A 110,986-nucleotide genomic window follows, 5' to 3' on the forward strand; every position below is an offset into this window, starting at 1 on the left:
AGCGAGGCGGGACAGCGCGTGGTGACGGGGTGGGTGCTTCGGCGAACGCTGGCCGAAGCGCAACTCGCCGAGGTGGAGTGGATCGCGCCTGTGATGCCTGCGCTGGAGGGTGGCGAGGCACCACCGCCGCCCTTCGACAACCTGCAGGTCGCGCTCCAGCGGATGATGGACGATCCAGACGTACCGATGACGGCGATCACGACCCTGGACGGCCAGCACGACAGCATCTCGCAGCAGGGCACGGCGGGCTGGGCGATCAATGCGGCGTTCCAGGACGATCCCCTGCGAACCGTGCTCGACACACTGTGGAAAGCGCTCGAGACCTTCGGCCGCGGCCGCGAGCACGTACTCCTCGGCGAACTCCGGCAGGCGTTCCCCACCCTGAACGGATCGGCGTAGAACCTGGTCGTACCTGGGCGGCTCGGTCGAACCCAGCCGCCCAGGTGCTGCTTACCGGCGCGCGGCCGACATCGCTGACGTCATTTCGCGGGCCCATTGCCAGGGGGCTGCGGTGCCGCCTGGGTCGGAGTTGAAGTACTCCCAGCCGTCGACGCCGCCGAAGGTCGGGTACTTCGCGACCAGGTGGCCGAGGGTCTTCTTCAGCGTCGTGAGTGGGACGTAGCCGCTGCAGTTCGCGGAGTTGGTGACGACGCCGGTGACGACCTTGGCCGGGGGGAAGGCGCCGCGGTTGATGATGGCGTCGTACCCGGTGGTGTTCGCCATCGAGCCCCAGCCGCAGTAGAACTGCGCGTTGTACCAGTCGATCTTGGCGCCGCGGTCCCGCTCGAGGGTCTCGTAGTCGAACCCGGACAGGTTGCCGCCGCCGCTCAGCGCGGTCGCGACCGGGGCCAGGGTGACGACGAAGCCGGTGCCGAAGTCGGTCGTGAGCTGGTCGATCAGCCGGTTGATGCCGGCCTGGGACATGGGCTCCTCGACGTCCAGGTCGAGCCCGTCCAGCCCGTATGTCGTGACGAGGTTCTTCAGCCGTGGGTAGTACGTGTCGAACTCGGTGTCGAGCCGCTGGAACGAGCCCTGCGCCGCGCCGCCCACGAAGGCGGAGACGCGGACGCCCTGGGCCTGCATCGCGTGCAGGTCCGTCCACATCTGGGTGAACCGTGGGTCCGACGGCGGGTGGTCGTTGAGGTGGGTAGTGCCGTCGCCGTTCAGGTGGATCGCGCCGACCAGGACATCGGTGACGCCGGTGTTGTTGTCGGTCAGCGGCTTCGGCGACACGTAGCTACCGTTGACGTACTGCGTCTGGTAGTACACGACGACCCGCTTGCTGTCAGCCGTATCCCGCGAAGGCGCGGCAGCCGCGCCAGGAGTGAGGACGGCCGCGCCCAGCACGGCCGCCAGCAGCAAGGTCATTGCCTTACGCAACATCGTTGAACTCCTTCGAACCAGTCCTACAAGGGCGGATGGGATGGTCGAACAAGTACTGCGGTCACCCCTTGACGGCGCCCTCCTCCACGCCTTTGAAGAAGAACCGCTGCAAGGTCGCGAACACGATCACGATCGGCACGAACGCGATCATCGTGCCCGCGGCGATCAGCCGGGGGTTGTTGCTGAAGGTGCCGGACAGGTACTGCAACCCGACCGTCAGGGTGTACTTGTCCGGGTCGGTCAGCACGATCAGCGGCCAGAGGAAGTCGTCCCAGGCGCCGATGAAGGCGAAGATCGCCACCACGCTGATCGTGCCGCGGACACTCGGCAGACCGATGTGGACGAACCGTTGCCAGACGTTCGCGCCGTCCACGATCGCCGCCTGGTCCACCTCGATCGGCAACGACCGGAACGCGTTGAACATCAGCAGCACGTTCAGCGCCCCGATCATCCCGGGCAGCGCGACCCCGAACAACGTGTTCGCCAGCCCGAACTCCCGGACCGTCACGTACTGGGAGATGATCGTGACCTCACCCGGCAGGACCAGCGTGGCGAGGAACAACCCGAGCACGATCCGCCGGCCCTTGAACTGCAGCCGCGACAACGCGAACCCGGCCAGCGACGCACCGACGATATTGCCGCCGACCACGAGGACCGCGACGAACAGCGAGTTCCGCGCGTAGTCCCAGACCGGGATCGTGTTCGCCACCTCGCCGTAGTGCGAGAACGTCGGCTGACTCGGCAGCAGCCGCGGGATCCGGGTGTAGATGTCCTCGCCGGATGCCTTCAGCGACGTGGACAGCTGCCACAGGAACGGCCCGATCGTGATCAGCAGGACGAGCACCAGCAGGACGTACCGGAGCACCTTCTCCTGCGGCGAGATCCGGTTGAAGCTGTACGAACCCCGGCGCGGCCGCGTCGGGGCCGGACCGGACGACCCCGGTACGTCGAGGGGCCGCGCGGGGTCGGTCACCACGGTCATGCGTCCGCCGCCTTCCGGTTCAGCCGGGCCAGCGCCAGCATCGGGACCACGGTGACGAAGAACAGCACGATCGACAGCGCGGAGGCGTACCCGAGGTTGCCCTCGAAACCCTGGCTGTACTGCTGGATCAGCATCACCACGGAGGAGTCGCGGCCACCTGGGCCACCGTTGCCGCCGCTGAGGATGAAGAGCTCGGAGAAGACCCGCAGGGCCGACACCGAGATCAGGATGGAGATCAGGATCATCGTGCCGCGGACCCCCGGGATGGTGATGTTGGTGAACCGCCGGAACGCGCTCGCCCCGTCGACCGCGGCCGCCTCGTGCAGCTCACGGCCGACGTTCCCGAGCGCGGCCAGGTAGATGATCATGTAGTAGCCGAGGCCCTTCCAGACGGTCAGGCTGATCGCGCTGAACAGCAGCAGCCACTGGTCGGACAGGAACGGCAGCGGCCCGGAGATCACGCCGAGCTTCTCGGCCAGGCCGTTGACCAGGCCGCGGTCGTCGAGGATCCACTGCCAGATCAGCGCGACGACCACGGCCGACGCCACCACCGGGGTGTAGAAGGCGGTCCGGAAGAAGGTGATCCCGGGCAGCTTCTTCTCCACCAGGACCGCCAGCGCCAACGGCAGAATCGTCAGCAGCGGCAGGCAGACGACCATGTAGATGACGCTGTTCAGCAACGCGTAGCGCAGCTGCTCGTCGTGCAGCAGGGCCTCGAAGTTCTTCAGCCCGACGAAGGTCCCACCGCCGAGCGGCTTGGCGTTGGTGAACGACAGGATGACGGTGTTGATCGACGGCCACAGGTTGAACACCAGCAACCAGGCGAGCGCCGGCACGACCAGCACCCAGGGAGAGAACCACCGGTGGTAGCGCATCGCCTTACTGCGCCAGCAGCTGGTCGGCCTTCGCCACCGCGGCGTCGAGGGCCTGTTGCGAGGTCACCTTGCCGGCGATCGCGAGCGAGATCTGCTGGTTGATGAAGTCGTTGGTCCCACCGCTGATCACGGCCGGCTGCAGCGACTTCGCCTTGGCCAGCGACTCGAACGCCAGCACCTTCGCGTCACTCTCCACGGTGCCGTCGCTCTTGGAGAAATACGGGTCGTTCGCGGACGCCTTGGTACTGGGGAAGATGTTGACGATCTTGGCGAACGCGGCCTGGTTCTCCGCGTTCGTGACGAACTTGGCCAGCGCGATCGCGGCGGCCTGGTTCTTGCTCTTCGCCGAGACCGACAGCCCCTGCACGTACAGCGGCGGGGTGTCCAGCGCGGGCGACGGGACCACCTTGCCCTTGAGCGACGGGTTGTCCTTCTGGAAGTCCACGATCGCGTTACCGCCCCCGGTGGTCCACGCCACCTTGCTCTGGGTGAAGAGCTTGGAGTTGCCCAGGTACTCCTGGGTCAGGATGTCGCGCGGCAGGTACCCGTTCTTGTACGCCTCGCGGTACTTGTCCAGCAGCGCGACGGCCTCGGGGGTGTTGAAGGTGAACTTCTTGCCGTCGTCGCTGACGATCTTCACGCCCGCGTTGGTGAAGTCACCGATCCCGGGCAGCCGGCTCATCAGGTACTCCTGGCCGTTCGACTTGTCGTGCATCACCTTCGCGGCGGCGAGCAGCTCGTCGAAGGTCTTCGGCGGGTTCTTCGCGTCCAGCCCGACCGCGGCGAACTTCGCCGAGTTCCAGTAGTCGATGTCGGTGTTCAGGTACCACGGGTAGCCGAACGTCCCGTCGACGCCCTGGTACTGGTACGCCGTGACGCCGCCCTCGACGTAGTCGGTCTTGACCGCCGGGTCGGCCGAGGCCACGTCGAGCAGCAGGCCCTGCTTGGCCAGCGGCAGCGCGAACTCGGGCGGCAGGTTGGTCACGTCGGGCAGCTGGCCGGCCGAGGCCTGGCTGAGCACCTTCTTGTCGTAGCCGTCACCGGGCTGGTCCAGCCAGGTGACCTTGGTCCCCGGGTACTTCGCCTCGAACGCCTTGATCACGCCCTCCACGTAGGAGGTGAACTTCGGCTTCAGCGCCCAGGTCTGGAAGCTGACCTCGCCGGTGATCTGGGCGTTCGCGTCCACGGTGGGCTTGGCGCCGGCGGATTCCTCGGACGCACCGAGGCCGCAGCCGGCCAGCGAGAGGGCCGCGACGGCAAGAGCTGCCACCCCGGTCAGACGACGACTACGCATGGAATCTCCTGATGGTGATAAACCGGTATAGCTCCTGCACTATCCACATCGTAGAATCCGCTGTCAAGGGTGGGGATCGACCAGGAGGTGCTCGGCGATGGCAAGACCGACGATCGCGGACATCGCGGACCGGGCCGGGGTCTCGAAGGGCGCCGTGTCCTTCGCGCTGAACGGGCGGCCCGGCGTGAGCGAGGCGACCCGGGCGCGGATCCTGGCGATCGCCGAGCAGATGAGCTGGCGGCCGCACAGCGCGGCCCGGGCGCTCGGCGCGTCCCGGGTGGACTCGGTCGGCCTGGTGATCGCCCGGCCGGCCCGCACGCTCGGCGTCGAGCCGTTCTTCGCGCACCTGGTCTCCGGCCTGCAGTCCGGGCTGTCGGCGCACTCGATCTCGCTCCAGCTGCTGATCGTCGAGGACACCGCGGCCGAGATCGAGGTGTACCGGCGGTGGGCCTCGGAGCACCGGGTCGACGGCGTGATCATGGTCGACCTGACCGTGAAGGACCCGCGGATCGAGGCGCTGAAGACGCTCGAGCTGCCCGCGGTGGTGATCGGCGGCCGCGGCGGCAAAGGCGCACTGCCCTCGGTCTGGGCGGACGACCGGGACGCGATGCTGTCGATCGTGGAGTACCTGGCCGCGCTCGGCCACCGGCGGATCGCGCACGTCGCCGGGACGCCGGACTTCCAGCACACCCAGCGCCGGATCCGCGCCCTCAAGGACGCCGCGCCCCGGCTCGGCCTGCTGGACGGCCCGTCGCTGACCACCGACTTCAGTGACGCCGAGGGCGCCGCGATCACCCGCAAGCTGCTGTCCCAGCCCGACCGGCCGACCGCGATCGTCTACGACAGCGACGTGATGGCGGTGGCCGGGCTCGGCGTCGCGATGGAGATGGGCGTCAAGGTGCCGAGCGAGCTGTCGATCGTGGCGTTCGACGACTCGATCCTGACCCAGCTGATGCACCCGGCGCTGACCGCGCTGTCCCGGGACACCTTCGACTTCGGCCGGCAGGCCGCCGACGTGCTGCTCGAGGTGATCGCCGACCCGGCCAACGTGGTCAATCGGCGGACCGCGGACCCGGTCCTGACGGTCCGCGAGTCCACCGCTCCCCCGCTCCAGGACAAGGCCTAGTTGCTGTCCGTACATAAACCGATTTAGCATCGTCGTCATGCCCTCGGATCCCGCCACGCCCCGGTTCGGCGCGAACTACGTCCCGTCGGCCGGCTGGTTCTACAGCTGGCTCGACTACGACCCCGCCGCCGTCCGCCGCGACTTCGCCGACCTGGCCGGGCTCGGGCTCGACCACGTCCGGGTGTTCCCGATCTGGCCGTGGATCCAGCCGAACCGCGCGATCGTCCGGGAGCGCGCGATCGCCGACCTGCTGGACACCGTCGACGCGGCCGCCGAGCACGGCCTGTCCGTCGCGGTCGACCTGGTCCAGGGCCACCTGTCCAGCTTCGACTTCCTGCCGTCCTGGGTGCTGACCTGGCACAAGGCGAGCCTGTTCGAGGACAGCACGGTCCGCGCCGGCCTCAAGGCGTACGTCCAGGCGGTGGCGGGTGCGGTCGCGACGAAGCCGAACGTCTTCGCGATCACCCTCGGGAACGAGGTGAACAACCTCTGGCCGGACAGCCCGACCACGCCCGAGGCGTCGACGAGCTGGGCCCAGGACCTGCTGGCCGCGATCCGCAAGGCCGCGCCCGACGTGCTCGCGCTGCACTCGGTCTTCGACGACGCCTGGTACCAGGCGGACCACCCGTTCCTCCCGGTCGACGCGGTCGATCTGGGGGACCTGAGCACCGTCCACTCGTGGGTTTTCAACGGGGTCTCCCGAGTGGACGGGCCGCTCGGTCCGGCGACCCTCACACACGCCGACTACCTGGTCGAGCTTGCCGCCGCGACGTCGGTCGACCCGCAGCGGCCGGTCTGGCTGCAGGAGATCGGCGTCCCCGGGCCGGACATCCCGGCCGACCTGCAGGCCGAGTTCACCCGGCGCACGGTCGAGCTGGTCCTGCCGAACCCGAAGCTCTGGGGTGTCACCTGGTGGTCGTCGCACGACATCGACCGGCGGCTGCTCGACTTCCCGGACCGCGAGTACGACCTGGGCTTGTTCACCGTGGACCACCAGCGCAAGCCGGCCGCGTCCGCCCTGGCCGAGGTGATCGCCGACGTCCGCGCGAACGGCGTCCAGCCGGTCGAGGCGAGCACGCTGGCCGCGCCGGTCAACCTGCGGACCGAGCCGCACCGACGTCCCGAGGTCGCCCCGGGCAGCGAGTTCCACCTTCAGTGGGTCGCGGCTCGTGCAGCCGGCCCGGTACGGATCACGCTGCCCAGCTGATCAGGTGGAGACCCGGTCGATCAGGACCTGGATCCCGTCCAGCACCCGGGTCAGGCCGAACTCGAGGTCGTCGTCCACCTCGTCCTCGTACTCCTGGCCGGTGTAGAGCTTCACCAGCATCGGGTACGGCCCGGCCATCAACCGTGGGACCAGGAACTGCCCGACCTGCTCGGCCTGGACCGGGATCGCGTCGCTCGTCACCAGGTGGCGCATCAAGGTCGCGTGGCTGCGGACGAACCCGTCGAGCAGGAGGACGCAGCCGAGGTTGTCGTGGTGGTTGAGACCGGTCCCGTCCAGCCCTTGCAGCATCGCCTCGGCCCAGCCGAGCAGGTTCGGCGTCACCGGGGCGCCGCGGATGGGCACGTCGAGCAACCACGGGCGCTCGGCGTACCGGTCGAGCTGGGCGTGTACCCAGGCGGTCGCATCGATCCGCCAGCCGGTCCCGGGCAGCACCGGCGGTGGACCCCAGGCGGCGTCGCGGACCAGGACGAGCAGTTCCTCCTTCGAGCTGAGGTACCGGTACATCGCGTTAGTCGAGACACCGAGCTGGGCGGCGATCTTCTGCAGCGAGATCGCCTCGAACCCCTGCGAGTCGCCGAACTCGATCCCGGTGGCGACGATCCGCTCCACGCTCAGCGCCGGCTTCGGGCCGCGTCGCTGCACCGGGTACACGCCCCAGGACAGCGCGAGACCCGGCGGCAGCTGCTCGCGGTCGTCGGTCATGCGGCCATCCTCCCGCAGATCCACCCGCACCTGGCCGACGTGCGCGAAAGAGTGGTGCTAGGTCCACCCCCGGAACGGGTTCCAACGCCCTCGGGACCAAACTGTTCAATCCATACGCTTTTTCGTGTCAGCCCTTCGACCCAAGGAGCACACGATGAGTACCCTGCACGCCACCCTCGGCCCGCTGTTGTCGCCCGACGAACTGCGGCTCAGCGACGACGACCGGCGGACCGCGCACGCCAAGATCGACAGCGCGATCCGCAGCCGCGGCCTCTCCCCGCAGCAGGCCACCGACCGGCACGACCTGCTCGGGGTCGCCCGCACCCGCGGCGAACTCCGCCGCGTCTTCGCCGGACTGGAGGACGCGGTCCCGCCGCGCGGACTCACCGTTGCGCTGCGTGTGGTGACCGCGATCTGGCTGGTCGCCTGCGTGGTCCAGTTCGCGGTCTGGGGAGCACTCGCCATGTTCGGCCACTTCGACAGCCCGTGGTGGCTCTGGTCCGACCTCGGCCTCGGTGCCGCCGTCGCCATCCTCTGGTGGACGAACGAGTCGTACCACCGCAAGTCCCACCTGAGCCTGCTCTGACCCGGTATGCGTCAGTCGGCAGGCTGGACCCAGCCGTAGCCGCCGTCCTCCAACCGCACCACCTGGAGGCCGGCGGCCAACCGCTGCACGTCCTCCGTCTCCATCACCCCGGGCGCAGGACCGGCCACGTCGAGCACGATCGCCGCGGCGCCCTCCTGGATCGCCGCCGTCGCAACCAGCTGCGTCTGCGCCGGCATCGGCCGCGCGTCCGGACTCCACCGGGCCAGGCTCTCCGTACTCGTGAACGCCAGCAGCGCGTTCCGGCCGTCCTGGCCACGCAGCAACGCCACCGCCATGTCCGAGGACTTGTCGTGCGCGAGCCCGTTCTCGTCCAGCTCGATCTCGCCGAGCATCGCCACCACCGGGACCAGCAGCCGCGCCTTGGTCAGCGCCTGCAGCGTGGCCCCGTGATCCCGGGCCGCCAGCGCCGCCGCCAGCCCCGGGTCCGCCGACCCGTCGTCGTCGTCGAACCCGGTGAACGCCAGTCTCCGCTCTCCCTGCACGCTCCGATTCTCCTACACGCCGCACGCCCACCACTCACCAACCACCGCCACCCCGCCGGCACCCCGCTCACGGCCGCCTCAGCAGGGGCCTGGCGGCGTGTTGGTGAGTGGTGGGCGTCCGGAGGGCGCATTCAGGGTGGTGTCAGGGCTGTTCCCGGCTTGGCTGAGCGCCGGACTGTGCGAGCCTGGAGATGTGCCTGACTTCAATGATCTGACGCTGCTGCCGTTCTGCGTGGGCCTCACCCTGCTCGGCCTGATCGGCTCGTGGGCCGCCTGGCGGCGCCGCGGAGTCGCCGCCGGGACCCGCGGGGTCGCCTGGTCGCTGCTCCCGGTCTCGCTCTACCTGACCGGGCTGCTCGAGGTGGCCTGGGACGTGGTGAAGTCCGTCGGCAACTGGGTCACCCACCTGATCTTCTCGCCCAGCGTCTGGGCGGGCGTCGCGCTGTTCGGCGTCTCGGTGGTCCTGTACGTCGTGTCCGGGGTGGCCCGGTCGCGCCGCCCGGACAAGCCGGCGAAGACCGCGAAGGCGGAGAAGCCGGGCCAGGGGGCCACCACGAACCCGACCGGCGAGCTGACCTCGACCGGCCCCGCGCCCGCCACGGCCGGGACCGGCAAGCCGAAGAAGCAGGCGAAGGCTCAGCAGGAGTCGTCGGAGTTCGACGAGATCGAGGACATCCTGAAGCGCCATGGCATCAACTGACCTCCTGACCATCGACAGCCTGCTGGACCATGTCCGGACCACCCCGGCCCGACTCGGCCGGACCCGGCTGATCAGCGTCGACGGCCCCGCCGGTTCCGGCAAGACGACCGTCGCCACCAGGTTCGCCGCGCGGGCGGAGGCGCGCGGCCTGCGGACCCAGGTGGTGCACATGGACGACCTGTACGACGGCTGGGACGGCGCGGTCCGCGGCTTCGGGCTGCTCCGCGACCACGTCCTCAAGCGGCTCGCCGACGGCCGCGAGGGCCGGTACCGGCGCTACGACTGGCACCTCGGCGCGTACGCCGAACTGCACGTCGTCCCGACCACGCTGGACCTGCTGATCGTCGAGGGGGTCACCGCGGCCGACCGGGACGCGGACCCGTGGCAGGCGCTGAAGATCTGGGTCGAGACCAGCAACGAGGTCCGGCTGGACCGGGGCATCGAGCGCGACGGCGAGGCGCTCCGGGACCGCTGGCTGGACTGGATGCGCTGGGAACGCGACCATTTCGCGGCCCAGCGGACCCGGTCCCGGTCGCACGTCATCGTCGACGGCAACCCGTCGGTCCCGCACCAGGCCGAGACGGAACTGGTCGCGAAGTCGGTCAATCTGGGCCTGGACTCCGCCGCCTCCTGATCCCGGCCCGTCCGTGGGTGAGGATAGAGCTATGACTGTCCTGCCTTCCGGTGACCAGTGGACCCTCCGCGCCGGCGCGTACGCCGGGACCGTGGTGAGCGTCGGCGGCGGCCTGCGTGGCCTCTCGTACGGCGATCGCGAGCTCCTCGTCGGGTACGCCGAGGACGCCCCCGCACACGCCGGGATCGGGCAGCAGCTGATCCCCTGGCCGAACCGGATCACCGACGGGAAGTACACCTTCGAGGGTGTCGAGCAGCAGCTGGACCTGACCGAGCCGGAGCGGTCGAACGCGATCCACGGCCTGGTCCGCTGGGCTACCTGGGAGCGCACCGACGACGGCCTGGACGAGTCGCGGATCGTGGTCGCGCACCGGCTGTACGGCGGCCCCGGGTACCCGCACCAGCTGGATCTCGCGATCACGTACGACCTGGACGCGGACACCGGTCTCACAGTCACCGTCTCGGCGAAGAACGTCGGCACCGGCGCCGCGCCGTACGGGTACGGAGCGCATCCGTACGTGACGGTCGGGCGGAAGATCGACGAGTGCGTGCTCGAGTTCCGGGCCGAGAGCTGGCTGGACGTCACGCCGGACCGGATGGCGCCGATCGGGCTGCAGCCGGTCGCCGGGTCGCAGTACGACTTCTCGGCCGGGCAGCGGATCCAGGATCTCGACATCGACAACGCGTTCACCGGGCTGCCGGACACCTGGGTGGTCACGCTGGCGGACCCCGACAGTGGGCACCGCGCCGTCGTGAGCAGCGAGACCCGGTGGATGCAGCTCTACACCGGCGGCGCGATCGACCGGGCCGGGCTGGCCGTGGAGCCGATGACCTGCCCGCCGGACAGCTTCGTCAGCGGTGACGGGCTGGTCGTACTGCGGCCCGGGGACGAGCACAGCACGACGTTCCGCGTCAGCGTCTGACCGGACGCCCGACCCGACTCAGCTCGACTTGTCGCCGGAGCCGGAGTCGGAGCCGGAGTCCGAGCCGGCGCCGTGGGCGCGGGCGACCTTGGCGAGTTCCTTGGCCGCGTGGGACGCCCGGACGCCTTCGGACGCCTGGATCGCCAGGATGCCCAACCGGTTGCCGTCGGCATCGAACAGCTGGAGCCACGGGTCGCCCGGGGTGAACCGCAGCACCTTCACCTCGGACCAGGCCAGCCGGTACGACTTGAAGACGTTGCGGATCTTCAGGCCGTCGGTGTACGCCGTCACGCGGACCGTCGCCATCCGGTACAGCAGGTAGAGCACGGTGCCGAAGAACGCGATCAGGGTGAGCTGCTGGAACAGCGTGAAGGTCGCCCGCGACTCCTCCGGCAGCCGGACCCAGATCACCCCGAAGACGGCGACCATCGACGCCGCCATCGCTGCCGTCACGGCCGCGACGATGCGCGGGTGGAACGTCCACAACGGGTCTTGCTGCGCTGGCGTGGACATCGTCGTCTCCGGGGTGGACGCGGTCATCAGATCCGGCACGCGTGGATGTCGGTGGTCAGGATGGCCCGGGCGCCGGCCTCCCAGAGCTGGTCCATGATCCGCTGGGCGTCGGCCCGCTGGACCATCACCCGGACCGCGACCCAGCCCTGCCGGTGCAGCGGCGAGACGGTCGGCGACTCCAGGCCGGGCGCCACCGCGGTCGCGGCGTCGACGTCCTCGGCGCGGATGTCGTAGTCCATCATCACGTAGTTGCGGGCGATCAGGACGCCCTCGAGCCGGCGGACCAGCTGCTCCAGCCCGTTCGGCGGGGTGTGCGCGCCGTGCCGCTTGATGAGCACCGCCGAGGACTGCAGGATCGGCTCGCCGAACACCTCCAGCCCGGCCTGCCGCAGCGTCGCGCCGGTCTCGACCACGTCCGCGATCACGTCGGCGACGCCGAGCTGGACCGCGGTCTCGACGGCGCCGTCCAGCCGGACCACCGACGCGTCCACGCCGTGCTCGGCGAGGTGGTCCTGCAGCACCCCGGCGTACGAGGTGGCGATCCGCTTGCCGGCCAGGTCCTTCACCGACTCGGCGACGCCGGGCCGGCCGGCGAACCGGAAGGTGGAGGCGGCGAACCCGAGCTCCATCAGCACGTCCGCGTCCGCGTGCGAGTCGAGCACCAGGTCGCGGCCGGAGATGCCGACGTCCAGGGTGCCCTCGCCGACGTACACGGCGATGTCGCGGGGACGCAGGTAGTAGAACTCGACCTCGTTCGCGGTGTCGGTGAGCGCCAGGTCCTTGGTACTCCGGCGCTGCTTGTACCCGGCCTCGGTGAGGATCTCGGTGGCGGCCTCGCTCAGCGAGCCCTTGTTCGGTACTGCGACGCGCAGCATGGGGATACGGCCTTTCTGACGATGTGGTCCCGGGGAATCTGCAGGCGGCTCCTACAGATGTCGGTACACGTCGTCCAGGCTCAGGCCGAGCGCGTGCATCATCACCTGCGCGTGGTAGAGCAGCTGGCTCAGCTCCTCGGCGGCCCGTTCCTTGCCCTCGTGCTCGGCGGCCATCCAGGACTCGGCGGCCTCCTCGACCAGCTTCTTGCCGATCGTGTGCACGCCGGCGTCCAGCGCCGCCACGGTCCCGGATCCCTCCGGCCGTGTGAGCGCCTTGTCTCCCAGCTCGGCGAACAGCTCCTCAAACGTCTTCATCGCGGGCCCAGCCTAGAGGGCGCCCGGTAACGCCAGGTCAACAGGTCTCGCCCTCCGGACGTCGCGACCGGGACGGATCAGGTCGACTCGGGGTCGAACGGGGCGCGCTGGCCGACCGGGAGGCGTTGCGGGGAGTCGGCCAGGCCGTTCGAGGAGACCGGCTTGTCGTCGTCGTAGTCGTCGTCCATGCCCTCGAGCAGGTGCTTGCGGACGAAGCTGCGCGGGTTCAGGTCGCGGACGTCGAGGTCGGCGAACTCCGGGCCGAGCTCGTTGCGCAGGTCGTTCTGCGCGTTGTTGATCAGCTGCCGGCCCTGGCGCAGCAGCCGGCCCGCCGTCCGGACGAACTCGGGCAGCCGGTCCGGACCGAACAGGAGCACGGCGACGATTGCGATCACCACCAGCTCGAGAGGCCCGATGCCGAACATGTCCCCACCTTCTCCGGTCGCCCTGGTCTTGTTTTCAGCCCGTCTAGCACTGCACCGCGGACAGCGTAGCCCGCTCCTGGGGATCCCGCCCGCCGGGCCAGCAGTTCATCTCACGGAACAACCCGCCGGTGCCCGGATCCGGCCGGATCCGGGCACTCGCGGGGCCTTGGTTCAGCCGATCTGCGAGCCCAGCGTGACGTTCGCCTGCCGCGGCCGGCCGGCCCGTTCGTAGTCCAGCCGGACCGTCTCGCCGGGGCGATGGGTCCGGATCGAGACGATCAGCGCCTCGGCCGAGTCGACCAGCTTGTTGTTGATCTTGGTGACCACGTCACCGGTCCGCAGCCCGGCGCGCTGGGCCGGGGACCCCGGGTTGACCTCGCCGACCCGGGCGCCCTCGCCCTCGAACCGCAGGTCCACGTTCGCGCCGATCACCGGGTACGACGCCTTGCCGTCGGCGATCAGCTGCTGGGCGGTCCGGCGGGCCTGGTCGATCGGAATCGCGAAGCCGAGGCCGATGTTGCCGCTGCTGCCCTCCTCGGCGCCGCGGACGGTGGCGATCGCGGAGTTCACCCCGATCACCCGGGCGTTCATGTCGACCAGCGGGCCACCGGAGTTGCCCGGGTTGATCGCCGCGTCGGTCTGCAGCGCGTTGATGTACGAGATCTCGCCCTCGCCGCCGGCGGTGACCGGGCGGTTCTTCGCCGAGACGATGCCGGAGGTGACGGTCCCGGCCAGGCCGAGCGGCGAACCGATCGCGACCACGTCCTGGCCGACGATCGCCAGGTCCGACCGGCCGAACTGCACCGACGGCGCCTTCAGCCCGCTCACCTGCACCACGGCCAGGTCGTACGCCGGGGAGCGGCCGACCAGCCGGGCCGTCGTGCTCGCGCCCTGCTGGGTGACGACCTGGATCGAGCCGCCCTTGGCCGCGGCCGAGACGACGTGGTTGTTGGTCAGGATGTGGCCGGCCGTGTCGATCACGAAGCCGGACCCGGTCGCCTTCGAGTTGTCGGCGCCCTCGACCTTCAGCTGGACCACGCTCGGCAGCAGCGTCTGGGCGACCGCCGAGACCGAGCCGCTGCGGATCTTCGGGTCCGCGCCGGTACCGACCGGCGGGCCGGCCGGCTCCTCGATCGGGCCGCGGTTGTCCAGCGCCACCACGGTCGCGGCCGCCCCGGCACCGGCGACCAGGCCGACGATCAGCGCGACGATCGCGGCGATGGTGATGATCCGGTTGCCCTTCGGCGGCGGCCCCGGCGTGTACGCGCGGGCCTGCTGCTGGTGCCAGTCCACGGGCGGCGGCGGGACGTACGCGGGCTGGTACGTCGGCCAGGCCTGGCCCGGGTACACCGGGCGGAACGGCTCCTCCGGCTGCCCGAAGCTGCGCTGCGTCATCGACCGCTCGGACTGCCGGTACTGCGCGGTGCCTCCCGGGGGCGGCAGCGGCATGGCCCCGTTGCTCACCGGAGGCGGCGCCAACGCGGAGACCGCGGGCGATCCCGCCGAGGCGCCGGCCGCGCTCCCGCTCTGCGGTCCCTGCGGCGCCTGCTGGCCGGTGTGCGGTGCCTGCGGTCCCTGCGGGCCGGTGTGTGGTGCCTGCGGGCCGGTGTTGTCGGTGGTACGCCCGGCGTCAGCGCCTCCGCCCGCTACGCCTGGTGCGTGATCGCCGCCGGTCGTGGTCCCGGGATCGGTGGACCCGGGCTCGGCGGGGGGCGGTACGACAGGTCCTGCGGTGGGCCGGTCGGTGGGAAGCTCACGGGTGGGTTCCGGATCTGCCGGATCTCGCGGCATCCGCACGGTCGGCTCGGCGTCATCCCAGCTCACGGTGCCCGCCTCACGTAGTCGTCGTCGTGGTCGTGTCGGCGGAACCTCACCCAGGGTGCCGGCGAGAGGCTCCGGGTCCGATTATCCCAGTTTCCACGAGAGCGCACTCATCGGAGTGAGCCAGGTGGCCATCCGGGCCAGGCCGGTCCCCATCCGTTCGAGCGCGGTGAGCTGGGGTGGCTGCTGGTGCGGGAACGCGGCGACGACCTTGTCCATCAGGTCCGAGGGCAGGTCGCCGACCACCGTGTAGACGATGCCGCCGGACGACCACACGGCGTACGAGGGCATCCCGTACCGGACGTGGACGCCGGGGATCGCGCCGGCCGAGTACCCCTGCACGGCGGCCGGGTCGAGGGCGCCGCGCTGCTCGAAGACGGACACGGTGAACAGGCCGTCGGAGTACGAGAACTGCAGTGACCCGGACGCGCTGTCCTGGTGGACCTCGTACAGCTTGAGCGACGCGGGCAGGTCCGCCGCGCAGGTCCAGCCCTGGGAGCGCAGATCGCCGACCTGGCCCATCCCCACCGTCTCGGTGTCCCCTGGGGCCATCGGCGGCAGGTGCCCGAGGAACTCGGACGTGTCGATCGACAACTCGGTGAACACGGTCGCCCGGACCAGCGTGCGCCCGTCCGCGCTGAACAGCTGCCGCTGCAGGAGCAATCCGCTCGCCTGGTCGATCCAGAACCGCGCGGCCAGCGTCTGGTCGTCCCGCAGCGCCTCGACCAGGACGGCGACCCGACCGATCGTCTCGGTGCAGCACTTGTACGCCAGCTGGTACGTCGACTTCAACAGGTCGAGCGGTCCCCCGTCGACGGCCGGTCCGGCCCCGTGGGCGGCGCGTTGCACGAACGACTTCGCCCCGGGCGCGGACGACGAGCCGACCACGCTGATCTCGGTCCCCTGCGACGCGGCGTGCACGATGCCGAGCATCGCCGAGCTGGACCCCTGCGGTCCCCACGCGGTGATGATCTGCGTGCCGTGGTACGAGATCCGCTCCGGAGCCAGCGCGGCGCGTTCGAGCCAGCTGACGGCGGACGGCGAGTCCTCCCGCGAGGACGTGGGTGCGGGAGCGGCGACCGCGGTGGGCAAGGGCAGGCCGAGACCGATCAGCGCGGTGCCGACCAGCACGGCGAGCCGGGAGAGGCTCACAGCTCAGCGTCCCGTCAACGCCACCGGCTGGTACGACGGTGGCAGTCCGGCGAACCCGGTGCCGTTGTACCCGTTCAGCAACGCGACCGGGTCGGCGAACGGGCTGCCCGTCGTCGTCGCTGCGTGGTCCGCCGAGAAGCTGGCCACCGGCGGCTGCACGATCGGCGGCTCCTCGCCGCGGGCCGGGTCACCGAGGACGAAAGCAGTACCGAGCAGGGAGGCGACCGCTGCCGCCGAACCGGCCGCACCGAGCACCCCGGTACGACGGCGCGAGCGCGGCGTGGACCTGGTCCCCGGCCGGGTGGCGTCGTTGCGGGCCGCCGGGAACGCGGACCGTTGCGGGCTGAGCGAGACGACCGGCGTCACCACCGAGCGGACCTCCTCGCGCGGCTCCAGCGAGAACGCGGGGACGCCCATCAGGCGCTGCATCAGGTCGTCCGACGGGCCGGGCGCCTCCAGGGCGGCCAGCTGGCCCTTCAACCGGCGCTGCGCGTCCACCTCGGCGCGGCAGGAGTCGCAGCCGACGAGGTGACTCAGCACCTTGTCCCGGGAGTCGTGGTCGAGCTCTCCGTCGACGGCGGCGCTGAGCCGGTCCAGCGGGTGCGAGGTCACCGGTCGTCACCCCCGCCGAACAACGGCGCGTCGACGGGTGGGCCGCTGATGCGCGAGTGGCCGGACCGTGGTGCGCGGTGCTCGAGGTGCTTGCGCAGCATCGAGCGGCCGCGGTGGATCCGGCTCCGGACGGTCCCGAGCTTGACGCCCAGGACGTCGGCGATCTCGTCGTAGGTCATGCCCTCGATGTCGCACAGCACGACCGCGGCCCGGAAGTCCTCGGGCAGCTGGTCCAGCGCGTGCTGCACATCGTGGTCGAACTGGCCGGAGTCCAGCTTCTCGGCCGGGCCGGCGCCCTTGGCCGGCAGCCGGTCGTGCGCATCCTCGGGCAGGCCGTCGAAGCGGATCCGCTGCTTGCGCCGGGCGCCGTCGAGGAAGAGGTTCGTGGTGATCCGGTACAGCCAGCCCTCGAACGTGCCCGGGGTGTAGCCGGACAGTGAGCGGAACACCCGGACGAAGACCTCCTGGGTCAGGTCCTCGGCGTCGTGCTTGTTGCCGGTCAGCCGGTACGCGAGCCGGTAGACCCGGGCCGAGTGGGTCCGGACGATCTCGTCCCAGGACGGCAGTACGTCGGGCTGGTCCTGCGGCTGCTGCCGCGGCGGCTGCTGGACCGGGGCAGGGATGACGGAGGTGTCGACCGGCTTCACGGCAACGCCTCCCTGGGTCCTCTCGGCAACGAGCGTGACCACCATGGTGCCGCGTTCACCGTCCTCTGCGCACGTCGGGGACACCCGGGCTGAACCCTGAGATGCCGGTACGTCCGGACCAACGGTGCACGCGGACGGGAAGTTCCCCGGTGGTTTCCGCCTGCTTCCAGTAGACGCCCGCGTCGGCGCCTCCGGTTGGCAGTGTGGCCTATTTCTCCTCGATCACCGCGATCGGGTCGCCGTCGCGGACCACCTCGCCGGCCACCACCTTCACCTCGACGATCGTCCCGGCCACCTCGGCCAGCACCGGGATCTCCATCTTCATCGACTCCAGGATGACGAGGGTGTCCTCCGGGCCCACCGTGTCGCCGGCCTGCGCGGTGACCTTCTGGACGTTCGCGACCAGCTCCGCCACGACGGTGTGACTCACGGTGCCTCCACTCCCTGGATGATCGGTGCCGATCCTAGGACTTCTCCGCCCCGGCCTGGCGGGCCCGGTACGACGCCACGCGGGTCCGGCTCGCGCAGGTCGGCCCGCAGTACCGCCGGGGTCTTCGCTCGGCCTGGTTCGCGAACACGCGCTCGCAGTCAGGCGCGGCGCAACCGGCCAGCGCGGCGAACCCGTGACCGGCCGCAAACCCGGCCAGCCCGAGCGCCGTCTGGGCCGCGAGCCACTCCGGCCACCCCGCCTCGGGCCGGGCCACGTGCAGGTGCCACGGCGACCCCTCGTGGTCGGACAGGTACGGGCGGACGGCGTACTCGGTCAGCAGGTCGTTGAGCGCCTTCGCGGCCACGGCCGGTTCCTCGTGGAACACCGGCCGCAGTCGCTCCCGGACCTCGCGGATCTCGTCGAGCTCGGCCTCGTCGATCGCGATCGGCTCGGGCTCGCCGTGGTCCAGCAGGAACCGGCGCACGTCGTCGGGCGTGACGAGCTGCTCCGGCTCCAGCGTCTTCGTGTTCACCAGATCCACCGCCAGCCGGACCAGCCGATCCGGCGTCTGCAGACTCTCCACCGTGCCTCCTTCCCAACTGGCGAAAGCGTAACGCCTTTGTTAGCGTAACGCGTAACTTACTGCTTTGCGTTACAGGGGGCATCGGAATGCGCGAACTGCTCAAGCTCCGCGGGATGCCGTCGTACTACTCCGCCGCGACACTGGCCCGCCTCGGCGACGAGATGGTCGCGTTCACGCTCGTCCTGCTCGTCCTCGACCGCACCGACAGCCCGGCGCTCGCGGGTGCGACCGGAGCGGCGTACGCGTTGCCTGCAGTACTCACTGGGCCGTTGCTGGGCGCGTGGCTGGACCGCACCGCCCATCGCCGGATCGCGCTCGGCGTCAATCAGGCGGTCCTCGGCGCGGTGATGCTGACGATGCTCGCCGTCGTCGGCCATACCCCGTCCTGGGTCACGCCGGCGCTCGCCGCGATCGCGGGGACGACGCTGCCGATGGTGAGCGGCGGCTTCACGAGCATGCTGCCGTCCCTGGTCCCGGCGAACTTGTTGCCCAAGGCCAACAGTTGGGAGGCGGCCAGCTTCGGCGCGGCCACGATCACCGGCCCGGCCGCCGCGGCCACCCTCGCGGCCGCCGTCTCGGTCGAGGCCGCCGCGACGGTGATCGCGGTGACGGCCACGGCCAGCATCTTCGCGATCGCGCGGCTGCCCGCGTTGCCGGCGGCGATCGCGGCCGGCGACCGGGACCCGTTCGCGCGGTCGGTGGTCGAGGGACTGCGGCACCTGGCCCGGACGCCACCGTTGCGGGCGTCGACGGTCACGACCACGGCGCTGATGGGGATGATCGGGATGCTGCTGATCACCCTGCCGCTCCACATGGCGTCCGTGGGCGCACCGAAATCGGCGGCCGGGTACCTGTGGACCGCGGTGGAGTTGGGCAGCGTGACCACGGCACTTCTGCTCGGCCGACTACAGACGCGGTGGCGACCGGAGTACGTGGTGATGGCGGCGTGCGCGGGGTACGGCCTGGCGATGACGACGTGGCCGCTTGCTTCCAGCTTCGCGGTGCTGCTGTTGCTGGCCGCGGTGGCCGGGCTGGTGGAGGGGCCGATGTTGCCGGCGATGTTCGCGGCCCGGCAGGTCTACAGCCCGGTGGCGTTGCAGGGCCGCGTGAGTACGACGGCAGCCAGCCTCCGCGTCGGAGCCGCAGCCCTCGGCCAAGCCACCGCCGGCCTCCTGGTCCCAGCAATCGGCACCCGAGCAGCCCTCCTCACTATCGCCCTCGGCCTGATCACCGCCGCAGCCCTAGGCACCCTCACCACCCTGCGCCCCGCCCCGACCCGGCGACCCACGCCCCATCCGCACGACCGAGCCGGGACTGCAAACCCCCACCCGGGACCGTGACCACCCACCCGGGACCGTGAACACGTCCTGCACTGTCCCGGGCCCCCGGTTGGTGACCCAAGACCCCGGTTGGTGACCCAGGTGCCGAGAGGGCGACCGCGGCCCTGGTCGAGGTGGTCAGTCGAGGATGACGGAGCGGCTGAGGCTTCGGGGCTGGTCGGGGTCGAGGCCGTGGGCGAGGGACTTGGCGACGGCGACTCGTTGGGCGATCACCAGGGACGCCATCGGGTCGAGGTCGGCGTGGTGCACGATCGTGGCGCCGGTGGCGGCGACGTCGTCGAGGAAGCCGGCCGGGGCCTCGCCGAAGAGCCAGACGCCGCGGCCGGGCTGGGCGATCGCGATCGGGCCGTGCCGGTAGTCCATCGCCGGGTACGCCTCGGTCCACGCGGACGCCGCCTCGCGCTGCTTCAGGCCCGCCTCGTGCGCCAGGCCCACGGTCCACCTGGTCCCGACGTAGGTGACCTGCTCCAGCTTGGCCAACTCGTCCACGTCCACCGTCAGCGCGGACTCGGCGTCGGTGGCGGCCTGGGTGAGGTCCTGGCCGAGGGACGCCCGCAGCAACGCCAGCGTCGTGGTCGCGAACCGGGTCTGGACGACGGACTGCTCGTCGGCGAAGTCCAGCAGGATCGTGGTGTCGGCCAGCTCGGTGATCGGCGAACCCGGGGTGGCCGTGATCGCGATCGTGGGCACCGTGGTCCGGCGGATCAGCTCGAGCACCTCGGTCGTCGTGCCCGACCGGCTGATCACCACGATCGCGTCGTACTGGCGGCCGTAGGCGAACTCGGATCCGGCGAACGCGTCGGTCTCACCCTGGCCGAGGTCCTCGCGCAGCGCGGCGTACGCCATCGCCATGAACCAGGAGGTGCCACAGCCGACGGCGGCGACCCGCTGTCCCGGCTGCGGGAGTGCGCCACCGTACTGCGCGAAACCGGCCGAGACTTGTCGCCACAACGCCGGCTGGGTGGCGATCTCGGTGCTCACGAAGGGGGTGTCGGTCATGTCGTCTCCGGAGATGTAATGGTCGAAACTGCTCGAACGTGATCGAATGGTGCCAACCGACCAGCGGTCGGCTGACTGATTCTGTGAAGGAGGAGCGCTGGGTGAAGCGTTATGAACGGCTGAACACACTGCTCGAGTCGCTCGCCGAGAAGGGCGCGATCGACGTCGACGAGCTCGCCGACCAGCTGCACGTGTCCGCGGCCACGATCCGGCGCGATCTGGACCACCTCGGCAAGCAGCAACTGCTCACCCGGACCCGGGGCGGCGCCGTCGCGAACGCGGTCTCGTACGACCTGCCGCTGCGCTACAAGACTGCGCGTTTCGCGTCGGAGAAGCAGCGGATCGCGCAGGCCGCGGCCACGCTGGTCCGCCGCGGCATGGTGATCGGCATGAACGGCGGCACCACGATCTCCGAGGTGGCCCGGACGCTGGCGACCCGGCCGGAGCTGTCCGCCGAGCACGGCGAGCCGGCCTTCACCCTGGTCACCAACGCGCTGAACATCGCCAACGAGCTGATCGTCCGGCCGCACGTCAAGATGGTGCTCACCGGTGGCGTCGCCCGGCCGCAGTCGTACGAGATGATCGGCCCGCTGTCGCACCGGATCCTGGCCGACCTGTCCCTCGACATCGCCTTCCTCGGCGTCGACGGGATCGACGAGACCGGCGCCACCGCCCACCACGAGGGCGAGGCGAACATCAACCAGCTGATCGTCAGCCGGGCCTCGAAGGTGGTCGTCGTCGCCGACTCCAGCAAGCTCGGTCAGCGCGCCTTCGCCCGGATCTGCGAGCTGAGCGAGATCGACACGCTCGTCACCGACGCCCAGGCCGACGAGAGCCAGCTGGCCGTGTTCAAGGAAGCCGGGATCGACGTCATTCGCGCCTGATCCCCCGTCTCGTCGCACTCGGCACCTCCCTCAGGTGATCCCTGCCTCATCACGGCGATCATATCTGACAAATGGGAGCGTGTTCTGAACAAGACTGCGCAATCTTGGCGCGGGAGGCAGGGAACGCGGCCCGGGGGACGCTAGGCTCAGGCCAGATGAACACCGCAGCGGCAGGAAAATGGGAGGGCATCATCGCCACCGGCATCGACTCCGCGTCCTGGGCGTACGCCGAGGACTACACCGGTGAGGACGACGTCGTCGCCGGTGCGCGAGCGAGCGCCGACGACAGCGGGGTGTCCGCGATCGGCCCCGGCGCCGCCGCCGCGCTGACCGTGCTGGCCGCCGCGGTCGGCGCGAAGTCGGTCGTCGAGATCGGCACCGGGACCGGGGTGTCCGGCCTCGCCCTGCTGCGCGGCATGCGCCCGACCGGCACGCTGACCACGGTCGACCTGGACGCCGAGAACCAGCGGCTGGCCCGCAAGACGTTCCTGGACGCCGGCATCCCGTCGAACCGGTTCCGGCTGATCGCCGGCGCCGCTCTGGACGTCGTCACCCGGCTCACCGACGGCCACTACGACCTGGTCTTCTGCGACGCCGACAAACGCGAGTACACCGCGTACCTGCACGAGGCGCTGCGGCTGCTCCGTCCCGGCGGCGTGGTCGCGTTCGACAACGCGCTGTGGGAAGGCCGCGTCGCCGACCCGTCCCGCCGTGACCCGGACACCCAGGCCATCCGCGACCTCATCCGCGCGATCCGTGAGGACGACGACCTCGTCTCCGCCCTCCTCCCCTGCGGCGACGGCCTCCTCACCGCCGTCAAGCGCCCCTGACGGCGAGCTCACCCCGGCGGACGTGATCCGCCGTCCCCAGAAGGCGGCGGTGGTGACGTGCTCTGCCGGCGGCGCAGGAAGTACCCGGCGATCGCGATCACGATGAGCGTGCCGATGATCGCGCTGAGCAGCCCGCCCCAGTCGAAGATGTCGGTGTCCCCGATCCCCAGTCCGAGCGTGAAGATGACGTAGCCCAGCAACGCGCCGGCCAGCCCCAACCCCAGCGAGACCGCCCACGACGTCGGCCCGCTCATCCCCCGGAACGCGTCCCGCGGCATCAGCATCCGCGCGATCACACCACAGACGAATCCGAGCAGCAGTGCTCCCACCATGATGTCCCTCCCCCTTTCCCCGAGCGTAACGCCAGGGCGGGGGGTCAGCTGGTGAGTCTGGTGAGCTCGGTGATCAGGACGTGCCAGGGCTCCTCGGACTCGGGGTCGATCAGTTCGTAGTGGCCCTTCTCCGGGAGCAGATGGAGACGGGCGGTCGGGTGGGCGCGCAGGTACGCATCGGTGACTTCGAGGGGTACGCGCTGGTCGGTGGCACCGTGGATGATCACGATCGGCGCGATCGCGGCCGGCAGGGTGGCCGGGTCGAGGTCGGTGCGGGGCTCGTCGCCGGCGAAGTCGCGGACGGCGCCTTCGTCGAGGTTGAGCTTGTCGGCCAGGGCCAGGTCCGCGACCGGGGCCAGCGCGACGACACCGCGGAGGCGGACCGGGTTCAGGGTGGCGGCGGCCCAGAGCGCGAGGTGGCCGCCGGCCGAGTGGCCGACCAGGACGTACCCGGCGTGCACGTCGAGCAGGTCGGGCAGCCGGTCCAGGGCGGTCCGGATGTCGGTGGTGGTGGCGTCCGGGTTCCCCGGCTCGCGGCGGTACTCCAGGGAGGCCACGGGCCAGCCTTCCGCGGCCAGCGCCTCGCCGAGCGGGCGGGCGTGGGTCCGGTCGTACTCCGGCCGCCAGAACCCGCCGTGGACGATCACCACCAGCGGGCGGTACTCCTTCGCGTGCCAGACGTCGATCACCTGGTCCGGGTGGTCGCCGTAGCGGAGCTCCTCGTCGGGCTCACGGGACTCGCGGGTCAGGACGGAGCGGTCCTCGGTCATGCAGACCTCCGATAAAACGCATCGCGTTCGTGGACAGCAGTTTGTGCTGCTGTCCATCGGACAGGAAGTCGGCCGTTCGCACCACCTTTCCGACCGGTCGCTCACCGAGGGGATACGGGTAGTCACTGCCCACGATCAGCTGGTCCTCACCCAGAGTATCCACCAGCAGCCGCAACGCGGCGGACTCGAACACCACCGTGTCGACGAAGAACCGGTCCAGATAGTGGCTCGGGGCATGCATCGACGCACCCCGGACCACGTCGCCGCGGCGGTGCCAGGCGTTCTCCAGCCGGCCCAGCCAGAACGCGAAACTCCCACCCCCGTGGGCGAAACAGATCCGCAACGACGGCGGCAACCGGTCGAACGCGCCGCCGAGGATCATCGCCAGCACGCTGAGATGCGTCTCGGCCGGCATCCCGGTGAGCCAGCGTGCCATCCACCGGTCCAGCCGCGGACCGCCGGGCATGTCCCACGGATGGACCAGTACCGGCGCCCCGACCTCGGCGCAATGGGTGAGGAAGGCAACGATCCCGGCGTCGTCCAGGTCCCGGTCGCCGACGTGGTTGCCGATCTCCACCCCGGCATGTCCGGCGGCCAGGCAACGATCCAGCTCGGCGCAGGCGGCGTCCGGATCCTGCAACGGCACCTGGCAGAACGGGATCAGCCGGTCGTCACCGGCCAGTGTCTCCAGGGTCAGGTCGTTGAAGATCCTGGCCAGCTTGACCGCCTGGTCGGCCGGCCGGTCGTAGCCGAAGAACACCGGCGTCGGCGACACCACCTGAAGATCGATGCCGTCGGCATCCATATCGGCACGCCGGGTGGCCGGATCCCAGGTCTGCGGGCCGATCGGGCGGAACTCGGTCGCGCCGATCATGATCATCGCGGCCCGTTCGGAGTCGATCCGCAGCCACGGCCAGCCGTCGCCCCCGCAGGCCGCGGCCAGGTCCGGCCAGCCCTTCGGGACCAGGTGGGTGTGGACGTCGACGGTCGGCGGCATCAGCCCTTGCCAGGGTGCAGGGTGCCGCACTCCGGGCAGGTCCGCGCGTCCTCACTGGCGTAGAAGGCGTTGAACACCGGCGGCAGGTCCGCCACGATGTCGGTCACCTGCAACTCCACCTCGTGCACGACACCGTTGCAGTTCGCGCAGTACCAGCGGAACTTCTCCAGCGTGCCCGCTTCCCGGACCCGCTCGATCACCAGGCCGATCGAGTCCGGCCCACGCTGCGGGGAATGCGGCATGTTGCGCGGCAGTACCCACATCTCCCCTGCGTTGACCTCGACCGTCGCGGGGCCGTCGTCGGTGATCACGTTGATCCTGAGCTCGCCCGAGATCTGGTAGAAGAACTCCTCGTACGGGTCGACATGGAAGTCGGTGCGCTGGTTCGGTCCGCCGACCACCATCGTGATGAAGTCGTCCCCGGTCGGGAACATCTGCTTGTTGCCGACCGGCGGCTTCAGCAGATGCTTGTTCGCCTCGATCCAGCCCGGGAAGTTCGTCGACTCCAGGTTGACCATCTCGCTCACTCCTCCTCGTCGGAACCGTCCGGGATCGCCGCGACGGCTTGGATCTCGATCAGCAGCTGGGGATGCGGCAGCTGATGGACTGCGACCGTGGTCCGGGCCGGCCCGCTCTCGTCGAAGAACTCGCCGTACACCTCGTTGTACCCGCCGAAGTCGTTCATCGACACCAGGTACGTGGTCACGCTGACCAGGTCCTCCAACCCGGCCCCCACCGCGGCGAGGAGGTCCCGGATGTTCTCGAGGACGGCCCGCGTCTGCTCCCGGATGTCGAGCGTCACCGTGCCGAACTCGTCCGCCGAAGCCCCGGCGATCGAGTTGTCCGGCCGCCGGCTCGAAGTCCCCGAAACGAAAGCGAACCCACCCGAAACCTTCACATGCGGAAACCGCCCCCGCGGCACCGCCTTCCCCACCACCACTTTCGAGGTCATGACAGCTCCACGCAGACGTTGGTGAGTTCGGAGTAGAAGTCGAGGGAGTGGGTGCCGCCTTCGCGGCCGAGGCCGGAGAGTTTGGTGCCGCCGAAGGGGGTTCGGAGGTCGCGGAGGAACCAGGTGTTGACCCAGACCAGGCCGACGTCGAGGGCGGTACCGGCTCGGTGGGCGCGGCCGACGTCGCGGGTCCAGACCGTGGCGGCCAGGCCGTACGGGCTGTTGTTGGCCTGGGCGAAGGCCTCGTCCTCGGTGTCGAACGGGGCGACGTGGCAGATCGGGCCGAAGATCTCCTCGGTGGTGGTGCGGGCGTCCGGGGGCAGGCCGGTCACCACGGTCGGTTGCACGTAGCAACCGTTGTCACGGGCGTCGCCGAAGCTGGGTACGCCGCCGCCGGCCAGGACCGTGGCGCCTTCGGTGCGGGCGAGGTCGTAGTAGCCGAGGACCTTGTCGCGGTGTTGCCGGGAGATCAGCGGCATGTTCACCGTCGACTCCTCGGACGGCCAGCCGAAGGTGAGGGCGTCCGCGCGGAGGGCGAGCCGCTCGCAGAACTCCTCGTACACCGGGCGTTCGACGTACAGCCGCTCGGTGCACAGGCAGACCTGGCCGCCGTTGGTGAACGTGGACCGGACCGAGCCCTCGATCGCGGCGTCCAGGTTTGCGTCGGCGAAGACCACGCCCGCGTTCTTGCCGCCGAGCTCGAACGAGACCGCCTTGACGCCGTCCGCGGCCGCCTTCGCGATCGCAGTCCCGGTGGCGGACTCGCCGGTGAAGGTGATCGCGTCGACGCCGTCGTGCCGGGTCAGGAACTCACCCGCCGAGGCGGGGCCGAAGCCGTGCACGAGGTTGAAGACACCCGGTGGTACGCCGGCCGCGGCCATCGCCTCGGCGAGCACGGTCGCGGACGCCGGGGTCTCCTCGGACGGTTTCACCACCACCGCGTTGCCGCAGGCAAGCGCCGGGGCGACCTTCCAGGTGAGCAGCAGCAGCGGGAGGTTCCAGGGGACGATGATCGCGACCACTCCAGCCGGTTTGCGGACCGCGTAGTTGAGCGCGCGCCGTCCGTCGGGGAGCACGGTGGTGTACGACTCGGTGGGCGTCGTGGTCGCGAAGTCGGCGAACGCGCGGAAGTTGGCGGCCCCGCGCGGGATGTCGAGCGTGCGGGCTTGGCTGATCGACTTGCCGGTGTCGCCCACCTCGGCCGCGACCAGATCGTCGAACCGGCGCTCGAGCTCGTCCGCGACGTCCCGCAGGACGGCGGCGCGCTCCTGCTCGCTCATCCGTCCCCACGGGCCGTTCAACGCGGTCCGGGCGGCGGTGACAGCGGCGTCCACGGTCGCCTCGTCGGCCTCGCAGACGTCGAAGAGGTGCGCACCGGTGACGGGACCCAGCTTCGGGAACGTCGTACCGGTCTCGACGAACCCGCCGTCGACGAAGTTGCGCAGCAGCCCCGGTGAAGAGGACTCACCGGACAACAACTCGGGACGCCAGAGGGTGGTCATCTTCTCCCCCACTTCCTGAGGGCCGTGCTGATCAGTCCGACCCCGATTCCGGCGGCGACCACACCGAGCAGCTGGTGTTGGCGGCGGGTGCGCGTCCGGACCTCGGCGTACGGGGTGGTGGTGAAGGAGACCAGTTCGTAGCGGGAGACGTAATGGCCGGGGAGGAGGCGTTCCAGGGTGTGTTCGATCTGCTTGCCGAGGCGGAAGACCGGGGACGCCACCTTGTCGCGCATCTCGACGAAGTTCGCCAGCGCCATCTCCGCGATCGCCTCGGTGTTCTCCCGTCGGCGGGCCTCGAACAGCGGCAACGACCTGGCCCACGATCCGCCGGTCGCGTCCAGGCAGCGGTCCAGCTCGACCACGTCCTCGAAGGCACAGTTCGCGCCCTGCCCGTAGAACGGCACGATCGCGTGCGCCGCGTCGCCGATCAGCGCGGTCCGGCCGTGCGCCTGCCACGGGCTCGCGTGCACCGTCCCGAGCACGCCGACCGGGTTGTTCAGGTAGTCCTCCACCAAACCCGGTGCCATCGGCAACAGATCCGGGTAGTGCTCGGCGAAGTACCGTTCGATCGAGGCCGGCGTGGTCAGCGCGTCGAACGAGCCGGCCGGCCAGAACAAGGTACAGGTGAACGAGCGGTCCGGATTCGGCAGCGCGATCATCATCGACGTACCGCGTGGCCAGATGTGCAAGGCACCCGGGTCGAGCGCGAACTCCCCGTCCCGCGCCGGGATCGAGAGCTCCTTGTACCCGTAGTCGAGGAAGTCCACGTCCTCGGTCAGCGCGCTCTCGGCCAGCAGCTGACCGCGGACCGCCGACCCCGCGCCGTCGGCCCCGAGCACCACGTCCGCCGTCGTCTCCACCCGACCGGCCGGGGTGTCGAACACCAACGCGCCCGCCTGCGAATCCAGGCCGACCAGCCGATGCTCGAACACCACGTCCACGCCGGGCGCCTTCGCGGCCGCGTCCAGCAAGGCGTTGTTCAGCGCGCCGCGGCTGATCGAGTTGATCGCGCGGTCCCGGGTCGCGGAGTACGGCTGGAAGTCCAGCGGACCCTCGACCGGGTGGATCATCCGGCCCTTCATCGGCAGCGCGTCGGCCATCACCTGGTCGACCAGGTCGATCCGGCGCAGCGCGTCCAGGCCGCGTTCGGAGATCGCCAGGTTGATCGACCGGCCGCGCTCGGCCTGGCCGGTGCGCGGGTCAGGACGCCGCTCGTACAACGTCACCCGGACCCCGCGACGGGCCAGGAAGCAGGCCAGCAGACTGCCGGTCAGCCCGGCTCCGACGATGGCGACGCGCTCGCTCATGCGTTCACTCCCGCGCTCTTCGGGACCACCTCGGCCAACGCCGTCACGGCCCGCCAGCAGTCGTGGTACGACGAGTACAACGGCACCGGCGCCAGCCGCAGGACGTCCGGCTCCCGGGTGTCCGCGACCACGCCGTACTCGTACCGCAGCCGCTTGGCCACCTCCCCCGCACCGGCCGGACCCGCGATCCGCAACGACAGCTGGGCCCCTCGTCGCTCGGGATCGGCGGGCGTGATCACCCGCAACGGCCGCCCTGGCGTGATCCCGCCGAGCAACCGCTCCAGGTACGCCGTGAGCCGGGCACTGCGTTCGCGAAGGACCCCGATGCCGACCTGGTCGAACAGCTCCAGCGACGTCCGGACCGGGCTCATCGAGAAGATCGGCGGGTTCGACACCTGCCACGCGTCGGCGGACTCCGGCGGCCGCGACTCCGCCGCCATCTCGAACCGGGTCGCCGCCTCGGTACTCCACCAGCCCTCGAACCGTGGCAGTCGCGCGTCGCCCAGATGCCGCTGGTGGACGAAAGCGCCCGCCAACGCGCCCGGGCCGGAGTTCAGGTACTTGTACGAGCACCAGGCCGCGAAGTCGACCTCCCAGTCGTGCAGGCACAACGGCACGTTGCCGGCGGCATGCGCCAGGTCCCACCCGACGACGGCGCCCGCTTCGTGCCCGGCGGCCGTGATCGCGGGAATGTCCATCAGCTCGCCGGTCAGGTAGTTCACCCCGCCGAGCAGGACCAGCGCGACCTCCTCGTCCAGCCGCGCGATCACGTCCGCGGTCCGCAGGCAGTCCTCGCCGTCGCGCGGGGTCAGCCGGACCACGGCGTCGTCGGGATCGTGGCCGTGGAACCGGGCCTGCGAGCGGACCGCGTAGCTGTCGGACGGGAACGCCGAGTCCTCGATGACGATCCGGTACCGCTCGGCGGCCGGGCGGTAGAACGAGACCATCAGCAGGTGCAGGTTGACGGTCAGCGAGTTCATCACCACGGTCTCGCTCGGCAACGCACCGACCAGCCGGGCCGCCGGACCGGTCAGCAGTTCGTGGTACGGCAACCAGGGCCGGTCGGCCTCCAGGTGACCCTCGACGCCCAGTTCCGCCCACGCGTCCAGGTCGGCGAGCAACTCGGCCGGGGTCGCCTTCGGCCGCAGCCCGAGCGAGTTGCCCGCGAAGTACGCGACCTGCGGGTACGGGCCGCCGGCCGCGGGTGGGACGTCGAAGAGGTCACGGTGTCCCGGGTCGGCCGCGTCCAGCGCCAGCGCCTCCTGCTCGCCGGCGGTCCGGGTGGGCTCGTCCGGGGTCACGACTCGATGACCTGCGCCTTGCCGAGTACGGTGACGCCGCCCTTGGACACGGTGAACCCGCGTTCGCGGTCCCGGTCCGGGTCGACGCCGATCTGGCAGCCGTCCGGGACGACGACGTTCTTGTCCAGGATCACGTTGCGCAGCACGGCGTTCGCACCGATCTTGCAGTTGTCCATGATCACCGAGCGCTCGATGGTGGCACCGGCGCTGACGATCACGTTCGAGCCGAGTACGGAGTGGTCCACGGTGGCGCCGGACACGACCGAGCCCTGGCAGACGATCGACTCGCCGACGGTCGCGTTGTCGGTGAACTTCGCGCCCGGCAACTGTGGGTGCGAGGTGAAGATCGGCCAGTCCGAGTTGTACAGGTTGAACACCGGCTGGATCGAGACCAGGTCCATGTGCGCCTCGTGGTACGAGTCCAGCGACCCGACGTCGCGCCAGTACGAACGGTCCCGGTCGAGCGCGCCGGGCACGTCGTTGTCCTTGAAGTCGTACACCCCGGCCTTGCCCTCGGCAACCAGCATCGGGACGATGTCGCCGCCCATGTCGTGCCGGGAGGCCGGGTTCGCGGCGTCCTTGCGGAGCGCCTCGACCAGCACGTCGGCGCTGAACACGTAGTTGCCCATCGACGCGAACGTCTCGTCCGGCGAGTCCGGCAACCCGGGCGGATCGGCCGGCTTCTCCAGGAACTCCTCGATCGTGTGCCCGTCCTCGCCGGTCTTGATCACGCCGAACTCGGTCGCCTCGACCCGCGGGACCCGGATCCCGGCGACGGTGACGCCGTTGCCGCGGGCGAGGTGGTCGGCGACCATCTGGGACGCGTCCATCCGGTACACGTGGTCGGCGCCGAACACCACGATGATGTCGGGCTTGTGGTCGTTGATCAGGTTCATCGACTGGTAGATCGCGTCCGCGCTGCCCTGGTACCACTGCGGGCCGAGCCGTTGCTGGGCCGGGACACAGGTGACGAAGTTGCCGAGGAACGTGGACATCCGCCAGGTCACCGTCACGTGCCGGTCCAGCGAGTGCGACTTGTACTGCGTCAGCACGCACAGGTTGCGGTAGCCGGCGTTCACCAGGTTGGACAGGACGAAGTCGATCAGGCGATAACTGCCGCCGAACGGTACGGCCGGTTTGGCCCGGTCCGCCGTCAACGGCATCAGCCGCTTCCCCTCGCCGCCGGCCAGCACGATTCCGAGAACTCTGGGCGCCTTTGCCATGTCCGCACCTTAACCGCGCATCCCCCTCCGCATAAGACGGTTGCGAGTGTCGCGACACTAGAGGTATGCCAACACTCGTCGAACCGACCACCGCTGTTCACCGTTCCTTCCTCGCTGCTTGGGACGAGTTGGAACCGCAGGAGGAGCGGTGGATGGGTGCCCGGGGCCTGTGGGAGGACTGGACCCGCGAACAGGTGGAGGATCCGGCCGAGTTCGCCCGCCTGATCGAGGCGATCCGGAGCGAGGCACGGCCCGAGACCGAGATGCCGGCCGACCTGGTCCACCAGACCGTTCTGTGGTTCGTGGAGGACGACGAGTGGCTCGGCCGGTTGTCGGTCCGGCACCGGCTCACCCCGCACCTGCTGGAACTGGGCGGCCACATCGGGTACGTGGTGCGGCCGTCGGCGCGGCGCAAGGGGTACGCGACCCAGATGCTGGTCCAGTCGCTGCCCTACGCGGCCAAGCTCGGCATCGATCCGGCCCTGGTGACCTGCGACAACGACAACGTCGCGTCCCGCAAGGTGATCGTGGCGGCCGGCGGCGAACTGGAGGACGAACGGCACGGAAAGCTGCGTTTCTGGGTGCCCACCCGGCTGGTCTGACTTATCGTCGGCTCATGAGAGTCGCGATCCTGACGCGGGAGTTCCCACCGGACGTGTACGGCGGGGCGGGGGTGCACGTGGACTTCCTGGTCCGCGAGCTGCGCCGCCTGGTCGACGTCGACGTGCACTGCATGGGCGAACCACGCCAGGGGGCCACCGCGCACTCCGAGGACGACGAGCGGATGCCGGCCGCGAACGCCGCACTCCGCATCCTCTCCACGGATCTCACCATGACCGCGGCGATCGGTGACGCGCAGCTCGCGCACTCGCACACCTGGTATGCGAACATGGCCGGCCACTGGGCGAAACTGCTCTACGACGTACCGCACGTGGTGACCGCGCATTCGCTGGAGCCACGGCGCCCGTGGAAGGCGGAGCAGCTCGGCGGTGGGTACAGGCTGTCGAGCTGGGCCGAGCGCACGGCGTACGAGGCCGCGGACGCCGTGGTCGCGGTGAGCCGGGGCATGCGGGACGACGTGCTCGACTGCTACCCGTCGATCGACCCGGCCAAGGTGCACGTGATCTCGAACGGGATCGACGCGGACTTCTACCGCCCGGACCAGGCCACCAACGTGCTGGAACGTCTCGGCGTGGACCTGACCAGGCCGTACGTCACGTTCGTCGGCCGGATCACCCGGCAGAAGGGCGTCCCCCACCTGCTCCGGGCAGGTCTCCAGCTCGACCCCTCGGTCCAGCTCGTCCTGCTCGCCGGAGCCGCCGACACCCCCGAACTCAAGGCCGAGACCGACCGCCTGATCGACGACCTGAAGGCGGCCCGCGACGGCGTCTTCGTGGTCTCCGAGATGCTCCCGCGCGAAGAGGTCCGGCAGGTCCTGACCCACGCGCTGGCCTTCTGCTGCCCCTCGATCTACGAACCCCTCGGCATCGTCAACCTGGAGGCGATGGCGTGCGAGACGGCCGTCGTGGCGAGCGCGGTCGGCGGCATCCCCGAGGTGGTCGACGACGGCGTCACCGGCACCCTGGTCAGGTACGACGAGCAGGACCCGGTCGGCTTCGAGCGAGACCTGGCCGCCGCCGTCAACCACCTGGTCGCCAACCCGGCCCAAGCCGAAGCCCAAGGCAAAGCAGGCCGAACCAGAGCAGTCCAAGAGTTCAGCTGGGACGCCGTAGCCGACCGAACCGTAAACCTCTACAACAGCCTGCTCGGTGACGTCCGGCCGGCTTCGGGGTAGGTGCCTCAGTTTGGTGGGCTGACCCACCGGACGGCGGGTCAGCTCACCGTACGCGGTTAGCCATCCCACACCGCGGTGGGTCAGCCTGCGAGAGGGGTACGGCGGGAGCGGGTGAACGCGCCACGGATGCGCATCGCCGTGCGAACGGGGTGATCGAGGTCGCTCCAGGTGATTCGCACGACCTGCAGGCCCCTGGCGCGAAGGCGATCCTCCCTCAGCTTCTCCCGGATCAGGATCCCGCGTGACTGATCGGCGTACTTCATCATGCCGTCGAACTCGACGACCGTGTCCTCGTCCGGGAAGAGAAAGTCGACTCTGCCGATCGGTCCCGCGTCATCCTCGAACACCGCCTGGAGCGTCGGCACGGGCAGGCCTTCGGTGCGCATCAGCACCCGGAGACGGGACTCACCCACGGATTCCGCGAGCGGATCGGCGAACGCCAGCGCTGAGCGGATCGTCGGACCGCCGGCCCAGTGCTCGGTCAGCTCGAGCAGGCGCCGCAGTTCTTCGTGATCGAAACGGGGGTGCCGCATCGCTGCGTCCGCGCTCACGACAGCTGCCTCGAACGAGCCCAGCGCGGCGGTTTCGACGGTGGCTCGTGCCAGCGAGGTCACTGCCAGCCCGTCGATCTCCGCAATGTGCTGAGGATCGAGCGTGCCTCGATGGTGCCGCACGCCGGCCTTTACGCCGCAGCGACCCGTCGTACGCGTGAGCTGAGCCTCGCGGAGATCGGCGCGCCAGATCGGTACACCATGCAGGATCAGCGCCGAGTGATGACTGACTATCGCCGTTCCGCGCTTCATCGAGTTCACCGCGGCGTGGACGAGCTGTCGATGGTGGAAGATCTGCCGGTCCCACGGTGCCATCCCGCTGAGATCGACACGCTCGGCGTACTGTCCGTACCGGATTCGCACCCACCGGCCATCCGCCAGCCGCTCACGAATCTGCTCGACGGAGTAGCCGGCATCGGCAGCTTGCCTGCTGCTGACCACGCCACCTTGCCGAGCCGCGACTCGCCTCAATTCCGGATTCACCCGAACAGCATCGCGCCCCTCCCCCACCTGCCGCTCCCCGTTCCCCGTCCCCTGTGGACAACGCCTCGTTGGTCAGCACACCGGACTGTGGGTTGGCTCACCGGACTCCGGCTGGCCAACCCCTCATCGGGTGGGTCGGCCCACCCGAGGTGGCTCATCGGGGGCAAACCGCGTTCTTCCGGCCCGCTGTTGCCGCTTAGGCGAGGCCTGCGGTGGGGGTTTCGGAGGTTAGCCAGGTGGTGAGGAGGCGGGCTCCTGCTCCTGTTGCGCCGAGGGTGTACTCGTGTTCGTCGCGGGGGGACTCGGCGATGCTCGAGAGGTCCAGGTGGGCCCACGGGATGTCGCCCGCGAACGCCTTGAGGAACAGGGCGGCCGTGATCGAGCCCGGGCCCTTGGAGCTGTTGACGGAGTCCGCGATCGGGGTCGAGATCAGGTCCGCGTACTCGGCCGGCAGCGGCATCCGCCACAGGCGCTCGCCCGACACCTCACCGGCCGCGGTCAGGTTCGCCGCCAGGGTGTCGCTGGTCGCGAAGAGGCCGCCGTACAGCATCGAGCCGAGGGAGACCTTGATCGCGCCGGTCAAGGTCGCGATGTCGACGATGACGTCCGGCTTCAGCTCCTTGACCGCGTACGCGAGCCCGTCGGCGAGCACCAGGCGGCCTTCGGCGTCGGTGTTCTTCACCTCGGTGGTGCGGCCGCCGTAGTGCCGGATCACGTCGTCCGGCCGGTACGCCGTGCCCGACGGCATGTTCTCGGCCGCGCAGACCAGACCGGTGACCCGGACCTTGGCGCCGAGTTCGCGCAACGCCGCCATCGTCGCGATGACCGAGCCACCACCGGTCATGTCGCGCTTCATCGACACCATGCCCTCGCGCGGCTTCAGCGACAGGCCGCCGGTGTCGTACGTGATCCCCTTGCCGACCAGCACGACGTACGGCGTGTCGTCGCCGGCGCCGTCCGGGACGTAGTCGAGCCGGACGAACCGCGGCGGCCGGGTGGAGCCCTGGCCGACCGCGAGGATGCCGCCGAACCCGTCCGCGGCGAGCTTCTTCTCGTCCCACACCGTCACCTTGAGACCGCCGTGCCCGGCGAGCTCGGTGGCCCGGGCGGCGAGCCAGGCCGGGTCCTTCTCGTTCGACGGGGTGGTGGCGAACTGGCGGGCCAGCCAGCCGGTGCGGCCGACCACGACGCCGCGCGCGACCGCCTCGGTCCGGTCGGCGCTGGAGCCGTCGGTCACGGTGACCCGCTCGACCACCGGCTTGCCCGGGTCGACAGTCTTGCGGTGGAACGTGAACGACCCGAGCACCAGCCCCTCGGCGAACGCCTGGAGCGCGTCGTCATCGATGCCTTCGGCAACAACCGTGGTGAGCTCGGCCTTGCCGCGGCCGAACCGCGCGATCGCGGCCCCGGCGTGTCGCAACGCGGCCGCCGACCCGTTCCCGGCGCCGACCAGCAGCACCTCGGCCACCTCGCCGGCCAGCAGCGGGTACGTCGCGGTGACGCCGGCCGCGGTACTGAACCCGGTGTCCGTCTGCGCCGTCAGCAACCGGTCGAGGTCGACCCCGAGCCGCTCGCCCGTCTCCTGCGCGGCGGCCGGCAGCCCGGCCTCGCCGACCACGACGACCCAGCTACGGGCACCGTGCACAGGGAGCCCCGGCTGCCAGGTCACGGCCGGCAGGGTGGGAAGGACTGTCTTGCTGGTGCGGCGAGCCACTGGATGACCTCACTGGAGTTTGATCAAAAACTGCCTGACTGTGTCCGGGCAACCGTAACGACCCCGGCCGGTGCCGCAGCAGGCACCCACCGGGGTCGTCCAATGTCAAAAGGTGCGCCGGCGTGGGAGCACCCCGCGGAGACGCTTCAGCCCACTACGGCCTTGAGCGCGTTCCCCAGCTCGGTCGCCTCGTCGGCGTTCAGCTCGACGACCAGCCGGCCGCCGCCCTCGAGCGGAACCCGCATCACGATTCCGCGGCCCTCCTTGGTGACCTCGAGCGGACCATCGCCCGTCCGCGGCTTCATCGCCGCCATGCGCGCACCCCTTCCCTCATCGGTTTTGAGCGACGACACCGCGCGGTCTGCCGTCGCCGGCGCCCACGCGGTGATGCGCCGTCGGCGCGTATCGCAGTGTTTATCGCCACCCATTATCCCCGATCACAGGCCGAAGCCGTGCACCATACGGCAGACTCGGGGGCGTGCACGCCCGTTCGGCCCTTTTCGACCTGTACGGCGACCACCTGCGCGCCCGTGGTGCGCGCGCCCCGGTGGCCGCTCTGGTACGCCTGCTCGCACCCCTCGGAGTGCAACCACCCGCGGTCCGGACGGCGGTGTCGCGGATGGTCCGGCAGGGCTGGCTGGAGCCGGTCCGGACCGACGGCCAGCCGGGGTACGCGTTGACCAGCCGGGCGCGTCGCCGGCTCGACGACGCGGCGGTCCGGATCTACCGGACGCAGGCCGCGCGCGGTGCCGCCGAGGAGCCCGCCGACCGACCTGGCGAGTGGGACCGGCACTGGCATCTCTGCATCCTCCGCGAGGTACCGAACGCCCGCCGCCGTGAGCAACTGGCGAGCCAACTTTCCTTCCTGGGTTGGGCTCCGCTGTCCGACGGGGCCTGGGTCGGGCTGCGCGACGACGCCGAGGTGGACCAGATCCTCGCCGTCGAAGGACTCACCGCGGACCGGTTCCGGGCACCCGTCGACGAAGGGGCCACGGAGTTCGCCCGGCGGGTCTGGCGCCTCGACGACCTCGGCGCGGCGTACGACGCCTGGCTGATCGAGGCGAAGGCCCTGGCCGAGCGCGCCGGCGACGACGTCAGCGACGAGCAGGCGTTCGCCGTCCGGTCCGAACTGCTGCACGAATGGCGCAAGTTCCTGTTCGTCGATCCGGGACTGCCGGACGACCTGCTGCCCGACGACTGGGCCGGCACCAGGGCCGCCGCGTTCTTCGATTTCCACGCCCAACGACTGGGCCACGCGGCCGGGCGTTTCGTGGACGACTGCCTGACCGTTCACTGATTTTCCTCACCGACTGTTGGGAGACTGCAACGATGAGTGACTCCGTCCGCTACGACGTGGCCGCCGGCGTCGGCACGATCACCCTGGATCGGCCCGAGGCGATGAACTCCCTCGACACCCCGACCAAGGTGGCGTTGCGGGACACGGTCCGGGCGGCGGCCGAGGACGACGCGGTCCGCTGTGTCGTGCTCACCGGGACCGGGCGCGCGTTCTGCGTCGGGCAGGATCTGAAGGAGCACATCGGGCTGCTCGAGGCGAACGACCTGGACGCGCTGTGGTCCACCGTGCCCGAGCACTACGCGCCGATCGCGCAGGCGCTGGCCGAGATGCCGAAGCCGGTGATCGCGGCGCTGAACGGGGTCGCCGCCGGGGCCGGGGCGTCGATGGCGTTCGCGTGTGACTTCCGGATCCTGGCCGACACCGCCGGGTTCAACCTGGCGTTCACCGGGATCGCGCTGTCCTGCGACACCGGGATCTCGTGGACCCTGCCGCGGTTGATCGGCCAGGCGAAGGCGACCGAGTTGTTGTACTTCCCGCGCACGATCCCGGCCGCGGAGGCGGCGGATCTGGGGCTGGCGACGCGCGTCGTACCGGCCGGTGAGCTGGAGTCGGTGACGGCCGAGCTGGCGACGAAACTGGCCGCGGGTCCGACGCTCGCGTACGGGGCGGTGCGGCAGGCGCTGAACTACTCGGCGTCGCACACGCTGCACGAGTCGCTGCAGTTCGAGGCGGACAAGATGGAGTCGACGGGCAGTACTGCGGACCACCGGAACGCGGTCGCCTCGTTCGTCGCGAAGCAGAAGCCGACGTTCGAGGGCAAGTAGTCGCCTCGTTCTGATCGGCTCATGACATCTGTCATGTGTCGGGCGGCCGGGCGGGGCTTACGGTTCTCCCGATCCCCCACGATCGCGCGGCCGGCTGGGGCAGCCATCCCCCACAGTCGGCCGCGCAACCTCGACCGCGCGACCTCGGCGGGTCAGCGGGCGATGCAGTCGGCCAGGTGGTCGTTGACGATGCCGGTGGCCTGCATGAGCGCGTAGCTGGTGGTCGGCCCAACGAAGACGAACCCCTTCTTCTTCAGGGCTTTCGACATCGCTACCGACTCCGGCGTCGTGGCCGGTACGTCGGCGTTGGTCTTCGGCGCCGGGTGGTCCACCGGCTGGAAGGACCAGAGCAGGTCCGCGAACTCGCCGGGCGCCAACTCGAGCAGGGCGCGCGCGTTGGTGACGGTCGCGGTGATCTTCGCCTTGTTGCGGATGATGCCCGCGTCGGCCATCAACCGATCGTGGTCGTCCTGGCCGTACCCCGCGATCACGGTCGGATCGAACTGCGCGAACGCCTTCCGGAAGTTCTCGCGTTTGCGCAGGATCGTGATCCAGGACAGCCCGGACTGGAACCCTTCCAGCGTCATCCGCTCGAACAGGCCGTGGTCGTCGCGGATCTGCCGGCCCCACTCGTGGTCGTGGTACTCGACGTACTCCGGGGCCGAGGTCGCCCAGGTACAGCGCGGGCGGCCGTCCGGGCCGGGGACCGTCATGCGGCGACCACCTTGGCGAGGCGTCGCAGCGAGATCCGCATCGTCAGCTCGAAGCCCGGGCGGACCACGGCCCAGCCGAGACGACCGACGCGGCCCAGCGGCGGGACGACGTCCTCGGACCAGGTGAACCGGCTTCCGGTCGCCGTCGGCGACACGGCGAACGTCCCGGTGCCGCTGACGACGGTACCGAGGTGCTTCACGGTGCACTCTCGGGGTGGGTCCCAGTGGGTGATGACCATGTGGTCAGTGAACCCGAAGGGACCGACAGAAGTCCGCGCCGCGACTCCCCCGCCGACGCCCTGGCCGTCCTGCGCGGTCGCCCGGACCCGCGTCAGTACCATCCACGCGGACTGCGCGTCCCAGTCGACCACAGCGGCCCAAGCCGCCTCGGGTCCGACCGGAAGCTCCACCGACGCCTCCGCATGACACCCGGACGCCGGCGCGTCACTCATCGCCCCGGCCGCCGACTCACGTCAAGATCCGGAGCCGCACTGTGCCGCCCCCGCGGCCGCTCCCCACCCTCGTCCTTCCCCTCGAAGTCAAAGGCTCCCTGCTCGTTCTCGGCGGCATCAGGCTGGTACTCAGCGGCCGGCTGCTGCGCGGCGGGAGGCTGCTGCGCGGCGGGAGGTTGCTGTGCGGCGAGCGGGTCGGGCCAGGCCTGCCCGGACGGCTGCCGCGGCGGCGCGGCCGGAGCCGGGGCTTCGGGCGGAGTCTGAGCAGGCTCCTCCTGCGTGGGCAGCGGCTGGCTGAGGGCGTCGACCGGCGGGCGCGGGGCAGATTCAGACTGCTGGTCAGCCTGTGCCGGTACCTGCTGGTCCGTCGGCGCCGGTACCTGCTGGTTGGTCGGCGGTTGTGCCTGCTGCTCGGCGTTCGGCTGCTCGGGCTGTGCCGGGCTGGGGTCGGCCGGTTGGGCCGGCTCCGAGGTGGTCTGGACCGGCTCCGGTTGCGTCGGCTCCGGCGTGACCGGCTGCGCCGCCTCCGGCGAGACCTCAGGTGCGGGCTGCTGCGCCACACCGTCAGCCTGCTCCGGCGCGACCGCGGGCTGCTCGGCCGCGGGCTGCTCGGCCGCGGGCTGGTCGGTTGGGGTGGGGTCGCCTTCGGGGAAGTCGCCGCCGACGAGGATCGGCTTCTGGTAGCCGGTGTCGTCGAAGTCGTCGGCGGTGTACGACGGGCCGGAGGTGAAGTCGGCTCCGCCGGGGCCGGCGACGATCGGGCTGACAGCTCTCTCGAGGTCGGCGATGCGGCGGTCGCGGTCGGCGAGTTCGCCGGCGACGCGGTCGAGCAGGCCGTCCACCTCGTCCATCCGGTAGCCGCGCAGGCCGACGCCGAAGCGGGCCCCGCGCACGTCGTCGGCGGTCAGCGCCTGGCGGGCCGGGATCGAGACGTCCGGCCGGTCGTCGTAGGCCGCGCTCATCCCGCCCCAGCGCCCGGAGGCGACCACGGCTACCGCGCCGATGAGCAGGACGACAATCAGCCCGAAGAACCACATCACGGGACCGATCGTGCCACGCCGGGGTAGCTCAACGCACAACCGCTCCGGGTTTCAACTTCCGTCGGACCCGAGCCGGTGCTGCTCCCGCCGCTCCCGGGCCTCGGCGCTGTCCGCCTCGGCGACGTCCAGCGCCGCCTGGGCCGCGGCCTCCTCGGCGGCCGCGTCGGCCAGCTCACCGGCCTTGACGATGTAGCTGATCGCCTCGTCCACGTCGTCGGTGACGGTGAACATGTCCAGGTCCGCGGCCGAGATCTTGCCGTCGGCAAGCATGGTCTCGCGCAGCCAGTCGACCAGCCCACCCCAGTACGACGTGCCGAACAGCACCACCGGGAACGACGTCACCTTGCGCGTCTGGGCCAGCGTCAGCGCCTCGAACAGCTCGTCCAGGGTGCCGAACCCGCCCGGCATCACCACGAACCCCTGCGCGTACTTCACGAACATCGTCTTGCGGGTGAAGAAGTACCGGAAGTTCATTCCGATGTCGACCCACTCGTTCAGCCCGTTCTCGAACGGCAGCTCGATCCCGAGCCCGACCGAGACCCCGCCGGCCTCGGACGCGCCCTTGTTCGCGGCCTCCATCACGCCGGGTCCACCGCCGGTGATCACCGCGTACCCGGCGCCGACCAGCTTGTGGGCAAGCTCCTCCGCCGCGGCGTACATCGGGTCCTCGGGCCTGGTCCTGGCCGAACCGAACACGCTGATGGCCGACCCGAGCTCGGCGAGCATGCCGAAGCCCTCGATGAACTCCGACTGGATCCGCAGCACCCGCCAGGGGTCCGTGTGCACCCAGTCCGACGGACCGCGGCTGTCCAGCAACCGCTGCTCGGAGGTGGACTGCTGGACCTGCTTGCGCCGCATCACGACCGGGCCGCGCTGTTGTGACGGCTGCGGCCGGTCGGGGTGGATCGAAGGTTCTGCCATGCCCTCCACAGTAGTCGGCGGGACCACCTCGGACCGCCGGAACCGCGTCGCGGCTCAGGCTGTCAACCAGCTCCTCAACCGCTGTTCACACTGTTCGATCTCTGCTTCCGGTACGTACTCCTCCTGCTTGTGCGCCAGCAGCGGGTCCCCCGGCCCGTAGTTCACCGCCGGTACGCCGAGCAGGGTGAAGCGGGCCACGTCGGTCCAGCCGAACTTCGGCTGCGGTGTTCCGCCGACCACGTCCAGGAACGCGGCGGCCGCCGGCCGGCTCAGTCCCGGCAGACCACCCGGTGCCGAATCGGTCACCCGGAGCTCGAACCCGTCGAACACCTCGCGCAGGTGCGCCTCCGCCTCGGCCTCCGACCGGCTCGGCGCGAACCGGTAGTTGATCGTCACCGTGCACAGGTCCGGGACCACGTTGCCCGCGACGCCCCCGCTGATCCCGACCGCGTTCAGCCCCTCGCGGAACTCGAGCCCGTCGATCGGCACCCGGCGCGGCTCGTACGCCGCCAGCCGGTCCAGCACCGCGCCGGCCGCGTGGATCGCGTTCCGGCCCATCCACGAGCGGGCCGAGTGGGCGCGCTCGCCGCGGGTGGTCACCTCGATCCGCATCGTGCCCTGGCAGCCGGCCTCGACGGTCGCGTTGGACGGCTCCATCACGACCGCGAACACGCCGTCGAGCAGTTCCGGGTTCGACCGCGACAGCAGGTACAGGCCGTTGCGCTCGGCCTCGATCTCCTCGCAGTCGTAGAAGATGTAGGTCACGTCGCGGTTCGGCTCGGCCAGGGTGGCCGCGAGCCGGAGCCCGACGGCGACGCCGCCCTTCATGTCGCAGGCGCCGAGACCGTGGATCAGCCCGTCCGCGCGCCGGGCCGGCAGGTTGTCGTTCAGCGGGACGGTGTCCAGGTGGCCCGCGATCACGATCCGCTCGGCACGGCCGAGGTCGGTCCGCGCCACCACCGTGTTGCCGTGCCGGAACACCTTCAGGTGCGGGTACGCCGAGAGCGCGGCCTCGACCGCGTTCGCCAGCTTCTCCTCGGTCCCGCTGACCGAGGGGATGTCGACCAGCGCCGCGGCCAGGTCGGGACCGGGTTGGGTCAGGTCGAGCTTGGCCATCGAAGGTCCTCTACTCCTGGATCGGCGTCGGGGGAAGGAACACGCAGAACTCGTTGCCCTCGGGATCGGCGCAGACGTGCCAGCCGATCTCGTCGTCCTTGGGCCGCAGCAGTGTCGCACCCGCCGCCAGGACCGGGTCCAGGTCCGCCGCGGTGACGTCCCAGTGGATCCGGTTCTTCACCGTCTTCGGCTCGGGCACCGGCACGAACACCCAGTACGGGAACGGCAGCCCGGGCACGTTCTCCAGCCAGTACCACGGGTTCGCGTCGTCGTGCCCGAGGTCACCGCCGACCACGCCCGCCCACCACCGGGCCTGCGCCTCCGGGTCGGCCGAGTCGACCACGAGTTCCATCAGCCGGTACGCCGGGACGCCGTCGCGGACGAATCCGCAGAGCTCGCCACCCTCCGGGTCCTCCAGCACGGCCCAGTGCTGCTCGTCGGTGATCGGCCGCTGCACCGTCGCCCCGAGCCGCTCGAGGTCCGCGATCGCTCCGGTGTGCACGTCGAGGTGGACCCGCTGCTTCACCGTCCGCGGCTCGGCCACCTGGTTGATCCAGACGGTCTTCTCCGGCGTGTCCCCGACCAGGACCGACGGGTTGTCCGCGGGTGCGGTCAACCCGAGCGCCTGCCCCCAGAACTCGGTCATCGCGCTCAGACAGTTGACGTCGACACACAAGTCCTTGAACCTCGCCACGGCCATCCCAGCAGCCTATTCCCCACCACCCCACCCCACCCGCCCGCACCCCGCCCACCCCGGCGCCCCCGCACCCCGCCCCCGGGATGCGTTTGCTGGGTTAACCCATCAGGTGCAGGGTTGGCCCACCGCATTTCGATGGGCCAACCCTGCACCTCGTGGGTTAACCCAGCAGATGCGGCCGGGGCGCCCGGGCAGCAGCCGGGCGGGGCAGTGGGTGGGCGGGGCGGTCAGGTTCGGTTGCGGTGGTAGTGCCGGTTGACGCGTTCGCGGTTGCCGCAGGTGGGTGAGCACCAGGTCTGCCGGGGATCTTCCTGCAGGAAGTACTTGACGCAGCGTGCCGCCGGACAGGCGCGCAGGCGAGCGCGGTCCGGCCCGGTCAGGAAGTCGATCGCGGATCGCCCGATCGCGCCCAGCAGCAGGTCGGCCGCGGGCTTGCCGGACCCCGCCCAGCGGACCACCGGTTCACCGTCGTCCGGCCAGTCGAGCCGCCGGCTGCCGAGGACAGCGGCCGCCTTGTTGAGCCGCGCCACCGCGATCGCCGGATCGAGCAGCCGGGTCGCGTCCGCGCGGCTGGGCGGTGCCGGGCTCACCGCACGGGCGAACAGCGAGCGCACCGCCCGCCGTACCTCGCGCACCCGTGGCCCGATCTCCTCCGGATCCACCGAGCCTGGTGCGAACGGCTGCCCGATCACCTCGGCCACGCCGGCCGCGTTCCGCTCGATCCAGGTGGCGACACCGGTTGCGGACTCCAGCTCGTCCAGGACGCCGCCCCGGCCGTCGTGCCGGATCGTCGCCGCCACCTCGAAAGCCACTGCTGCCATACCGGTCATCCTAATGGGAATCCCGCTTGCTGCCATCAGTCGCCGTCTCTAGGATCTAACGCGATCAGCTTGATCTACCGTTAAGGAGTGCCTGTGAATCCCCGTCCGAGCGTCGCAGCAGCCGTCGAACGCCTCACCGCGGTCATCGCACCGGTGGACGAGGAGGCCGCCCGGGCCGCGTCCGGCCTGCCCGGGTGGTCGCGCGCCCACGTGATGGCGCACCTCGCCAACTTCAGCCTCGCGATGACCCGGCAGGTCGACGAGGCCCGGGCCGGCCGGCTGGTGGAGATGTACGACGGCGGCCGCCCCGCGCGGTCCGCCGCGATCGAGGCCGACTCGGCGAGGCCGGCCGAGGAGCTCAAGGACCGGGTGAACGCCGCGACCGCGGACCTGCTCGCGGCGTGGGCGCAGGTGGACGACTGGAGCCGCCCGGTGAGCCACCGCAACGGCGATCTGGCCTCGACGGTCTTCACCGCCTGGCGGGAGTTCGAGGTGCACACCGTCGACCTGGCGCTCGCTGCGACCAGCGACGACTGGAGTCCGGAGTTCTGCCTGCACCTGCTCGACTTCCTGCGGCCGCGGACACCCGAGGGGATCCGGTTGCGGCTGGAGGCCGAGGACGTGGTCTGGGAAGAAGGCGGCGGCCAGGTCCGAGTCGTCAAGGGCAGACTCACGGACCTGACCGCCTGGATGGCCGGACGACAGCCGGTCAGCTCCCTGGTGGGTGAGCTGCCCGAGCTGTCGCCCTGGCCATGACCGGGGCCGCGCCTACTCGACCGTGAAGTCGTCCGGCTGGATCCAGGTGTCCGTGCCGGGCCCGTTGAAGCCGGCGAACACCGTCACGTCGTGCACCCCGGCCGGGATCGTCACGGCCACCTCGTGCTGGACGTACCCCGTGCTCGCGCCGAACGTCTTCTCGCCGAGGACGGTCGACCCGTCGGCGCCGAGCCGGACTCCGAACCGGCCCTGACCGGCGGGCAATCCGGCCGACGCGTTGATCCAGGACCCGAAGGTGTACCGGGTGCCCGGGACCACCGGGACCTTCTGGGTCAGCGCGCTCCAGCCGGTCCCCGAGGTACGGATCCAGCCGTTGTTCGCGCCGGAGTGGGCGAAGCCGAGACCGCGGTCGACACCGCTGGCCGCGGGACCCTCGGAGACCCAGGCCGGCTTGCCGCTGCCGAACGCCTCGAACCCGCCGTCGGCCAGCTGCGCCACGTACTTGACCGCCAGCTCCGAGACCGAGGTGTAGCTCCTGGTCCCACCGGGCAATCCGATCACCCGGATCCCGTCCGTCTCGACCGCCGGGAAGGTCAGCGTGTACGTCTTGTTCGCGCCGGCCGAGGCGTCACCCGGGTACGCCGGGGACACCGACTGTGCGCCTACCTCGGTCCACGCGCCGTCCACCTTCACCTGGACCCTCGGCCGCCCGGTGAAGTACCCGCCTTCCGCGGACACCGCGCCCGAGGTGAAGTCGACCCGGTTGATCTTCTGCCGGGACGGCCACTCGTAACCCCACCACGACGCACCCTTCACCTCGTCGTCGAAGTCGGTCTCGCTCCCGGTCGTCGCACCGTCGTTCAGCAACGCGAGGCTGCCGGACTTCGAGGACTTCGAGATCGCCACCGCACCGCTCGACGGCGCCGCCAGGTTGTCCACCGACGGCAGGTTGTCCGCCGCGCCCGGGACCGACGGGGTGAGCACCAGCTTGCGCAGGTTGAAGTTGTAGACCGAGGTCCCGATCCCACCGCCCCCACACGGACAGACGTTCGCCTGCAGGTACATCGTCCTGCCGTCCGGCTGGACGAACTTGGACGGGATCGTCACGCCGTACCCGCCGTACTTCGAGGTCGACCACGGGTAGCCGCCGAAGTCACGACTGAGGAAGTGCTTCCACGGACCCCACGGGCTCGGCGCCTCGTAGAACTCGAACGTGTACTCCGTCCAGGACGTGTAGACATAGCGCTTCTGCTGCGGAAGATAGGTGACACCGCCCTGGCTGATCACGCTCAGGTTGCTCGCGTTCGTTCCGTACGTCTGCGCGTACAACCGGCGCTCGTCGGTCAGCACCGGCTTGCGGTCGGCCACCTTGCGGGACCACTCCGGCCGGCCCTTGTCGTTGCTGCCGGCAAAGAACTCCCAGGAGCCACGGTCCTGCACCTTCTGCTTCGGCACCCGGGCCAGGAACACGCTCTGCGGATCCGCGACCGTGTCGTCGAAGGAGTCCCGCCAGTTCCCGTCCAGGCCGTACGCGTAGACGTACCCGTCCGGCGCGGCCGCACCGCCCTTGCCGAAGTCGGCGAACCAGATCGTGGTGAAGACGTGGTCGCCGAACATCGGCTTGCTCTTGTCCCACGTCCAGGTCCGGCCGTGGTCGGTGGACTTGAGGATCGTGGCGGCCGGGACGTCGTTGAAGTCGAGCGCGAGGTCCTGGACCGCGAGGTACATCGTGTCGCCGACGCAGACCATGCCGGTCGGCTTACGGTTGTACCCGCCACCGCTCCAGATCGGGCCGACCTGGTCGCCCTTCGCGATCGTCTTCCCGGACAGGCTGCCGGGTTGCCCCTTGATCTCGTTGACCGCGATGTCGGCGAACTCCCCGTCCAGGCTGAAGCCCTTGCCGTCACCGTTGGCCGAGTACAGGTCGCCGTTGCCGGCCCAGCAGGACGGCCAGAGGTCACCGTCGCTCGCGCTCGGCGTCCCCTTCGTCTCCACGGTGCTGGTGCCGACGTACGTACTCGGGCCGGCCGCGGGCGCCGCCGTACCGCTGGACGAGGAATCGGTCAGAACGGCGGCCGAGCCGAACACCAGGGGCAGCACGGCCAGCAATGCGCCAGTTTTCACGGGAACTCCCTACCTACAGTCGGGCGGAGACCGGCAAGAGCGCGAGCGGCTTGCCGGGCAGGGTCTGGTACCAGTACGCGACCGAGGACCAGTCGTCGGAGCGCTTGTTCGCGTGGCCGTGCTCGACGGTCACCCGGATCGACCGTTCGAACGTGATCGGGTCCTCGATGTGGAACCGGTAGAGCGAGATCTCGCCACTCCAGTTCGGGCCGCCGGGCAACGTGATCCCGTGGTACGGCGCGGAGTAGCTCTCGCTCGGGCACCAGGCGGTGTTGAAGTAGTCCTCGGTCCCGGTGCCGTGCAACGACGGCGGGAACGGTTCGCCGTCGATGAAGATCATGTCGTCGCCCTCGCCGTACCAGTTCCACTCGGCCGAGTCGCGCAGGTTGCGCACGTTGACGACACAGCCGACGTAGTGACCCTTGCCCTCGGCATCGAGGATCACGTAGTTTCCGGCACCGTCCAGGTTCGTCCCCTCGACCTGGTACTGCCGCAGCGTCTCGTCGCCCTGCGGCTGTCCGTCGGTCGGGTTCTGCCGGTGCCAGGACGCGTGGAAGTAGCCGAGATCGTCCTGCGCACCGTCGAACAGCTCGTAGTCGATGTAGAAGTAGAAGAACACCGGCACCTCGGACAGCTCCGAGATCAGCTCGACCCTCGCCCGGGACCCGAACGGCATGTGGAACCAGGAGTTGAACCCCTTGCCGTCCTGCGGGCTCATCTGCAGCGGCGCGCTGACGAAGTTCACCGTCTTGCCGAAGCCGACGCCGAAGAAGTCGCCGAGCGGAACCAGCACGCTCGGCCCGGGCTGGTCGTCCCAGGTGATCTTCAGGACCAGCTTGCGCAGGTAGTCGCCCTCCGCCTCGTCCGGTCCCCACGCGGTGTCCCGGGCGACCGTGCACCAGATGTGGTTGATCGAGCCTGGCCCGGTCAGGTCGGCCAGCACCGCGGTCTCCCCCGGGCGGACCGTCAGCCGGTCGTCGTTGCCGCCGGAGCGGTCCCAGGAGGACGCCCGCCGGCGGCGCGAGCTCCGCAACCGCGGGAGATCACGCAGACTGCTGCCGTAGTCGCCGTACATACGCGCCTTTCGTCACTTGAGGCCGGTGGTCTTCATCGCGTCGACCAGGCGCTTCTGGCCGGCCACGAACACCACGACGGTCGGGATCGCCGCGATCACCGCGGCGGCGAGGATCAGGTTCCAGGCCGAGGCGTACTGCCCCTGCATGCCGGAGATGCCGAGCTGGATCACCCGCAGGTCGGGATTGCGGGTGATGGTCAGCGGCCAGAGGAACGCGTTCCAGTTGGCCAGGAAGAACAGCACCGACAGGGACGCGAGCACCGGCCGGCTGAGCGGCAGGATGACACTCCAGTACCGCCGCCAGTAGCCGCAGCCGTCCAGGTCGGCGGCCTCCTCCAGCTCCCGCGGGATGTTCAGGTAGTACTGCCGGAGCAGGAAGATCCCGAACGCGTGGAAGATGCTCGGCACGATCAGGCCGGCGTAACTGTCCAGCAGGTTGAGCTGCTTGGCCACCAGGAACAACGGCACCAGGATCACCGGCAGCGACACCAGCAGCGTCGACATGATGCCGGAGAAGATGATGCCGCGGCCGGGGAACCGCAGCCGGGCCAGCGCGTACGCGGCCATCGAGTGGAAGAACAACGCCACCACGGTGACCACCACCGAGACGATCGCGCTGTTCATCAGGAACATCGGCAGCGGGATCTTGAACAGGACGTACCGCAGGTTCTCCAGCGTCCACGCCGACGGCCAGCCGAACGAGAACACGTCCTCGGCCGGCTTCAGCGCGCTGATCAGGATCCACAGCAGCGGAGCGACCGCGATGCTCGCCAGGACGTGGGCGAGGAGCGGGAAGAAGAACTTAGTCCTCATCGAAGCGGCCTCCCTTGGTGAAGGCGAACATCAGGCCGGTACACGCCACCAGGAGCGCCACGACCACGGTGGTGAGCGCCGCCGCGTACCCCATGTTGTTGAAGGTGAAGGCCTGCTCGTAGATGTACAGCACGACCGTACTGGTCGCCCGCGCCGGACCGCCCTTGGTGAGGACGAAGACCAGGTCGAACGCCTGCAGGCCGGTGACCGCGCCGATGGTGGAGTTCACCACCACGAAGAAGCTGGTCGGCCGCATCAACGGCCAGATCACGTACCGGAACCGCTGCCAGGTGCTCGCACCGTCGATCTGCGCGGCGTCCTCGAGCTCCTTCGGCACGTCCTTGAGGCCGGCGAGCAGGACCAGCATCTGGTACCCCATCACGAACCAGACGCTGATCACCACATAGGTGCCCAGAGCAAGCGATGGAGTGCCGAGGAAGGACACGTCACCGAGTCCGAGCGGTGAGAGCAACCGGGAGATCGCGCCGCGCTTGTCGACCAGCAGGAACTGCCAGATCAGCGCGACCACAACGAGACTGACGACGTGCGGCAGGAAGAACGCCGACCGGACCCAGCCGATCCCGCGGAAGTGGTTCCGCACCAGCATGGCGAGCGCGAAGCTGATCACGAACGCGATCGGGACGAACGTGACGACGTAGATCGCGGTGATCTTCAGCGACGACCAGAGCTGGTCGTCGGATCCCATCAGCTGGTAGTTCGCCAGGCCGACGTACTGGTAGTTGCCGAAGCCGTCGACCTTGAAGAAGGCGACACCGAAGGCGAGCACCATCGGCACCGCGACGAAGGCGAGCAGACCGAGGACGTCCGGCGCGAGGAAGGCGTACGCCGCCAGCGCCTCGCGCCGCTTCTTCGTCATCGGCACCTTGGGCCGCGGCGCCGAGGTCTTCGCCCGCGGCTTGGACGGGGCTGTTGTCGTGGTGACCATCAGCTGATGGGCGCGCCCTGGTAGGTCTTCAGGAACGTGTCGATCTTGGCCGCCGCGTCCGCCGCCGCCTTCGCCGGGTCGGCCGCGTTCAGCTGGCAGGCCTGGATCGCGTCCGCGACCGGCTGGTACACCTCCGGTGGGAACCGCGGCTCCGGCTGACCGGTCGGCGCGATCTCGGTGACGAACTTCTTCAGCACCCCGGACTCGAAGGTGCCCTTGGCATCGGCGGCCTTCTGCACCGACTTGCGCGGCGGCACGTTCGTCTTCACCACCGTGTTCCACTGCCGCTGCCGTTCGACGCCCTCGGCATCGGTCGAGCCGAGCGCCCAGGCGATGAACTTGGCCGCGGCCTCCGGGTTCTTGCCCTTGGCGTTCGCGACGAACGCCCAGCCGCCGAGGTCGGTGGCCGGCTTGCCGCCGGACGGGGTCGGGTGCGGGATGATGCCGTACTTGAAGTTCTTGGCCTTCGCCTGCATGTCCGCGACCGCCCAGATCCCGCTCTGCTGCATCGCGGCCGCGCCGGAACCGAGGTTCGACACCACGTCGCCGCCGCCGTCGCCGAGGGCCTTGCGCGGGGCCACCTTGTTCTTGATCGTGTCCTGCCAGAACTTCAGCGCCTGCACCGCGGCCGGTGAGTCGAAGGCCACCTTGCCGTCCTTGATCACGGCGCCGTCGCCCTGCCAGAGGAACGGGTACCAGGTGAAGTTCTGGTAGTAGCCGGGCAACGTCTCGAACATCACCCCGTACCGGTCCTTGCCGGTCAGCTTCTCCGCCACCGCCAGGGTCTGGTCCCAGGTCTTCGGCAGGTCGGCCTCGGACAGCCCGGCCTTCTCGAACGCGGTCTCGCTGTAGTACAACGCGAGCGGCTCGATCTCCATCGGCAGGCCGTACACCTTGCCGTCCACCGAGCGGGCCTCCAGCAGGCCGGGCAGGTAGTCGGCCTTCGACTCGTCGGGCAGCGCGGACGACAGGTCCTGCAGCACTCCGCCGTTGTAGTAGCGCAGGAAGTCGCCAGGGCTGATCAGGAAGATGTCGGGTCCCTCGCCGGACTGGAACGCGGTCTGCAGCGTGGTCCCGTTCAGGTAGTCCTTGCCGGGGATGTAGCGCAGCTTGACCTTGACCTCGTTGTTGGCGTTCCACTTCTCGGCCAGGTCGACGAACCACTTGCTCTGCGGACCCTGGTCGTCGGACGGGCCGTAGAAGTTCCAGAACGACATCTCCTTGCCGTCGCCGCCACCACCGGCGTCACCTCCACAGGCGGTCAGCAGCGGGCCGGCGACCGCCGAGGCCGCCAGCGCGCCGAGACCACCGCGCAGCACGGATCGCCGGCTGACCGGCTGGGAGAAGAGAGGAGTTGCGGACATCAGGGGCTCCAGGGGTCGCGTGTCCGGGAGTGGATCCGGTGGGCAATCGATTTCTCGCAATCTACGAGGGACGGCGTGAACGGTCAAGAGTCGGCCGCCCGCGAATTCGCACAGTGGGCCGGTCCGCCTTGTTTTACGCAGATTTCACCCGTTGACACCGCTCGGTCCGGCTGCCTACTCTTCGGAAATCGATTTCTGACCACCTGACCGGAAAGCGGGTCGAGGATGCCAGTAGTGCCGAACCGTGCGGAGCGCCCCGCCGCCGAGCGGCAACAGCTCGTGGAACTGCCCGGAGACCTTGTCACCCAAGGGCTGGCGGCCGCCCGGACCGCGATCGAGACCGAGGCCGCGGCGGTGTCCGCGCTGGCCGATCGGCTGGACGACGTTTTCCTGGAAGTCCTCACCGCGATCGCCGCGTGCGAGGGCCACCTGGTCGTCACCGGGCTCGGCAAGTCCGGCCTGGTCGGGCGCAAGATCGCCGCCACGCTGGCCTCGACCGGTACGCCGGCCACGTTCATCCACGCCGGCGACGCCCTGCACGGCGACTCCGGCGCGGTGACCGAGCGGGACCTGGTCCTCGCCCTGTCCGCGTCCGGTGAGACCGCCGAGGTGTGCGCGTTCGCCCGGATGCTCGGCGACCGGCGGATCCCGGTGATCGCGATGACCGGGCGCGAGGACTCCACGCTGGCCCAGTTGGCGACGTACACGCTGGACACGATGGTGCCGCGCGAGGCCGACCCGTTGAACCTGGCCCCGACCGCGTCGACCACGGCCGCGCTGGTGATGGGCGACGCGCTCGCCTGCGCGCTCGTCGTCCTGCGCGAGTTCACCCACCACGACTTCGCCCGCTTCCATCCGTCCGGGGCGCTCGGCCGCAAACTGCTGGGAGAGCAGGTATGAGCGGGTACGACGTGTGCGTGCTCGGGTCGTTCATGAAGGACCTGGTGGCGACCGCGGAACGCCGGCCGCTGCCCGGGGAGACGTTGCACGGCACCGGATTCGCGGAGTTCCTCGGCGGCAAAGGCGTGAACCAGGCGATCGCCGCGGCCCGGATGGGTGCGCGCACCGCGATCGTCGGCACCATCGGCGAGGACCGGTACGGCGAGGAGTTCCTCGACCTGCTGAGTACCGACGGCGTGGACACCGGCTGGGTGGTCCGGCACCCGGAGCTCGGGACCGGCGTCGGCCTGCCGCTGGTCCTGCCCGACGGCAGCAACTCGATCATCATCGTGTCCCGCGCGAACGCGGCGATCACCCCGGACGACATCGCGGCCGCCGGCGAGGTGCTCACCGGCAGCCGGGTCCTGAGCGTCCAACTCGAACTCCCGGTCGAGGCGAGCCGAGCTGCCCTCCAGCTCGCCTCGACCGCGGGGGCGACCACGATCCTCACCCCGGCCCCGGTCGGTCCGGTCGACGCCTCGCTCGCGCGGTACGTCGACATCCTGGTACCGAACGAGGTGGAGGCCGCGGCGCTGACCGGGCTCGATTGCGACGACGAGTCGCAGGTCCCGGTGATCGCGCGCAAGCTCGCCGAGGAGTGGGACCTGCGCGGTTGCGTGGTGACGCTGGGTTCCCGCGGCGCGTTCGTGCTCGACCGGGAGCGGGACCTCGAGCTCCGGGTCGCACCGCACCGGGTCGCGACCGTCGACACGGTCGGCGCCGGGGACGCCTTCTGCGGGTCGCTCGCCGCTTCATTGGCCGAGGGCGCCGCCCTCGCCGACGCGGTACGCCTCGCGAACGCCGCCGGAGCGCTGTCCACCACCGTCAACGGCGCCGCCGACTCCGCACCGAACCGGTCCGACGCCCAGGCTCTCCTGGACGCGACGGCCGCCAACGCCTCCTCAATGGCCGCCGCTCCGCCTGAGGCGTGAGACGCTAGTGCCGTCCAGACGGCAGGCGGCGAACACCAGGCGGGGAGCGAGCATGACGACGATCTACGACGTCGCGCGTAGATCCGGGGTGTCTCCGGCGACCGTTTCGCGGGTCCTGAGCGGCCGGCGCAACGTGGACCCGGAGCTGTCCGAGAAGGTCCGCGCGGCGGTGGCCGAGCTCGGCTACCGCCCGAACGGCGTCGCCCGGAACCTGCGTCGCGCCAGTACGAACCTGTGGGCCGTGGTCATCTCCGACATCGAGAACCCGTTCTTCACCTCACTGGTCCGCGGTCTCGAGGACGTCGCGCAGACCGAGGGGTACCACGTGGTGCTCTGCAACTCCGACGAGGACCCGGCCAAGGAGGCGGCGTACTCCTCGGCGGTGCTGACCGAGCAGATGGCCGGCGTGGTGATCTCGCCGACCTCGACCGCCGAGGGCGTCCAGCAGCTCGCCGACGCGAAGACCCCGATGGTGCTGATCGACCGCCGGGTGGAGGGCGTCGAGGCGGACACCGTCCTGGTCGACAACGAACACGGTGCCGCCGAAGGCGTGAAACACCTGATCGACGGCGGGTACCAGCGGATCGCCTGTATCACCGGCCCGCGCCGGGTGAGTACGGCGATGGACCGCCTGGCCGGGTACCGCGCGGCCTTGCGCAGCGCCGGAATCCGGTACAGCAAGGACCTGGTCCGGCACGCCGACTTCCGCGAGGCCGGCGGGTTCGCGGCGATGGAGAGCCTGCTCGACCTGCCCGAACCCCCCGAAGCCCTCTTCGTCACGAACAACCTGATGACCGTCGGCGCCCTGGAAGCCCTGGCCAAACGCGGCGTCCGAGCCCCCGACGACATCGCCGTGGTCGGCTTCGACGACATCCCCTGGGCCGACCTGGTCGTCCCCAGCCTCACCACCGTCGCCCAACCCACCTACGAACTGGGCCGAACCGCGGGTCTCCTCCTCAAAGACCGCATAGCAGCCCCAGGCCGCCCCCCGTCCACAGTCACCCTCCGCACCGAACTCCACATCCGAGCCACCTCAGCCCCGAAGCGCTGACGAATTGGCGGACGCCCAGCACTCACCAACTCAGCGGACAGCCTGTACCTAGGCGCCGGCGACGCTCACGCCGCGGTCGACCGCGAGGTTGGTAAGTGCTGCAGGTTCAGTGGAGTGGGGTGCCGCGAGCATGAGTACGGCCGCGGGATCGTGCGGCACGTTGGAATCGGCGGCGGAGAACTGCCAGTACTGCCGCATCTCCGCGGCAAGCAGTTCGCCCAACGCGTTTGGTCAGCGGCCCGACCGCGATCACCGTGGACGATCCGGCGAGCAGGTCGATCGCGTCGGCGTCGCTGATCCGCTCGCGCTCGAGGTCCGCGAGCAACGCGCCCTCGTGCCCGGCCCACCAGACCTCGGCCCCCGACCGCGGCTGCCCACGTCCCGGCGCGATCGGGCCCACGTCACGACCCGCGACCGCGGCGACCCGGGCCGCCATTCGCGCGCGCAGCACCACGTCGCCGTACCCGGTGGTCACGCCGGTCAGGGCGAGTTCGGGCGATCCGAGGACGACGACCAGAGCGAGGACGCCGTCCACGTCCGAGCCGAGATCGGTGTCGAAGACCAGAGACGTTGCCGTCAGCATCCTTCCGCGGGAGCGCCGGGGACCTGTGACCGAGCCTTCCCAAACCGGACGGGCCCGGTCAAGGCGCCGACCGAGGAGCGGGCGGGCGACGGCGGCCAGGGCCGGATCTGGCAGGCTTGGCGGCATGACTGAGACTCCCGCCACCCAGGCCTGGGGCTTCGGCCTGGCCACCGTGACCGCGTCGGGCACCGTCCTCGACGTCTGGTACCCCGCGCCCGAGCTGGGCGCCGCGCCCGCCGACGCGAAGGCCGCGGCCGAGCTGATCGCCGCCGAGGGCAACGACGACCTGCGCCGGGTCCGCCGGGTCGTGGTGCGCGCGGAGATCACCCTCGACGCGGCGCCGGCCGACACCGCCGACGCGTACCTGCGGCTGCACCTGCTGTCGCACCGGCTGGTCCGTCCGCACGGCGTCAACCTGGACGGCATCTTCGGCGCGCTGCCGAACAATGCCTGGACCTCGCACGGCCCGGTCCCGGTCGAGGACGTCGAGCAGGTCCGGCTCCGCGCCCGCGCCGCCGGGTACCACCTGAGCGTGACCAGCGTGGACAAGTTCCCGCGGATGACCGACTACGTCGTCCCGGCCGGGGTCCGGATCGCCGACGCGGACCGGGTCCGGCTCGGCGCGCACCTGGCGTCCGGGACCACGGTGATGCACGAGGGCTTCGTGAACTTCAACGCCGGCACCCTCGGGACGTCGATGGTCGAGGGCCGGATCGTGGCCGGGGTGGTGGTCGACGACGGCAGCGACATCGGCGCCGGCGCCTCGATCATGGGCACCCTGTCCGGCGGCGGCAAGCAGGTCATCTCGATCGGCAAGCGCTGCCTGCTCGGCGCCAACGGCGGGATCGGCATCTCGCTCGGCGACGACTGCGTGGTCGAGGCGGGCCTGTACGTGACCGCCGGCACCAAGGTCACCCTTCCGGACGGCAGCGTGGTCAAGGCCCGCGACCTGTCCGGCCAGCCGGGTCTGCTGTACCTGCGCAACTCCGTCACCGGTGCCGTCGAGGCGCGGCCGCGGCAGGGTGAGGGCATCACGCTGAACGAGGCTCTGCACGCCAACGCATGACGGACTCGATCCTGGGGTCATTCCTTCGGACCATTCCGGCCGCCGGCGGAAACCCGGCGGCCGTGCCGATCGTCAACTGTTCGTGATCGTCTCCACGGAACCCGGCAACCGGTCCCGCACGTTGGGACCGGTATGCCGTTGAAGAAGGGCGCCGTCGTCGCCGTAGGGGCCGTCGGCGCGCTCGGCCTGGCCGTCGCCGCCGGAATCGCCTCGATCGGCGGCAAGAGCTTCGGTCCGCTGCTGCCGCCGCCCGAGGAGTGCCGCGCGACCGTCAACGGCAACACGGTCGTCCTCGATCTCGAGCAGGCGGAGTCGGCGGCCGTCATCGCGGGCATCGCGGTCCGCCGCGGACTCCCGCCGCGCGCGGCCACGATCGCGCTGGCCACGGCGTACCAGGAGTCCGGCCTGCGCAACCTCAACCACGGTGACCGGGACTCGCTCGGCCTGTTCCAGCAGCGCCCGTCGATGGGCTGGGGGACGCCGGCGCAGGTCCGCGACCCGCACTACGCGGCGTGGAAGTTCTACGACGCGCTGGTGAAGGTGAAGAACTACCAGCAGCTCGCGGTGACGGTCGCGGCCGACAAGGTCCAGCGCAGCGCGTTCCCCAACGCGTACGCGGACCACGAGAACGACGCCCGCATCCTGGCGTCCGCGCTCACCGGGCAGTCGAAGGCCGTCTTCAGCTGCACGGTCGACCTGGCCTCGGCAAGCGTGGAGGCGGTCGGCAAGAACGGCCTCACCCCGCGCGCCGACGCGGTCCGCCGGGACGTGCTGAAGACCTTCGGCCCGGTACCCACCGGTGGGTACGCCGCGGGCGGGATCCGCTCGGGGCACATGGAGGGCTCGGCGCACTACGAAGGACGTGCGGTCGACCTCTTCGTCAAACCGATCTCCGCCGCGAACACGACCCGCGGCTGGGCGCTCGCGCAGTACCTGGTGGCGCACGCGGATCGGCTGAAGATCCGCACCGTCATCTTCAGCGACCGCATCTGGACCGCCGGCGGCCGCTCCGACAACGGCTGGCGCGAGTACACCCCACCGGACCGCCCCGGCAACCGCGACACCCTCCGCCACCTCGACCACGTCCACGTAGACGTCATCGAGGACTAGAACGACCCCTCACCCTTACCCTCGCCCTCTCCCCCGTAGCCGGTGCCGTGCGGGTGAGGCCGACTTTGGGCACCCACCAGCCACCGTCGAAGCCGCGAACCGCCTGACCCACGCACAAGGAAGCCTGCGGCGGGCGGCAAGCGCCTTGGAGTCTCGGGGCGCCGAGGCGGCGTGGCCGCCGTACGCGGGGGTGAGTGGCGAGGGTTAGAAGACCGCGGCGAGGCAGCGGGGCGGGGATACGCGGGGTGGATGGCTGCGGCGCGGCGGGGTGTGTTATCTCTGGCGAGTTCTTTGGTGGTCGGCGGGGCTGTTGCGTGGTTGGCGTGTTGCGGGACGTGCAGCGGTCGAACGACCCGCCAGCGGACCGCGTGCACTGTGCCAGCTCCTCACCTGCAACGCCCGCCATGAACCACGAACGCCTGGTCCCTGCCGCAGCGCCCTGGGTGGGAGCTGGGCTGGGCCAGGCGTTTCTGGTGGTGCTTTGGTTACTCGTCGTGCTCCTGCGGGGGGAGGGCGGCGACGAAGGGGTGGTCCTTGTCGATCTTGCCCATCTTGGAAGCGCCGCCGGGGCTGCCCAGGTCGTTGAAGAACTCCACGTTGGCCGTGTAGTAGTCCTTCCACTGATCCGGGGTGTCGTCCTCGTAGTAGATCGCTTCGACCGGGCAGACCGGCTCGCACGCTCCGCAGTCGACGCACTCGTCAGGGTGGATGTAGAGCATCCGGTTGCCCTCGTAGATGCAGTCGACCGGGCACTCCTCGACGCAGGCGAGGTCCTTGAGGTCAACACACGGCTGCGCGATGACGTAAGTCACTGGTACTCCTCCTATGGCCAGCAAGCGCAGCGGACTTGGGATGCTGCGTGCGGTGGTGCTCGGGTTCTCTAGTATCACGGTATAACTTCGCCCACTCTGCCAGGAGTCCGCATCGTGTCAGGCCTCAGTGCCCGTGATATCGGCCACCGTGTCGTGGTTCGGCATGCGCTCGGGGGTGGGCAGCTGACCGATGTGATCGGCGTGCTGCAGAGCCTGGACGCCGAGACCCTGGCCGTGAGGCACGCCGACAGCACCGTGCACCGGGTCCGGCTGACCGACGTCGCCGCGGCCAAGCCGATTCCGCCGATGCCGCTGCGGCCCGTGGACGTGGACCAGCTCTTCCTCACCACCGCGCTCGGGCGGCCCGCGGCCGAGACCCGGTACGTCGGGCAGTGGTTGCTGCGAGCATCCGCGGGCTGGACGGGCCGGGGCAACTCGCTGCTGCCGGCCGGTGACCCCGGGATGCCGGTCGTGGACGCGCTCAAGCACACGCGAGCCTTCTACGAGGAGCGGGACCTGCCCGCGCTCGCGCTGGTCCGGCTCGGGAGCGCCCAGGAGGAGGAGTTCCGGCGGCTAGGCTGGATCGAGGCGCGCCCGGACGAGGCGGACGTACGGGTCATGCACACCACGCTCGACCTGGTGAACGGCGAACCGGCGTACGAGGTGGCCGTGACCGACCGGCCGGACGCCGACTGGTACGCCGCGGCCTCCGACGCGCCGCTGCCGGCTGTGGCGGCCACGGTGATGGAGGGCGCGCCGAAGTCGGTGTTCGCCTCGATCGCGCTGGACGGCCGGACGGTCGCCGTCGCCAGAGGCGCCATGACGGGGCATTGGGTCGCGGTGGACGCCGTGCGCGTCGACCCGCGGTACAGGCGCCGTGGGCTCGGTACGGCGCTGCTGCAGGGGATCACGCGGTGGGCGGGCCCGCTCGGTGGCCGGCGGGCGTACCTCGAGGTGGTTGAGGACAACGCGGCCGCGATGGCCACGTACACGCGGCTCGGCTACGACACGGCGTACAAGTACCGCTATCTGACCGTTCAGTGAGCCCTACCCGCCGGCAGCCGGGGCGCTAAGGTCGGGCGTTATGGCGGATCACGTGGCCGAGCGGCCGGAGTACGCGGGTGACTACGAGGGAACCGTGCACGTCGAGTACACGCCGCACCCGGACGACGGGGTGGCCGACCCGGGCGAGATCGTCTGGACCTGGGTGCCGTTCGAGGAGGACCACAGCCGCGGCAAGGACCGGCCGGTCCTGGTGGTCGGGTCCGACGAGCCTTACCTGCTCGCGCTGATCCTGACCAGCAAGGACCACGACCGGGACGCCGCCGACGAGGCGCGCTGGGGCCGGGTCTGGTTCGACATCGGCAGCGGCCCGTGGGACAAGGAGAACCGGCGCAGCGAGGTCCGGCTGGACCGGGTACTGCGGATCGACCCGGCGGAGGTCCGCCGGGAGGGCGCCGCGATCGGGCCGGAGCTGTTCGGTCAGGTGGCCGAACAGCTCCACACCCTGCGGCGGGCCTGACTCAGGCCGGCGGACGCGCCGTCGTCGACGGGTTGGCGCCGGGCGGGGTCGGCGGCGTGGTCTCCGGGGTGCCCGGGGGTTTGGTGCCCGGAGGCTTGGTGCCCGGCTTCGGGCCGCAGCGGATGTCGTCGGCGGCGTTGTAGTTGGTGGTGAACGTCTCGGACTTCACCCGCTGGCCGTTCTTGGCGAAGTACCGGTAGATCTTGATGTCGAACCCGGCGGTCGGCGCCTGCGGCCGGCAGCCGGCCTCCTGGCTGTAGACCGTCTTCGGCGCGCGCGGGTTGTACTTCGCGGACTGGCCGGCGGTGATGTCCCAGACCTTGGTGCCCCAGATCTTCACCGTGATGCTGCCCTGGTTGCCCGGCGTGGACGAGGTGAACAGGGTCTGCACGAAGACCCCGTGCCCGGAGTCGTTCTGGAACTTCAAATCCACGGACGGCCAGGCCACCGTCGCCTCGCGGCCGATCGGGTACCGGCTGATGTAGACGCTGTGCGCCTTGTGCTCGACGTCCTTCAGGCCGGCGAAGAACGCGGCGTTGAAGGTGGTGGTGGCCGACTGGGAGACGCCGCCGCCGAGGTCGAGGACGAACTTGCCCCCGTTGATGATGTTGCCCTCGGTGAAGCCGTTCTCCTTGGTCCGCTCGCCGACGATCTTGTTCAGGCTGAACGTCTCGCCCGGCTTCAGCAGGGTGCCGTTGATCTTGCGGGCGGCGGTGCCGATGTTCACGTTCCGGTACTCGGCGTGCGGGAACTTGGTGGTGAACTGGCCCATCACCTCCTTGATCCCCAGCGCCTGCGCGGCCTCGGTGGTCAGCTCGGCCTTCGACTGGGCCAGGCCGACCGCGGCCTTCCGGTCGCCCTCCGGCTTCGGCAGCAGCGACAGGATCGCCGGCACCACCTTGTCCCTGGCGACCACCTGACCGTCCACGGCCGGGACCACCTGCGGCTTGCCGCCGACGATCTGGATCGAGGCGTCCTTCGGCTGGGTCTCCAGCTCGGCGAACCGCTTCTTGAACAGCGGCTCCAGCTTCTTGCCGTCCAGGCTCGGGGTGAACTTGCCGTCCTTGGCGGTCAGCTTCAGCGCGGGCGCCAGCTCGGACGGCTGCAGGTTCACCCCCTTGTCGCCGACGGTGAGCCGGACCGGACCGGACATGGCCGGCTCGGCGTACTCCTTCATGGCCTGGTCGATCACGTCAGACCCGGCCTGCGGCTTGGTCACCTGGACCGGGAGGTCGGTCGCCTTCCCGTCGGACGGGTACGCGGCGACGATCGTGTCGCCGGCCGCGGCGTCGTCCAGCTGCAGCCCGTCGGCGGACGGGTGCTTGACCGCCTTGGCGTCCGGGAACGTGATGGTGCCCTCGGTGGCCGGCCGGTTCACCTGCTTCGACAGGCGCTCGACGGCGGCCTTCAGCTTCTGCTCGTCGGTGTTCACCACCGGCTCGACGGCGTGGCCGCCGGTCAGCGCCTGCCACATCCGGGCCGGGTTCAGGCTGCGGCCCACCCCGGCGTCGGCGACGGTGGCGTCCACGTCCAGCGTGAGCCCGGCGTCGGCCGGCTTCACCTGGTACGTCGACTCGCCGGCCTTGAGCTTGATCGGCTGGTTCAGCCGGTCCTTGACACCGGCCGCGAGCTTGGCCTTCGCCTCGTCCTCGGAAAGACCGCCCAGCTGGACGCCGAGTACAGTCGTGTCCCCTGGGACCTTGTCACCGGTCAGCGCGAAGGTCACCCCGTAGGCGACCACGACCACGCCGAACCCCGCCGCGGCGATGATCCCCGCGAGCTGTTTTCTCCCCACCGGACAGAGTCCTCCTGCTCAAGCCAGACGACGGACGCCCCATCCTACGGGACGCCACAAGGTTCACCTCGCGCCGGAGTTCCCCTCGTTGCCGCGCAACTCCCCATACCGGCCCGCGTAGTACATCAGGGCGGCGGGGTCATCGGTCTCCTCCGCGCCGAGGCTCAGCACCTCGCCGACCACGATCGTGTGGTCGCCACCCTCGTACGTCGCCCAGGTGCGGCACTCCAGCCAGGACAACGCCGCACCGACCACCGGGCACCCCGTCTTCGGCCCGGGCGTGGTCGCGATCCCGTCGAACTGGCTGTAGAGGTCGCGGCCGGACCTGGCGAAGCGCTCCGCGATCGGCTGCTGACTGTCCGCGAGCACCGACACGGCCCAGTACCCGCAGTCCAGCACGGCGTCGTGCATCCGGACGCCCTTGTCGACACAGACCAGCACCAGCGGCGGGTCCAGCGACACGGAGGTGAACGCGTTCGCGGTCATCGCGTGCGCGATCCCGCCCTGCAACGTGCTCATGATCGTGATCCCGGACCCGAACCGGCCCAGCACCCGCCGGAACTCCCCAGGCGAGACGCTGCCACCGGGATCCGAAGTCACCCCAGCAGCGTAAGACTCCCCGAAGGTTGATGCCTCAACTCGCCCTGTGGAACAGATCACTCCCCCGCCCGGCCACCGGAAGCGGCCGGGCGGACAGCGCGATCAGAGGCCGGCGAAGAGGTCGTGCTCGAGGCCGTCCGGACCAGGGGCCGCGGTGCCCTTGACCAAGCGGTACGCCTCGTCGCCCCAGATCTCGTTGCCGTTGTTGTTCGACAGGGCGAAGAAGGGGCCGTCGACGGTGATCTGGGTGGCGTGGGCCTTCATCGCGTTCATCTTGCGGTCGACGTACCCCGCGGCGGGGACGACGCAGTCGATGAAGCGGTCCGGGGTGACGAACGGGCCGAGCGGGCCGTCGGGGTCGAGGCCCTCGAACGTGGTGGTGTCGCCGGAGTCGCGGAGTTTGCGGAGGCTGGTCCGCAGCGCCGACTCGGCCATCGCGGTCCAGTAGATCTTCGCGACGTCCCAGGCCGGGCCGAGGTCCTCGCGGTACGACCGGGACGCGGCCAGGGCGGCGGCGTACGTCGCGACGCGGTGCGCCTTGACGTGGTCGGGGTGGCCGTAGTTGCCGAACTCGTCGTAGGTGACCAGGACCTGCGGGCGGATCTCGCGGATGACCGGGACCAGGTCGTTCGCCGCGGCCAGCAGGTCGGCCTGCCAGAAGCTGTCCGGCCGGGTCTGAGGCGGGACCGCGGCGTTGCCGGCGTCGTCGTAGATCATCCCGGTGTCGCGGTACTTGCCCTGGCCGCCGAGGAAGCGGTGGTCGGTGACGCCGAGCTCGGCCATCGCGTCGGCGAGCTCGCCGATCCGGTGTGGGCCGAGCTGGTCGGTCTGGTCGGCGGCGAGATGGGCCAGGTCCGGCACCAGCACCTCGCCCTCCTCGCCGAGGGTGCAGGTGACCAGGGTGACGTGGGCGCCCTCGGCCACGTACCGGGCCATGGTCGCGCCGTTGTTGATCGTCTCGTCGTCGGGGTGCGCGTGCACCAGCAGCAGCCGGCGGTCGGGAAGCTCGCTCATGCGGTTCAGCCTACGTGGCAGGTCCGACAGGCCGAGCGCTCGACGAGTCCGGCCGCCGGCTGCCCGCCGGAGCCGCGATCAGGCCCCCCGGCCGGCGACTCCGTCCTGGTGCCGGTCAGCCGAAGCGGCGGACCAGCAGGCATCCGGCCTGGAACCGCGAACGGGCTCCGAGGCCGGCGATCAGGGCGCTGATCTCGGACCGGACGGTGCGCAGTGACAGACCGAGCTGCCGCGCGATCGCGGCGTCCTTCGCGCCGGTCGCCATCAGCCGCCCGATCAGGACCTGCCGGCTGGTCAGCTCCTGGACCGGCACCGGCGTCCGCCGCCGCGAGCCCAGCTCGTAGACCTCACAGACGACCTCCGGCGCGAAATCCTCCATGCGCACCGCAGGCACAGCCTGGTAAACCGACATCCAGATCTCCTCCCCAGTCCGGTCTCAGCCCAGCACATTGTTCCGGGTGGTCCAGACCGGTCACCAGGTACAACCCATACAGTTCACCCATACATTTGTCGGAGTGCGCGGGGGTGATCGAGCGGTGGAGTCGCAGTTCGCGGCGCTGCTGCGGCGGCACCGGATCGCCGCCGGGCTCACCCAGGACGAGTTGTCGATCCTGTCCGGCATCAGCGTCCAGGCGATCAGCACCCTGGAGCGAGGCACCCGCCGGTACCCCCAGCTGAGTACCGTCCGCGCTCTGGCCGGCGCCCTCCGCCTGGACCCCGACCAGAAGTCCGCGCTCGACGCCGCCGCCTCCCGCCGCGGCCGCGCCAAACCACGGAGCCCTGCCGCCGAAGCCACGGAGCCACCGGAGAGCACCGAGGACGAGACCGAGGACGAGACCGAGGTCCAGGCTGTCCAGGAGGCGGCGGAACCAGGACCGCCGCAGCAGAACCGGGAAGCTGTTTCGCCGCGGCAGTTGCCGTTCGCGAGTGGGGACTTCACCGGGCGGGAGCAGGAGATCGAGGACCTGCGGCGGTACCTCAGCGCGAGTCCAGGGGTCAGTGTCACGACGATCACCGGGATGGGCGGGATCGGGAAGACCTCGCTCGCGGTCCAGGTCGCGCACCGGGTGGCGGAGCACTACCCGGACGGGCAGCTCTATCTCGACCTGCGCGGGTTCGGGCTCGGTCCGCCGATGGAGCCGCTGGAAGCGCTGACGTACCTGCTCGAGGATCTCGGCGAGGTGCCGCCGGTCGACCTGCCGACCGCCGCCGCCCGGTACCGGACCGCGCTCGCCGAACGCCGCCTCGTGCTGCTGCTCGACAACGCCGCCAATCACCAGCAGGTCCGACCGCTCCTCCCTGGCTCCGGCGGTTGCGCGGTGCTGGTGACCAGCCGCCGCAGCCTGACCGGACTCGGCGGACGCCAGTTCTACCTCGGCGAACCACCGCTGCACGAGTCGATCGACATGTTCCGGCGGATCTCCGGCCGGTACGACGCCCCGGCGGACGACTGCGCCGAGGTGGTCCGGCAGTGTGGCGGGCTGCCGCTCGCGATCCGGATGGCCGGCGCCCGGCTGGCGTCCCGGCCGAGCTGGCCGGTCGCCCATCTCGCCGAACGTCTCGCCGACGGCCGCCGCCGGCTCGACGAACTGCAGCTGGACGATTCCGGGGTCCGCGCCACCCTCAACCTGAGCATCGAGCAGCTCGCCGGCAGCGACGACCCGACCGACGTGCAGGCCGTGTCCCTGTTCGCGATGCTCGGTCTGGCCGCGGCCGTCGACCTCTCGGCCCCACTCGCCGCCGCCCTGGCCCAGCTCCCCGAACCAGAGGCGGCCACCGTTCTCGAGCGACTCGTCGACGTCCATCTGCTGACCACGCCCGGTCCAGGCCGGTACCGTCTGCACGATCTCGTCCGGGTCGCGGCCCGCGAGTTCGCCGAGCAGACCCTGACCGAGGACGAACGTCGCGCGGCTACCACCCGCTGGCTCCAGCGCGTCGCCGCGGTCGTCTGGAAGGCCAGCGAGTTCGCCGGGCACGGGCTCACCCGGGAACGCTGGCTCGACCCCGGCCGGCTCGACGCGGCCGACGACCTGCCACGGCAGGAGGACGTCCTCAGCTGGCTCGACCACGAACGCCCGGCCCTGGTCCCGACGATCCAGCAGGCCGTCCGTGATCACCCCGGCCTCGCCGTCCAGCTCGCCGTCGGCCTGAACGCGTACTACGCCCGCCGACGGGCCTGGCTCGACTGGCTCCTGGTCACCGAGGCCGTCCTCCCCCTCGTCGAAGAAGGCGCGGACCGTATCGCCGAGGGCCTGGTCCTGCACGACCTGGGCGCCGCCCACGCGGAGCTGAACCAGTACGACGAAGCCGTGGCCCCACTGCGCCGCGCGGTCGCCGCCGCGGACGCGTCCGGCGACGAGAACCTGCAGTCCCTCTGCCTGAGCAGCCTCAGCCACGTCCTGGAAAGGGCCGGCCGCAGCACCGAAGGCATCCCGTACGCCGCCCGCGCCCGCGAGATCGGCCTCCGGCTGGGCGTACCCGCCCGCGCCGCCTGGGCGTGTCTGGCTCTCGGCATGCTCCATCTCAGGACCGGCGCCGCCGAGACCGCGGAGCGGCTCTTCGCCGAGGCGCTGGACCTCCTGCCGGACCCCGGCCAGCGCCGGCAGCGAGGCTTGGTCGCGCAGAACGTCGGCGTCGCGTACCGCGAGGCCGGTCAGTACTCGCTCGCCGACCGCGCGCTCCGGCACGGCGTCGAGCTGTACCGTGCCGCCGGAGCGGACGTCCAGGAGGCGGTGGTCCTCACCGAGCTCGCGCGGCTCCGGCTGGCCGAGGACAGCCTGGACTCCGCCGCCCGTCATCTCGGCCAGGCGCTCGCGATCGCGGGCCAGCACGGCGACCGGATCTGCGAGGCCGACGTCCGTCGCCTGCTCGGCGAAACCCTGCACCGGCAGGGCGAGCTCGCCGACGCCCGGCGGGAGTGGCGGCTCGCGTACGCCATCCATACCCAGCACGCGATCCCGATCCCCGCCGACCTCCAGGCGAATCTGGAGTTCGGCTGAGGCTCAGAGCGACGACAACAGCTGTCGCGCTTCCTCAGCTCTCGCGCCGAGACCTCGCTCCCGATAGACGGCCAGTGCCGCGGTCAGCTCGTCCCGTGCCTCGTCCCGCTGCCCGGCATCGGCCAGAATCTGCCCGCGTCGCACCCGGACACTCGCCTCCCGATCCCAGAGCTGGAACTTCTGGGCACCGGACAGCGCTTCCGCCAGTGACCGCAGCGCGGCTTCGGTGTCGCCCGACAGGTGGCGCAGCCAGCCCAGATCTTCCTGGATCTCGGGCAGGTACGGTCCCGCGTCGTCCTCCTGATAGATCCGCAGACTCTCCTCGAGTGGTCCGACCGCGGCCGACAGATCGCCGCATTCACGGTAGGAAAGGCTGATCTGCTGCAGCACGGTGGCGAGTCCACGCGGTGGACCGGCGGACCGCATCGCGTCGACCGCACCCGCGAAGTACTCGTGCTGCGCAGCGTCACCCAGCCCGCCCGAGATCATCCCCAGGACCAGCAGCGCGAGTGCCTCGTCCTCACGGTCGCCGATCGATGCCGCCAGGTCCCGGGCCCGGAGCCCGTACCGCAGGCCTTCCTTCAGCCGACCGGAACGCTCCAGAACATGGCTGAGGTTCACCAACGTCGAGATCTCGAAGCTGGGATTGTCCACCGCGGCCAGGACGTCGACGGCCTGGACGAGTGGCTCGGCGGCGTGCTCGAAGTCGCCGAGTTCGGAGCGGGCCAGGCCGTGGTCGGCGAGCAGCATCGCCCGCGTCGCGGCGTCGGTGGCCAGCGGCGCCGTCAGGGCGGCCACGTCCCGCCACTCCGCCCACCGCTTCCGCGCGATCCCGTAATAGCTCATCGCCACACCGATCCGTACCGACAACTCGCGCTCGGCCGCCGACCCGTTCACCGCCCAGCGCAAGGTGGCCAGCAGAGCGTCTCGTTCGTCGTCGAGCAGATCCAGTACCGCGGCGCGGTCGGCCAGATCCGTCGCGTCCGTCGCCCAGTCAGGCTGCCCCCAGGACTCGCGCAGTCGCGGTGAACGACGGGCCGACAAATCCTTGACCCGCCAGAGCAGGGCGCTGTGGGTTCGGAGAACGGCCATCCGGATCCGGCGCTGCTGCGACGCGGTGGTGCGTTCGCCGAAGTACGAAGCGATCAGGTCGTGCAGGTGGTAACGCGTCGGCGTCCGCGCCTCCAGCAGACTGACATCGGCCAGCCGGTCCAGCAGGCGATCGGCGAGCTCCGGGCTGACACCAGCGACTCGCGAAGCCGTCCGGACCGAGAGATCCGATCCGTCCACGACGGCGACGAGAGGAAGGATCCGGGCCGCTTCCACGTCCAACGGGTCGTCCGAGGCAGCGAGCCCTTCGACCGAGACGGCGATGCTGCCGCGAACACCACGGCCGTGGTCGTCCAGGGCATCCATCCGCCGGGACTCGTCGGCCAGCCGATCGGCGAGATTGCGCACGGCCCTGGCGGACCGGCCGATCAGCCGTACCCCGGCCAGCCGGACCGCGAGCGGCAGACGGGCGCAGTACTCGACGATTCGCTCGGCGGCCGCGGGTTCGGCGGACACAGCGGGACCGCCTACTTCGGCCAGCAGGCGGACGGCCTCCGCCCGCGTGAGTCCGGCCAGTTGCAGCCCACGAGCAGAAGGGAGACCGGACAGCACCCGACGGCTGGTGATGACGACCGCACTGCCTGCCACACCGGGGATCAGCGGCTCGACCTGTGCACTGTCCGCGGCGTTGTCGAGCACGAGGAGTACCCGCCGACCGGCGATCGCCGACCGGTAGAGGGCGGTGGCCTCAGCCAGTTCGGACGGCACCTGGCCGGCCGGCGTTCCGAGGGCTCGGAGCAAGATGCCGAGCGCGGCCGGCGGTTCGATCGGACCGGACGAGCTGAAACCCCGGAGGTCCAGCATCAGTTGGCCGTCGGGGAACTGATCCGCCACCTCGTTCGCGACCTGCAGAGCGAGCGTGGTCTTGCCGATCCCGCCCATACCGGTGACGGCCGCGACCGGCACAGCGGGCGAGGTGACGCCGGCCCGCAGGTGCGTGGCCAGTACATCCAGCTCGCTGTCCCGGCCGGTGAAGTCGGTCAGCGGCGGTGGCAGTTGCCGCAGCGGTTCGCTGGTCCGCGCTGCCGCCGCCTCGAGCATCGACCGTTCGGCGGGTGTGCACCCGAGCGCATCGGCCAAGAGAGCGACCGTCGACGTCCGGGGGAAGCGGCGCCTGTTCCCCTCCAGCGCCCGGACCGCCTCGATGCTCACCTTCGCCGAGTGGGCGAGCGCTTCCTGGCTGAGGGACCGCTCACGACGGAAGCGGCGGAGCAAGCCGCCGAAGGTGGTGTCCATCCTGATCGTCCTCCGGCTCCGGGTCACTCGCACACGGACGGTCAGCCTAGCGAGCCCGAAACGCGCCAGGGGCGGTACCGGGTGACCCGGTACCGCCCCTGCGGTGTTGCTGTTCAGTTCGTCAGATCAGCCGACCTTCTTGAGGCCGATCTTGGTGAGGTCCGGCAGGCCGCCGACGTCGGGGTTGACGGTCGCGCCGGTGATGTTGCTGCCGAGGACGTAGACGTTGTTGTCCTCCGAGATCGGAACCAGCGGAGCGGTCTTCATGACCTCGTCGTGGATGTCCGCCCACGCCGTGATGGCTTCCTTCTGGTCCTTGATGTTCGGGATCTCGTTCATCCGGTCCCAGCCGACGTTCGACCGCGAGTAGTTGTTCTGCGCGGCCTTGCCCGGGGCGGTGTTGTCCGGGCCGAGCACCGGCGCCACGATCGTGGAGACCGAGGCCCAGTCCGCGCACCAACCGGCGGTGATCAGATCGGTCGCCGAGGCGTCGTTCTGCTGGGTCGAGTAGTAGTTGTCGCCCGGGATCTTCTTGATGTCGACGTTGACACCGATCCGCTTCCAGGCAGCCTGCGCGGCCTCGGCCGCCTTGACGGCGATGTCGGTCGCGTCCGAGGCGCCCAGGGTCAGCTTCTCACCCTTGTAGCCGGACTCGGCCAGCGCCGCCTTGGCCTTGTCCAGGTCGCCGGTGAGGGGCGCCTCGAAGGTCTTCTGCTCGCGGTAGCCCTCGTACTCCTTCGGGATGATGGAGTCGATCGGCTTGTTCAGCCGGTCACCACCGCGGGCGGTGATGTAGGCCTGCTTGTCCATGGCGTAGGTCAGCGCCTCACGCAGCTTCTGGTTCTTCAGCAGCGGCTTCTGCTCGTTGAACCCGATGTAGCGCTTGCAGACGTCCGGACCCTCGATGACGCGGTCCTTGACGTTCGCCTGGGTCAGCTTGGCCAGGTTCTGCGGCTGAACGCCGGAGAAGCTGACCGAGTTGGCGTCGGCGCCGGTGCCCTGGATCAGGCGCTGGTCGACGATCGCGTCGTCGTCACCGAACTTGAACTCGAACTTGTCCGGCAGCGCGGTCCGGATCGGGTCGGTGGCCTGGTCCCAGTTGGTGTTGCGGACCAGCGACAGCGACTTGCTCCGGGTGTAGGTCTCGACCTTGTACGGGCCGGACGAGAAGACCCGGTTGTCGTACTGGGTCTTGGTGTCCTTGGCCTGCGGCGTCGGCGCGAAGATCTTCATCGACGCGGTCATCGGGAACTCCGAGACCGGCTGGTTCAGCTTGAACTCGATGGTCTTGTCGTCGGCCGTCGTGATGGCCGTACAGCCCTTGCCACCGTTGTTGCCGGCCGGCTTGTACGGGCCCTGGTAGCCCTTGCAGTCCAGGAAGTTCTTGCCGTACGGCGCACCCTCGGACAGGTCGGCGGAGAACGACCGCTCGACGTTGTACTTGATGTCCTTGGTGGTGATCGGGCTGCCGTCCTCGTACTTGAGGTTGTCCTTCAGGGTGAAGGTCCAGGTCTTGAAGTCCGGCGAGGACTCCCACTTGTCGGCGAGGTCACCGACCAGTTCGACCTTCTTGCTCTCGGCGTTCCAGTTGAACGCGGTCAGCGTCCGGTAGAGCAACTGGCCGGCCATGCCGACGTCGGTGACGAAAGCACGGGCCGGGTCGAGGTGCTCGAAGTCGGAAGCGTGGTAGACGGTGACGGTACCGCCCTTGGCCGCTTCCTCTCCCCCCGTGTTGCCCGAGCTGCTGTTGTTGTTGTCCCCGCCGCATGCCGCCAGCGTGAGGGTCAGGGCCAGACCCGTGGCGACCACGGATCCGACGCGCTTGGCGTGTCTCATGCCATCCTTCTTTCTCTTCCTCCATCGGGCGCCGGATCACGGCCGACCCAGGTGACTGGATTGCCGGTCATCTACTCATGGCCGGAATATCCCTTCAACGGTTCTGGACCGCAGTAATCGGATCGTGATTACTTCAGTGCGGGACAGAGACCGATCGTTACTTTCGGTGATCGTCAGACAACGTCGCGTTCTTCCGGGAAGTGGCACGCCGACAGGTGCGTCGGCGCCCCGATCTGGACCAGCGGAGGCTCCTGTTCGGCGCAGATGTCCTGGGCCTTCCAGCACCGGGTCCGGAACCGGCAGCCGGTGGGCGGGTTGAGCGGGCTCGGCACGTCGCCGGTGAGCCGGATCCGTTCCCGCCGCTTGACCGCGTCGGGATCGGGCTCGGGAACCGCGGAGAGCAGCGCGTGGGTGTACGGGTGCCGGGCGTGGTTGTACAGCTCGTCGCGCTCCGCGATCTCGACGATCTTGCCGAGGTACATCACCGCGACCCGGTCCGAGATGTGCCGGATCACCGACAGGTCGTGCGCGACGAACAGGTACGCCAGGTCGAACTCGTTCTGCAGGTCGTCCAGCAGGTTCACCACCTGGGCCTGGATCGACACGTCCAGCGCCGACACCGGCTCGTCGCAGACGATCAGCTTCGGCCGCAGCGCGAGCGCCCGGGCGATCCCGATCCGCTGCCGCTGGCCGCCGGAGAACTCGTGCGGGTACCGGTTGTAGTGCTCGGGGTTCAGCCCGACCCGGGCCATCAGGTCCTGGACCGCCTGCTTGGTCCCGCCCTCCGACTTGATGCCCTGGATGTCGAACGGCGCGGCGATGATCGTACCGACCGTCTGGCGCGGGTTCAGCGACGAGAACGGGTCCTGGAAGATGATCTGCACGTCGCGCCGGAACGGCCGCATCCGGCGCCGGTTCAGGTGGGTGATGTCGGCACCCTCGAAGGTGATGGTGCCGGCCGTCGGCTCGTCCAGCCGGGTGACCAGCCGGCCGGTGGTCGACTTGCCGCAGCCGGACTCGCCGACCAGGCCGAGCGTCTCGCCGGCCATCAGCTGGAAGTCGATCCCGTCGACCGCCTTCACCGCGCCGGTCTGCTTCTGGAAGATGATGCCCTGGGTGACCGGGAAATGCCGTTGCAGGCCCTTCACCTCGAGCAGGACCTCGCCGCGGCCGGCGCTGGTCCGCTCGGACTTCGCCTTGGCCTTCGGCTTCGGCCCGCCCTTGTCCGTCGGGGTCGTGGTCACGTCGTCTCCTCGGGTGGCCGTGCTCACAGGGCCGGCTTGATCTGCTCGGTGAACAACCGCTGCCGTTCCGGACTGGCGATGTGGCACCGCACCGAGTGCCCGCCGGTCTCCACCTGCAGCAGCTCCGGGACCTCGGTGACGCAGGTGTCGCCGTCGACCTTGTCCCGGAACTCGCAGCGCGGGTGGAACGGGCAGCCGGTCGGCAGGTTGATCAGCGAGGGCGGCGAACCCTTGATCGACTTCAGCCGGTCGCCGCCGCCGGAGATCCGCGGGATCGAGCCGAGCAGACCCCAGGTGTACGGGTGCTCCGGCCGGTAGAAGATGTCCCGCACCGACCCGGACTCGACCACCCGGCCGCCGTACATCACGACCAGCTTCTCGGCCATCTGGGCGACCACGCCGAGGTCGTGGGTGATGATGATGATCGCGGAGTTGAACTCCTTCTGCAGATCGTTCATCAGGTCCAGGATCTGCGCCTGCACGGTGACGTCGAGGGCCGTGGTCGGCTCGTCGGCGATCAGCAGCCGCGGGTCGCACATCAGCGCCATCGCGATCATCGCGCGCTGCCGCATCCCGCCGGAGAACTGGTGCGGGTAGTCGTGGAACCGGGTGGCCGGTGACGGGATGCCGACCCGGTCCAGCAGGTCGATCGCGCGCTTCTTCGCGACCGCCTTGGACACGTCGTTGTGCACCAGGTACGCCTCGGTCAGCTGGTCGCCGACCCGGTAGAACGGGTGCATCGCGGACAGCGGGTCCTGGAAGATCATCGACACCTTGCTGCCCCGCAGCCGGCGCATCTCCTCCAGCTTCATCGAGACCAACTCGTCGCCGTCCAGCCAGATCTTGCCCTCGATCTGCGCCCGGGTGCCCTTGTGCAACCCCATGATCGCCAGGCTGGTGACGCTCTTGCCCGAGCCGGACTCGCCGACGATGCCGAGCGTCTCGCCCTGCTGCAGCGAGAAGCTCAGCCCGTTCACGGCCCGGACCAGGCCGTCGTCGGTGGGGAACCGGACCCGGAGGTCGTCGACCTCGAGGAACGCCCTACCGGTGGCCGGTACCGGCGTGCGGCCGGACTCGGTCGATGCTGCGGTACTCACTGGGGCTGCTCCATCCCGGTCGGAGTCATGACGCCGCGCGGCCCGGTCACGAGAGCCGGACCCGCGGGTCGATGAAGGCGTACAGGACGTCGACGACGATGTTCGCGAAGACGACGAAGAAGGCGGCGATCAGGACCACGCCCATCACCAGCGGCAGGTCGTTGCCGAGCACCGAGTCGATCGAGAGCTTGCCGAGCCCCTGGATACTGAAGATCCGCTCGGTGATGACCGCACCACCGAGCAGTGCGCCGAGGTCCAGGCCGAAGATCGTCACGATCGGCGTCAACGCGGCCCGCAGCCCGTGTTTGAAGACCACCTTGCGCTCGCCGAGGCCCTTCGCCCGGGCGGTCCGGATGAAGTCCTCGTTCATCGTGTCGATCATGTTGGCCCGGGTCAGCCGGGTGTACAGCGCGGCGTTGACCAGGGCGAGTGTGATCCACGGCAGCAGATAGAACTGCATGAACGGCACCGGGCCGGCCGTGAACGGACTCGCGTTCGCCTGATCCGGATACGGCAGCATCCCGCCCTTCACGATGAAGACGTAGACGAGCAGATAGCCGAGCACCAGGGTCGGGAACGAGACGCCGAACAACGCCAGCATCACGCTCAGTTTGTCGACCCATTTCCCCTTTCTCAGCGCGGCGATCAACCCCAGCAACACCCCGGTCACCAGCCAGATGACGGCGGCCCCGGTGGCCAGCCAGAAGGTCGGGCCGATGGCGTCGCTGATCGCGTCGGTGACCTGGATCCCGTTCTGCAGCGAGCGGTCCAGGCACGGCCAGGCGCAGTGCTCCTGGGATCCCTCGGTGCCGAGCTCGCGGCCGCTCGGGTTGACCAGGCCGCTCATGTACCGGCCGTACTGGACGATCAGCGGGTCCTCGAACCCGTACGCCGCGTTCACCTCGGCGACGCGCTCGGTGGTGCAGTTCCGGCCGCAGATCAGCAGCGCGGGGTTGGCCGGGGTGGCCCAGAACAGGAAGAAGGTGATCGCGCTGATCGCGAAGAGGATCATCACCATCTGCAGCAGTCGGCGAACGATGTAGTTGAACATGCGGGCTCAGCTCCGTCCGGCGCGCGGGTCGAGGGCGTCGCGAACCGAGTCGCCCAGCAGGTTGAAGGCGAGCACCGTGATGAACAGCATCGCGCCGGGGAAGAACAGGTAGAGCGGGTTGCCCTCGTACCAGTTGGAGGCGTCCGAGATCATCCGGCCCCAGGACGAGGTCGGCTCCTTGACCCCGACCCCGAGGAACGACAGCGCCGCCTCGGCGGTGATGTAGGTCGGGATGATCAGGGTCGAGTAGACCAGCAGGGTCGGGATCAGGTTCGGCAGGATCTGCCGGAAGATCACGTACCCCGGGCCGGCGCCGAGCGACCGGGCCGCCTCGACGAACTCGCGCTCCCGGATCGACAGCGTCTGGCCCCGCACGATCCGGGCCAGGTAAGCCCAGCCGAAGAAACCGAGCACGAAGATCAGTACGCCCATCCGCAACCCGTTGTTGTCGGGAATGCCGAAGGTGGCCTGCGCGCGGTCGGCGATCACCGGGGTGAGCGCCAGGATGAACAGCAGGGTCGGGAAGCTGAGCAGGATGTCCATCACCCGGCCGAGCACGCCGTCGACCCAGCCACGGAAGTAGCCGGCGATCATCCCGACGATGGTGCCGAGCACCACCGCCACGATGGTGCCGCCGAGCGCGACGAGCAGCGACGCGCGGGCGCCGTAGACCAGCCGGGCGAACACGTCGCGGCCGTTCTGCGGCTCGATGCCGAGCCAGTGCTCGGAGCTCATCCCGCTGCCCCACAGGCCGCCGGCCGGGATGCCGCCGTTGAAGGTGTCGAGCAGGTCCTTGCCGTTGGAATCCTTGAAGTTCGGCTGGTCCGGCGGGAAGCCGGAGATCTTCACGATCAGCGGCGCGAAGATCGCCATCGCGATGATCAGCAGGATGACGATCGCGCTGATCATCGCGATCTTGTCCTTCTTCAACCGGGCCCAGGCGATCTGGCCGAGCGAACGGCCTTCGATCTGTTTCGCCTCGGCGGTGTCGGCGATGTGATCGGAGGGCAGTTCGCCGTCCGGCGGGGTGGTTTCCACCGCACCCAGAGTCATCGTCTGTTCGCCCTCTCGATCGCGACAAATAAAGACTTCGCAGTCTGGCCAGGAACCCTACAAATCTCGCAGTGTGGACGCCACCGACCGGGCCTGCTCGTCGCTGAATCGTGACTGATCAGCCACCTCCCCGCAGGGTGGCCCGCAGCAGCGGCACGAACGGGCGGTCGGCGGGCAGCCAGTCGAGTTCGGACAGTCGCGCCACGGACACCCAGCGTGTCTCCGTGTGTTCGCGCAGAACCGGCGTTCCGGACATCAGTTCGGCCAGGTAGACCCGCAGCACGTACTTGTCGCCGATCGGCTGGTCGAGACCGAGCGACGCGCCCACCGTGACCCGCAGGCCGAGTTCCTCGTCGAGCTCACGCACGGCCGCGTCCCGGTCCGTCTCCCCCGGCTCGACCTTGCCGCCCGGGAACTCCCATCCGCCGTCCGGTCCGGGCCGCAGCGCCGCGAGCACCCGGCCCGCGTCCACCACCGCCACGCCGACGACCACCTGCCTGTCCGTCATGGCCCGGCACTGTGCCAGAAATGTCGGCAGCGCGCCGGAAGATGGTGGAATGCCACTGCAGAACCGGGTACTGCCCACCCAGGAGATCGTGGCCGCGCCCGGCCGCGGCCTGCTGATGGGGAACCGCGGCGCCTTGCACGGGACCGAGCGCCGGCTCGGCACGACCCGCTGGCGGACGAAGGCGTGGATCTGCTGCCTGCTCGACTTCAAGGGTGCTCAGCGCGACCCGATGCCGCCCGGCCGCTGGACGGCGCTGTTCTTCTTCGACGAGGCGGTCGCGCTCGCCGCCGGTCATCGGCCGTGCGCCTACTGCCGCCGCCGCGACTTCCTCCGGTACGCCGGTGCGTGGGCCCGTGGCCGTGGTCTGGACGAGCGCCCGCGGGCCGCCGCGATGGACGCGCAGCTCCACCTGGACCGGGTGGAGTCCCGGACGCGCCGGCAACGGACCACGATCGCCCCGCTCGGCGAACTGCCTGACGGCGCGATGATCCTGGTCGACGCGACCCCGGCGCTGGTCCTCGGCGGCCGGGTGTACAACTGGTCGTGGGAGGGGTATGCCACACCGGCCGATCCGCCCGCGCACCGCGAGGTCGTCGTGCTCACCCCGCCCGCGAATCTCGTTGTCCTGCAGGCCGGATACGCTCCCTTACTGCACCCGTCCGCGGTTCGCAACTGAGGGCAGCCTAACTGGAAACACGCCGTACCGAGGGGTCTTCCGTTGTGCGCCGCACGAAGGCAGAGTGTCCATACTTACAGCGACAAAACCATTACTGGAGTCGGTATGGGCGACGGCAACACTTCCCTGGTGGCCGTGCAGCGCGCACTCGAAGCACTGCACGCGAGTGTCGGCAAGTTGAGCCAGGAGTACGGTGACACCCTCGGCATCCGCCGGTTGGTGTCGGACGTCGCCAGGCTGAGCGACGACCTGGCCGAAGTCGGCCCTCCCGACCCCCGGCACAGACCCGGACCCGTTCCGGAGGAACTCGAGGAGATTTCCGACGTGGAGTATGACGCGTCCATGTGGACAGGCGCGGAGACCGAAGGCTTCGGAGCACCGGACCGGCGCGCGCCCTGATGACTACTGGAGTTGAGAGTCCCGGTCGCGCACAGATCGGGCAGAAGACGCTGCGAACCGACCGTTGGTGGCTGGCGCCGCTGCGGATCGGCGTGATCCTGCTCTTTTTCATCGTCTACGCGACGATCCGGATCTTCATGAACAAGTGGTACTGGGTCGACGACTTCCATTACCTCACCCCGCTGTACTCGCCCTGTGTGACCGCCTCCTGTGTCGAGGGGTCGAGCCATCTGGGCACCTGGTTCGGCGAGTTCCCCCGGGTGATCCCGTTCAGCATCATCACCTTCGCGGTGCTGGCCGGCTTCCGCGGCACCTGCTACTACTACCGCAAGGCCGGCTACCGCTCGCTGTTCTTCGCACCGGCCGCCTGCGCGGTCCCGGAGCCGCACAAGAAGTACACGGGTGAGCGGAAGTTCCCGCTGGTCGCGCTCAACCTGCACCGGTACTTCTTCTACGGCGCGCTGGCCTTCGGCCTGCTCAACGTGTACGACGGCGTCCTCGCCTTCCACGGGAAGGACGGCGGCTTCGGCATCGGCCTGGGCACCGTGATCATCTGGGTCAACCTGGTGATGCTGTGGGCGTACACGCTGTCCTGCCACGCCTGCCGGCACATCGTCGGCGGCCGGCTGAAGAACTTCTCCAAGCACCCGCTGCGCTACCGGTACTGGACCTTCGTGTCCAAGCTGAACCCCAAGCACGGCACGTTCGCGATGGCCTCGTTGTTCACCGTGATCCTCACCGACTTCTACATCATGGCGCTGTCGGCCGGCTGGTTCTCCGACCTGCGCATCATCAACTGATACAGGACTTCTGACTTCCATGACTGAGCTGGAACGACACACCTACGACGTCGTCGTGATCGGGGCCGGTGGCGCCGGTCTGCGCGCGGCGATCGAGGCCCGCGAGCAGGGCAAGCGCACCGCGATCGTGTGCAAGTCGCTGTTCGGCAAGGCCCACACCGTGATGGCCGAGGGCGGTTGCGCCGCGGCGATGGGCAACGCGAACTCGAACGACAACTGGCAGGTCCACTACCGCGACACGATGCGTGGCGGCAAGTTCCTGAACAACTGGCGGATGGCCGAGCTGCACGCCCAGGAGGCCCCGGACCGGGTCTGGGAACTGGAGACGTACGGCGCGCTGTTCGACCGGACCGAGGACGGCCGGATCAGCCAGCGCAACTTCGGCGGTCACACCTACCCGCGGCTCGCGCACGTCGGCGACCGGACCGGGCTGGAGCTGATCCGCACCCTGCAGCAGAAGATCGTCTCGCTGCAGCAGGAGGACTTCCAGGCCACCGGCGACTACGAGGCCAACCTCAAGGTGTACGCCGAGTGCACGGTGACCGAGCTGCTCAAGGACGGCGACGCGATCTCCGGGGCGTTCGGCTACTGGCGCGAGTCGGGCCGGTTCATCCTGTTCGACGCGCCCGCGGTCGTGCTGGCCACCGGCGGCGTCGGCAAGTCCTTCAAGGTCACCTCGAACTCCTGGGAGTACACCGGTGACGGGCACGCGCTGGCGATGCGGGCCGGCGCGACGCTGATCAACATGGAGTTCATCCAGTTCCACCCGACCGGGATGGTCTGGCCGCCGTCGGTGAAGGGCATCCTGGTCACCGAGTCGGTCCGCGGTGACGGTGGCGTGCTGAAGAACTCCGAGGGTAAGCGGTTCATGTTCGACTACGTGCCGGACGTGTTCCGGGCGCAGTACGCGGATACCGAGGAGGAGGCGGACCGCTGGTACAAGGACGCCGACAACAACCGGCGTCCACCGGAACTGCTGCCGCGGGACGAGGTCGCGCGGGCGATCAACTCCGAGGTGAAGGCCGGCCGCGGTACGCCGCACGGCGGGGTGTTCCTGGACGTGTCGACCCGGTTGCCCGCCGAGGAGATCACCCGGCGGCTGCCGTCGATGCACCACCAGTTCAAGGAGCTGGCCGACGTCGACATCACCGCGGAGCCGATGGAGGTCGGCCCGACCTGTCACTACGTGATGGGCGGCGTCGAGGTCGACCCGGACACCGCGTCCTCGGTCGTGCCGGGACTGTTCGCGGCCGGTGAGGTGGCCGGCGGGATGCACGGGTCGAACCGGCTCGGCGGCAACTCGCTGTCCGACCTGCTGGTGTTCGGCCGCCGGGCCGGGATGGGGGCGGCGTCGTACGTCGACCAGCTCGGTGCGGACCGGCCGAAGATCGACGAGGCCGACATCGACGCGGCCGCGGCCGAGGCGCTGGCCCCGTTCGAGCTGGAGGGCGGGGAGAACCCGTACACCATCCACCAGGAGCTCCAGCAGTCGATGAACGACCTGGTCGGCATCATCCGCAAGGCCGAGGAGATGGAGCAGGCGCTGGCGCGGCTGGCCGAGTTCCGCGGCCGGATCGCGAAGATGACGGTCGAGGGGCACCGGCAGTTCAACCCGGGCTGGCACCTGGCGCTGGACCTGCGCAACATGCTCACCGTGTCCGAGTGTGTCGCGAAGGCGGCGCTGCAGCGCGAGGAGTCCCGCGGCGGTCACACCCGCGACGACTTCCCGGGCATGAACGCGGACTGGCGCAAGCTGCTGCTGGTCTGCGGGCTGAACGCCGACGGCAGCGTCAGCGTGGTCAAGAAGGACCAGGTGCCGATGCGCGAGGACCTGCTGGAACTGTTCGAGCTGGACGAGCTGAAGAAGTACCTGACCGAGGAGGAGCTGCCCGCATGACGTACAAGGGAAAGTTCCGGGTCTGGCGGGGTGACGCCGAGGGCGGCGGCCTGCAGGACTACGAGGTCGAGGTGAACGAGGGTGAGGTCGTCCTCGACGTCATCCACCGGCTGCAGGCCACCCAGACGCCGGATCTCGCGGTCCGGTGGAACTGCAAGGCCGGCAAGTGCGGATCGTGCAGCGCCGAGATCAACGGCATGCCGAAGCTGATGTGCATGTGCCGGATGAACACGTTCGAGGAGGACGAGGTCGTCACGGTCACGCCGATGCGGACGTTCCCGGTGCTGCGGGACCTGGTCACCGACGTGTCGTACAACTACCAGAAGGCGCGGGAGGTGCCGGCCTTCACCCCGCCGGCCGACCTGAAGCCCGGTGAGTACCGGATGCAGCAGGTCGACGTGGAGCGGTCGCAGGAGTTCCGCAAGTGCATCGAGTGCTTCCTGTGCCAGGACACCTGCCACGTGATCCGGGACCACGAAGAGAACAAGGAGAGCTTCTCCGGTCCCCGGTTCCTGATGCGGATCGCCGAGCTGGACATGCACCCGCTCGACGCCGCCGACCGGCAGAAGGCGGCCCAGGAGCAGCACGGGCTGGGTTTCTGCAACATCACCAAGTGCTGCACCGAGGTGTGCCCCGAGCACATCAAGATCACCGACAACGCGCTGATCCCGATGAAGGAGCGCGTCGCCGACCGCAAGTACGACCCGATCGTCTGGCTCGGCAACAAGATCCGCCGCCGCGCCTGACCCCCGGATCCTGACGAGGGCCGCGTCCAGCTCAGCCGAGCCGGTCGCGGCCCTCTTCGCTGCGCTCACTCCACCGGGGGACGCGTGTCCCCTGACCGGGTGACGGTCGCCGGGCGGTTCCGCGCTTAGGGTTCCGGCATGGACGTCGTGGTGGTCGGGGTGCTCAACGTCGCCGTGTTCATGGCGATCTTCGTACCGGTGTCGCAGCGGCTGCTCGGCGTCCGGTTCGGGCTGGCCCGGTTGTTCCTCGGCGCCGGGCTCACGCTGGCCGTGTTCAGCCCGCTGATGAACGCGCTGACCGGGCCGCCGCCGTGGACGGGGTCGAACGGGACCGCGCTGGCGTTCCTGGCCCTGACCGCGCTCTGCTCGATGCTGGCCGGGCTGGTCTTCCTGGTCCTGTCCGAGGCGCTGCTGCCGACCGGTTCGTTGCCCAGGGCCCGCGATCTGCGGCGTGACCTGGGCGGCCGGATCGCGCGCACCCGGCGGTACCTGCAGATCCTCCGGATCGCGGTCCGGCACGGGCTCGGTCCGTACCTGCGCGGCCGCCGCCGGCCCGGGCGGGAGAATGCGGCCGGGCAGGCGGACCTGGCCAGGTCGTTGCGGCTCGCGCTGGACGAGGCCGGGGTCACCTTCGTCAAGCTCGGCCAGGTGCTCTCGACCCGCAGCGACGTGATCCCCGCGGCGGTCGCGGCCGAGCTGACCCGGTTGCAGGACCAGGTGACGCCCGCGCCCTGGCCGGAGGTCGAGGCCGTGCTGACCGAGGAACTGGGCGCCCCGCCGCAGAAGCTGTTCGCCGACTTCGGGACCGAACCACTGGCCGCCGCGTCGGTCGCCCAGGTGTACACCGCGCGACTCCTCGACGACGGTCTGCCGGACGGTCGCGGCGCCGAGGTGGTCGTCAAGGTGCAGCGGCCCGGCGTCGCGGCGGTGGTGGACCGGGATCTCGACATCGTCCGCCGGCTGGCCAAACTGCTGGAGCGGAACACCGACTGGGGCCGGTCGATGGGCGTCCGGGCGCTGGCCGACGGGTTCGCCGACGCGATGCGGGAGGAGCTCGACTTCACCATCGAGGCCGGCAACATGACCAGCGTCGCGGCCGGCCGTGCCGTTGCCAACAGCAATGACGTGGTCGTCCCGGCGTTGTGCCCACAGCTGTCGACGGCCCGGGTCCTGACCATGCAGCGGCTCGACGGGGTACCCCTCGGCTCGGCGGCCGGCGTCATCGCCGAACGCGGGCTGGACCCGGCCCGGCTGGCCCGCATCCTGTTCGACTGTCTGCTCGGCCAGGTCGCGCTGGACGGGGTGTTCCATGCGGACCCACATCCCGGCAACTTCCTGCTGCTGACCGACGGCCGGATCGGGATGCTGGACCTGGGTTCGGTCGGCCGGCTCGACCCGGCCACCCGGGACGCGCTGCAACGGTTCCTGCTCGCCGTCGACCACGGTGACCCGGTCGCCGCGACCGACGCGCTGCTGGAGATCGTTGACCGCCCGGACGTGATCGACGAGCACGGGCTGGAGCGCGCCGTCGGCCAGTTCATGACCCGGCATCTCGGCGCCGGTGCCGCGCTCGGTCCGGCGATGTTCACCGACCTGTTCCGGATCATCACGGCGCACGAGCTCGGGGTACCGCCGGAGGTGGCCGCGGTGTTCCGGGCGCTGGCGACCGTGGAGGGGACGATCTCGCGGATCTCGCCCAGCTTCGACCTGGTCGAGGCGTCCCGGCAGTTCGCGGCCGCCCAGGTGACCGAACGGCTCACCCCGGACACGTTGCGGCGGACCGCGACCGAGGAGCTGACCTCCCTGCTGCCGATGCTGCGCCGGCTGCCACGCCGGATCGACCGGATCGCGGCGGCGGCGGAGTCCGGCCGGCTCGGGCTGAACGTCCGGCTGTTCGCGGACGAGCGGGATCGCCGGCACGTCACCACGCTGTTGCACCAGACTCTGCTCGCGATCCTCGGGGCGACCGCGGGCCTGATGGCGGTGCTGCTGCTCGGCACACCCGGCGGTCCGCGGATCAACGACACGATGAGCCTCTACCAGCTGTTCGGCTACAACCTGCTGGTCATCTGCGTGGTCCTGGTCCTGCGCGTCCTGGTCCTGGTGTTCCGCCTGCCGGAGACCCGGTCCCGGCCGTGAAACGACGGACTTGACTTGAAGTGAAGTTGAGCTTCGAGGATGTCCGGCATGTCCTCGAACGATGTCCGCGCCGAGCCGCGCCTCCGGCTGTTCAGTGGTGACCGGTTGCCGTTGGTGCTGGGCGTGGTCGGCCTGGTCACGCTCGGCGCCTTCGAGAACCGCGCCGTCGGTACCGCGTTGCCGACGATGGTGCGCGAGTTCGACGCGCTCGGCAGCTTCGGTACGGCGAACGCGGCCCCGAACGCGAGCTACCTGGTCTCCCTCGCGATCGCCGGGTTGTGGGCCGACCGGCGCGGACCCGTTCCCGCGTTGCGCGTCGGCGCGATCACCTTCGCGCTCGCGCAGTTGCTGGTCGGCGGTGCGCAGGCGATGCCGATGGTCATCGCGGGCCGGCTCCTCAGCGGACTCGCCGAGGGGTTGCTCGACGTCGCGTTGATGGTGCTGGTCGCCCGGACGCTCCCGCCGGTCCTGCGGCCGCGGATGTTCTCGTTGTTCGCGGCGATGTGGATCCTGCCTTCGGTGGTCGGGCCCGTGCTCACCGGGGTCGTCACCGAGCAGTTCGGCTGGCGCTGGGTGTTCCTCGGCGCCCTTGTCCTGCTGGTACCGAGCTGGTTCCTGCTGCGGCCGGCGATGCGGCTGGCCGGTCGAACCCCAGCTCCGGAGCCGAGTCCGAAGGAAACCGCGGAACTCGCCACTGCCCGGGCCGCCTTGCCGTGGGCGCTCGCGGCGTCGGTGGCGCTGTTCGTGATGACGTGGTCGGGCGATCAGCTCGAGGCGCACCCGGTGCCGGCCGGGATCGCGATTCCGGTCAGCCTGGCCCTGCTCGCGGTGGCCGCGGTCCGGGTGATGCCGCGCGGGACGTTCGTCGCCCGGCGCGGCTTCCCCGCGGTCGTCGCGGTCCGCGGTCTCGGTGGTGCGGCCTTCGCCGGCGCCGGGGCGTACCTGCCGTTGTTGCTGACGTTGCTGCACGACTTCAGCCCTTCGCGAGCCGGCATCACGCTCTCCATCACCGGGGTCAGCTGGGCGCTCGGTTCCTGGCTCCAGGGCCGCGAGCACCAGCTGTCCCGGGTGACCGTCCTGCGGATCGGCCTCGCCCTGATGGCCGCCGGGCTGACCGTGACGTCGCTGCTGGCGTGGGCCGACGCGCTCACCTGGCTCGGCCTGATCGGCTGGACCGTGGCCGGGGTCGGGATGGGCCTCAGCTCGTCCAGCCTGTCGGTGCTCACCCTCGATCTGTCCGACGCCGGCAACTCCGGCCGGAACAGCAGCGCCGCCCAGATGGCCGGCACGATGAGCATCGCCACCGCGCTGTCGGTCAGCGGCACCCTGCTCGCGCTGAACGCGGACGACCCGCGGCCGTGGGTCTTCGGCGCGATCATCGCCACCTCGGCCGGCCTCGCCCTGGCCGGTTTGCTCACCTCGGCCCGGATCACCACCACCCGCTGACACCGACCCTCAGGCCAGCGTGCCCTCCTCGCTGGACACCAGCGCATCGATCGTGTCGAAGAACGCCTTGATGTCCGGGCGGTTCGGCCCCTTCGCCCGGGACGCGGCGAAGTCCTCGGCCGACCGCCAGTGCACGATGTCGAGCCACTCGTCACCCGGCAGGCGGACCAGCGTCGCCTGCAGGAAGCCGGCCCGGTCGGCCTCGAATCCGGCCACCATCCCCGGCCTGGTCCGCAGCAACTCCTCCACCCGCTCCGGCGCCACCTTGAACCGGGTCAGTTCCACCGTCGTCATCTCGCTCCTGAGGCTCGTGGGCGCAGCGCCCGTTTCCCGCTGCAACCCACCCACCGCCAGGTGCATTCCGGGGCTCCGCTGGGCAGATTTGCTTGGATGAGCTAAGTTTTGCTCGTGCAAGCAAAACGGTCGATGACGGAACAGGTGCGGCGGACCCAGATCGTGGCCGCCGCGATCGAGGTGATCGCGCGGGACGGCGGTGCGCAGGCGTCGTTCAAGGCGATCGCCGAGGAGGCCGGCTTGAGCAGTACCGGGCTGATCTCGTACCACTTCGCGAACCGGCAGGAGCTGATCGACGAGGTCGGCCGGGAGATCCTCGGCCGGTTCACCGAGTTCGTGCTGGCCCGGACCGAGGGGATCGAGGAGCCGGTCGCCGTACTGCACGGCTTCGTCGAGGCGAACGTCGAGTTCCTCCGCACCCATCGCAGCCACGCCACCACCTTGCTCCGGATCCGCCAGGAGCTTGCCCCGATCGAGCTGGCCCGGTCGGACCAGGCCCAGCTGGCCGAGGTGCTCCGGCTCGGCCAGCAGTCCGGCGCGCTGCGGGACTTCGACCCGGCTCTGGTCGCGGTGTTCGTGCTGTCGATCCGCGACGGCATCATCCGCCAGCTCGCCGTCGATCCCGAGCTGGACCTGGCCGCCGCCGGCCGGGAGTTCGCCACCCTCGTAGACCTCGCCACCAGGAAGGCCTGAGATGCTTCGCGGACCCCTGCTCCCGTTGGCCCTCTGCGTCACCTTGCTTGCCTCGTGCAACGAAAACACCGGCACCCCGGAGAGCACACCGGCACCGGTCGGGCCGGTGGTCCGCACCGACACCGGCGACGTCCGCGGTACCGTCCACGCCGACCGCCGCGTCTTCCAGGGCGTCCCGTACGCCGCACCGCCGGTCGGCCCGCAACGCTGGCAGTCCCCCGCCCCGGTGAAGCCGTGGACCGGCGAGCGGGCCGCGACCGAACCGGGCAGCCCGTGCCCGCAGAACAAGAACGCGATCGCCGACCTCGCCAGTACGAACGAGGACTGCCTGGTCCTCAACGTCACCACCCCCAGGTCCGCCACGCCGGAGCAGCGCAAACCGGTGATGGTGTGGATCCACGGCGACGGCGCGATCGGGTCGGGTGACCAGTTCGACCCGGCCCGGCTCGCGGTGGACGGGGATGTCGTCGTGGTGACCTTCAACTTCCGGCTCGGCGTCTTCGGCGGCTTCGGGCTGCCCGGCCTGGCGGGATCCGGCACGTTCGGTCTCCAGGACCAGCGGGCGGCGCTGGAGTGGGTCCAGCGGAACGCGGCCGCGTTCGGCGGCGATCCTGGCAACGTGACGTTGTTCGGCGTCTCGTACGGGGCGACGTCGACGAGCGCGCATCTGCTGGCGAAGAAGTCGCACGGCCTGTTCCACAAGGTGATCATGCAGAGCGGCTTCACCGTGATGGACATGCCCGCCGGGGTGACGTACCCGGGGATCCCGGCGCTGCCCTGGTACGGCTGGACGACCACGAAGGACGCGCAGACGCAGGGTCAGCTGGTCGCGAGCCAGCTCGGCTGCAAGGATCCGGCGAACACGGCGGACTGTCTGCGCAAGGTCCCGGTGGCCAAGCTGCTCGCGGTGCCGCAGGTGATGAACATCTTCCAGCCGATGGCCCTGGACAACGACGACCTGCCGCCGAATCCCGAGCAGGCGCTGGACCGCGGTGAGTTCGCCGAGGTGCCGGTCCTGGCCGGGAGCACCCGGGACGAGCACACGACGTTCGTGGCCTTCTTCCGCGAGCTGGCCGGCCGTCCGGTGACCAAGGCGAACTACCCCGAACTGCTCCGCACCGCCTTCGGGGCGAACGCGGCGAAGATCGCGGCCGAGTACCCGCTGACCGGCTACCCGACGCCCGCGCTGGCCTGGTCGGCGGTCGTCACCGACCGGCTCTGGGCCCGCGCCCAGCTCCGGCAGAACCAGTTGCTCTCGGCAAAGAACCCGCTGTGGTTCTACGAGTTCGCGGACCGCGACGCCCCGCTGGACATCCCGTTCCCGCCCGGCTTCGACCCCGGCGCCTGGCACGCGGGCGACGTCGGGTACCTGTTCCGGACCGCCGAGGAGGCCGGCAAGATGACCAACGACCAGGTCGCGCTGTCCGACGCGATGATCCGGTACTGGACCACGTTCGCCCACCACGGCGACCCGAACACCGAAGGCCTGCCGGCCTGGCCCAGGTTCGCGCAGCCGGCCGACGTCCAGTCCCTGGCCCCGAACGCGATCAAGCCGGTCGACTACGAAGCCGAACACAAACTCACCTTCTGGCGCGGCCTGCCGTAGTTGTGCCACTAGAGTGGGCGCATGGCTGAACTGCTGACGGACGACCAGATCGACCAGGCGATCCGCGACCACCTGCCGCTGTGGAAGGTCGAGGACGGTGCGCTGGCCCGCAGCGTGGAGAAGCCGACCTTCCTGGACGGGATCCGGCTGGTCGCCACGGTGGCGCAGCTGGCCGAGTCGATGAACCACCACCCGGACATCGACATCCGCTACACCACCATCACGTTCCGGATCCGCAGCCACGAGGCCGGCGGCATCACCGACGACGATCTCGTCCTGGCCCGCCACATCGACACCGCCGCCGGCTGACCCGGCGTGGGCTGACGCCGGCCTGACCGTTTCCCGTCATGTCGTGGGTCTGCCACGGTGAGTGCTGGCCTGGTGCCGAACCGGCCGCTTACAAAGAGGTTCATGCACACACTGCCCGCGTTGCTCCTGGCCGGCTCGCTCAGCTTCGGTACTCCGGTCACTCCTGGCTGGTTCTGGACGGTGCCGCACTGCGACACCGTGTACGGAGACGGCGGGGTGACCGTGACGGCGGACGACGGGGCCCAGCTCGCGCCGACCAAGGGCACGCTGCGGCCGGTCACGTACACCAAGGTCGCCACGTTGCCGGAGCCGAACGTGCTGATCGCGATCGGCCGGCAGTCGATCCAGCGCTCCGCGGACGCCGGTTGCAGCTGGCAACAGATCGACAAATCACCGGACGACCTGGCCACGTACGACGTGACCGCGGGACCCGGCGACACGGCGTACGTGCACAGCGTCAACGACCAGCCGATCCACCGGGTCAAGGGCAGCACGGTGAGTACGGTGGCCGGACCGATCGAGGGCAACGGGGTCGTCGCCCTGTACTCCGCGCCGGGGTCCCTGCGGGTGGTGGGCGGTGACGGGCAACTGTACGACTCGGCCGACGACGGAGTCAGCTGGCGCCGGGCCGGGCTCGCGCCGGGCCGGGACCTGTTCGCGTACGACGCCGTCATCGATCCGCGCGATCCGGACCACGCGGTCGTCGGGGTGATGTCGGACGGGGTCTACTCGACGTTCGACGGCGGCCGGACCTGGACGCACGCGGCCGCGGTCGAGCGGACGAACGCGTTCAGCCTCGCGATCTCCCCCGCCGATCCGTCGAAGGTGTGGCTGGAGGCGTACGACCGGGACGCGGCCGACCGGTTCATCTGGCAGTCCGACGACGGTGGCCGCAAGTTCCGGATCGTGCTCGACTCGACCCGGGCCACGCTCTACAACGGCAACCGGATGTGGCCCAGCCCGGTCGACGCCGACCTGCTGTACTTCGCGTACGGCACCTCGTTCGCGAACTACGGCTCCGACCTGTACCGGTTCCGCCCGTCCACCGGCGAGCTGAGCAAGCAGCACAACACCTTCGACGGCATCCCCGGACTCGCCTTCAACCCGGCCGACCCGAGCCTGTTGTACCTGGGCCTGGCCGAGGAACGCTGAGCGGGAACCGGAGTACCGCCGAAGCTCTGCGGCCGGTAAGGATCTGACATGCTGGGCCGGTGACGACTGCTGACGAGTACCGCCTGCTGGGCTTCACCGACGCCGATCGGGAGGCCGCCGAGAAGCTGGCCGTGGATCCGGTGGCGACCGCGGACTTCGCGGCCCAGCTGCGCAAGGTGATGGGTACGTTCCCCGCCGAGGGTGAGCTGACCGCGCCGGACGACCCGCTGGTGTCGGTGGCCGCGTTCCTGCAGACGCTGCCCGACATCCGGCGGTACCACGCGGAACGCGGGATCAGCGACGAGATCAGCTGGGCCACGCTGGCCGACCTCGGCCGGCAGCTGAACGTGAACCGCCGGACCCACGGCGACTTCGGGCTGGAGACGCACTGGTGGATGACGATCCACTGGGTCGGCGCGATCTTCGCGCTCGGCCGGCTCCAGTTCCTGCTCCACCAGGTGCCGGACGCACACCCGGTCCCGGGCGTCGCGTCGGGCGAGTGGGTGGTCGGCGTGCACATCCCGGAGAGCGGGCCGCTCACTCCGGAGGCGGTGGAGGACAGCTTCGCGCAGGCGCGGGAGTTCTTCCCCAAGCACTTCCCCGAGTACCCGGTGAAGACGGCGACCCTCGGCTCGTGGCTGCTCGACCCGTACCTGCTGGACAACCTCCCGCAGGAGTCCAACATGGTCCGCTTCGGCCGCCGCTTCACGCCGTACGGCGAACCACGCGACTCCCAGGACAGCGCGATCTTCTTCACCTTCCGCAGCCACGACCTCGGCAAGCTGGACGAGTTCCCGCAGGACACCGCCCTGCAGCGGCTGATCGTCCGCCGGATCAGGGACGGCGGCACCTGGCAGACCGCGTTCGGTTACACCACGCTCTAATCCCTTGACCTAGAGCCAACTCTAGAACCTAGAGTCCCCGGACATGCGTGTCACTTTGATCACCGGGGGCTCCAGCGGCATCGGCGCCGCCGCGGCCCGTCAACTGCTCGACCTCGGCCATCAGGTCACCGTCACCGGCCGGAACCCGGACCGGCTGGCCGCCTTCGCCGACAGCCTCGGCAGCCCGGACCAGGTGCTCCCGCTGGTCAGCGACGCCTCGGACCCGGCCGCGGTCGAGGCAGCGGTCGCCGAGACGCTGGAGCGATTCGGCCGGCTCGACAACGCCGTGGCCAACGCGGGGTTCGCCACCCATGACCTGCTCGACGACGGCGACCCCGAGGGCTGGCGGTCGATGATCCTCACTAACGTGCTCGGCCCGGCGGCCCTGATCCGGTACGCCCTGCCCGCCCTCCGCGAGAGCCGGGGCCGGATCGTCCTGGTCGGCAGCCTGGCCGGTCACGTCCACACCGCGGGCAACATCTACGGCGCGACCAAGTTCGCGGTGACCGGGCTGGCCGAGAACACCCGGCTGCTCGTCACCAAGGACGGGATCGGGGTCACACTGGTCTCCCCCGGCGCCGTCGAGACCCACTTCTCCGATCCGGTCGGCGGTCTGGAGCCGGGCCGGGAACGGATCACGGCGGACCAGTTCGCGGCCGCGATCGTGTGGGCGGTCGAGCAACCCGAGGGCGTGGACATCAACACCCTGGTCGTCCGGCCGATCGGCTCACCGCGTTAGCTCTTCGGGACGCCGTTCTTCTGCAGCCAGCTGACCAGCTCGGAGTTGCTCACGCAGCGGACGTCGGGCTGGGTGCAGGTCTCCTTGACGAAGGCCTGCATCGCGTCGGAGTACACGCTGTTGTTCCAGCGGTTGAAGTGGTTGCCGAGGAAGAGCGGCGGGTTCCCGGCCGCGCGGGAGCCGGCCAGCGCCGACCGGTACGTCGCGAGCACCTGCGCCTTGAGCTTCGGCGCCTGCGCGGCCGGGGCCTCGCGCGCCTTGTTCTGCGCGTACCAGAGGTTGTAGTCCATCGTCAGCGTGGTCCTGCCGGTCCCGGCGAGCTTGACCGACTGGAGCGGGAAGTTCCACAGCCCGTCCTCCTTCTTCGGCCAGGCGATGTACCCGGGCTCGGAGGCGTCGTACTGCATCCCGCGCTCCCGCATCACCTGCCGGTACGCGGTCCGGTTGCCCTCGAGGCACGGCGTCCGCATCCCTTCGACCGTGCTCGGGTCGAACGGCGCGGCCAGCGGTTTCCCGGCGGCCAGGGTGGGACCGCTCGTCACCATGCGGTCGAACGCAGCCAGCTCGCTCTTCCACTGCACCGCCGTCCAGCTGTTGATGCCCTTGGTCCCGCAGAAGTGCCCGTTCGCGTGGGTCCCGATCTCGTGGCCCTCGGCGATCGCCTGCCGCAGCACGGCGGCCCGGCGCAGCACCTTGTCCGGATCACCCCAACCGATGTCGGACGCGCCGGGCTTGAGCCGCGGTGGCCGGTAGTCGGTCTTGTACTTCTCCGGGTACAGGTACGGCCCGGAGAGGAAGAACGTCATCCGCGCATTGGTCTGCTGGGCGATCGTCCGCCAACGCGACCACAGCACCAGATCGCCGGCGCCGTCGAACGACACCACCACGAACAAGGGCGGCTTGCCGTTCGGAAGGCGAGCCGGGAACGTCCGACCGACCGGTGCCGCGGCCGGCGGTTTGGTCCCCGGGGTCAGCGTGTTCGACGGGTCCGGTTCGCTCGGTGACGGCGTCGTCGGCTGCTGGGTCGCGGACGGTGATCCGCTGGTCCTGGGCGGTGGACTCACGCCCGGACTCCCGGCCCCCTCAGGCGGTACATCGGCACATCCGGCCACCAGTACCGACGCCAGCACCGTCACACTCAGCAATCTCTTGGTCCCCACCACGTACCTACTGACGCATGGGTCCCGGTTCCGGTTGGGGTCTGACACGCCCTCGCCGGAGAAGCGGCCGGCCGATCGTTACCCGGCCGTGACCTTCGAGGCCTTCCGTTTGAGCGTGATCCGCCGGGTCGTCTCGATCACCAAGCCGATCGAGAACGCCAGCCCGAGGCTGAACCCGAGTGCCTTCAGCGAGTCGTGCGCGAACGCGTCACCACCCAGATACCCGAGCAGCGCGACGTAGGTGTACGCCACCGTGACCCCGGCCGCGGTGAAGATCACGAACTTCCGGAACGAGTACGCCGTGGCGCCCGCGGTCAGCGTGGCCACCATCCGCGCGCCCGGGATGTACCGGACCGTCATCAGGACCAGGCCGCCGCGGGAGTGCAGGGCATGCGAGACCTTCTCGTACATCGCCTGCCGCGCCTCCCGCCGGCGCAGCCAGCGGCGCAACGCGGGACCGGAGCCGCGTCCCATGAAGTAGCAGACGCACTCGCCGATCACCGAGCCGAGCATCGCCAGCACGATGACGAGGAGCAGGTTCTGGTGACCCGCGGCCGCGGCCATCCCGGCGGTGACCACCAGGCCCTCGCTCGGGATCACCGGGAAGACGGCGTCGATGGCCGCCGCCAGGAACAGCACGAGCAGCAGCCAGTGCGAGGCCATCGCCAGGCTGAGCAGTTCGCGGGCAGCGTCCAACAATTCGGTCACCCCAGGAAGCATGCCACCCACTGTCAAGCCGTCCGGACCGGAACGCCCTTGCCGCGCAGGGATTCCGGCGTGCGTTCACGCAGAGTTCACGACCCTGCGGGGTTCGGCAGGACGGGCAGCTCGCGGATCCCGTTCATCAGCAGACCCGCGTACCGCGGCGGGTCCTGGTCCGGATCGGCGAGCCGCAGCTCCGGGAACCGCTCGAACAGCAGGCCGAGCGCGATCCGCCCTTCCAGCCGGGCCAGCGGCGCCCCGAGACAGTGGTGGATCCCGTGCCCGAAGGCGAGGTGCTGGTTGTCCGGCCTGGTGATGTCGAGCTCGTCGCCGCGGCCGTACTTGGCGTCGTCCCGGTTCGCCGCGAACAGCGCCATCACAATCACGTCCCCCGGCGCGATCGACGCACCGGCGATCTCGATCCGCTCGGCGGCCACGTACGGGATCGCGGCCTGCAGTGGGCCGTCGTACCGGAGCAACTCCTCGACGGCCGCGGGCAGGCGATCGGGCTCCGACTTGAGCAGAGCGAGCTGGTCAGGGTGCCGCAGCAACGCGTCGACGCCGTTGGTGATCAGGTTGACCGTGGTCTCGTGACCGGCCGCGAGTAGCAGGAACACCATCGAGGTCAGCTCGTCCGGGCTCAGCCGGTCACCGCCGTCACGGACCGCGATCAGCTCGGACAGCAGGTCGTCCGCGGGGTCCACCCGCTTGTCCTCGATCAGTTCGCGGATGAACTCGACCATCGCCAGCGCGGACTCGACGTACACCTCGGGCGAATGCACGGCGGCGTTCACGACGACCGAGGACCAGCGGCGGAAGTCGGCGCGCCGGACCGGCGGGATCCCGATCAGCTCGCAGATCACCGTGATCGGCAGCGGGTAGCTGTACGCGTCCACCAGGTCGACCGGCTCACCCGCCGACGCTTGCCCGGCCAGGTCGTCCAGCAGGCCGGTCGCGATCTCGCGGATCCGCGGTGCGAGCAGCTCGATCCGGCGGCGGGTGAAGGCGGCCGAGACCAGCTTGCGCATCCGGGTGTGGTCGGGTGGGTTCGCGCCGAGCATGTGGCGGTCCATCGAGTTCACCAGGTCGTCGAACACGTGGTCCCGATGCGGCCCGTCCAGCGGCGACCGGACCACGGCCGGGTGGGCGAGCAGCGCCCGCGCCTCGGCGTACCCGGTCACCAGCCAGACCGGGACCCCGGTGAACAGCACGACGTACTGGAGCGGGCCGGCCGCCGCCAGCTCGGCGAATCCCTGCCGTCGGGCGGTCCCGCTGGTCTCGGTGAAAGGCGACGTCACGCTCGCCAGCCTACGGTCCGGCCGGTCCGCCCTTGACGCGACACTTCACCATCTGGTGAAGTATTGGGCGTGCTGACCACGACGTTCGCGGCGCTCTCCGATCCGACCCGGCTCGCGGTGGTGGAGCGCCTCGGCCAGGGCGAGGCGACGATGGGCGAGCTCGCCGCGCCGCACCGGATCACGCTGCCGGCGATGACGAAACACGTCGGCGTCCTGGTCGACGCTGGGCTGGTGACCCGGCGCAAGGTGGGCCGGACGGTGGTCTGCACGCTGCGGCCGGACCGGCTGTCCGAGGTGCAGACCTGGCTCGGCGACCTGACCGCGTACTGGCACAGCACCCTGGACCGGCTGGCGGATCTCCTGGAAGGCGACGGCGATGACGACTGACATCCGGATCGAACGGGTGCTCAAGGCAACGATCAGCAAGGTGTACGACGCGTGGACGCGGGCCGACCTGCTGGTCCGCTGGTACTGCCCGAACCCGGCGCTGGAACTGACCGTGGACGCCGACGTCCGGGTCGGCGGCGACTACGTGGTGACGATGGGTCCGTACATCGTCCGCGGACGGTACCTCGAGGTGGAGCCGCCGCACCGGCTCGCGTTCACCTGGAAGTGGGACTCCGACGACGGCGAGACCACCCGGGTCCAGGTGGACCTGGCCGAGGTCGAGGACGGGACCCGGTTGCGGCTCACCCACACCGGGTTCGCGACCGCGGAGTCGGCCACGAACCACCAGCAGGGCTGGGAGCCCGAGCTGGACCGGCTCGCGGACCTGCTCGCCGCGTCTGTCTGACCCATGGAAAAGCTCGAGCCCCGGGCGGCAACCCGGGGCTCAGATGGATGGATGGGCGGCGGAATCAGCTGCCGGACTTGCGCCGGAACTGGCGCCTCTGCTTGTCGTTGTGCGCGTCGCCGACACCCTCGCGGCGAGCCCCGGTCCCGGGGTGCGACTCGTGGTGCGCGTTCTTCTTGGCGAGCGCCTCGCGGAACTTCCGCTGCAGATCGTCCTCGGCCGGCTTGCTGGCGTTGTCGCTCATACCGTCTCCTTCAAACCGTCGGGCGTACAGGGTCTACCTAACCAAGGGTCGTGGTGCACCCGCCAGCCATTATCCGTCACGGTCCCGGGCGAGCGGCCTGGTGGTTGTTGTGTCCCGGCGTATTCTGGAGTCACGGTCGACGGAAGCGCCTCAGCCACCTGGGCTTCGAGGCAGAACCACCGGGCCGTACCACCTCCGGCCGCCGGCGTGCGGCCCCACCGACAGGTCAGGGTGCCGGGTGAGCTTCATTCCCCTGCCCCGGTACCCTGACCGCTCCACCTGGCGCGGCACTCAGCGTTTGCGGGCGACGAAGACGAACTCGCGACCGGGCCGATCGGGCGCACCACGGACCTCGTCGACCTCGTACCCCGCGGTCCGCAGCGACTCCTCCACCTCCGCGCGGGACCGGAACCGCAGCGTCGACTCCGAGGTGAGGACGGCCCCGTCCGACGCGAACACGTACGAGCCGCGGAACGAGACGAACGGCAACTCCACCGAGATCAGCTCGCCCCAGCTCTCCACCTGGCCGATCCCTGGGACCTCGGTGATCGCGTGGGTCTGGTCCCGCGTCCACTCCTCCCAGGCCCGCTGGGCCGGATCCCGCGTCTCGAACACCAGCCGCCCACCGGGTACCAGCGCGTCCCGGATCCCGACCAGCGTCTCGCCCCACTCCTCGTCGGTGAGGAAGACCTGCGCGACGTTCCCCGTCATCGTGGCCAGGTCGGCGGCCAGCTCGGGCAACGAGGTCGCGTCCCCGTGGATCCAGTGCACCCGGTCGGCGAATTCCTTGCCCTTCGCAACTTCCAGCGAGGCGCCGGCCGGATCCACCCCGGTCACCGCGATCCCCCGGGACGCGAGCAGACACGCGAACGTCCCCGTCCCGCAGCCCACGTCCAGTACCGACCGCGCCGCGAACTCCGCCACGATCGCGGCATACACGTCCAGGTCACTCCGGTCCGTTTCCAGCGGATCGTAGAGCTCCACCAGCCGCCGGTCCTCGAACAACGCATCAGCCATCCGAAGACCGTAGAACCTCTTCGCCCACGGTGACGACCGAATTACCGAGTACGGCCTCAGCTCGCCCTGGGTTCAGAGGACGGCGATCGGGTTGATCGGTGAGCCGGTGCCGTGCGGGAGCCGGAGCGGGGCGATGACGCACAGGAAGGTCCAGCGGTCCGCCTCCTCGCAGATCCGGATCAGGTCCCCGAACTGTAGGTAGTCGAGCAGCATCACGCCGAGTGCGTTGACGGCCAGGACGTGGATCGGGAAGTCCACCTTCTCGGTCACGCTCGGGGCGACGTCGTTGTTGCCGTCGCTGCCGAGCACCGCGATCTGCCGGTCGGCCAGCAGCGGCATCACCTCCGGATGCAACCCGGCCCGGTACGCCGCGGCGTTCCACGGCCCGCGTTCCCTCCGCCGACGGCGATGCCCCACCGCGACGAGCAGGATGTCACCACGCCCGGCCCGTACGCCCTGCGCCTGTTCCGCGGCGAGCAGGTCGTCGACGGTCACGTGCTCGCCTGGTTCGAGCCAGGGCACGCCGCGGGTCCGGGGGATGTCGAGCAGCACCCCGCGGCCGACGACCCCGTTCGCGGCCAGGCCGACGGTCAGCTCGGTCGCGCCGTTCGCGGTGATGGTGTCCACCGGGACCCCGTTGTACAGCTCGCCGTCGAAGCTCACGTGGCACAACGCGTCCAGGTGGCTGTCCGCGTTGCCGTGGATGTTCATCTCGATCCGGTCCATCCCGAACGCGACACCCCGGCCGGTCCCCGGGATCCCCTTCATCAGGTGCCGCGCGGGATCGGGGTTGTCGGGAGTCACGTCGCCCTCGACCGGCGCCGCGAGCGACACCGTCCGGCCCAGCCTGACCTCGCTCGCGGCGGCCTGGGTACCGGCGGACGTGAGGTGGTTCAGCGCACCTCGCCGGTCACCGGGTCCCCACGGCCGCTGGTCGCGCAACCGCCGGTACAGAGCACGGAACTCCTCCTCGCTCATCCGGGCCCGCGAGAGTTCGCTCGCCCCCGGGTCCGTCCGTCCCATCCTGGTCATGTCGTCAGCCTCCGAGTTCGTTGTCTGCGGGCGGCCCGTCGCCAGATGGCGCGTTGCGCGGGAAGTCCGGCGACCGCGACCCCCGCGAGGACGGTGACGTTGAGCAGGAGCTGGAGGGTGGATCCCCACGCCTGGCTGCCGTCGCCGAAAGCGAGCGACACCCCGATGTCCGAGGCGGCCGGGATCGTCGTGACCGAGATGAACACCCCGATCAACGTGCTCGACAGCGACTCGGTGACGGAGATGACCCCGACCATGCCGGCCAGCACCGCGACGATGACGGAGAACCAGTCCGGGGAGTCGATCAGGTGGGAGACCGGCCGGATCCCCAGCGCGTACGCCTCGGGGACCTGGTCCGCCCACCTGATCACCAGCGCCAGCACCAATGCCCCCACCACGGCGAGCCCGAACCCGACGGCCAGCGCCGCGGCACCCCGACCGACCCGGGTACGGTCCCGCCGGGTCACCCCGAACGCGAGGCTCAGGATCGCGCCGTACTCCGGTCCGACCACCATCGCGCCGACGATCAGGATCTGCGAGTTCGTCAGGATCCCGACCGCCCCGATCAAGCCGGCGATGACGAGCAACGCGAACCAGCTCGGCGGATAAGTCCCACCCCGCCGGATCCGCGCCTCCACCTCGACCCACACCGGCATCGACTGCTGGAACCGCACCCGCCGAGCCGACACCCGATCCGCCAACGTCGAAACCGCCGCATCGACGTTCTCCAGGACGATCGACCCGCGCTGATCCACCCCGAATCCCCGCAGCCGGGCGACCACCTCGTCCGCGAGCCCCTGCGGTACATCGAACTGCACCGCATCCCCGTCCGGATTACTGACCGCGGCCCGGAGCACACAAAGATTCATCACCGCCGGCTCAGCCCGCAGAACCGGCACCAAAGCCTCGGTCACCTCAGCCGGACTGACCACCCGCAAATGAATCATCCCGCCCCCTCCGCCACACCCCGTAGCGCTCCAGCCGGCGAATCAGCCCACCATCACACTCACCCCACGCCCGAGCATCCCCCGCCCAGGATGAACCGTCCCCGCTGACTGGGCCCGCGCCCGCGTCCTCGCCCCTTCTTGTCCACGAACGAGGACAAGGCGCCAGTGTCTCCGAACGCAGACACTCCAAAGGTTGACGACCTTGAACGTGCCAGGCCGGTTGCGCCGGTGAGCCGGCGGAGAACGGCCACCCCTGGTCAGGGGTGGATGCGGTGGGCGGCGGTGTGGATGTGAGACCAGTTCGTGGCCGGTTGGCGAGCGGTGGCGTGAGAGAGCCAAGTGGCGCGGTCCGCTTGTTCGGCGCGTAGCTGAGTGAGGTCGATGGCTACGTGCGGCGGCGGGGCGGCGATGACTTCGGCAACTCGGGTTTCCATGGCGGTGATGAGGGCCTGATGCAGGTCTCCGACGGCGGCGAGGAATTCGGACAGGCTGACCGTGACCTCGCCGGACGGGGGCGCGGTGTAGCGGCTGGGGTCGGAATCCTGCCAGCCGATCGTGACCTGGTCGCCGTGCCGCCAGCAGCGGATCGTGGGCGCGTTGCCGAGGTAGCCGACGTCGAGGAAGTGATCGGTGGACCAGGTGAGCACGGAATCGGTCACCGGGTCGTCGGGGTCGAGTTCGGGCCAGGTCCGCGGGTCAGACCTGAGCAGGTCGACCAGCGCGGCGGGGACGTCCTCGATCACCGCCGGAAACAATCGGAGCAGGTCTTCCCAGAATCGGGCGACGTAGTAGTCGACGGCCGGGTGTTCGTCACCGTCCTCGGGGAGGTGGCGCAGAAGGTCGACGTCGCCGAGCTCGATCCAGTACCAGCCGTCGGTCAGGCCGAACCAGCTCAGGTTCGGCCTGTCGCCACCCCACGGCGCAATCTCTGCCAACGGGCGGAGTCCGAACCGGAAGCGGATCATCGAACGGTCGCCCGGCGACACCAGTCACCGCCTTCCGGCGTCACGCTGCCGGCGAGCCCGCTCGAACTCGGCGACATCCGTCAGCCACGAGCCGTGGTGGTCGAGCGCGGCCCAGCCGCCGTTGACAAAGGCGCGGACCAGGATCCGATATCCGTCCAGCCCGTCGACCAGGCTGTACTCGACCCGGTACTCCGGGTCCGACCGGCCGTCGCCTTCGGCCACTGTCGTGATCCGGGCGATCGAGTCCGCGTAGAAGTGGAGCTGGAGTCCTTCCCCCAACTCTTCGTCCTCGATGGTGAACACCTCGTTGTCCGCGGTGGAACGACCGCCGACGAACTCCCAGAACGCCGTGGTGGCGGTGCGCGGACTGTCCGGCCGCCACGTCTCCTCGCCGCCCTTGTCATCGGTGAAGATCAGCTTCGACTTCCTCGTACTCCCGGCACCGCCGACCTGCTCATCGTCATCCTCGATCGGCCTGCTCCTGGCGCGGCCCGCGGCCTCCGAGCACATCAGGAACTTCACGGTGGCCACCGCGTCGTCGGCGAGCTCGGGGTGTGCCCGGCGGACGGCCGCATCGACCGTCGCCGCCATCCGATCCCAGTCACGCTTGTCCGTCGCCCGTCCTCCCCGGCGCGGATCACGCCTGATCCGCATCCCGGCGGACGCTCGCTCCGCGGTGGCGATCACCCGCAGGACGTCAGGCAGCAGCGCCGGGTCGACCGCATCGGGACGACGTTTCGGCATCGTCGCGCCGTGGAGGTACTGTCCGGTGAACTTCAGGATCGCGGCGTCGAGCGGAGCCAGCGTCACGCCGCGCTGGGTGCGTCGGCGATCCGCTGCGTGTTCCTGAACTCGATGCCAGTCAGCCGTCTCGGTCGCCGAGCTCATCGCGGCCCAGACCTGGCCACGATCGAGCAGGTCGACGTCGGCACCGTGGGCGACGAGCCGGCTCCTGTCCCACCGAATGCGCTGGAACAGCGCCTCGATGTCAGCAGGCGCAGCGAAGAGGATCGGCTCCAGCAGCGCGACGGCAGCCTCCTCGTCCAGCGGGCCCCGAGTCCCGGCAGCATCGCAAAGCGGCAGAATCGCACTCCACAGCAGCAGGTGCCTCGTCAGATCGTCCCGGATCACCGCAAGCTGGGCGTCGTCGATCGGGACCGTGAAAGTGCGCGGATCGTGGTTGGCGTCGGCCCCGGCACCGAACTCGATCCGGAGTACACCGTGATCCCGGACCACCTTTGGGATCCACCCGTTCTCACGGGCGAACACGACGTCTCTCATGACCACCGTTCGAGTTCGGCGTCGAGGCGTGGGTCCCGGCGTACCCAGACTTCGCCGTCGGCAGCCCCGGCCGGGGCGTCGCCTCGTTCGAGACCGAGGAACTCGATCAGGACGAGCAGTTCAGCTCGTTCAGCCTGGTCGTCGTCGGCACCGTGGGAGTCGAAGAAGACGTACCACTGGTCGCTCGGGTCGACGATGCCCGAACTTCCCCAGATCCGACCGGTTTCTTCGATCGCCGCGGCTTCGGTCGTGATCGCGGCGGCACGGGCAGCACCGCGAGCCTGCGGCGACGCGTCGAGGTCCGCGAGGTTCGAGAGCCATTGGCCGAAGTGATCGAGACCGGCATACCCGTTCTCGAAGAACAGCATCGCGCTCGGCAGGTAGCGATTGGGACGGTCGACCTTGAGATACTCGAGCTGAGGCTGACCCGCCTCCGTGCTCCGGACGATCACCCCTTGACCGGGCATCAGCACCAACCGCTGGCCCGCCGGTTCGTCGTCGATGGTCCAGGTGCCACCGTCCTGGCCCCGGAAGAAGGCGGAGAAAGCAACGTAGGCTTCCTGCGGGTCGGCGACGACGACCCGCTGATCGTCGCCGTCTCCGACACCGAAGACGAACTGTTTCGGGCCGGGGCTGTAAGGGCGGGCCATCTGTGTCCTTCCTTCGAATCCGTCGTACAACAGAAGGGCTGGGCCATGGCAATCAATTGCCGGATCAGCCTATCCCCGGGCGGAGGCAAGCGTTCCCGGAGACCGGGCAACCTTTGGATCGGGCTGCTCGACCGCGAGGTCCGCACGGAGCCCGGCGGCGCCTTGGTACCAAGTTCGTCGTACTGGCCGACCCGGACGGCCACGAACTCGGCCTCCACACAGCCTGAGCCCCTCAGGCTCAATGAGCGAGGTCGCTCAGTGGCCGTCTGAGACCTTCGAAGGCGTCGTGGAAACGAGGTAGTTCGCTCTTCGCTATGCCGTTGCCGGTAGCAACACGTTGCCAATCAGCGGTGGCGTCGAGCACGTCCCGGAGGATCTGCCGAGCATCGACGGTGGTGACACGAAACGATCCGGCGTAGGTCATGAGACCGTCGAGTTCGTCCTCGCGCCGATGCGCTCCGCCGATCCCGGTGACTCGTTGCGCGGCCCCATCCGGATCTGGATTCACGTCGAAGATCGGGGAGAAGCGCCAACCGGCCGCGCCGTCTCGCAGAAAGCCGTGGTTGCGAAGGTGGTCGTCGGTGTTGTGAATCGCTATCGAGAAAGCGATCCGGCGCCACAACTGACGCAGGTCTTCGCTGGTGCGTGAACTGAACTCGGTCAGGGTCTCAGCCACCTCGAGATAGTCTCCCGGGCTGCCGTCTCGTCCTTCGACCATCGTCATGGCACTCATGTATCCGACGCGACGCCCTTGGTCCCGGTCGAAACGCTCCAGGACCAGGACCGTTCTGCCGTCGATCACGGCCGTCTCGCGGTGGGGGGTATCGATTCCGGCGCGTTCAGCCAGATCCAGGGCAGTCTTCTCCCACGCCATCACATCCCATTCATCGCTGTGGTGAGGGAACTTGGCAATGAGCAGTCGTCTCTCGTCACGGACCGATGCCTTCGGGCGAGCACCTCCCAGCGAGCCGGATCCGGCATCGAGAAGATCTTTGACGGCAGACATGTCGTCTGCGTCTTGAGCCACGTCATCTGCCGCTCGAAGTAGTCTCGGTAGCTCGATGAGCTTGGGGACGTCGAGACCCTGATGGAGGAACTGGCCATCATGTTCCTGACGGAAGCGCAACGCACCTTGTCGCGTCAGGTCGCTGACGCCCAGGAGATAGTCGACGTCCCCCACAGAAGGAGCCGTGCGCCCATCGCGAAGCGCCTGAGCGCGAATCGTCTTGGAGATGAGGTTCTTACCCCACCTGTCAGGCGAGCAGTCAGCGAAAGCACCTGGCAGACCGGCCGGCGCATAGTTGCCCTTCAGCAGCGGCATAGCAGGATCGATCGAGTACGCACCTGGTCGCGCCAGGTACTCCTCGGAATAGCGGAACGAGGTCGAGGTCACGCCTTGCCTGCGCGTGAAGTATGCGGTCCCGACCTCGACTGTCCGGCCATTCAGTTCGACGCTCACGAGGACCGAGTCGGTCAAGGCCTGACTCTTTTCGGAAGGGTCGTGTCGGCGCGGGCGCGGCCCACGGCAGTCTCGTAGGGGTCCAATGCCTCGACGACGCGATCGAGGGTGCCCAGGACACGCGCGACATTGAGGAACACAGCGATCCCGACGGTGGTCTCACCCTTTTCCAGCCGACGCAGGGTATCTCTGGAGATCCCCGCTCGGTCCGCGACTTGCTCAGCCGTCAGACTCTGGAGCTTGCGCCAAGTGGTCAGGTGCGCACCGATACGCTGGGCACTGAGCCGAGTTCTGGCAGGCTCGGAACTCTTGGCCATGGTCACTCCACATCCATTAATGACGACTCCCTGCGTCATTATATCCCTTAATGGCGACTCTGTCGGCCCTTAGAGAGGAGCATCGGCAGTCGACGGCGGGCGGGCCTCGAACGGGAAGCGGACTCTACGAAGCGGTCAGACGTTGAAGCGGAACTCCACGACGTCGCCGTCGGACATGATGTAGTCCTTGCCCTCCATGCGGACCTTGCCGGCGGACTTGGCGGCGGTCATCGAGCCGGCTTCCATCAGGTCTTCGAAGGAGACGATCTCGGCCTTGATGAAGCCGCGCTGGAAGTCGGTGTGGATGACGCCGGCCGCTTCGGGGGCGGTGGCGCCGCGCTTGATGGTCCAGGCGCGGGATTCCTTCGGGCCGGCGGTGAGGTAGGTCTGCAGGCCGAGGGTGTCGAAGCCGACCCGGGCCAGGACGTCCAGGCCGGGTTCGTCGATGCCCATCTCGGCGAGCATCTCGCGGGCCTCGTCCTCGTCACCGAGCTCGACCAGTTCGGCCTCGAACTTGGCGTCCAGGAAGATCGCCTCGGCCGGGGCGACCAGGTCGCGCATCTTCGACTTCAGCTCCTCGTCGGCCAGTTCGTCGGCGTCGCAGTTGAAGACGAACAGGTACGGCTTGGCCGTCATCAGCATCAGCTCGCGGATCGCGTCGCGGTCCACCGAGGTGGCGATGATCGGCGTGCCGGCCTCGAGGTGCTTCTGCGCCTCCCGGACCGCCTCCAGGGTGACGGCGCTCTCCTTCTTCAGCCGGGCTTCCTTCTCCAGCCGCGGGATCGCCTTCTCGACGGTCTGCAGGTCGGCCAGGATCAGCTCGGTCTGGATCGTGGAGATGTCGTCGGCGGGCGACACCTTGCCGTCGACGTGGGTGACGTCGTCGTCGCGGAACACCCGGGTCACCTGGCAGATCGCGTCCGACTCGCGGATGTGGCTGAGGAACTTGTTGCCCAGCCCCTCCCCCTCGGACGCACCGCGGACGATCCCGGCGATGTCGACGAACTGGACCGTGGCCGGGATCACCTTGGCCGAGGAGAACATCTCGGCCAGCTTGCCCAGCCGGTTGTCCGGGACGCCGACCACGCCGACGTTGGGCTCGATCGTCGCGAACGGGTAGTTCGCCGCGAGCACGTTGTTCTTGGTCAGCGCGTTGAAGAGGGTCGACTTGCCCGCGTTCGGGAGCCCGACGATTCCGATGGTGAGTGCCACGGGCGTCAAGGTTACGCGCCCGGACCCGGTCAACCCCAATCCGCCGCCTCCGAACCCGGGTCCGCGATCCCGCGTCGTACGACTGTGACCCGTCGCCGACCCACCCATCCCGTTCCGTCACGCGTCGTGTCCGGCTCCCTCCAACTGCTCCGCTTCGGGTGGCTCGAACTGGTCTCCTGCCTCTTCCCGATCGCGCTCTTCGCCGCGTTGGCCGTCTCGCAGTACGTCGACCTCCCCATCCCCCGGTACGACGCGCTGCTGCTGTACTGCGTCGCGCTCACCGCGTTGTTCCTGGTGGTCGGCCTGGAGACGTGGCGCGAGGTCGCCGTGATCCTCGCGTTCCACCTGGTCGGTCTCGGGCTCGAACTGTTCAAGGTCCAGGTCGGGTCCTGGCAGTACCCGGGCGACGCCTGGACGAAGGTGGGAGGCGTCCCGCTGTTCGCCGGGTTCATGTACGCCGCGGTCGGCAGCTATCTCTGTCAGGCGTGGCGGCGGTTCGACCTGCGGGTGAGCGGCTACCGGCCGGTGCCGACCACGGTGCTCGCGCTGGCGATCTACGCGAACTTCTTCACCCACCACTGGACCATGGACCTGCGGGTACCGATCGCGGCCGGCCTGCTGATCGCGTTACGGCGGACCTGGGTCTTCTACACGGTCGGCACCCGCCGGTACCGGATGCCGCTGGCGGTCGCGTTCGTCCTGATCGGGTTCTTCCTGTGGATCGCGGAGAACGCCGGCACGTTCCTGGACGCGTGGAACTACCCCGACCAGGTGAACGTGTGGCGGCTCGTCCATCCGGCGAAGTTCGGCGCGTGGGCGTTGCTGGTCAGCATGAGCTTCGTCCTGGTCGCGAGCGTGAAGTCGCTGGAGGGCCGGCTGTACCACCGGGGTACCGCGGCGACCGTCGCGACGCCGGCGGCGACTGACCCGTCAACGACCGAGATCTCACTGCAACACGAGGATGCCAACCGGCCTCCGGGGTGAGGCGTCTTCCAGAACGTGGCTCCTGAGGGGGAGCACTGGGGAATCCGCCTGATCGGAGGGGAGAGCCATGTCCCGCAAGCTCGCAACCGTCATCGGTACCGTGGTGGCCGCCGCGCTCGTGGTCGGCGGACTGGCCACGGTCGCGCTGAACCACACCCGCCCACCGCGCCCGGCCGTCGCCTCACAGAGCACCCCGGCCGCACCACCGACGACGGCCGCATCCTCCACGCCGACGACCACGCCCACTCGAACGCCGTCCGGGAAACCCGAACAACCGGTCGCCGATCCCACCGCATCGCTTGCTGCAGGCAACAAGAAGGTGCTGTTCCTGAGCTTCGACGACGGCCCGGACCCGGTCTGGACGCCGCGCATCCTGCAGATCCTCCGCAAGCACGGCGCACACGCTACGTTCTTCCAGCTCGGCAGGATGCAGGCCGAGCACCCGGGACTGCGCGAGCAGATCCTTGCCGATGGCCACACCATCGGCAGTCACTCGATCAGCCACGCCCAGCTCACCGCGCTGCCGGCCGCGAAACGCCGGCACGAGATCTTCGACGGACCGCGGTCCAAGTGCTTCCGCCCGCCGTACGGCGCCTCGAACCCGAAGGTCCGCGCCGACATCGCGGCGGCCGGGATGAGCCAGGTGCTCTGGGACGTCGACCCACGCGACTGGAAGCGGCCGGGCGTGACGGCCATCGTCGACAACATCCTCCACCACGCCCATCGCCGCAACATCATCCTGCTGCACGACGGCGGCGGCGACCGGACCCAGACCGCCGCCGCCCTCGACAAGGTCCTCCCCCTCCTCAAGGCCCAGGGCTACACCTTCCCGGCCATGACCTGCTGACTTCCGGCAAGGCCCGTAACCTTGGACCATGAGCCTCGCCGTGGACCTGGTGAAGGAGGCCGGGCCCTACGTGCTCGGCCTGGCCGGCATGTACTGGACGTACCGCTCCGGCGCTCTCCAAGGCCGGGAGGCGCGGCACCATGCCCGCGTCGAGAAGCTGTACCTGACGATGCTCGACACGTTGATGGAGCGGCAACGGGAGGTCTTCGAAGGGACCACGGGCGACCGGCGCAAGCCGCTCGAACTGACGTCGCAGGTCCGGCTGTTCGCCTCGACGGCGGTCTGGACCGAGTGGGTCGCCTCGTTGCGGCGGGTCGGCGAGGCCGAGGTCGAGTGGTACGCGGCCGTCGAGCGTCGGGAACCGGGCGCCAACCGCCCGCTGGCGCACGCGCACGAGGTGTCGTTCGAGCTGCTGACGGCGGCGATGGTGGCCGACCTCGAGATCCCGAACCGGCGCTCCCGGACGACCCGGCTGCGGCTGCGCCGGATGCGGCGCGAACTCCTGGTCGAGTGAGTCGGTCGGCGGAAACTGTCGGTCGGGTGTGTCACTGTCTGTGGCATGACCGGTACGACGGTGTTGCTGTTGTTGGTTTTCCTCCTTGTCGGGGTGGGGCTCGGCGTGGTGTTCGGCATGCTCTGGGTCCGAGGGCGGGACGGCGCCACTCTGGCCCGGGTGACCGCTGAGCGGGACGCCGCCGAGGACCGGGTGGTGGAGCTGACGCAGGAGCGGCAGTCGGTCGGTCAGCAGATGTCCGGCCAGGCCGTCGTGAAGGACGCGCTGGATCGCCTGCACGCCCAGCTCACCCAGCTGGAGAAGGGCCGCGCCGCCTGGCAGTCCCAGTTGCATCAGCAGGTCAACGAGGTGCGGATGAGCGGCGAGGCACTCCGCCGGGAGACCGCGTCGCTCTCGACCGCGCTGCGCAAACCGCAGGTCCGGGGCCGTTGGGGCGAGCTGCACCTGCGCCGGACGGTCGAGCTGGCCGGGATGGTCGCGCACTGCGACTTCACCGAGCAGACGTCGACCGTCACCGACGACGGCCTGCTCCGCCCCGACCTGGTGGTCCGGCTGGCCGAGGGCAAGAACCTGGTGGTCGACTCGAAGGTCCCGCTGGCCGCGTTCCTGGAGGCGGCCGAGACCGACGACGCCGACTTCCGCGAGGACCGGCTGCGCGCCCACGCCCGGCACCTGCGGACCCACGTCGACCAGCTGTCCGGCAAGGCGTACTGGTCCCGGCTGCCGTCGACGCCCGAGTTCGTCATCCTGTTCGTCCCGGGCGAATCGTTCCTGTCCGCCGCCCTCGACATCGAGCCGGGCCTGCTCGAGTACGCCGCGGAGCGCCGCGTCATCCTGGCCACGCCGACGACCCTGATCGCCACCCTGCGCGCCGCCGCGTACGCGTGGAACCAGTCCGCCCTGACCGAATCGGCGCAGCAGGTGTTCGACCTCGGCCGCGAACTGTACGAGCGGCTCGGCACGATGGGCGACCACCTCGGCCGGGTCGGCCGCTCGCTCACCTCGGCCGTCGACGCGTACAACCGGACCGTCGGCTCGTTCGAGAACCGCGTCTTCATCACCGCCCGGAAGCTCCGCGAGCTGCACGTCACCGAGGCCGAGCTGGAGGCGATGGAGAGCATCGAGGCCTCGGTCCGCCCGCTCACCGCACCCGAGCTGCTCGCGCTCGACGAGGCCGACAACCCGACCCGCCGGTGGATCCCGACCCAGCCGGTCGACCGGACCCAGCGCGACACCCCACCACCCCTGCCCGGCTTCGACTCCCAGACCGGCTGACGACCACGCGGTCGACTACGCCGACGACCCGGCTGACGAACCGGTCGATCACCCAGCGAGCAACCGCCGGCTCAGCTCCCGCAGCTCAGCCGCGTACCCGGGCAGCGCCACCAGCTCCTCGGCGATCCGCTCGTCCCGTCGTTCGACCTGAGCCTTCCACCCGGTCATGGGTTCGCCGGCGACGTCGGCCTTGAGCAGTTCGGTGAGATTCGCGAGCCGACCGCCGATCACCCGGTCGAACAACTCCGTACTCCGCCCGCGTGCCGATATCCCGTACGCCCGCAGCGCCGCGCGCAGCCGTACCTCGTCCCCTCCGATCACCTTGAACAACGTGTCTCCCGCCTCGTGCAGCGCGGACTCCGGACCGGCCGCCTCCCAGTCGATCAGGATCGGCCCGTCCGGATCGCAGAGCACGTTCGAGGGTACGAAGTCGCCATGCGTGATCACCCGGTCCGGAGCATGCTCGTACGCCTCGGCCAGCTCATCGGTCAGCCGCCGCACCTCGTCGATCACCCGGGCCGCGACCTCGATCCAGGACCGCCCGTGGCCGGCGCCGAAGCGGATCCAGTCCGTCCAGGTCTCCCGGTCGTACAGCCCGTAGTACCTCGGCCGCACCTCATCCGCAGGTGCGCGCTCGAGCTCGTGCAACGTGGCCAGCGTCGCCACCACCCAGGCGTCGTCCGAGGCGTCGAGCTCGCGGGTCCGCTCGATCCACTCGAAGACCCGATAGCAGCCGCGCCCGTCGATCCGCGCCCCGTTGCCAAAGGCAACCGAAGGCTCCGGCCGCACCAACCGCGGCTGCCGTACTCCGGCCTCGGCAGCCCGGTCCGCGTACGCCATCCGGTCGACCAACTGCCCGGCCCAGAAGGGATCCTCGTCCGGCCAGATCTCCTTGACCAAGTATGCCCGCTCCCCCACGTCGAGCCGCCAGGTCCGGCTCACCGTGTGCTGGACGAGTTCGAGTGGGCCCGACGGCTCCGGCAGACCGAAGACCGCGCAGACCTTCGCCGCATCGACGTCCACTCCGCCATCTCCTCGCCCTCGCCGGTCCGGCCAACCAGGCACGGTACCCGGCGCGCCGGGCCGCCGTCGGAAATCCGACACGGCGTCGCCCTTGACATCGCCGGACGCGGCCGAAACGATGAGAGCGCTCTCACATTCGGCCGGTGATCTCCACCGTCCCTCGCCGGCCGACTCGTGGGCACCGCCCTGCCAACGACCGGCCGGGGTCGCGCTCTGGTGACGCGCGGCCGCCGGCCCAGGTCGTCCCCGGTGCTCCGCCTTCTCTCGACGGGACAAACCTGAGGAGGAGCAAGTGCGCATCCGATCGAAACTCTGCGCGGTTCTCGCCGCGGCCGCGACGGTCGCGGCCGGGCTGACCACGCTGGTGGCCGCCCCGGCCGACGCCGTTCCGGCGACCATTCCGCTGAAGATCTCGAACAACTCGGGCCGCGCCGGCCCGGCGTACATCTACAACCTCGGCACCAACCTGGCCACCGGCCAGCAGGGCTGGGCCGATGCCGACGGCAACTTCCATGCCTGGCCCGCGGGCGGCAACCCGCCCACCCCGGCGCCGGACGCGTCGATCGCCGGACCGGCCGACGGCCAGTCGATCACGGTCCGGATGCCGAAGTTCTCCGGCCGGGTCTACTTCTCCTACGGCCAGAAGCTGGTGTTCAAGCTGACCACCGGTGGTCTGGTCCAGCCCGCGGTGCAGAACCAGGACGACCCGAACCGGAACATCCTGTTCAACTGGACCGAGTACACGCTGAACGACTCCGGCCTGTGGATCAACAGCACCCAGGTCGACATGTTCTCCGCCCCGTACGCCGTCGGCGTGCAACTCGCGGACGGCTCGACCAAGACCACCGGCCACCTGAAGTCCGGCGGTTACAAGGGATTCTTCGACGCGCTCCGCGGCCACTCCGGCGGCTGGTCGAACCTGATCCAGACCGCGTCCGACGGCACGGTCCTGCGTGCTCTCGCCCCGACGTACGGCGTCGAGGTCGGCGCGTTGCCCGCGTCCGCGATGGACGACTACGTCAACCGGGTGTGGTCGAAGTACAGCTCGGAGACGCTCACCGTGACGCCGTTCGGGGACCAGCCGAACACCAAGTACTACGGCAAGGTGTCCGGGAACGTCATGAACTTCACCGACGGCGGCGGCACCGTGGTCACGTCGTTCCAGAAGCCCGACTCGGCCAGCATCTTCGGCTGTGCGAAGTTGCTCGACGCACCGAACGACCTGGTCCGCGGACCGATCTCGCGGACGCTGTGCGCCGGCTACAACCGGTCCACCCTGCTGACCAACAGCAACCAGCCCGACCCGAACGCGAACGGCTTCTACTCCGACGCCGTCACCAACCACTACGCCCGGCTGATCCACGACCGGATGGCCGACGGCAAGGCGTACGCGTTCGCCTTCGACGACGTCGGCAACCACGAGTCGCTCGTCCACGACGGTGACCCGCGGCAGGCGTCCATCACCCTCGACCCCTTCAACTGACCGACCACCCCGGAATCCGCCCGCCCGGTTCCGCGCGCACCGCCCCGCGCGCGGGACCGGGTCCGGTCTGTCCTGGTCGGTCAGCGCGGAGGTCTACCGACCGGATGCTGCCAGCCTCTTGACGGGAGCAACCGTCAGTGGCAACTTACCGTTCGTGGGGACTTACCAAGCAGGCACCGTACTCGACGCGCTCGGGGATCCGACCCGGCGGGCGATCCTGGACACGCTGCGCCGGCACGGACCGAGTTCGGTGACCGGGCTGGCCGGGCGGGTCCCGGTCAGCCGGCCGGCCATCTCGCAGCATCTCAAGGTGCTCGGCGGGGCCGGGCTGGTCGAGTACGAACCGCGGGGCACCCGCAACATCTACCGCGTCGACCGCACCGGGCTCGCCTCGCTGCGGGGCTGGCTGGACTCCTTCTGGGACGAGGCGCTCGACGCGTTCGCCGACCACGTCCGGCAGACCGAAGGGAAAGGGCGATGAGCATCGAGCAGGAACTGGCGCCGCTGGTGAAAACGGTCGTGGTGCCGACGACACCGGAGCGGGCGTTCGAGCTGTTCACGGCCGAGCTGGGCCGCTGGTGGCCGCTCGCGTCCCACTCGATCGCGGCCGAGCAGGCCACCGACGTCCGGTTCGAAGGCACGGTCGGCGGCCAGATCGTGGAGTACACCGCGGACGGGCCGGTCGGCACCTGGGGCACCGTGTCCACCTGGAACCCACCGACCTCGGTGAACTTCAGCTGGCACCCCGGGACCGACCCCACGCAGGCCGGCCAGGTCACGGTCCGGTTCACGCCGACCGGCGACGGCACCGAGGTCGAGTTGACCCACACCGGCTGGGAACTCCGCCCGGACGGCGCCCGGATGCGGCAGAACTACGACTCCGGCTGGCCTGTCGTCCTCACCGCGTACGCGAACCACCCGCGGCTCAGTACCCCAGAGTGAAGCGCTGCCGGCGGTGGGCGGGCTGCTCGATCTCGTCGAGCAGGGCGACCGCGTAGTCCTCGGCGGAGATGGTCTCGCCGATCGGCTCGTCCAGGCCGAGGCGGAACTTCCCGGTCCGCTCGCCCGGCTGGATCACGTACGCGGGTGACAGCATCGTCCAGTCCACGTCCTCGCCGGTCGCGCGCAGCTTCTCCAGGCCGGTCGCGACGGTGAGCGACTCGGTCCGGTACTCCGCGGGGAAACCGGGCGAGTCGACGACCCGCTGCCCGTCGATCACCAGGTTGCCGGTGCCGCCGACGAAGTACAGCCGGGTCCCGGTCTCGCGGGCGACGGCGATCAGTACGTCGACGGCGTCGAGGTAGTCCTGCGGGTCGCCGCCGGTCCGGCTCGGGCCGGTGGCGACCACCGCGACCTCGGCCTGGCTGAGGAGTTCCTTCGCCGACTCCCGGTCGCCCGCGTCACTGCGAACCGCCTGGACACCGGCCGGCAGGTCGCCGCCGGAGCGGGTGACGCCGGTGACCTGGTGGGCCCGGTTCGCTGCCTCGGCCGCTACCCGGCTGCCGACCATGCCGGTGGCTCCGTACACCGCGATCTTCATTGTGTTCCTTCCATGGGGAGAGCGTGCCGTGAACAGTAACCATTGGTTACCGGCTACTTCAACGTGCTATAAGTACCTAGTGGTTACTGTTGACTTCCTCCAGGGCGACGTCTTCGATCCGGCCTGCCCGACGCGGCTGATCCTGGACCGGATCGGCGACAAGTGGACGGTGCTGACGGTGCTGCTGCTCCGCGACGGCCCGCTCCGCTTCACCCAGTTGCGCGAGGGCATCGGCAAGGTCGCGCCCAAGGTGCTCACCCAGACCCTGCGCCGGCTCGAGCGCGACGGCCTGATCACCCGGGAGGTGTTCGCCGAGGTCCCGCCGCGGGTCGTCTACACCCTGACGCCGCTGGGCCGCTCGCTGATCGAGCCGATCACCGCGGTCAGCGACTGGGCCGAGGCGCACATGGCCGCGATCACGACGGCCCAGCGCGAGTACGACGCGGCCGCGGGCTGATCACTTTCCGGCAACGCCTCAACCTTTCTCCCGGCCCCGCTCATCCCATGCTCTGAGCGAGCGGGCCACGGTGGCCCGCCGCCAAGGGGGCAGGGGGCGGGAATGGATCCAGGACTGGATCACGAGTTCGCCGAGTTCGTCACTGGACGGTTCTCGGCACTACAACGGTTCGGCTACCTGCTGACCGGAAACTGGCACTCCGCCGAGGACCTGGTGCAGGCGTCCCTGGCGAAGGTGTGGTTCCACCGCAAGGGGTTACGTAGCACCGGTGCACTGGAGAGCTACACGCGCACCGTGATGGTGAACACCAGTACCCAGTGGTGGCGGCGCAAGTGGAAGGGCGAGACCCCGACCGAGTCGTTGCCCGAGCCGGCCGCACCGTCGGAGTTCGGCACCGTCGACGACCGGGACCGGCTGCTCCGCGCGCTCGACACCCTGCCCCGGCGGACCCGGGCGGCGCTTGTCCTGCGCTTCTTCGAGGACCTGCCGGACGCGGAGACCGCGCGGATCATGGGCTGCTCGGTCGGCACCGTGAAGAGCACGATCTCCCGTGGCCTGGCGAAACTGCGCGACCACCACCTGCTCGCCGACGATCCCCTGACCACCGCCGCTCCGACCGGAGGGCAGAGCAATGACCGATGACCTGAAGCAGCGCCTGCACGACCTGGTGACCGACCAGCCGGTACCGACCGGCGATCCGGCCGAGGCCGTCTTCACCCGGGTCCGCACCATCCGCCGCCGGCGCGCGACCGGAGCAGTCACCCTCGCGGTCACCGCCGTCGCCGTGGTAGCCGTTGCCGCCGGCAACATGACCGGCACCGACTCCGCGCCCCCGATCACCAAGAGTCCGAGTCACCCGAACACCGTGATCACCGCGGCCCCACCCACCTCCCCGACCGCGACGACCCCTCCGACGACCGCACCGACGACCCGGAAGACGGCGAAACCACCCGTCATCCCCTCGACCCGCACCACCGAGCCGAGCACCGAGAACAGCACCACCGCACCGCCGTCCCCGGAGACGAGCGGTACGCCCGCACCGAAGCCGGTCCGGGTCAGGGTCTCCGTGGAGCCTTCGATCGACGGGCTCGAGGTGTCGATGACGCTCCGCGAGTCGGGGTCGCTCCTGGTCCCGGTGATCGAGAGCACCGGCAAGACCAAACCGGTCGACCCGGTCTGGCGGAACAACGTCTGGATGACCGGGTACGACTGGGGCGACGGGTCGATCCCAGGGGGCGCCAACGGCGGGCTGTTGACCTGCGACGGCGCGTCCCGGCGGATCAGCGGCTCCGGCAGCGGGCCGACCCGGGAACCGCACACCTACAAGAAGGCCGGCACCTACACGTTCACGTACAAGGTCGTGTACTGCGGGCCGGACGGTGCGCAGGAGGCGGTCGCCACCACCAAGCTGACAGTGAAACCGAAGACCTCGCCCAGTCCGTAGGAACCGCGCGCCGCCCGGTGTGAGCCGGGCGGTGCGTCAGCGCTGGTACAGGGCGTGGTCCGAGGTGCCGGTGGTGGGGAGGCCGGCGGCCTTCAGATCGGTGCGGAGTTCCTTGGGGAGGGCGAAGGTGAGGCTCTCCTCGGCGGTGGTGACCTCCTGGACCTCGGCGTACCCGCGGTCGGCGAGCCAGGTGATCACGTCGCGGACCAGGATCTCCGGCACGCTCGCGCCGCTGCTCAGGCCGACCGAGTCGACGCCCTCCAGCCAGGCCTCGTCGATCTCCTCGGCGAAGTCGACCAGGTACCCGGCCTTGGCGCCGTGCTCGAGCGCGACCTCGACCAGGCGGACCGAGTTCGACGAGTTGCGGGAGCCGACCACGATCATCAGGTCGGCGGCGGGCGCGAGCTTCTTCACCGCGGCCTGCCGGTTCTGGGTGGCGTAGCAGATGTCGTCGCTCGGCGGGTCCTGCAGCAGCGGGAACTTCTCCCGGAGCCGCTTGACGGTCTCCATCGTCTCGTCCACCGACAGCGTGGTCTGGGACAGCCAGACCACCTTGGCCGGGTCCCGGACCTCGACGTTCGGGACGTCGCCCGGACCGTCGACCAGGTGGACGTGCTCCGGCGCCTCGCCGCTGGTCCCGATGACCTCCTCGTGGCCCTCGTGACCGATCAGCAGGATGTCGTGGTCGGAGGCGGCGAACCGCTTCGCCTCGTGGTGCACCTTGGTGACCAACGGGCAGGTGGCGTCGATCGTCTTCAGCTGCCGGGCGGCCGCCTCCTCGTGCACGACCGGCGCG

At 69.9% G+C, this 110,986-nt stretch carries 119 protein-coding genes (2 of these 119 only partly in view); 48 read left to right on the forward strand and 71 right to left on the reverse strand.

Annotation, left to right across the window (positions count from 1 at the left end):
* Positions 1–399: the final stretch of a hypothetical protein gene (locus FB561_RS35315; protein ID WP_145814426.1), read on the forward strand. The gene continues 690 nt to the left of window position 1, outside the view; only the last 399 of its 1,089 coding nucleotides appear in the window; its start codon lies off the left edge, out of view; it ends in the stop codon at positions 397–399.
* A gap of 51 nt (positions 400–450) precedes the next feature.
* On the opposite strand, the gene FB561_RS35320 is transcribed toward FB561_RS35315, so the two are convergent.
* The 4 genes from FB561_RS35320 to FB561_RS35335 form a co-directional block, all read right to left on the reverse strand.
* A complete protein-coding gene (locus FB561_RS35320; RefSeq protein WP_145814427.1) occupies positions 451–1,383 on the reverse strand; it encodes a glycosyl hydrolase family 18 protein in 933 nt (310 codons plus the stop codon).
* Positions 1,384–1,444: 61 nt separating this feature from the next.
* On the reverse strand, positions 1,445–2,365 hold the full coding sequence (locus FB561_RS35325; RefSeq protein WP_145814428.1) for a carbohydrate ABC transporter permease: 921 nt from the start codon (positions 2,363–2,365) through the stop codon (positions 1,445–1,447).
* A complete protein-coding gene (locus FB561_RS35330) occupies positions 2,362–3,240 on the reverse strand; it encodes a carbohydrate ABC transporter permease (protein ID WP_145814429.1) in 879 nt (292 codons plus the stop codon). Before FB561_RS35330 ends, FB561_RS35325 begins: the two co-directional genes overlap by 4 nt.
* 4 nt (positions 3,241–3,244) lie before the next feature.
* On the reverse strand, positions 3,245–4,534 hold the full coding sequence (locus FB561_RS35335; RefSeq protein WP_145814430.1) for an ABC transporter substrate-binding protein: 1,290 nt from the start codon (positions 4,532–4,534) through the stop codon (positions 3,245–3,247).
* 97 nt (positions 4,535–4,631) lie between these two features.
* On the opposite strand from FB561_RS35335, the gene FB561_RS35340 reads away from it, so the two are divergent.
* Positions 4,632–5,660 (forward strand): LacI family DNA-binding transcriptional regulator, encoded by a 1,029-nt coding sequence (locus tag FB561_RS35340; RefSeq protein WP_145814431.1) that lies wholly within the window; start codon positions 4,632–4,634, stop codon positions 5,658–5,660.
* 37 nt (positions 5,661–5,697) lie between these two features.
* Positions 5,698–6,867 carry a glycoside hydrolase 5 family protein gene (locus tag FB561_RS35345; RefSeq protein ID WP_145814432.1) on the forward strand — a complete coding sequence of 390 codons (1,170 nt, stop codon included), beginning with the start codon at positions 5,698–5,700 and terminating at the stop codon, positions 6,865–6,867.
* On the opposite strand, the gene FB561_RS35350 is transcribed toward FB561_RS35345, so the two are convergent.
* Entirely contained in the window at positions 6,868–7,590 is a 723-nt protein-coding gene (locus FB561_RS35350; RefSeq protein ID WP_145814433.1) for a TetR/AcrR family transcriptional regulator, read from the reverse strand.
* A gap of 154 nt (positions 7,591–7,744) precedes the next feature.
* On the opposite strand from FB561_RS35350, the gene FB561_RS35355 reads away from it, so the two are divergent.
* Positions 7,745–8,176, forward strand: a complete 432-nt coding sequence (locus FB561_RS35355; RefSeq protein WP_145814434.1) for a DUF1707 domain-containing protein — start codon at positions 7,745–7,747, stop codon at positions 8,174–8,176.
* An 11-nt stretch (positions 8,177–8,187) separates the two neighbouring features.
* Here FB561_RS35355 and FB561_RS35360 read toward each other — a convergent pair whose 3' ends face one another.
* Positions 8,188–8,679, reverse strand: coding sequence for an SseB family protein (locus FB561_RS35360; RefSeq protein ID WP_145814435.1), 492 nt, complete (start codon positions 8,677–8,679; stop codon positions 8,188–8,190).
* A gap of 193 nt (positions 8,680–8,872) precedes the next feature.
* On the opposite strand from FB561_RS35360, the gene FB561_RS35365 reads away from it, so the two are divergent.
* From FB561_RS35365 to FB561_RS35375, 3 genes are read left to right on the forward strand one after another with little or no spacing between them, the layout of a single operon-like run.
* Positions 8,873–9,379: a hypothetical protein gene (locus FB561_RS35365; protein WP_145814436.1), complete on the forward strand. Its 507-nt coding sequence runs from the start codon at positions 8,873–8,875 to the stop codon at positions 9,377–9,379.
* Entirely contained in the window at positions 9,366–10,013 is a 648-nt protein-coding gene (locus tag FB561_RS35370) for a uridine kinase family protein (RefSeq protein ID WP_145814437.1), read from the forward strand. The genes FB561_RS35365 and FB561_RS35370 overlap by 14 nt, the downstream gene beginning before the upstream one ends.
* Before the next feature lie 31 nt (positions 10,014–10,044).
* Positions 10,045–10,935 carry an aldose 1-epimerase family protein gene (locus tag FB561_RS35375; RefSeq protein WP_145814438.1) on the forward strand — a complete coding sequence of 297 codons (891 nt, stop codon included), beginning with the start codon at positions 10,045–10,047 and terminating at the stop codon, positions 10,933–10,935.
* Between the two features lie 18 nt (positions 10,936–10,953).
* Here the strand turns inward: FB561_RS35375 and FB561_RS35380 are convergent, their stop codons facing one another.
* From FB561_RS35380 to FB561_RS35425, 10 genes are all read right to left on the reverse strand, one after another.
* Entirely contained in the window at positions 10,954–11,448 is a 495-nt protein-coding gene (locus tag FB561_RS35380; protein WP_145814439.1) for a PH domain-containing protein, read from the reverse strand.
* A gap of 26 nt (positions 11,449–11,474) precedes the next feature.
* A complete protein-coding gene (hisG, locus tag FB561_RS35385) occupies positions 11,475–12,323 on the reverse strand; it encodes an ATP phosphoribosyltransferase (protein ID WP_145814440.1) in 849 nt (282 codons plus the stop codon).
* A 51-nt stretch (positions 12,324–12,374) separates the two neighbouring features.
* Positions 12,375–12,638, reverse strand: coding sequence for a phosphoribosyl-ATP diphosphatase (locus tag FB561_RS35390; RefSeq protein WP_145814441.1), 264 nt, complete (start codon positions 12,636–12,638; stop codon positions 12,375–12,377).
* A gap of 77 nt (positions 12,639–12,715) precedes the next feature.
* Positions 12,716–13,063, reverse strand: a complete 348-nt coding sequence (locus FB561_RS35395) for a sec-independent translocase (protein ID WP_145814442.1) — start codon at positions 13,061–13,063, stop codon at positions 12,716–12,718.
* A 171-nt stretch (positions 13,064–13,234) separates the two neighbouring features.
* Positions 13,235–14,512 carry a S1C family serine protease gene (locus FB561_RS35400; protein WP_238335317.1) on the reverse strand — a complete coding sequence of 426 codons (1,278 nt, stop codon included), beginning with the start codon at positions 14,510–14,512 and terminating at the stop codon, positions 13,235–13,237.
* A gap of 456 nt (positions 14,513–14,968) precedes the next feature.
* On the reverse strand, positions 14,969–16,036 hold the full coding sequence (locus tag FB561_RS35405) for a sigma-E factor regulatory protein RseB domain-containing protein (RefSeq protein ID WP_145814444.1): 1,068 nt from the start codon (positions 16,034–16,036) through the stop codon (positions 14,969–14,971).
* A gap of 3 nt (positions 16,037–16,039) precedes the next feature.
* Positions 16,040–16,648 carry an anti-sigma factor family protein gene (locus tag FB561_RS35410; protein WP_145814445.1) on the reverse strand — a complete coding sequence of 203 codons (609 nt, stop codon included), beginning with the start codon at positions 16,646–16,648 and terminating at the stop codon, positions 16,040–16,042.
* Positions 16,645–17,340 carry an RNA polymerase sigma factor SigE gene (gene sigE, locus FB561_RS35415; protein ID WP_202881023.1) on the reverse strand — a complete coding sequence of 232 codons (696 nt, stop codon included), beginning with the start codon at positions 17,338–17,340 and terminating at the stop codon, positions 16,645–16,647. Before sigE ends, FB561_RS35410 begins: the two co-directional genes overlap by 4 nt.
* A gap of 163 nt (positions 17,341–17,503) precedes the next feature.
* Positions 17,504–17,725, reverse strand: a complete 222-nt coding sequence (locus FB561_RS35420) for a biotin/lipoyl-binding carrier protein (protein WP_145814446.1) — start codon at positions 17,723–17,725, stop codon at positions 17,504–17,506.
* A 34-nt stretch (positions 17,726–17,759) separates the two neighbouring features.
* Positions 17,760–18,308: a CGNR zinc finger domain-containing protein gene (locus FB561_RS35425; RefSeq protein WP_145814447.1), complete on the reverse strand. Its 549-nt coding sequence runs from the start codon at positions 18,306–18,308 to the stop codon at positions 17,760–17,762.
* Positions 18,309–18,394: 86 nt separating this feature from the next.
* On the opposite strand from FB561_RS35425, the gene FB561_RS35430 reads away from it, so the two are divergent.
* Positions 18,395–19,648, forward strand: coding sequence for an MFS transporter (locus FB561_RS35430; protein WP_145814448.1), 1,254 nt, complete (start codon positions 18,395–18,397; stop codon positions 19,646–19,648).
* A 117-nt stretch (positions 19,649–19,765) separates the two neighbouring features.
* Here the strand turns inward: FB561_RS35430 and FB561_RS35435 are convergent, their stop codons facing one another.
* Positions 19,766–20,647: an SIS domain-containing protein gene (locus tag FB561_RS35435; protein ID WP_145814449.1), complete on the reverse strand. Its 882-nt coding sequence runs from the start codon at positions 20,645–20,647 to the stop codon at positions 19,766–19,768.
* A gap of 101 nt (positions 20,648–20,748) precedes the next feature.
* Here FB561_RS35435 and FB561_RS35440 point away from each other — a divergent pair, with 101 nt between their 5' ends.
* Together FB561_RS35440 and FB561_RS35445 are read left to right on the forward strand one after the other, a co-directional pair.
* On the forward strand, positions 20,749–21,531 hold the full coding sequence (locus tag FB561_RS35440) for a DeoR/GlpR family DNA-binding transcription regulator (protein WP_145814450.1): 783 nt from the start codon (positions 20,749–20,751) through the stop codon (positions 21,529–21,531).
* 155 nt (positions 21,532–21,686) lie between these two features.
* Positions 21,687–22,361, forward strand: coding sequence for an O-methyltransferase (locus tag FB561_RS35445; RefSeq protein WP_145814451.1), 675 nt, complete (start codon positions 21,687–21,689; stop codon positions 22,359–22,361).
* 8 nt (positions 22,362–22,369) lie between these two features.
* Here the strand turns inward: FB561_RS35445 and FB561_RS35450 are convergent, their stop codons facing one another.
* The 9 genes from FB561_RS35450 to glgC are packed head-to-tail and all read right to left on the reverse strand — an operon-like array spanning position 22,370 to position 30,745.
* On the reverse strand, positions 22,370–22,693 hold the full coding sequence (locus tag FB561_RS35450; RefSeq protein WP_145814452.1) for a GlsB/YeaQ/YmgE family stress response membrane protein: 324 nt from the start codon (positions 22,691–22,693) through the stop codon (positions 22,370–22,372).
* A 44-nt stretch (positions 22,694–22,737) separates the two neighbouring features.
* Entirely contained in the window at positions 22,738–23,463 is a 726-nt protein-coding gene (locus tag FB561_RS35455) for an alpha/beta hydrolase family protein (RefSeq protein ID WP_145814453.1), read from the reverse strand.
* Positions 23,423–24,460 carry an amidohydrolase family protein gene (locus FB561_RS35460; protein WP_145814454.1) on the reverse strand — a complete coding sequence of 346 codons (1,038 nt, stop codon included), beginning with the start codon at positions 24,458–24,460 and terminating at the stop codon, positions 23,423–23,425. The genes FB561_RS35455 and FB561_RS35460 overlap by 41 nt, the downstream gene beginning before the upstream one ends.
* Positions 24,460–24,978: a 3-hydroxyanthranilate 3,4-dioxygenase gene (locus tag FB561_RS35465; protein WP_202881024.1), complete on the reverse strand. Its 519-nt coding sequence runs from the start codon at positions 24,976–24,978 to the stop codon at positions 24,460–24,462. The genes FB561_RS35460 and FB561_RS35465 overlap by 1 nt, the downstream gene beginning before the upstream one ends.
* Positions 24,979–24,983: 5 nt before the next feature.
* Positions 24,984–25,412 (reverse strand): RidA family protein, encoded by a 429-nt coding sequence (locus tag FB561_RS35470; RefSeq protein ID WP_145814456.1) that lies wholly within the window; start codon positions 25,410–25,412, stop codon positions 24,984–24,986.
* Positions 25,409–26,914, reverse strand: coding sequence for a 2-hydroxymuconic semialdehyde dehydrogenase (locus tag FB561_RS35475; RefSeq protein ID WP_202881011.1), 1,506 nt, complete (start codon positions 26,912–26,914; stop codon positions 25,409–25,411). The genes FB561_RS35470 and FB561_RS35475 overlap by 4 nt, the downstream gene beginning before the upstream one ends.
* Positions 26,911–28,221: an FAD-dependent oxidoreductase gene (locus FB561_RS35480; RefSeq protein WP_145814457.1), complete on the reverse strand. Its 1,311-nt coding sequence runs from the start codon at positions 28,219–28,221 to the stop codon at positions 26,911–26,913. Before FB561_RS35480 ends, FB561_RS35475 begins: the two co-directional genes overlap by 4 nt.
* Entirely contained in the window at positions 28,218–29,522 is a 1,305-nt protein-coding gene (gene kynU / locus FB561_RS35485) for a kynureninase (protein WP_145814458.1), read from the reverse strand. The genes FB561_RS35480 and kynU overlap by 4 nt, the downstream gene beginning before the upstream one ends.
* Positions 29,519–30,745, reverse strand: coding sequence for a glucose-1-phosphate adenylyltransferase (glgC, locus tag FB561_RS35490; RefSeq protein ID WP_145814459.1), 1,227 nt, complete (start codon positions 30,743–30,745; stop codon positions 29,519–29,521). Before glgC ends, kynU begins: the two co-directional genes overlap by 4 nt.
* A 65-nt stretch (positions 30,746–30,810) precedes the next feature.
* Between glgC and FB561_RS35495 the strand changes: the two genes are divergently transcribed.
* Together FB561_RS35495 and glgA are read left to right on the forward strand one after the other, a co-directional pair.
* A complete protein-coding gene (locus FB561_RS35495; RefSeq protein WP_145814460.1) occupies positions 30,811–31,347 on the forward strand; it encodes a GNAT family N-acetyltransferase in 537 nt (178 codons plus the stop codon).
* 14 nt (positions 31,348–31,361) lie between these two features.
* Positions 31,362–32,540 carry a glycogen synthase gene (gene glgA / locus FB561_RS35500; RefSeq protein WP_145814461.1) on the forward strand — a complete coding sequence of 393 codons (1,179 nt, stop codon included), beginning with the start codon at positions 31,362–31,364 and terminating at the stop codon, positions 32,538–32,540.
* An 80-nt stretch (positions 32,541–32,620) separates the two neighbouring features.
* On the opposite strand, the gene FB561_RS35505 is transcribed toward glgA, so the two are convergent.
* The 3 genes from FB561_RS35505 to FB561_RS35515 all read right to left on the reverse strand — a co-directional run bounded on the left by FB561_RS35505 (position 32,621) and on the right by FB561_RS35515 (position 35,602).
* The gene (locus FB561_RS35505) at positions 32,621–33,601 is read right to left on the reverse strand and encodes a type IV toxin-antitoxin system AbiEi family antitoxin domain-containing protein (RefSeq protein ID WP_145814462.1); all 981 of its coding nucleotides are present in this window, start codon (positions 33,599–33,601) and stop codon (positions 32,621–32,623) included.
* 169 nt (positions 33,602–33,770) lie between these two features.
* On the reverse strand, positions 33,771–35,243 hold the full coding sequence (locus tag FB561_RS35510) for a leucyl aminopeptidase family protein (protein WP_238335318.1): 1,473 nt from the start codon (positions 35,241–35,243) through the stop codon (positions 33,771–33,773).
* A gap of 191 nt (positions 35,244–35,434) precedes the next feature.
* A complete protein-coding gene (locus FB561_RS35515; protein WP_012923066.1) occupies positions 35,435–35,602 on the reverse strand; it encodes a DUF3117 domain-containing protein in 168 nt (55 codons plus the stop codon).
* A 164-nt stretch (positions 35,603–35,766) separates the two neighbouring features.
* On the opposite strand from FB561_RS35515, the gene FB561_RS35520 reads away from it, so the two are divergent.
* Together FB561_RS35520 and FB561_RS35525 are read left to right on the forward strand one after the other, a co-directional pair.
* Positions 35,767–36,585: a PaaX family transcriptional regulator gene (locus FB561_RS35520; RefSeq protein ID WP_145814464.1), complete on the forward strand. Its 819-nt coding sequence runs from the start codon at positions 35,767–35,769 to the stop codon at positions 36,583–36,585.
* Between the two features lie 32 nt (positions 36,586–36,617).
* On the forward strand, positions 36,618–37,409 hold the full coding sequence (locus tag FB561_RS35525) for an enoyl-CoA hydratase/isomerase family protein (protein WP_145814465.1): 792 nt from the start codon (positions 36,618–36,620) through the stop codon (positions 37,407–37,409).
* A 152-nt stretch (positions 37,410–37,561) separates the two neighbouring features.
* On the opposite strand, the gene FB561_RS35530 is transcribed toward FB561_RS35525, so the two are convergent.
* The 7 genes from FB561_RS35530 to FB561_RS35560 form a co-directional block, all read right to left on the reverse strand.
* Positions 37,562–38,122, reverse strand: coding sequence for a DNA-3-methyladenine glycosylase I (locus FB561_RS35530; RefSeq protein WP_145814466.1), 561 nt, complete (start codon positions 38,120–38,122; stop codon positions 37,562–37,564).
* A complete protein-coding gene (locus FB561_RS35535) occupies positions 38,119–38,532 on the reverse strand; it encodes an SRPBCC family protein (protein WP_202881012.1) in 414 nt (137 codons plus the stop codon). Before FB561_RS35535 ends, FB561_RS35530 begins: the two co-directional genes overlap by 4 nt.
* A gap of 38 nt (positions 38,533–38,570) precedes the next feature.
* Positions 38,571–39,611, reverse strand: a complete 1,041-nt coding sequence (locus tag FB561_RS35540; protein WP_238335333.1) for a DivIVA domain-containing protein — start codon at positions 39,609–39,611, stop codon at positions 38,571–38,573.
* 54 nt (positions 39,612–39,665) lie between these two features.
* Positions 39,666–40,535, reverse strand: a complete 870-nt coding sequence (locus tag FB561_RS35545; protein ID WP_145814469.1) for an LOG family protein — start codon at positions 40,533–40,535, stop codon at positions 39,666–39,668.
* Between the two features lie 54 nt (positions 40,536–40,589).
* Positions 40,590–41,651, reverse strand: a complete 1,062-nt coding sequence (dapE, locus tag FB561_RS35550) for a succinyl-diaminopimelate desuccinylase (protein WP_145814470.1) — start codon at positions 41,649–41,651, stop codon at positions 40,590–40,592.
* A 10-nt stretch (positions 41,652–41,661) separates the two neighbouring features.
* Positions 41,662–42,351 (reverse strand): VOC family protein, encoded by a 690-nt coding sequence (locus FB561_RS35555; RefSeq protein ID WP_145814471.1) that lies wholly within the window; start codon positions 42,349–42,351, stop codon positions 41,662–41,664.
* Positions 42,352–42,575: 224 nt separating this feature from the next.
* Complete coding sequence (locus tag FB561_RS35560) at positions 42,576–43,169, reverse strand: ABATE domain-containing protein (protein ID WP_145814472.1); 594 nt, start codon at positions 43,167–43,169, stop codon at positions 42,576–42,578.
* A gap of 93 nt (positions 43,170–43,262) precedes the next feature.
* On the opposite strand from FB561_RS35560, the gene FB561_RS35565 reads away from it, so the two are divergent.
* Positions 43,263–43,925: a maleylpyruvate isomerase family mycothiol-dependent enzyme gene (locus tag FB561_RS35565; RefSeq protein WP_145814473.1), complete on the forward strand. Its 663-nt coding sequence runs from the start codon at positions 43,263–43,265 to the stop codon at positions 43,923–43,925.
* A 12-nt stretch (positions 43,926–43,937) separates the two neighbouring features.
* Here the strand turns inward: FB561_RS35565 and FB561_RS35570 are convergent, their stop codons facing one another.
* The 5 genes from FB561_RS35570 to FB561_RS35590 all read right to left on the reverse strand — a co-directional run bounded on the left by FB561_RS35570 (position 43,938) and on the right by FB561_RS35590 (position 50,208).
* Entirely contained in the window at positions 43,938–46,010 is a 2,073-nt protein-coding gene (locus FB561_RS35570) for a DUF4185 domain-containing protein (RefSeq protein WP_145814474.1), read from the reverse strand.
* Positions 46,011–46,023: 13 nt separating this feature from the next.
* Positions 46,024–47,085, reverse strand: coding sequence for a glycoside hydrolase family 172 protein (locus FB561_RS35575; RefSeq protein WP_145814475.1), 1,062 nt, complete (start codon positions 47,083–47,085; stop codon positions 46,024–46,026).
* Between the two features lie 12 nt (positions 47,086–47,097).
* Positions 47,098–47,898 carry a carbohydrate ABC transporter permease gene (locus tag FB561_RS35580; protein ID WP_145814476.1) on the reverse strand — a complete coding sequence of 267 codons (801 nt, stop codon included), beginning with the start codon at positions 47,896–47,898 and terminating at the stop codon, positions 47,098–47,100.
* Complete coding sequence (locus FB561_RS35585; protein ID WP_145814684.1) at positions 47,888–48,775, reverse strand: carbohydrate ABC transporter permease; 888 nt, start codon at positions 48,773–48,775, stop codon at positions 47,888–47,890. Before FB561_RS35585 ends, FB561_RS35580 begins: the two co-directional genes overlap by 11 nt.
* A 68-nt stretch (positions 48,776–48,843) precedes the next feature.
* Positions 48,844–50,208 (reverse strand): ABC transporter substrate-binding protein, encoded by a 1,365-nt coding sequence (locus FB561_RS35590; RefSeq protein ID WP_145814477.1) that lies wholly within the window; start codon positions 50,206–50,208, stop codon positions 48,844–48,846.
* Positions 50,209–50,442: 234 nt separating this feature from the next.
* Between FB561_RS35590 and FB561_RS35595 the strand changes: the two genes are divergently transcribed.
* From FB561_RS35595 to FB561_RS35605, 3 genes are read left to right on the forward strand one after another with little or no spacing between them, the layout of a single operon-like run.
* Positions 50,443–51,108, forward strand: coding sequence for a KpsF/GutQ family sugar-phosphate isomerase (locus FB561_RS35595; RefSeq protein WP_145814478.1), 666 nt, complete (start codon positions 50,443–50,445; stop codon positions 51,106–51,108).
* Entirely contained in the window at positions 51,105–52,079 is a 975-nt protein-coding gene (locus FB561_RS35600) for a ribokinase (RefSeq protein ID WP_145814479.1), read from the forward strand. The genes FB561_RS35595 and FB561_RS35600 overlap by 4 nt, the downstream gene beginning before the upstream one ends.
* Before the next feature lie 52 nt (positions 52,080–52,131).
* On the forward strand, positions 52,132–53,130 hold the full coding sequence (locus tag FB561_RS35605; protein WP_145814480.1) for a LacI family DNA-binding transcriptional regulator: 999 nt from the start codon (positions 52,132–52,134) through the stop codon (positions 53,128–53,130).
* A 106-nt stretch (positions 53,131–53,236) separates the two neighbouring features.
* Here the strand turns inward: FB561_RS35605 and FB561_RS35610 are convergent, their stop codons facing one another.
* Positions 53,237–53,713, reverse strand: a complete 477-nt coding sequence (locus FB561_RS35610; RefSeq protein WP_238335319.1) for a nucleoside hydrolase — start codon at positions 53,711–53,713, stop codon at positions 53,237–53,239.
* A 124-nt stretch (positions 53,714–53,837) separates the two neighbouring features.
* Between FB561_RS35610 and dapD the strand changes: the two genes are divergently transcribed.
* Positions 53,838–54,779: a 2,3,4,5-tetrahydropyridine-2,6-dicarboxylate N-succinyltransferase gene (gene dapD / locus FB561_RS35615; RefSeq protein ID WP_145814481.1), complete on the forward strand. Its 942-nt coding sequence runs from the start codon at positions 53,838–53,840 to the stop codon at positions 54,777–54,779.
* A gap of 132 nt (positions 54,780–54,911) precedes the next feature.
* Positions 54,912–55,889 carry a VldE C-terminal domain-containing protein gene (locus FB561_RS35620; RefSeq protein WP_145814482.1) on the forward strand — a complete coding sequence of 326 codons (978 nt, stop codon included), beginning with the start codon at positions 54,912–54,914 and terminating at the stop codon, positions 55,887–55,889.
* A gap of 485 nt (positions 55,890–56,374) precedes the next feature.
* Here the strand turns inward: FB561_RS35620 and fdxA are convergent, their stop codons facing one another.
* Positions 56,375–56,701 (reverse strand): ferredoxin, encoded by a 327-nt coding sequence (fdxA, locus tag FB561_RS35625; RefSeq protein WP_145814483.1) that lies wholly within the window; start codon positions 56,699–56,701, stop codon positions 56,375–56,377.
* Positions 56,702–56,815: 114 nt separating this feature from the next.
* Between fdxA and FB561_RS35630 the strand changes: the two genes are divergently transcribed.
* Both FB561_RS35630 and FB561_RS35635 read left to right on the forward strand, forming a co-directional pair.
* Complete coding sequence (locus FB561_RS35630) at positions 56,816–57,745, forward strand: GNAT family N-acetyltransferase (protein ID WP_145814484.1); 930 nt, start codon at positions 56,816–56,818, stop codon at positions 57,743–57,745.
* 40 nt (positions 57,746–57,785) lie between these two features.
* The gene (locus FB561_RS35635) at positions 57,786–58,223 is read left to right on the forward strand and encodes a type II toxin-antitoxin system PemK/MazF family toxin (RefSeq protein ID WP_145814485.1); all 438 of its coding nucleotides are present in this window, start codon (positions 57,786–57,788) and stop codon (positions 58,221–58,223) included.
* 1 nt (position 58,224) lies between these two features.
* Here FB561_RS35635 and FB561_RS35640 read toward each other — a convergent pair whose 3' ends face one another.
* The 4 genes from FB561_RS35640 to FB561_RS35655 all read right to left on the reverse strand — a co-directional run bounded on the left by FB561_RS35640 (position 58,225) and on the right by FB561_RS35655 (position 62,044).
* A complete protein-coding gene (locus FB561_RS35640; RefSeq protein WP_145814486.1) occupies positions 58,225–60,018 on the reverse strand; it encodes a VanW family protein in 1,794 nt (597 codons plus the stop codon).
* Positions 60,019–60,081: 63 nt separating this feature from the next.
* On the reverse strand, positions 60,082–60,618 hold the full coding sequence (locus FB561_RS35645; protein ID WP_145814487.1) for a flavin reductase family protein: 537 nt from the start codon (positions 60,616–60,618) through the stop codon (positions 60,082–60,084).
* Between the two features lie 102 nt (positions 60,619–60,720).
* The gene (gene mshB, locus FB561_RS35650) at positions 60,721–61,632 is read right to left on the reverse strand and encodes an N-acetyl-1-D-myo-inositol-2-amino-2-deoxy-alpha-D-glucopyranoside deacetylase (RefSeq protein WP_145814488.1); all 912 of its coding nucleotides are present in this window, start codon (positions 61,630–61,632) and stop codon (positions 60,721–60,723) included.
* 115 nt (positions 61,633–61,747) lie between these two features.
* The gene (locus tag FB561_RS35655; protein ID WP_145814489.1) at positions 61,748–62,044 is read right to left on the reverse strand and encodes a response regulator transcription factor; all 297 of its coding nucleotides are present in this window, start codon (positions 62,042–62,044) and stop codon (positions 61,748–61,750) included.
* A gap of 124 nt (positions 62,045–62,168) precedes the next feature.
* Here FB561_RS35655 and FB561_RS35660 point away from each other — a divergent pair, with 124 nt between their 5' ends.
* Positions 62,169–64,631, forward strand: coding sequence for an ATP-binding protein (locus FB561_RS35660; protein WP_145814490.1), 2,463 nt, complete (start codon positions 62,169–62,171; stop codon positions 64,629–64,631).
* Positions 64,632–64,634: 3 nt separating this feature from the next.
* On the opposite strand, the gene FB561_RS35665 is transcribed toward FB561_RS35660, so the two are convergent.
* From FB561_RS35665 to FB561_RS35695, 7 genes are all read right to left on the reverse strand, one after another.
* On the reverse strand, positions 64,635–66,977 hold the full coding sequence (locus FB561_RS35665) for an ATP-binding protein (RefSeq protein ID WP_145814491.1): 2,343 nt from the start codon (positions 66,975–66,977) through the stop codon (positions 64,635–64,637).
* Between the two features lie 126 nt (positions 66,978–67,103).
* On the reverse strand, positions 67,104–68,813 hold the full coding sequence (locus FB561_RS35670; protein ID WP_145814492.1) for an ABC transporter substrate-binding protein: 1,710 nt from the start codon (positions 68,811–68,813) through the stop codon (positions 67,104–67,106).
* A 173-nt stretch (positions 68,814–68,986) separates the two neighbouring features.
* Complete coding sequence (locus tag FB561_RS35675) at positions 68,987–70,057, reverse strand: ABC transporter ATP-binding protein (protein WP_475422037.1); 1,071 nt, start codon at positions 70,055–70,057, stop codon at positions 68,987–68,989.
* Positions 70,058–70,080: 23 nt separating this feature from the next.
* A complete protein-coding gene (locus FB561_RS35680; RefSeq protein WP_145814494.1) occupies positions 70,081–71,154 on the reverse strand; it encodes an ABC transporter ATP-binding protein in 1,074 nt (357 codons plus the stop codon).
* Between the two features lie 46 nt (positions 71,155–71,200).
* On the reverse strand, positions 71,201–72,205 hold the full coding sequence (locus FB561_RS35685; RefSeq protein WP_145814495.1) for an ABC transporter permease: 1,005 nt from the start codon (positions 72,203–72,205) through the stop codon (positions 71,201–71,203).
* 6 nt (positions 72,206–72,211) lie between these two features.
* A complete protein-coding gene (locus FB561_RS35690) occupies positions 72,212–73,243 on the reverse strand; it encodes an ABC transporter permease (RefSeq protein WP_238335320.1) in 1,032 nt (343 codons plus the stop codon).
* A 133-nt stretch (positions 73,244–73,376) separates the two neighbouring features.
* On the reverse strand, positions 73,377–73,766 hold the full coding sequence (locus FB561_RS35695; RefSeq protein WP_145814497.1) for a (deoxy)nucleoside triphosphate pyrophosphohydrolase: 390 nt from the start codon (positions 73,764–73,766) through the stop codon (positions 73,377–73,379).
* Between the two features lie 49 nt (positions 73,767–73,815).
* On the opposite strand from FB561_RS35695, the gene FB561_RS35700 reads away from it, so the two are divergent.
* The 7 genes from FB561_RS35700 (at position 73,816) to FB561_RS35730 (ending at position 81,869) form a co-directional block, all read left to right on the forward strand.
* Positions 73,816–74,442 carry a hypothetical protein gene (locus FB561_RS35700; protein ID WP_145814498.1) on the forward strand — a complete coding sequence of 209 codons (627 nt, stop codon included), beginning with the start codon at positions 73,816–73,818 and terminating at the stop codon, positions 74,440–74,442.
* Between the two features lie 105 nt (positions 74,443–74,547).
* Positions 74,548–74,841: a hypothetical protein gene (locus FB561_RS35705; RefSeq protein WP_145814499.1), complete on the forward strand. Its 294-nt coding sequence runs from the start codon at positions 74,548–74,550 to the stop codon at positions 74,839–74,841.
* Positions 74,841–75,641 (forward strand): hypothetical protein, encoded by an 801-nt coding sequence (locus FB561_RS35710; RefSeq protein ID WP_170284944.1) that lies wholly within the window; start codon positions 74,841–74,843, stop codon positions 75,639–75,641. The genes FB561_RS35705 and FB561_RS35710 overlap by 1 nt, the downstream gene beginning before the upstream one ends.
* 19 nt (positions 75,642–75,660) lie before the next feature.
* Positions 75,661–77,538, forward strand: coding sequence for a fumarate reductase/succinate dehydrogenase flavoprotein subunit (locus tag FB561_RS35715; RefSeq protein WP_145814500.1), 1,878 nt, complete (start codon positions 75,661–75,663; stop codon positions 77,536–77,538).
* Entirely contained in the window at positions 77,535–78,284 is a 750-nt protein-coding gene (locus FB561_RS35720) for a succinate dehydrogenase/fumarate reductase iron-sulfur subunit (RefSeq protein WP_145814501.1), read from the forward strand. The genes FB561_RS35715 and FB561_RS35720 overlap by 4 nt, the downstream gene beginning before the upstream one ends.
* 138 nt (positions 78,285–78,422) lie before the next feature.
* Complete coding sequence (locus tag FB561_RS35725) at positions 78,423–80,423, forward strand: ABC1 kinase family protein (RefSeq protein ID WP_145814502.1); 2,001 nt, start codon at positions 78,423–78,425, stop codon at positions 80,421–80,423.
* A gap of 48 nt (positions 80,424–80,471) precedes the next feature.
* Positions 80,472–81,869, forward strand: a complete 1,398-nt coding sequence (locus tag FB561_RS35730) for an MFS transporter (protein WP_145814503.1) — start codon at positions 80,472–80,474, stop codon at positions 81,867–81,869.
* A 9-nt stretch (positions 81,870–81,878) separates the two neighbouring features.
* On the opposite strand, the gene FB561_RS35735 is transcribed toward FB561_RS35730, so the two are convergent.
* Positions 81,879–82,163 (reverse strand): antibiotic biosynthesis monooxygenase, encoded by a 285-nt coding sequence (locus FB561_RS35735; RefSeq protein ID WP_145814504.1) that lies wholly within the window; start codon positions 82,161–82,163, stop codon positions 81,879–81,881.
* Between the two features lie 132 nt (positions 82,164–82,295).
* On the opposite strand from FB561_RS35735, the gene FB561_RS35740 reads away from it, so the two are divergent.
* The 6 genes from FB561_RS35740 to FB561_RS35765 all read left to right on the forward strand — a co-directional run bounded on the left by FB561_RS35740 (position 82,296) and on the right by FB561_RS35765 (position 87,546).
* Positions 82,296–82,856: a TetR/AcrR family transcriptional regulator gene (locus FB561_RS35740; protein WP_145814505.1), complete on the forward strand. Its 561-nt coding sequence runs from the start codon at positions 82,296–82,298 to the stop codon at positions 82,854–82,856.
* A 1-nt stretch (position 82,857) separates the two neighbouring features.
* Entirely contained in the window at positions 82,858–84,462 is a 1,605-nt protein-coding gene (locus FB561_RS35745) for a carboxylesterase/lipase family protein (RefSeq protein WP_145814506.1), read from the forward strand.
* 21 nt (positions 84,463–84,483) lie between these two features.
* Positions 84,484–84,771 (forward strand): 4a-hydroxytetrahydrobiopterin dehydratase, encoded by a 288-nt coding sequence (locus FB561_RS35750; RefSeq protein ID WP_145814507.1) that lies wholly within the window; start codon positions 84,484–84,486, stop codon positions 84,769–84,771.
* A 102-nt stretch (positions 84,772–84,873) separates the two neighbouring features.
* Positions 84,874–85,923 carry a WD40/YVTN/BNR-like repeat-containing protein gene (locus tag FB561_RS35755; RefSeq protein WP_145814508.1) on the forward strand — a complete coding sequence of 350 codons (1,050 nt, stop codon included), beginning with the start codon at positions 84,874–84,876 and terminating at the stop codon, positions 85,921–85,923.
* A 59-nt stretch (positions 85,924–85,982) separates the two neighbouring features.
* Positions 85,983–86,807: an acyltransferase domain-containing protein gene (locus FB561_RS35760; protein WP_145814509.1), complete on the forward strand. Its 825-nt coding sequence runs from the start codon at positions 85,983–85,985 to the stop codon at positions 86,805–86,807.
* Positions 86,808–86,850: 43 nt separating this feature from the next.
* Positions 86,851–87,546: an SDR family oxidoreductase gene (locus FB561_RS35765; protein WP_145814510.1), complete on the forward strand. Its 696-nt coding sequence runs from the start codon at positions 86,851–86,853 to the stop codon at positions 87,544–87,546.
* On the opposite strand, the gene FB561_RS35770 is transcribed toward FB561_RS35765, so the two are convergent.
* From FB561_RS35770 to FB561_RS35780, 3 genes are all read right to left on the reverse strand, one after another.
* Positions 87,543–88,610: a polysaccharide deacetylase family protein gene (locus FB561_RS35770; RefSeq protein ID WP_145814511.1), complete on the reverse strand. Its 1,068-nt coding sequence runs from the start codon at positions 88,608–88,610 to the stop codon at positions 87,543–87,545. The genes FB561_RS35765 and FB561_RS35770 overlap by 4 nt on opposite strands.
* Positions 88,611–88,784: 174 nt before the next feature.
* On the reverse strand, positions 88,785–89,414 hold the full coding sequence (locus tag FB561_RS35775; RefSeq protein WP_238335321.1) for a DedA family protein: 630 nt from the start codon (positions 89,412–89,414) through the stop codon (positions 88,785–88,787).
* Positions 89,415–89,500: 86 nt separating this feature from the next.
* Complete coding sequence (locus FB561_RS35780) at positions 89,501–90,706, reverse strand: cytochrome P450 family protein (protein WP_145814513.1); 1,206 nt, start codon at positions 90,704–90,706, stop codon at positions 89,501–89,503.
* Positions 90,707–90,775: 69 nt separating this feature from the next.
* Here FB561_RS35780 and FB561_RS35785 point away from each other — a divergent pair, with 69 nt between their 5' ends.
* Both FB561_RS35785 and FB561_RS35790 read left to right on the forward strand, forming a co-directional pair.
* The gene (locus tag FB561_RS35785) at positions 90,776–91,093 is read left to right on the forward strand and encodes an ArsR/SmtB family transcription factor (RefSeq protein ID WP_145814514.1); all 318 of its coding nucleotides are present in this window, start codon (positions 90,776–90,778) and stop codon (positions 91,091–91,093) included.
* Entirely contained in the window at positions 91,083–91,499 is a 417-nt protein-coding gene (locus FB561_RS35790) for an SRPBCC family protein (protein WP_145814515.1), read from the forward strand. Before FB561_RS35785 ends, FB561_RS35790 begins: the two co-directional genes overlap by 11 nt.
* A gap of 64 nt (positions 91,500–91,563) precedes the next feature.
* Here FB561_RS35790 and FB561_RS35795 read toward each other — a convergent pair whose 3' ends face one another.
* The 10 genes from FB561_RS35795 to ychF all read right to left on the reverse strand — a co-directional run bounded on the left by FB561_RS35795 (position 91,564) and on the right by ychF (position 100,623).
* The gene (locus tag FB561_RS35795) at positions 91,564–91,743 is read right to left on the reverse strand and encodes a DUF5302 domain-containing protein (RefSeq protein ID WP_145814516.1); all 180 of its coding nucleotides are present in this window, start codon (positions 91,741–91,743) and stop codon (positions 91,564–91,566) included.
* A gap of 291 nt (positions 91,744–92,034) precedes the next feature.
* On the reverse strand, positions 92,035–92,760 hold the full coding sequence (locus FB561_RS35800; protein WP_145814517.1) for a class I SAM-dependent methyltransferase: 726 nt from the start codon (positions 92,758–92,760) through the stop codon (positions 92,035–92,037).
* 72 nt (positions 92,761–92,832) lie between these two features.
* Positions 92,833–93,792, reverse strand: a complete 960-nt coding sequence (locus FB561_RS35805) for a cyclase family protein (protein ID WP_202881013.1) — start codon at positions 93,790–93,792, stop codon at positions 92,833–92,835.
* On the reverse strand, positions 93,789–94,739 hold the full coding sequence (locus FB561_RS35810) for a DUF389 domain-containing protein (RefSeq protein WP_145814518.1): 951 nt from the start codon (positions 94,737–94,739) through the stop codon (positions 93,789–93,791). Before FB561_RS35810 ends, FB561_RS35805 begins: the two co-directional genes overlap by 4 nt.
* A gap of 257 nt (positions 94,740–94,996) precedes the next feature.
* Positions 94,997–95,725, reverse strand: coding sequence for a DUF5984 family protein (locus FB561_RS35815; protein ID WP_145814519.1), 729 nt, complete (start codon positions 95,723–95,725; stop codon positions 94,997–94,999).
* Between the two features lie 3 nt (positions 95,726–95,728).
* A complete protein-coding gene (locus FB561_RS35820; RefSeq protein ID WP_145814520.1) occupies positions 95,729–96,985 on the reverse strand; it encodes a DUF6357 family protein in 1,257 nt (418 codons plus the stop codon).
* Complete coding sequence (locus tag FB561_RS35825; RefSeq protein ID WP_145814521.1) at positions 96,982–97,635, reverse strand: hypothetical protein; 654 nt, start codon at positions 97,633–97,635, stop codon at positions 96,982–96,984. Before FB561_RS35825 ends, FB561_RS35820 begins: the two co-directional genes overlap by 4 nt.
* 238 nt (positions 97,636–97,873) lie before the next feature.
* Entirely contained in the window at positions 97,874–99,112 is a 1,239-nt protein-coding gene (locus FB561_RS35830; protein WP_145814522.1) for a type II toxin-antitoxin system HipA family toxin, read from the reverse strand.
* Positions 99,109–99,411, reverse strand: coding sequence for a helix-turn-helix domain-containing protein (locus FB561_RS35835; protein WP_145814523.1), 303 nt, complete (start codon positions 99,409–99,411; stop codon positions 99,109–99,111). The genes FB561_RS35830 and FB561_RS35835 overlap by 4 nt, the downstream gene beginning before the upstream one ends.
* 135 nt (positions 99,412–99,546) lie before the next feature.
* On the reverse strand, positions 99,547–100,623 hold the full coding sequence (gene ychF, locus FB561_RS35840) for a redox-regulated ATPase YchF (RefSeq protein ID WP_145814524.1): 1,077 nt from the start codon (positions 100,621–100,623) through the stop codon (positions 99,547–99,549).
* Between the two features lie 126 nt (positions 100,624–100,749).
* Here ychF and FB561_RS35845 point away from each other — a divergent pair, with 126 nt between their 5' ends.
* From FB561_RS35845 to FB561_RS35860, 4 genes are all read left to right on the forward strand, one after another.
* Positions 100,750–101,607: a DUF817 domain-containing protein gene (locus FB561_RS35845; protein ID WP_145814525.1), complete on the forward strand. Its 858-nt coding sequence runs from the start codon at positions 100,750–100,752 to the stop codon at positions 101,605–101,607.
* A gap of 67 nt (positions 101,608–101,674) precedes the next feature.
* On the forward strand, positions 101,675–102,454 hold the full coding sequence (locus tag FB561_RS35850; RefSeq protein ID WP_145814526.1) for a polysaccharide deacetylase family protein: 780 nt from the start codon (positions 101,675–101,677) through the stop codon (positions 102,452–102,454).
* A gap of 28 nt (positions 102,455–102,482) precedes the next feature.
* On the forward strand, positions 102,483–102,968 hold the full coding sequence (locus tag FB561_RS35855; RefSeq protein ID WP_145814527.1) for a hypothetical protein: 486 nt from the start codon (positions 102,483–102,485) through the stop codon (positions 102,966–102,968).
* A 45-nt stretch (positions 102,969–103,013) separates the two neighbouring features.
* Entirely contained in the window at positions 103,014–104,243 is a 1,230-nt protein-coding gene (locus FB561_RS35860) for a DNA recombination protein RmuC (protein WP_145814528.1), read from the forward strand.
* Between the two features lie 48 nt (positions 104,244–104,291).
* Here the strand turns inward: FB561_RS35860 and FB561_RS35865 are convergent, their stop codons facing one another.
* Positions 104,292–105,266, reverse strand: coding sequence for a phosphotransferase (locus tag FB561_RS35865; RefSeq protein WP_170284945.1), 975 nt, complete (start codon positions 105,264–105,266; stop codon positions 104,292–104,294).
* Between the two features lie 292 nt (positions 105,267–105,558).
* On the opposite strand from FB561_RS35865, the gene FB561_RS35870 reads away from it, so the two are divergent.
* The 3 genes from FB561_RS35870 to FB561_RS35880 all read left to right on the forward strand — a co-directional run bounded on the left by FB561_RS35870 (position 105,559) and on the right by FB561_RS35880 (position 107,691).
* Positions 105,559–106,749 carry a glycoside hydrolase family 64 protein gene (locus FB561_RS35870; protein ID WP_145814530.1) on the forward strand — a complete coding sequence of 397 codons (1,191 nt, stop codon included), beginning with the start codon at positions 105,559–105,561 and terminating at the stop codon, positions 106,747–106,749.
* Between the two features lie 154 nt (positions 106,750–106,903).
* On the forward strand, positions 106,904–107,230 hold the full coding sequence (locus FB561_RS35875) for an ArsR/SmtB family transcription factor (RefSeq protein WP_145814531.1): 327 nt from the start codon (positions 106,904–106,906) through the stop codon (positions 107,228–107,230).
* Positions 107,227–107,691 (forward strand): SRPBCC domain-containing protein, encoded by a 465-nt coding sequence (locus FB561_RS35880; protein ID WP_145814532.1) that lies wholly within the window; start codon positions 107,227–107,229, stop codon positions 107,689–107,691. Before FB561_RS35875 ends, FB561_RS35880 begins: the two co-directional genes overlap by 4 nt.
* On the opposite strand, the gene FB561_RS35885 is transcribed toward FB561_RS35880, so the two are convergent.
* Positions 107,675–108,289 carry an NAD(P)-dependent oxidoreductase gene (locus FB561_RS35885; RefSeq protein WP_145814533.1) on the reverse strand — a complete coding sequence of 205 codons (615 nt, stop codon included), beginning with the start codon at positions 108,287–108,289 and terminating at the stop codon, positions 107,675–107,677. The two genes, FB561_RS35880 and FB561_RS35885, sit on opposite strands and share 17 nt — an antisense overlap.
* A 79-nt stretch (positions 108,290–108,368) precedes the next feature.
* Here FB561_RS35885 and FB561_RS35890 point away from each other — a divergent pair, with 79 nt between their 5' ends.
* The 3 genes from FB561_RS35890 (at position 108,369) to FB561_RS35900 (ending at position 110,190) form a co-directional block, all read left to right on the forward strand.
* Complete coding sequence (locus FB561_RS35890) at positions 108,369–108,746, forward strand: winged helix-turn-helix transcriptional regulator (RefSeq protein WP_238335322.1); 378 nt, start codon at positions 108,369–108,371, stop codon at positions 108,744–108,746.
* A 102-nt stretch (positions 108,747–108,848) separates the two neighbouring features.
* Entirely contained in the window at positions 108,849–109,388 is a 540-nt protein-coding gene (locus tag FB561_RS35895) for a SigE family RNA polymerase sigma factor (protein ID WP_145814535.1), read from the forward strand.
* Positions 109,378–110,190, forward strand: a complete 813-nt coding sequence (locus FB561_RS35900) for a hypothetical protein (protein ID WP_145814536.1) — start codon at positions 109,378–109,380, stop codon at positions 110,188–110,190. The genes FB561_RS35895 and FB561_RS35900 overlap by 11 nt, the downstream gene beginning before the upstream one ends.
* 36 nt (positions 110,191–110,226) lie before the next feature.
* Here FB561_RS35900 and FB561_RS35905 read toward each other — a convergent pair whose 3' ends face one another.
* Positions 110,227–110,986, reverse strand: partial view of a 4-hydroxy-3-methylbut-2-enyl diphosphate reductase gene (locus tag FB561_RS35905; RefSeq protein WP_145814537.1) — the 3' portion only. It continues 281 nt past the right edge of the window; only the last 760 of its 1,041 coding nucleotides appear in the window; its start codon lies beyond the right edge, outside the window — the gene reads right to left on this strand; its stop codon occupies positions 110,227–110,229.

It is taken from the genome of Kribbella amoyensis (genome assembly GCF_007828865.1).
GTDB classification, from domain to species: Bacteria; Actinomycetota; Actinomycetes; order Propionibacteriales; family Kribbellaceae; genus Kribbella; species Kribbella amoyensis.

Bases quoted from the DNA above. Each gene is read 5' to 3' on its own strand.
- FB561_RS35320 (WP_145814427.1), bottom strand. From the start codon at position 1,383: ATGTTGCGTAAGGCAATGACCTTGCTGCTGGCGGCCGTGCTGGGCGCG.
- FB561_RS35325 (WP_145814428.1), bottom strand. From the start codon at position 2,365: ATGACCGTGGTGACCGACCCCGCGCGGCCCCTCGACGTACCGGGGTCG.
- FB561_RS35330 (WP_145814429.1), bottom strand. From the start codon at position 3,240: ATGCGCTACCACCGGTGGTTCTCTCCCTGGGTGCTGGTCGTGCCGGCG.
- FB561_RS35335 (WP_145814430.1), bottom strand. From the start codon at position 4,534: ATGCGTAGTCGTCGTCTGACCGGGGTGGCAGCTCTTGCCGTCGCGGCC.
- FB561_RS35340 (WP_145814431.1), top strand. From the start codon at position 4,632: ATGGCAAGACCGACGATCGCGGACATCGCGGACCGGGCCGGGGTCTCG.
- FB561_RS35345 (WP_145814432.1), top strand. From the start codon at position 5,698: ATGCCCTCGGATCCCGCCACGCCCCGGTTCGGCGCGAACTACGTCCCG.
- FB561_RS35350 (WP_145814433.1), bottom strand. From the start codon at position 7,590: ATGACCGACGACCGCGAGCAGCTGCCGCCGGGTCTCGCGCTGTCCTGG.
- FB561_RS35355 (WP_145814434.1), top strand. From the start codon at position 7,745: ATGAGTACCCTGCACGCCACCCTCGGCCCGCTGTTGTCGCCCGACGAA.
- FB561_RS35370 (WP_145814437.1), top strand. From the start codon at position 9,366: ATGGCATCAACTGACCTCCTGACCATCGACAGCCTGCTGGACCATGTC.
- FB561_RS35375 (WP_145814438.1), top strand. From the start codon at position 10,045: ATGACTGTCCTGCCTTCCGGTGACCAGTGGACCCTCCGCGCCGGCGCG.
- FB561_RS35380 (WP_145814439.1), bottom strand. From the start codon at position 11,448: ATGTCCACGCCAGCGCAGCAAGACCCGTTGTGGACGTTCCACCCGCGC.
- hisG (WP_145814440.1), bottom strand. From the start codon at position 12,323: ATGCTGCGCGTCGCAGTACCGAACAAGGGCTCGCTGAGCGAGGCCGCC.
- FB561_RS35390 (WP_145814441.1), bottom strand. From the start codon at position 12,638: ATGAAGACGTTTGAGGAGCTGTTCGCCGAGCTGGGAGACAAGGCGCTC.
- FB561_RS35395 (WP_145814442.1), bottom strand. From the start codon at position 13,063: ATGTTCGGCATCGGGCCTCTCGAGCTGGTGGTGATCGCAATCGTCGCC.
- FB561_RS35400 (WP_238335317.1), bottom strand. From the start codon at position 14,512: ATGCCGCTGCCGCCCCCGGGAGGCACCGCGCAGTACCGGCAGTCCGAG.
- sigE (WP_202881023.1), bottom strand. From the start codon at position 17,340: ATGGTGGTCACGCTCGTTGCCGAGAGGACCCAGGGAGGCGTTGCCGTG.
- FB561_RS35430 (WP_145814448.1), top strand. From the start codon at position 18,395: ATGCGCGAACTGCTCAAGCTCCGCGGGATGCCGTCGTACTACTCCGCC.
- FB561_RS35435 (WP_145814449.1), bottom strand. From the start codon at position 20,647: ATGACCGACACCCCCTTCGTGAGCACCGAGATCGCCACCCAGCCGGCG.
- FB561_RS35445 (WP_145814451.1), top strand. From the start codon at position 21,687: ATGAACACCGCAGCGGCAGGAAAATGGGAGGGCATCATCGCCACCGGC.
- FB561_RS35450 (WP_145814452.1), bottom strand. From the start codon at position 22,693: ATGGTGGGAGCACTGCTGCTCGGATTCGTCTGTGGTGTGATCGCGCGG.
- FB561_RS35455 (WP_145814453.1), bottom strand. From the start codon at position 23,463: ATGACCGAGGACCGCTCCGTCCTGACCCGCGAGTCCCGTGAGCCCGAC.
- FB561_RS35460 (WP_145814454.1), bottom strand. From the start codon at position 24,460: ATGCCGCCGACCGTCGACGTCCACACCCACCTGGTCCCGAAGGGCTGG.
- FB561_RS35465 (WP_202881024.1), bottom strand. From the start codon at position 24,978: ATGGTCAACCTGGAGTCGACGAACTTCCCGGGCTGGATCGAGGCGAAC.
- FB561_RS35470 (WP_145814456.1), bottom strand. From the start codon at position 25,412: ATGACCTCGAAAGTGGTGGTGGGGAAGGCGGTGCCGCGGGGGCGGTTT.
- FB561_RS35475 (WP_202881011.1), bottom strand. From the start codon at position 26,914: ATGACCACCCTCTGGCGTCCCGAGTTGTTGTCCGGTGAGTCCTCTTCA.
- FB561_RS35480 (WP_145814457.1), bottom strand. From the start codon at position 28,221: ATGAGCGAGCGCGTCGCCATCGTCGGAGCCGGGCTGACCGGCAGTCTG.
- glgC (WP_145814459.1), bottom strand. From the start codon at position 30,745: ATGGCAAAGGCGCCCAGAGTTCTCGGAATCGTGCTGGCCGGCGGCGAG.
- FB561_RS35495 (WP_145814460.1), top strand. From the start codon at position 30,811: ATGCCAACACTCGTCGAACCGACCACCGCTGTTCACCGTTCCTTCCTC.
- glgA (WP_145814461.1), top strand. From the start codon at position 31,362: ATGAGAGTCGCGATCCTGACGCGGGAGTTCCCACCGGACGTGTACGGC.
- FB561_RS35515 (WP_012923066.1), bottom strand. From the start codon at position 35,602: ATGGCGGCGATGAAGCCGCGGACGGGCGATGGTCCGCTCGAGGTCACC.
- FB561_RS35525 (WP_145814465.1), top strand. From the start codon at position 36,618: ATGAGTGACTCCGTCCGCTACGACGTGGCCGCCGGCGTCGGCACGATC.
- FB561_RS35530 (WP_145814466.1), bottom strand. From the start codon at position 38,122: ATGACGGTCCCCGGCCCGGACGGCCGCCCGCGCTGTACCTGGGCGACC.
- FB561_RS35540 (WP_238335333.1), bottom strand. From the start codon at position 39,611: ATGTGGTTCTTCGGGCTGATTGTCGTCCTGCTCATCGGCGCGGTAGCC.
- FB561_RS35545 (WP_145814469.1), bottom strand. From the start codon at position 40,535: ATGGCAGAACCTTCGATCCACCCCGACCGGCCGCAGCCGTCACAACAG.
- dapE (WP_145814470.1), bottom strand. From the start codon at position 41,651: ATGGCCAAGCTCGACCTGACCCAACCCGGTCCCGACCTGGCCGCGGCG.
- FB561_RS35555 (WP_145814471.1), bottom strand. From the start codon at position 42,351: ATGGCCGTGGCGAGGTTCAAGGACTTGTGTGTCGACGTCAACTGTCTG.
- FB561_RS35560 (WP_145814472.1), bottom strand. From the start codon at position 43,169: ATGGCAGCAGTGGCTTTCGAGGTGGCGGCGACGATCCGGCACGACGGC.
- FB561_RS35575 (WP_145814475.1), bottom strand. From the start codon at position 47,085: ATGTACGGCGACTACGGCAGCAGTCTGCGTGATCTCCCGCGGTTGCGG.
- FB561_RS35580 (WP_145814476.1), bottom strand. From the start codon at position 47,898: ATGAGGACTAAGTTCTTCTTCCCGCTCCTCGCCCACGTCCTGGCGAGC.
- FB561_RS35585 (WP_145814684.1), bottom strand. From the start codon at position 48,775: ATGACGAAGAAGCGGCGCGAGGCGCTGGCGGCGTACGCCTTCCTCGCG.
- FB561_RS35590 (WP_145814477.1), bottom strand. From the start codon at position 50,208: ATGTCCGCAACTCCTCTCTTCTCCCAGCCGGTCAGCCGGCGATCCGTG.
- FB561_RS35600 (WP_145814479.1), top strand. From the start codon at position 51,105: ATGAGCGGGTACGACGTGTGCGTGCTCGGGTCGTTCATGAAGGACCTG.
- FB561_RS35605 (WP_145814480.1), top strand. From the start codon at position 52,132: ATGACGACGATCTACGACGTCGCGCGTAGATCCGGGGTGTCTCCGGCG.
- FB561_RS35610 (WP_238335319.1), bottom strand. From the start codon at position 53,713: ATGCTGACGGCAACGTCTCTGGTCTTCGACACCGATCTCGGCTCGGAC.
- dapD (WP_145814481.1), top strand. From the start codon at position 53,838: ATGACTGAGACTCCCGCCACCCAGGCCTGGGGCTTCGGCCTGGCCACC.
- FB561_RS35620 (WP_145814482.1), top strand. From the start codon at position 54,912: ATGCCGTTGAAGAAGGGCGCCGTCGTCGCCGTAGGGGCCGTCGGCGCG.
- FB561_RS35635 (WP_145814485.1), top strand. From the start codon at position 57,786: ATGGCGGATCACGTGGCCGAGCGGCCGGAGTACGCGGGTGACTACGAG.
- mshB (WP_145814488.1), bottom strand. From the start codon at position 61,632: ATGAGCGAGCTTCCCGACCGCCGGCTGCTGCTGGTGCACGCGCACCCC.
- FB561_RS35655 (WP_145814489.1), bottom strand. From the start codon at position 62,044: ATGTCGGTTTACCAGGCTGTGCCTGCGGTGCGCATGGAGGATTTCGCG.
- FB561_RS35665 (WP_145814491.1), bottom strand. From the start codon at position 66,977: ATGGACACCACCTTCGGCGGCTTGCTCCGCCGCTTCCGTCGTGAGCGG.
- FB561_RS35670 (WP_145814492.1), bottom strand. From the start codon at position 68,813: ATGAGACACGCCAAGCGCGTCGGATCCGTGGTCGCCACGGGTCTGGCC.
- FB561_RS35685 (WP_145814495.1), bottom strand. From the start codon at position 72,205: ATGTTCAACTACATCGTTCGCCGACTGCTGCAGATGGTGATGATCCTC.
- FB561_RS35695 (WP_145814497.1), bottom strand. From the start codon at position 73,766: ATGACGGACAGGCAGGTGGTCGTCGGCGTGGCGGTGGTGGACGCGGGC.
- FB561_RS35700 (WP_145814498.1), top strand. From the start codon at position 73,816: ATGCCACTGCAGAACCGGGTACTGCCCACCCAGGAGATCGTGGCCGCG.
- FB561_RS35705 (WP_145814499.1), top strand. From the start codon at position 74,548: ATGGGCGACGGCAACACTTCCCTGGTGGCCGTGCAGCGCGCACTCGAA.
- FB561_RS35710 (WP_170284944.1), top strand. From the start codon at position 74,841: ATGACTACTGGAGTTGAGAGTCCCGGTCGCGCACAGATCGGGCAGAAG.
- FB561_RS35715 (WP_145814500.1), top strand. From the start codon at position 75,661: ATGACTGAGCTGGAACGACACACCTACGACGTCGTCGTGATCGGGGCC.
- FB561_RS35720 (WP_145814501.1), top strand. From the start codon at position 77,535: ATGACGTACAAGGGAAAGTTCCGGGTCTGGCGGGGTGACGCCGAGGGC.
- FB561_RS35725 (WP_145814502.1), top strand. From the start codon at position 78,423: ATGGACGTCGTGGTGGTCGGGGTGCTCAACGTCGCCGTGTTCATGGCG.
- FB561_RS35730 (WP_145814503.1), top strand. From the start codon at position 80,472: ATGTCCTCGAACGATGTCCGCGCCGAGCCGCGCCTCCGGCTGTTCAGT.
- FB561_RS35735 (WP_145814504.1), bottom strand. From the start codon at position 82,163: ATGACGACGGTGGAACTGACCCGGTTCAAGGTGGCGCCGGAGCGGGTG.
- FB561_RS35740 (WP_145814505.1), top strand. From the start codon at position 82,296: ATGACGGAACAGGTGCGGCGGACCCAGATCGTGGCCGCCGCGATCGAG.
- FB561_RS35745 (WP_145814506.1), top strand. From the start codon at position 82,858: ATGCTTCGCGGACCCCTGCTCCCGTTGGCCCTCTGCGTCACCTTGCTT.
- FB561_RS35750 (WP_145814507.1), top strand. From the start codon at position 84,484: ATGGCTGAACTGCTGACGGACGACCAGATCGACCAGGCGATCCGCGAC.
- FB561_RS35755 (WP_145814508.1), top strand. From the start codon at position 84,874: ATGCACACACTGCCCGCGTTGCTCCTGGCCGGCTCGCTCAGCTTCGGT.
- FB561_RS35765 (WP_145814510.1), top strand. From the start codon at position 86,851: ATGCGTGTCACTTTGATCACCGGGGGCTCCAGCGGCATCGGCGCCGCC.
- FB561_RS35790 (WP_145814515.1), top strand. From the start codon at position 91,083: ATGACGACTGACATCCGGATCGAACGGGTGCTCAAGGCAACGATCAGC.
- FB561_RS35795 (WP_145814516.1), bottom strand. From the start codon at position 91,743: ATGAGCGACAACGCCAGCAAGCCGGCCGAGGACGATCTGCAGCGGAAG.
- FB561_RS35800 (WP_145814517.1), bottom strand. From the start codon at position 92,760: ATGGCTGATGCGTTGTTCGAGGACCGGCGGCTGGTGGAGCTCTACGAT.
- FB561_RS35805 (WP_202881013.1), bottom strand. From the start codon at position 93,792: ATGACCAGGATGGGACGGACGGACCCGGGGGCGAGCGAACTCTCGCGG.
- FB561_RS35810 (WP_145814518.1), bottom strand. From the start codon at position 94,739: ATGATTCATTTGCGGGTGGTCAGTCCGGCTGAGGTGACCGAGGCTTTG.
- FB561_RS35820 (WP_145814520.1), bottom strand. From the start codon at position 96,985: ATGAGAGACGTCGTGTTCGCCCGTGAGAACGGGTGGATCCCAAAGGTG.
- FB561_RS35825 (WP_145814521.1), bottom strand. From the start codon at position 97,635: ATGGCCCGCCCTTACAGCCCCGGCCCGAAACAGTTCGTCTTCGGTGTC.
- FB561_RS35835 (WP_145814523.1), bottom strand. From the start codon at position 99,411: ATGGCCAAGAGTTCCGAGCCTGCCAGAACTCGGCTCAGTGCCCAGCGT.
- FB561_RS35850 (WP_145814526.1), top strand. From the start codon at position 101,675: ATGTCCCGCAAGCTCGCAACCGTCATCGGTACCGTGGTGGCCGCCGCG.
- FB561_RS35855 (WP_145814527.1), top strand. From the start codon at position 102,483: ATGAGCCTCGCCGTGGACCTGGTGAAGGAGGCCGGGCCCTACGTGCTC.
- FB561_RS35860 (WP_145814528.1), top strand. From the start codon at position 103,014: ATGACCGGTACGACGGTGTTGCTGTTGTTGGTTTTCCTCCTTGTCGGG.
- FB561_RS35880 (WP_145814532.1), top strand. From the start codon at position 107,227: ATGAGCATCGAGCAGGAACTGGCGCCGCTGGTGAAAACGGTCGTGGTG.
- FB561_RS35885 (WP_145814533.1), bottom strand. From the start codon at position 108,289: ATGAAGATCGCGGTGTACGGAGCCACCGGCATGGTCGGCAGCCGGGTA.
- FB561_RS35895 (WP_145814535.1), top strand. From the start codon at position 108,849: ATGGATCCAGGACTGGATCACGAGTTCGCCGAGTTCGTCACTGGACGG.
- FB561_RS35900 (WP_145814536.1), top strand. From the start codon at position 109,378: ATGACCGATGACCTGAAGCAGCGCCTGCACGACCTGGTGACCGACCAG.